The sequence below is a fragment of the Oceanobacillus sp. B139/18 genome (genome assembly GCF_055524595.1).
In genome coordinates this window covers 1-114537 of the sequence record NZ_JBVFXI010000008.1, presented here as the reverse complement: position 1 = coordinate 114537, position 114537 = coordinate 1, and the positions used below count along the sequence as shown (strand labels likewise).

Below are 114537 nucleotides of genomic sequence, written 5' to 3'. Positions count from 1 at the left end.
TCAATATAGACCTCACCGACTTTCATCTGTTGTAATATCATATTTAAATTTATCACTGCGATAAATAATTTTCGTGTATTCCAGCACCTTCTCCGTTTTGACATCGATACAACCCGTCTCAAGCACGATAAGGGGAACCATACTGCCGCACGACAACAGTTCTTGTTCATAAGAAGTGGGAAATGTAATACTTAATAATGATTGTTTACTCTTAAATTCCTCATATCCTAATTGACGGTAATAAGCAAACATAGACAATATTTGCGGCCCATTTTGAGCTATATCCGGAAATAGTGCTTTGTTTACAAACGACTGATGAATCGCTATTGGTTCATTATCAATTAATCGTAGCCGGCCAATTTTATAAACTTCTGCTTCCAAATCTGCCTGTAACGCATCATAGACTGTGCTATCATAATTAATTTTTGTACAGTACATGTTTTTTGTCGTCAAATGATAACCCGCTTGCTTCATCTTATCCGTGAAACTGGTGCTTCCTGTTAAATGCAATTGAATTGGCTTGGTCGTTTCTTTTAAAAAGCGGCCTTTCCCCTGTACAGAATAAATATACCCGCGTGCTTCCAATGTAGTTAAAGCATTTCTTGCTGTGATACGCGACACATTATACTTTTCTGCGAGTTTATTTTCAGAAGAGAGCTTTTCACCAGGGTGCATCGTTTTCGCTATAATCTTTTCCATTATGTCGTCAATAATTCTTGTTTCTTTATCTATAGCCATCCATATCCCCTTACCAAGCTGCTTTGTTTTTTCTTTAATTCGTATTTGGCCATTTCCATACTGCCAACAAAACAAAAAAGACCATCATCAAATTCAAAGTGCATGTTATTTCCTCCTTTTCCGTTCCATTTTATACGAAACAGCTGATAAAATGAAGCAACGTTCAGGAAAAAATAGGTTGTTTTTCAAATAAGTCAGTTAATTCGAACAAAATAGAACACCTAATTACCATGGTTTCCTACACTTCTTTTCTATACTTCAGCGTGATTCCCCATCGCAATAGACAATCTATTCCATGTATTAATTTGAATAATTACCATTACAAGCTCCACATATTCCTTTTCATCAAAATATTCCCTTACCTTCTCATACAACGCATCACTGACTCCATTTTCTGAAACTAGCGTCATATTCTCTGCCAGTTCAAATGCAGCCCGATCCATCTCCGTAAATATTTCTTCCGTTTTCCAATGCTTCAGTGCATCTATCTGTTTGTCGGATACGTTTAGCTTTTTCGCTGCTTTGGTATGCATATTCAGACAATAAGAGCACCCATTAATCTGTGAAACTCTAATCTTAATAAGCTCTTTCAGCTTCCTGTCAATCGAAGTTTTCCGTACATATTTTTCAGATTCCATAATGGGTGTCATTGCATTTGGAGCAACTTTAAAATAGTTTATTCGATTATCCATTTTCATCATTCCTGCCGCTTTCACAATCCCTTTGTTGACCAGCTTTGCCATATCCATTCTCCTTTTTGTAAATGTTATAAAATCCACGTACCTTCTTATTTCCCATCAAATAAGTGCAACATTTGTTGCAATGTTAAGGGTATCGTATACTAGCAGTAATAAAGAATCAATACAATTTAAGTAAGTCCTACAAAACCCCATTATATGTAGGGTGTACAGAGAGGAGTGGAACAAGATGTCTGATACAAGCAATAATCCTTCTGCCATCAGGTCTCAAGAATGGCTGACAGACGCGCTTTTATCTCTTTTGGAAGAAAAATCCTTCTATAAAATCACCATTAAAGAGATTGCTGAACAAGCCGTTTTAGACCGAAGTACCTTCTACCGGCATTTTGATTCGAAAAATGCTGTTCTGGAACGATACCTCCATCAGCTGGCACAAGAATACCTGCGAAGGCTGGATGCAGGAGAAATTATGGACATGGGGAAAGTGGCAAGCATTTTCATTACTTTTTGGATGGAAAATATAGACTTTATTCGTATCATTCGAAAAAATGATTTAGATAGTTTACTATTAAAGACTTTTAATAAACACCTGCCTTCTATCCATAGGCTCACTGAAAACAAATTTAGCTATATCATCAGTGAAGAAAATATGGAATTTGCTTTAGCTTTCAACGCAGGCGGAATGTGGAATATCCTGATGAAGTGGGTTGATAGTGATTTTCAGCATACGTATGACGATTTGATAAAAGCTTTTGAGGAAATAACCCGGTTTAACTATGCTAGGCAGGATATGGAAACAAAAGAAAAGTGAGCCGAACTTTTTAGGAGGGCTCACTTTTTTACTACAGTATAAGGAAGAACCAGCTTCTTTGATGGTGGATTACTTCAATTTATTGGCTGGGTTATTCTTGGGACATTAATGACTGTCTTCACACTAGGAATTTGTTATCTTTGGTCAATTACAATGATTTATGGGTGGAGAATAAATCATACAGTTGTTGATGGCAAACGAATGCATTTTTCAGGTTCAGCTGTCGGTCTTTTTGGCAACTGGATCAAATGGTGGGTTTTAACGATTATCACATTAGGTATCTATGGATTCTGGGTGTTTATTAAACTGGAAGATTGGAAAGCACGTCATACTCATTTTATTAATTGATTTTTATACTGCAAACATGTTGGTTTTTTTAAATAGAAACTCCTCTCATTACAAATTTGTAATGTAGAGGAGTTTTGTTGAAGCAGTAAAGAATACTTTTTTCGCTTTTACCTTCAAGCTCTAGTTTACTTCCTTTTCATCTAATTTCTTTTCAATGGCAGCAATTTTACTGTCAAAAGTACTTTTATAGTAAGCATTGTTTACTTTGTACTCCAGGTTTTCGATATATTGCTCCATCTCTCCAAACTTGGAGAAAGGTTTTTCTGATGATTCATCCACGACCCGATTGATTTGGCGGTTCGCTTTGGCTATATTTTCGCGGCCCATCAATTCCATACGGCGCAGGTGCATATCCTTCAGACGATGCTTCATTTCTTCGTATTTCTGCTCCAGATTTTCCAGCTGCGTGATTGCCTCTTCTCTGGACGCTTTCATGCGATCAGCACGATTTTGATATTCTTCATGTTCTTTTAAAGCAAATTCATGCATTTCCTCTTCTTGCGCACGATCGGCAATTTGTGCTTGTTTTAAGCGCTTATCTGCAAGTTCTTGTGCTTTTATATACTCACGTGCAAACTCTTCTTTCAATTTATACTGACGGTCAATCAGCTTTCTTACTTTTTCTTTTTCCTGCTCACTTTGGCGTAAATAATGGTTTAGTGCTGCAATCGGATTTTTTTGTTCCTTTTTGTCCATCATCGTGTGTAAATCTGCTGAAATAGAATCCTTCATTCGCGTAAAAATATTTGTTGACATAGTCAATCTCTCCTTTAAATTTTTTTATTTATTTAACTCTGCCCACTGTTTTTCAAAATTCGTAAATGGATCATCATCTTCTTTTATTTCGTGGACAACAGAGTCTTCCGGTGTGTTCCAATTTTTATAGATAAGGTAAAGTGCATAAGCCGCTGCAACGCCTAAAACAGCATAAATGTTAGAGAATGTGATGCTTAATACGATTAACCCTAAAATCACCCATCCTATTTTTGCGGCAACTGAATCTGTTTTAATAAATTTTTTAAAGCATACATAAAGTAAGCCTACACTTAACACCAGCAATACCATCGGTCCTAAATTTGCAAGAAGGACAAGCACTGCAATGAGTCCTCCGATAAACAACATGAATTTTTTCATTTTGTTTTTCCCCTTTCGTTATCTTATCTTTATCTTATCGGTTCTAACGAGTTTTCGTAATGAGCCTGAGAAATATCTTTATCTACGCCTTAAGGTCTATTTGCATCTAATCCATTGTGGAAGGGGCGGCAAATTAAAGCTTAATCTAGACGTAAATACTTGCATGTCGTAGATATAAAATGGACAGATAAATGCCTTGAACAAGCTTATAACGTTTTGTAAAAGCTAAAAATGCTATTTTAAACTGGGAACTAAATTGAAGGTTATGGAAACAATAAGACCAAAGAAAATGAGCAGCTCCGTCAGAGCTCCTCACTTATGTTCGACAAATTATAGTTGATTATCTGATCAGCACGTTCTTTTATTCCTTCCAAAAAAACTCCAAACTAATTTCCATTCAAATGGTAGTTCAGAGTTTCCTTATTGCCTTTATTCTCAGATATACTTTACAAATTTCTTTTTCTCAATTTCTATTCCAAATTACTAATTTCATTTCCGTCATTTCTTCGATTGCATATTTGATACCTTCCCGGCCAATCCCGCTTTCTTTCACTCCTCCATAAGGCATGTGATCGACACGAAAGGTCGGAATATCATTTATAAGTACCCCTCCTACATGAAGCTTATCAACAGCTTCTAATGCTGTCTCGATATCCTTTGTATAAATACCTGCCTGTAGTCCAAACCTGGAATCATTAACAAAATGAATTGCTTCTGCTGCAGATTTTACTTTATTTAAAATGACAATAGGAGCAAAAGCTTCTTGGCAAGATACCTTTAATCTATTCTCTGCCTCCAAAATGACTGTTGGACATAACACAGTTCCTTCCTCTTTTCCACCAGTTGCTATTTCTGCACCTGATTCCTTCGCTTCACGAATCCACGATAGTCTGTCTTCCAATTCTCTTTTGGAAATCAATGCGGATATATCTGTATCTGAATCTAATGGATCTCCAATTTTTAGTTTATTTGCTGCTTCTATAAACTGCTCCGCAAATTTATCATATATATTTTCATGTACGTACATTCTTTGTATCGAAATACAAACCTGACCATTATTAGAAAAAGCACCTGTAATGCATCTATCTATTAATTTTTTATTCACTTCTGTATCCTTATCAATAATAACTGCAGCATTGGATCCTAACTCTAATGTTACTTTTTTTAACCCTGCTTTATTACGTATTCCTACACCTACTTCCGGACTTCCTGTAAATGTTATCATATTTATTCGCGAGTCCATCACCAATAAGTCACCAACTACACTTCCATGACCAGTGACTACATTAAATACCCCCTTTGGGAGACCAGCTTCTTCAAGAAGTTCTGCAAGATAGAATGAAGATAGCGGTGTTTGTCTTGCTGGTTTTAATACAATGGAATTTCCTGATGCAAGAGCAGGACCTATCTTATGAGCAACCAGATTTAGAGGAAAGTTAAATGGTGTGATTGCACCAATTACTCCTAAAGGCTCTCGGATTGTATACGATACTCTTCGCTCTCCTCCTGGTGCCGCATCTAAAGGAATTGTTTCACCATGTATTCTTTTTGCTTCTTCAGCAGCAAACTTGAAAGTTTGAATGGTCCTGGAAACTTCCATTTCGGCTAATCGAATTGGTTTTGCTGACTCCATAGCGATAATTTCCGCTGCTTTTTCCAGGTTTTTCTCATATAGCTTTGATAGTTTTTCTAGGATGCTAGCTTTTTCATATGCTGGTGTTCTTGCCCAAGAATTTTTCGCCTTAAATGCTCCATCAATAGCCAAATTAACTTCTGCTTCTTTAGCAATCGGTATTTCTGCAATCTTTTCCTCTGTATACGGGGAATAAAGATATTCAGAACTTTGGGTCGTTACCCATTCCCCATTAATAAATAGTTTTTCCATTACATCTATCCTTTCACGACAATAATAAAACGCTTTCAAAATAACATTAATTATTTTTTTCCATCATTAAAATTAAAAGTTAAACATGTCTAATCCCCAGATCATAGGCAAATAAATGGTTGCGATTAATAGAATTAAAAAGAAGGAAATAATATTTAGAACTCCTCCAACTTTTATCATTTCTAATATAGAAACTTTTCCCGTCCCAAACAAGATTGCATTAGGAGGGGTTGCAACAGGAAGCATAAATGAAGCATTCGTTGCAAATGCACTAGCCACCATTAAAATTATCGGGTTCATTCCAATAGCTACACCTAACATTCCTACAATCGGCATAAGCAGCGTAGCAGTTGCCGTAGTAGATGTTATCTCAGTAAGAATAAGCACAGAAGCAATTAGTACACTTAAAATCAAGAGGTAATGTGCACCTTCCAACAGTACCAGTTGTTGACCAATCCATTCAGCAAGTCCTGTATTTGTAAATGCTGCAGCTATCGCTAATCCGCCACCGAAAAGTACTAAGATTCCCCATGGTATTTTTTTCGTATCGTCCCACTCCAAAATTCTTTCCTTTCTGTTAGCTGCTGGAATAGAAAATAGGAGTATTACCGCTAACATGGCAATCATTCCATCTGAAACCTCTATTAAAATATTAGTCCAGATAAAAGATCTGGTAATCCACATAAAAGCAACAAAAGTAAATATAATAAGAACTATTTTTTCTTCGAAAATCATTTTTCCTAGCTTTTTCTTCTCATCTTTAATTATTTCAGAACCACCTGGGAAATATTTTATTTTCGTTCGATATTTTACTTTTGTTAAATACAACCAGACCAGCGTAATAAATATAGCAACAAATGGTATACCTACCATCATTATCTGCCCAAAAGTAATATCCACGTCAAATAATTTCTTTGCCTGAGCTGCCATAATTGGGTTAGCCGTTCCACTAATCAACGTTCCTGAACCGGCAATTGTTGCCGCATACCCAATCCCAAATACAATTGACTTTTCAAACTTCTTTAAATCGTCTATGCTCTCGGGTTTATTCTCAAATGATTTTGCTGCTTGGGTAATTATCGCCAAACCAATTGGAATCATTATCATCGCCGCAGCTGTATTGGATATCCAAAGCGATAAAAAGCCTGTAGATACCATAAACCCTAATACTAGCCGATTCGAACTGACTCCTATCAGGTTGATAATAAATAACGCAATTCTTAAATGAAGATTCCACTTTTCCATCGCACCTGCAATTAAGAAGCCGCCCAGGAACAAGAAGATGATGTCATCTCCATATGAAGACACGACCTCCCCGCTTCCCAGCGCCCCAAATGAAGGAAATAAAATGATAGGCAATAAAGCAGTTGCAGGTATTGGGATAGCTTCCGTAATCCACCATGTGGCTATCCAGAGTGTTATCGCTAAAGTTGCTACCCCTTGAGAACTTAAATCTGATGGTTGAAAGAATAATAAGGTTACTAAAAATAATGCTGGTCCTAAAATTAATCCAATTAATCTTGCTTTTGTATATGTGGGTTTAAAATTAGGATCATTATTATTTGTTTTTTCTTCCTCAATACTGTTATCTTCAACTTCTTTTAAGCTTTCTTTCTTCTTCATATACGAAGAAAACTGAAACAATTCTTTAATTCTGTAGTGTTGTTTCCACAGTGAATTCCACAAATTGGCTGCAGTATTGGTTCTGGACATACATATCCTCCCTTACCCCTGTCTTTGATTGATTTTGAATGGAAGGATTCCCTAAACCTACCCCATTTAGGAAATCCTTTCATCAGCTTTATGAATTAGCGTTATAATCCTCAATAACTTCTTTTGCCGTTCTAAAAGCATCAATCGCAGCAGGAACACCACAATATACGGCTGTCTGCAGCAATACCTCTTTGATTTCATCTTCTGTTAAACCATTATTTAGCGCTCCTCTTACATGAAGCTTTAATTCATGCGGACGATTTAATGCTGTAATCATAGCCAAGTTAATAATACTTCTAGTTTTTTTGGGTAACCCTTCTCTGCCCCAAATCTCTCCCCAGCAATATTCTGTAACAAACTTTTGGAGATCCATATTAAAATCAGTTGCATTATTGATAGACGTTTCCACATACTCCTTACCTAACACTTCTTTTCTAATTTCAAGACCTTTATCAAATTTTTCAGTCATTTATAACTCTCCTTCAACTTTAATTTTTTAATTACTTACATACATCGTTTTCTTCGCCTATTAAGTTAATTTTTCTTCACTAATACGTTCTAGAAATTTAATTATTTCTGTATGATCTTGTTTATCACCCCCTGTAATGCTAGCTGCTTCATAAATTTCAATTAAACTAGAGCCAAGGAGCATAGGCATATGAACATCTGAAGCCATATCCTTCGCCATATTGATATCTTTAAGCTGTAAGCCCAAAGAGAAATTAGATACAAATTCTCTTGGTAAGACATAGGTCGGGTACTTAAATTCCGACGAATGACTTCTTCCAGTACTCGTGTTAATGGACTCTAGAGCGGTTTCCGGGTCTATCCCTACTTTTTTAGCTAACATAAGCGCCTCTGCAGTGGCATACATTGTTGCTGCTGCTAAATAATTATTAATTGCTTTCAAAGCATGTCCAGTCCCTGTTTTACCAATCAACTTAATTTGACTGCCTAAATGCTTTATAACTTCATTTGCTTCTTGCAAATCTTCCTTATTCCCTCCAACCATAACGGTAAGCTCTCCACTTTTCGCTTTAGGAACCCCTCCAGAGACTGGTGCATCAAGCAATCGAATTCCCTCTTCCTCCAAAAGCGCTTTCATTTTTATTGTTTCAAAAGTATAAGAACTGCTCATATCTACAATCAAAGCATTTTCCCGTAATGAACTTATTAATCCTCCTTTCCCCAGAACAACATCTTGAACGATTGTTGAATTAGGAAGCATTAAAATGACAATTTCTGATTCTTCTCCAACCTCAGCTATTGAATTTGCCAAGTCAACATTCTCCTGCTCAAATACCTCTAACGCTTTTGGATTAACATCAAAAATGATTAGACTTTCCACATGATCAATCAAATTTTTAACCATCCAATACCCCATGGCACCTACACCGATAAAACCAACCTTCTTCATAAACCTCACCTCTGCTGCATGAATTAAAACATTTTTGTATCGTATTTTGATACAATGTATCATATTTTGAAATTATCTTACAACATTAAAATTACGATGTCAACAAAAAAATAAACCCATTTCATATTAAATTTATGAAACGGGTTTATTTTACTTTGTCGCACCTAAGATAGAAGAAATTTCTTTAGCTGTATTTTTTATATCAATCGATGCAGATTCTATTACTTCATTCGTAACTCTTGGTGTTGGCGCTGTCAGAATGATACTGGCTATTGGCTCATTATCCGAATTGAATATAGGGGAACCGATGCCTGAAGACCCTTCTAATCTTTCACTAATCGAATAATGATATCTTTCTTCTCTTATTTTGATCAGCTCTTTTTTTATAGTATCTACTTCTTTTTCAGAAAATTTTTCAGCTTTTAAAATCTCATCAATTACATCTTCCTCTAAAAATGCTAGTATCGATTTCCCACTGCTTCCATAGGGCAGCGATTGCAATTCCCCCAGAGGTATAATATATTGCAACGGTTTAGGGCCGTTTACTTTATCTGCCCAAAAAATTTCTCTGGTATCTTTTCTTAACATCAAAAGGCATATTGTCTCCTCATATTTCTTTACAAGTGTCTTCAAGAACGGTCTTGCTATACTTTGTAAACTAGATCTAGACGCCACTTTAGCACTTATTCTTATCAGTTCTGTTCCAACAATATATCTATTTTTATGTTCGTCATAATCTAAGATACTATGTTCTTTTAATTGTAATAAAATCCGGTGAGTGGTCGGAACGGTATAATCTAAATGCGCAGCCAATTCCCTTACTCCCCAGCTCTCATTGTGATCAATAAATGCTTGAATGATTTTTAATGATTTATCTAAAAGATTATCTTTTGCTTTTTTCTCCATTTTGTATATACTCTCCCCTTTATTTTCTTAGATTCAATAACAACTTTATTCCTGTTCTACTCGTAAATAGAAAGTAACTTCATTTTACTTTTAATCAACCATCCGGCAATACAGCAAATCATCCCGCTCAATAGAAAGGTAAAGAAAAAGCTTTTTCTGTCTACCATATCTGCGCTAATAAATAGCACACTAAAAAACATATACAGCTGATAATCCCCACAAGTAAAGATAAAACTTATTCCTTTTTTTGAAAAGCAAATATCCGATTAAAATCAATAAATATAGACTTATCACAACCATGATAAGGAGATAGATTGGTGAATGTTTCGCTGCATATACAAAAAACCCCAAACAACTAAGTCACTTGCTTTTGTTATTATTCCATTAGATGGATTAAACATTGTAACAGAAGTATTCCATACATCTAAAGAGATGATTATTCCGCTTCCTTCGTACCAGGAAAAAAAAAACGGCACACATAGCAATAAAACAAAAGCATAGCCCGATTTGTAATCCGATCATACTGCTTTTCAACTCCTTATTATCGTACTTCTAATTTTAGACGATAAAACGAATGGAAACAACGTACTTTTTCTTTTATACGCGCTTTTACTTCTACACTCCCCTCATAAAAAAAACAACTAACACATCAACTACCTTTTTATATAAGATAGTTGACAATTATCTTTCATTCAACTATAGTGTATTATAAGATAGTTAAGGAGGTACGACATGTCAGTATCTGATCAGATGATGAAGGGATTATTAGACGGTGCAATACTAGGACTGATTTCACAAGGAGAAACGTATGGATATGAAATCCTTGAGAAATTAAAAGAACGAGATTTTCCGGAAATCAGTGACGGAAGTATCTATCCTGTCCTTCTTCGCTTAAGCAAAAAAGGGTATGTTCAAACCGAACTTAAAAAATCCGATACGGGCGGACCGAAACGAAAATACTACACCATTACAGATAAAGGATTAGAAGAATTAGCTGTATTTCGTAATAAATGGTCTTATTTGAATAAGGGGATGAATAATTTGATGAGGAGTGTGGAGGATGCTAAGTAAAGAAGCGGAGAAATTCTTATTGAATTTGCGTCTGGAATTAATGAGCCGGGGAAAAAAGGATAAAGATATTCAAGAAATAGAAGAAGAATTGCGAGATCATTTAAAAGAAGCAGAAGCACATGGACAAAGTGTCGAAAGCATTACCGGAGGATCTGTCAAAGATTATATCCGTTCCATTTCCGAAGAACTGCCGCGGGATAAAGGCTTTATAAAATACAGTATTTTATTGCTTATCTATTTGCTGGGGGTATTTATCATTCCCGATTTAATTAGCGGGAATTTCGAGTTAAATACCAGTGTTATCCTTTATAACCTTGCAGTGCTGGCTATCGGAACAGTTGGTACAATTATTATTGTAAAAAAAATCGTTCGAAAATACGGGGATAGTAAAAAAACCTATATTAGCTATGGAATTTTCTTTTCCCTTTTCACAGCATCTATGGTCGGCGCACAGTTTATTATCCGAAACTACCCGGGATTCGTTATCGCAGAAAGTAATCAAACTGTAAACCTTATTATCGGGGCTATTCTCTTAAGCATATTCATTATCGTTCCGCTTATTATGAAACAAGGCTTTTTGGCTTTGTTTATATTCTTAATCTGCTTGCCCGAGATCATTGCTAAAATAGCAACCGGCGGCAGCAGCCCAGAGAGCGAATCTTATGTATGGATCTCTGCCATTGTATTTTTTGTTATCGTTATTACTGCGATAGGAATTTTAATATACACATCGAAAAAAGAGGATAAAAAGACCTCTAATTAAGAATTTTATAACGAAGCAGCCCGTATAATACAGAAAACGTGCTGCTTTTTACGTTTATTTTTTTCATTTCTCCAATCGTTTCTCCATCTGCTCCGCAATTTCCTCAGAATCAGAATCCCCTTCCTTCTTCAAATGATCAATAATACGCTGATAATCTGTTTCGTTCCGATTCTGACTTAATTTATACGCAGCCTGCACCTCTGTCACTTTTATCTCAAAACCCACAATGGCTTTCAACTGCGCATCCAATAGCTTCGGCGTGTAACCCTCCACTGAAAAAGAAGGATCCCGATGGTTTTCATATGTATCCGATAACGTTTTTAACGACTCTCGAAGTTCATCTTCTTCCATTATCCGCGGCGTTCCATACATATGGACAGCCTGATAATTCCATGTCGGAACATTCTTATGGGAATACCATGTCGATGAAACATAAGCGTGAGGCCCTTGAAATATTACTAATGCATTATCAACGCTTTCAAATGTTTTCCATTGCGGGTTGGCATATGCCAGGTGTCCAATAATTCGATAATCACCATTCGCCCTGCTCACAGTTACTGGCAGATGTGTTGCAACCGGTATATTATTTTCTGTTGTCACCAGCGTTGCAAAAGAATGCTGTTTGACAAATTCCCATATTTCTTTCGTATCTGTTACTTTAAAACGCTTCGGTACATACATTGTCTGCCTCCTTTAAGCGTATACTTTCAGTGTTTTCGTCATGATATAATCCGTCTGTTCATCGCTTCCCATAAAAAAGGAATGTGACCCCGTCTGTACAAAACCATTCTTTTCATAAAAAAGAAGCGCCTGTTTATTATATTCCCAAACTCCCAGCCATACTTTTTTCTTCTTTTTGTCCTTCGCTATTTCAATTGCTTTATCCATCAAATAGTTGCCTAATCCCTTTCGCTGGAACCCGCTCCGAATATAAATCCGTTCTATCTCCAGGGTATCCTCTCCAACCTCTTCTGATTGCGCATCATCGGTATTCGCTTTCATATATCCAGCAAGCTGGTCATTATAAAAGATGAAAAAGAATGTTGAATTACTCTGTGACATTTCCTTTTGAAGCTTCTCCAATGTATATGCATTTTCTAAATACGCTTGCATATTCTCCGGTGTATTCTGTTCTTGAAAGGTTTCCGTAAATGTTTCGATACTGATTTCTTGGAGCGCCTGCAAATCATCCTGACTGCAAACTTTTATTTTGATAGTCATCTTTCTATCTTCCCTTCGTCCCATTTAATACGCACGCTTATTCCCCTTCTTCACAAATTCCCAGTCTACTTCCATATTTTTTCGAACCTTTTCGAGTAAATAAACAAGGTTTGCTGCTTCTTCCTCTGTCAGCCCTTCTAAGGCAACTTGATTAGAGTAATCATTTTCTTTTTTGATCATTGGATAAATACTTTCTCCCTTTTCTGTAGGGAACAGTTTTTTTATCTTTCTGTTATTCGCATCCGGCTTCTTGTGAATAAAACCATTTGTCTCCAATTTTTTGATGGCGCGGGCTGCTGTTGTCCGGTCCACTTTAATCATTTCAGCGAGCTTTTCTTGAATAATACCCGGATTTTCACAAATACGGACCAGATATAAATATTGACCTTTGGTAAGATTATATTCTTTAAACTCAATGTTGCTGATAGAATCGAGCGCTCTCGCAATCATTCCAATTTCACGCAGGATTTCAGCCATGCTTTCACCCCCGGCGATTTCTGTTATACACAAATTTTAATTTATTTTTGTTGTATATACAACAAAAAAACAGCGAGATTTAAGTTGTTCGCTGAGTCCGGATACTTATTACTCCATATTCCCTTCCCTACCCACTCCTACAGTTAAAGCTACAGACTTTTTCTTTCAGAAAATCGATAATAGAATTGGCAAGTATTTCTAGAGGGGGAGGGTTTTGTTTAAAAAACAGGTGATGACTGTCAGCTTCTCACAGTCATCACCTGTTTTTTAAATTTCTATTTCACTGGACCATCTGTTACTTTAGTCAGTGTCTCATTGATTCCGAACACTTTTGCCCGTACATTCTCCAGCCCAAATTGTGCCAATCGTTTTGTATGCATATCTAAATATTTCTCAGCAGCTTCTTTTGTTTCAAAAACATAAACGCCGCCAGCTTCTTTTGCATCCGGATTTTCTGTCCATATTTTCCATTGGAAGCCTTCCTCTTCCCGAATGCTCATTGCTAAATCATGGAATGCAGTTGCCATCTCTTCACCAAAAGGTCCTTCCATCGTAAAATCGATTTGTAAAATATATGCCATTCTTACGCACCTCTCTTATTTTTTAAGGGTATAATAATTTTCTCCAAGAAGATTATGAACCTGATAATCTTCCGCTTCCAGTTCTTTCTCAGCAAAGCTGCGGACTTGGCTGTGCTCCAGGTCATATAGTACTTCCACTTCTTTAGAGAATAAAAGGTTCTCCTGTTTTAATAACTTTGCAAATGCAGGAGTCTGTTTCGGCTGCAGTCTGTCTTCTGGAAGCACCTGCTGCAGACCTCTGACATAGTCATCAAATGCACGGGCACCGACTATTTTAATTCCTTGTCCTTCCTGATTCACCATAATAATCGTCGGGAATCCTCTGACACCAAGATTGTCTTTCAGGTTGAAGTCTTCCTCCAGCAATTGATGTCCCAGAGCAGAATTAGCCTGCTGAACAATTTTTTCTCCATCCAGACCTAATCCTTCTATCAGTTCAACAAGTATTTTAGAATCGGAGATGTTCTGGTTAAAAGCAAATAATGCTTCTCTTGCATGTCTCAAAAACGTATACGCCAGATTGTCATTGTATTCTTTTTGAATTACTTTAAAAACGCGGGACGGCGGATAAGATGAGGTAATATAGTCATCCGCCATTAATGACCCATCAATCGGCATTCTGGAATGCTGCCCAACCTCTTTCCAATGCGCTACGACGTCAGCTGGTCCTGATATGCCATTAGCCGGGTCAACTGGCGTATCACTCCATTTTTCCAAAAGTCCGCCCATCACAGTATGAAACTTAAAATACGATCCAAATTGCAGCTGAAAACGCCGTAATACCGGCTCGAGCGCCCAGCAATGAGAACAAATCGGATCTGTCACATAATAGATATCAATCTCTTTCTTGGGCTGGTTGAATTGAACTGCCTCCATTTCTTCCCCGTCAGCTTCTCCACACAGACCTGTTTCCACATCACATACCATATTTTTTTGACTCATTCTTCAATCTCCTTATTCTAAATTACTTTAAATAGCAGCTATTCCATACTAATTTCTTTTGTTTAGATGATTCTTATTCTATTATAGGATACAAGCAATAACATAAAAACCAATAAACTTCTCGATTTATCGTATATACAACATATTTTGAAAACTGTTGAAAAACAGGAGGGGATGCAAGTGGCTGAAGAAAAAACAGATTTAAGAATATTACGGACGCGAAGACTCATTATGGATGCATTTATTGCCCTTTCCGAGAAGAAAGAGTTCAATGATATCCGCATCACCGATATTACTGAAGCAGCGATGGTCAATCGCGCTACTTTCTACTATCACTATGAAGATAAATATGATTTATTAGAAAAAGTGTTATCTGAAGTCCTGCTTTTTAATGTAGACACGAAAGCAATCCATCAAATGACATGGGGGGACCATGCTGCTACCCAGTTATTTATTGCGGTGGCAAACTTTCAAACCACTTTATCATCTCGCTGTCACCAAGGGTATGAGGAAACAATTGCGCGTATTATTAGAGAACATTTGGCAGTTATCATCTATCCGCTGCTGCAAAAAGAGAATCCCGCTAAAAAAGAAGACATCCTTCGTAAAATGGCAGCCATCCTAAGCTGGACCATTTACGGAGCTTCTGTGGAATGGAAAAAAAGTACCTTGTCTCCTGAAGCATTCATTCAACCGCTGCTTCCTTTTATTCTGCTTAAACTGGAATGAGGACACAGGTGAAATGAGGTAAAATGAAGAGAATTAGGAAGGAATGAACTAAAATGCATAAACAAAAAATGATTTCTGGTTTACTTATTTCATTAGGCGGCCTCATATCCGCTATCCAGTTCTTTTTTATCTATTCCAGTTTAGACAGTTATGCGTTTTCCGGTATAGATACGATTTTTCCATTCTTCCCAATCATTGAATTGACTTTCGGATTCCTTGATCTCGTAAGCGGTATCTTCCATACAGGGTATATGATATATACATTCATTATTATGTGTGCAGCTATTATTGTCTTTTTCCTCGGGATTATCATGTCAGTCAAACCGCATATATCCGTAGCTGTCATTGCCATGATTTTTTCTCTGTTTCTTGGAAGCATTATCCCTTTATTGCTTACTTTATCTGGGGGATGCTTAGGATTATATGCCATTTTAAATGAAACGCAACAAGTCTCGAAGGACGATGAATCTAGTGCATAAATAACACCTGTTAACCGTCATTGAACCTGCCCATATGAAGTGAAGAGAGTAGATATAAAAGAAGAACCAATTTATAAAGGTTCTTCTTTTATAAAGCGTCTGCAAACAAGAGATACATATAACACTATCCTTTGTTGTTATCTTTTTAATAAAACATACTTGGTTTATATAAAATTCACGCTGTCATTTGCAAACAATAAGTTATTTTTTTAAAGAAGACAAGAAAACATCTTGCGCCGCCTTCACCCCGGCGCCGCTCTCGAATGAATACGAGAAGTCCTGCAAGCCCGCTTCAATCAAGGACACTGCTTGTAATATATCGCTTGGGAAGCAATACCCCATATGTCCAAATCGAAAAACTTTACCCTGAAGATGGCCAAGACCGCCTGCAAAATCAAGATGATACTTTTTCTTTAAATGTACTAAAAAGTCGGAAAGTTCCACTCCTTTTGGAGCGCAGATCGTTGTTAATGTTGGGGATGCATGCTCATCACTTGTTAACAAGTCAATAGAGAGAGCTCTCATGGCTTCCCGAACCATATTTTTCATGAGTTCATGACGTTCTACGGTTTTTGAAAATCCGCCCTCTTCCTCTATTAAATCGCAAACAGCAGATAATCCCATAATCAATGAAATCGCAGGTGTATTTGGGGTCATTGATTTTTCTGCCCATTCTCGGTAACTTAACAGGTTTAAATAATATACCGTCGTATCATTAGCTTCTATAACCTTCCATGCCCTTTCACTTACAGCCACAAAAGCAAGTCCCGGCGGAAGCATGATTGCTTTTTGCGAGCCTGTCACTAAAATGTCGATTCCCCATTGGTCCATTTCTGCCGGAGCGCCTCCAATACAGCTTACCCCATCCACAATAAATAGCGCATCTGAGTGCTCGTGTACTGCTTCTGCTAATTGCTTGACCGGGTTTAAAATCCCTGTAGACGTTTCATTATAAGTAACAAAAAACGCCTTGATTCCGGATAAGGGTTTTAAAAAGTTTGCGAGCTCTTCTTTCGTACACGCTTCGCCCCAGTTTTTTTCAAGCTTATGAACATGCAGACCATGCTTCTCGCAAATTGAAACAAAATAATCCCCAAAAGCTCCTATCGTGACAACAACTACTTCATCACCAGCGGAAGCAGTATTGGCCACAGCCGCTTCTAAAGCTGCCGTACCGCCTGAAGGAAGCAGCATAATATCCTGTTTCGTTCCGAATAAGGTTTTCACACGTTCCGTTGTTTCCCGATATAGCCTGGTAAACTCCTCGGAACGATGGCTGATCATATTTTGTCCCATTGCCATTTCCACTTTTTTAGGTATTGGTGTAGGCCCGGGATGTCTAAGTATATTGGAATACATAACTTTTCTCCTCTCTACTCTTTCATTCTAATTTCGCATATTTAAGTAAATTCTCAATTATATGAATCTATATTAGAAATAGTATCATTGTTCCTTTATAAAGTATAGTTTACGCTTTCCATTTAATAATAAAAACTTTCTAGTTTAACTTTCATATCTTTTCCATTTTGAGAAGCAGCGGAAGGTTTACAGGCATTTTGGTATAGAAAAGAATCATTATCTAAAATAATTATTTACTCCAAGAAAATGATGTATGTAGATAATTGTCCATATTAAAACGCAGAGAGACATTGACAACAAAAATACTCTCTGTGTTTTAATATGGACTTTTTATTTAACCTCTGTTTCCTTCACTACAGCTCCCAGCGAGCCTTCAAAATGTCCCAGCGCCCAATCATGCCCTGCCTGGTTAAAGGAAGCAACCGCATCTTTATACACAATAATGCGAAAACCCTTATTATAAGCATCTACTGCGGTATGCAGCACACAAATATCGGTACATACACCAACCAGATGTACTTCTTCAATATTTCTTTCCCGTAATTTTATTTCTAAATCTGTGCCGGCAAAGGCAGAATATCTTGTTTTATCCAGATAATATACGTTTTCTTTATCCCGATTTGCTTCATATGTTTCCTGCAGCTGTCCATATAGGTCCCTTCCGCTTGTCCCACGGATATTATGGGGCGGAAACAGCTTCTGTTCTGGATGATAAGCATCGTCTTTATCATGCACATCTACTGCAAAGACGGTATAATCGCCTTCCTTGATAAATCGCTCCGTTATAGCAACCATCCTATTTTCCAAATCCTGACCGGGTTTCCCGCATGTTAATGCGCCGTCATCTGCCACAAAATCTACCGTATAATCAATATTTATCAATGCTTTTTTCATGAATTATTCCTCATTTCTTAAATGTTATGAAGCTGGTAATGATAATTAATGAATGCTATTTTATCTCTCCATCAGTTACTTTTCCCAATCCTCCAGTACACCCCAAGCAATATCCGGTTCTCCATTCAACGATTTCATCGTGCCTACATATACTTTATTTGTTGATTTGCCAATTTCCATATAGTGTTTCATCATTTCTTTCGTAGTGGCAGTGACTGCCTGATGAGCAATATCCTGCGCATTCACCCAAGATAACTCTCCTTCATCACTTTCAAGTAGATTAGAATGGACTGATACGCTTCCAAAATAGACATATTGGATTCTAATTTCACTGTTATTTCTCATTCTGTGTACAACATAGCGAAGTCTCAGATTGTTTAACTGCTTCTCTGTTAATCCTGTTTCTTCTTTAATCTCTCTTATACATGCATGATATGGTATATTTATTTCCCCCGTTTCCATATGTCCGCCAATCGGAACTTTCCTCCCGGGGAGAAAGGGGCTATTTGATTTTTTCTGAATAAACAAAACTTCCTGCTTATCATTAAAAAGAAAAGCGACCGCCATTTGCCGAAGCTTCATTATATTTCCTCCCGCCATTTTAATTTGATAAAGCTTCTATACAAATAATAACCGCCCTTTTTAAATCATCATGGCTCCAGCTGGGGATTTTTCCATGCTCGATTGCAAGCTCATGGGAGGCAGGAAGATGAATAAAACCAGCAGCTAGATGGCGGTTATTTGTCTTCGCATAATGCAAAGCTTGATACATTACATGATTACAAAGATAGGTTCCCGCTGTGTTCGAGATTTCAGCAGGAAGACCTTGAGCTTGTAATTGTTCAACCATCCTGCTTATCGGCAATGTAGAGAAAAGTCCGTCTGCTCCATCCTCTTGTATCACTTCATTTTCCGGCTTGTAACCTTGATTATCCCTGGGTCCGTCATTCACATTAATGGCAATGCGTTCTGGATTAACCTTGAACCTGCCGCCGGCAAGCCCAAGCAAAATAATAGCATCAGGTTTCGTCTCCTCTATTAATTGGAGGAGCTGCTTCCCAGCCTTACGAAAATCTACAGATAACACATGGGAGATAACCGTGTAATCACCCATCACTGCCCCGTTTAATTCTCCTGCAATTTTCTTCGTTGGATTCACAGAAAAATCGAGAAAGGGTTCAAACCCAGTTAACAACAGCTTTTTTGTCATCTACTGCACCTGCCTTGTTTAAAAATATATATTTGATTTCAGTATAGCATACGATATGTGATTTCTAATTGAATGTAATCACTAAACCCACCTCATCATAACCGTCCCGATATACAGACGCTGCCTCTTCCAACAATGCAGTAAACCATGATTTCAACTGCGATTCATCCACCTGTTGAAACCATAAAATGCTTTATCTTGACAGTTAACGATATATCGCTTATTATTACATTGCGATATATCGTTAACTTTAAAGTAAAAAATAATAACAGGAGGAATATATTATGTTTCAACGAGAAGAACATCCCTTTTTCCAAAAGCAGGCTCATTTTAATCATCATCCTTTTGCTGGAGACAACACATTTCATAAGGATTTCTTAAAACGGAATAAATTTGGAATGGGGAATGAACATTTTGAAAGACGAGGCGGCCCTCATTTCTTTGCAGGACATGACGCTAGAGGCGGAGGCCGTGGCGGCGAACGTTTTTTCAAACGCGGAGATATTAAAATTGTTTTGTTGAAGATATTACAAAAACAGCCAAGACATGGCTATGACATTATCAAGGTACTGGAAGAAAAATTTAAGGGTTTTTATTCACCCAGCCCCGGTTCGGTTTATCCAACCCTGCAAATGCTGGAAGATCAGGATTTTGTAGAAGCCGTTAAAGAGGGCAGGAAAAAGGTATATCACATTACCGAGGAAGGCAATGCCTATTTAGACCAACATCAGAAGGAGGATCCGTTTGTTTCACGGATGAATCAATTTGAAAATATAGATATTGAGGAAATGCAGCACTTACGATCTGAGATGCAACAGCTATTCCATGATTTCTTTAAGACAGGTCGCCAGGTTATGGACAATCCCGAAAAGAAAAAACAGCTGCAGGAGCTGCTTGAAAAAACACGGGAAGAGCTTTTAGAAATTGCCGGCGATGAGAAAACAACGGATGATGAATAATCTAAAACTTCATTCCATGGGTGCAAAAAAAACATGGAATGAAGTTTTACTTTATCATTTATTTAATCTATCTGCTGCAACAGCCAAGCTGAATACCTGTATAGATACAAAGATATTAGCTGCCATTGCTAGAATATACATACATCATTTCCGAAACCGATACCCCACGCCCCAAATCGTTTCAATAAACTGCGGCAAGGACGGATTCTCCTCTATCTTCTCCCGGATTTTCCGGATATGAACCGTCACGGTCGTATTATCTCCGACAGCATCATATCCCCAAATTTGTTCAAATAAATGCTCTTTCGTGAAAACGATATTCGGATGAGATGCTAGAAAATACAATAAGTCATACTCTTTTGCAGTAAATATTTTCTCTTCATTATCCAAAAAAACCCGTCGTGAATCAGGATCCATCATCAAGTTCCTAATATGAATTTCATTTAATTTCTTATCACGTTTGGTTAAGCGGTCGTATCTTGCCATATGTGCTTTCACTCTTGCGATCAGTTCATTCGGATTAAACGGCTTTACAATATAATCATCCGCTCCTCTGCCAAAGCCGCGGATTTTATCAATATCTTCTTTCCTGGCCGTCACCATCAATATAGGCACATCCAATGTCGCCCGCAGCTTTTTACATAAATCAAAACCATCGATACCCGGCAGCATGAGATCTAATAAAATAAGGCTGTAAGAATTCGCTGCTGCAAGTTTCAACCCCTCTTCTCCAGTTGCAGCAATATCACTTTCAATTCCATTTATTTCTAAGTAGTCTCTTTCTAATTCTGCAATATCCTTCTCATCTTCAATAATCAATACACGTTGCATTTACTTCATCCTTTTCAATGTGAAATAGATACTCGTTCCTTGCCCACGCCGGCTCTCTGCCCAAATCTCTCCCCCATGCGCTTGAATGATTTTCGCAGCAATCGATAATCCCAGACCGCTTCCGCCGGTTGCAGAGTTCCTCGAAGCATCTGTCCGGTAAAAGCTTTCGAAAATATAAGGAATATCCTCCTCCCTTATCCCGCTACCATTATCTCTCATTTCTACAAAGATTCTACCTGTATCAGACGTCAAATTCACTTGAATTTCCTTCTGCTTTTTATCGATATATTTTAAGCTATTTTGAATAATATTCATCACAACTCTTCGTAATTTTTCCCGGTCTGCTTCCATTATATAGTCTTTCTTAGGATCAGCTGCTAAAATCGCTTTTCCATGCTCCTTTTCCAAATTAAAGGCCAGTTCCTCCATAAAATCCGCATAAAAGGCATATAAATCTACTTTTTCAAATTGAAAGGCTTCCTTTTTTAAATCAAGTTTGGAGTATAGAAATAATTCATCAATCATTCCGTCCATATCATTGGCTGTTCTATAAATCGTATCCATATACCTGTCCAGCTTCTCCGGCGTGTTCGCTACCCCGTCTTGAATCCCTTTCACATAGCCTTTGATGGAGGTCAGCGGCGTTTTTAAATCATGAGAGATACTGGCAATCAGCTCCTGCCGGTTCGCTTCATACCGCTTTTGCTCTCTATCCGCTTCTTTCAATTTAAGGCGCATGGTCTCAAATGTATTCGCAAGCTCGCCTAACTCATCTTTTTTATCCGACTGAACGCTGTATTCCAAATCGCCTTCACTGATTTTCTTAGCTGCAGTCGATAATTTAGAAATAGGGTTGATAATACTCCTGGACATAAAATAAGTCAATAAACCATTAGTCAGGATTAAAATAAGAGCAATTGCAATAAATCGAAATTGAACAAAAACCTTTAAATCATCCCCTTGCGGATTGCCATTAAAAACAACAAATAGGAGGTACCCGAGAACAATTTCTGCTATCAACAATAAAGCACCCGGGATAAGAATCATCGCTATATTAGATAAAATCAGCCGCTTTCTGATAGACAATGGAAACACCTTCTTTCCCTTCCATTATAATAAAATCCAGACAGCCATGCTGTAAAAAGCAGAAACAGCTGTCCCTTCTTTTATCCTTGACGAAATGTCTAGAATCTATAAAAGGACGCTTTTCCTTCGTTCGGAAAAACGTGTTTTTCAAGCAACTATCACTTTTTATATGGTATTGCTGCAGCAATGACACCCAGTACAAATCCCCAAACAATATTGGTAATAAAAACACTGACGAATGCAATTGGATTTGTCAATGGCCCCTGTAATCCGCCGTCAAGAACAGGCGACAGGATACCGCTGAGGATAATTGCAAAAGCTGCGTAGCTGATTCCTGCTAAAACAAGCACTGGAATTGGATTAGATACCCTTTTCTTTATGACAATAAGAATCCAGGCTATGGAGATTAGGATTGTCATCACAATACTTCCTACCGCTTCACTGCCAAAGATATGGATTAATCCGGTTATTTTCATCAATGGTCTAATAAGTGCTAACACACCTAACCCTAAAATAAGTGTTCTAGTTTGTTGCTTTGCTTGGTTAGTTGTCATTTACAGTCATTTCCTTTCCAAATATATTTTTCGGCTTGCTTTCATGCTCCCCGTTTAGTTGTTCCTTACATCATCCGATAGGATAGATAGTACATCCCATCTATTATCAATTTCTAAAGCATTTATTAAATTTTTCTTAAACTGCAGGGAAGCGTCTAGTTAATGAAAGAAATGAAAATCGATAAACGCAAAAATCCCGCTTTCCTTTATTGGAAAACGGGATTTTCATGTATTATGAAGCAATGCTAATGAAATTATGCCGGGTGATGCTGGACAAATATTTCAAATGTAGATATTTCCGAACCAAGAATCGGGTTGTCTTCTTTTTCTTGTTTATCCTGTGATTCATGGGCTTTTCTTGTTTCTCTGCTTTCTCTCCAAACTTCAAAAGAAGCGTGATCTTCCCATGTTGTGCAGACCTGCAGTTCATCATATTCCTCTGCGTTCTCTTTTATCAGTACCTCCATGAATACAAATCCATTAAAGGTATGCACCGATTTAGCCTTGCTGAATAACGCTGCGACCTCATTTACTTTTCCTTTTTTGACGCGTAATGTATTTACAACTTTAATCATCGTTCACAGCCTCCTTTGATTTGGATAATCATCCTTATATCTATTCTAATACCGTCCCTGCTTGTTTTCCACCCATTTCCGCATGCTGAAGGAGCGGGATGCCATGTGGATCTCTTGCATGAAGCGCACTTTGCTGACTTTCAACAAAATCATGAACAATAGCTAAACTCTCATTCCCTGATCAAAAGCTTATATTCAATACAAATCGCGAAATTATTCGAGCCAAATTATTGTGCAGGGATTTTCTATGCAAACTGCGTCTAAAAAAATCACATCAAAGGATATTTCCGGGGAAATAATGTCGAAAAAAGTCACATGTATCATGTTTAATGGATTGTAAGACTCCAAATGCAATGGATATACCGCATCATTCTGCCATATTGAAAATAAAAAGAAATATGTCATTTCCCACACCACAATAGAACAAAGTATGGCGATTTATGGAAGTAACAGCTGCGAGATGATATAAAACCCCCTCCTTTAAAACGGAAACCTAACATAAAACACCTCTCATCACGCAACCTGACAAGGTTAAAGCTATTTTGTGAAACGTTTCACAAATATGTAACAGGTTTTTTTATCACAAATACGCCGAAAAATGCTATGCTTAAATCAGAAAAAACAAAGGGGTGATAAAAATGATTCTAAATGAATGGAAAGAGTTTAACACGGATGCTGAATCGTACTCACAAGAAATCTTTGAACAGCATATCGGCGACACTTTTGAAGCGATGTGTCTGGAAGAAGGTCATGATATACCAAATTATATTTGGACGAAGCATTATACCGTAGTTATCAAACCGAATACATGTCTCATTAAAGATATAGCTTTTGTCAAAGTCCCCCGTCACCCGTCAACAATGTAGTTTTATTTTTTTGGAATATCATGCTCAATGTTTCACAAACTAATATAAAGGAGCTTTTAACATGATTACAAAAGAGCAGATGAAACAGGAAGTAACCGTTGAGGAAAGTATTGATAAGCTGGTCCAGAACGCGCAGACAGCATTAACCGAAATGCGGCAGTTAAATCAGGAGCAAATCGATAACATTGTAAAGGAAATGGCGCTTGCAGGATTAGATCAGCACATGGAGCTCGCAAAATTAGCTGTCGAGGAAACCGGCCGCGGCGTCTATGAGGATAAGATCATCAAAAATATCTTCGCCACCGAATATGTCTATCATAATATCAAGTATGATAAAACGATTGGTGTCATCAGCGAAGATGAGCAGGAAGGCATGATTGAAATAGCTGAACCAATTGGTGTGATAGCCGGTGTAACGCCTGTAACGAACCCGACTTCTACCACCTTATTTAAATCTATTATATCTATTAAAACAGGAAACCCGATCATCTTTGCCTTTCATCCATCTGCCCAAAAATGCAGCTCGGAAGCGGCAAGAGTCGTCCATGAAGCAGCTGTCAAAGCTGGTGCGCCAAGAAATTGTATTCAGTGGATTGAAAAGCCGTCTATTAAAGCAACGCAGGCACTCATGAAGCATAACGGCGTCGCAACCATTCTGGCAACTGGCGGACCGGGAATGGTGAAATCGGCATACAGCTCCGGAAAACCGGCATTAGGCGTAGGGGCCGGAAATGTTCCCTGCTATATCGAAAAGTCAGTCAATGTGAAACGTGCAGTTAATGATGTCATTCTATCTAAATCCTTTGATAACGGCATGATTTGTGCCTCTGAACAAGCAATCATCGTCGATAAAGAAATCTATGAGCAGGTAAAACAGGAAATGATAGATAACAACGTATATTTCTTAAACAAAGAGGAAAAAGCAAAGGTAGAAAAGCTGGTCATTAATGCGGACACCTGTGCCGTGAACTCTGTTATTGTTGGGATGAAAGCATCGAAAATTGCTGAGATGGCTGGTATTCAAGTTCCTCAGGATACGAAAATACTTGTTGCTGAATTAACCGGTGTGGGAGCCGAGCATCCGCTTTCCCGCGAGAAGCTGAGCCCCGTCTTAGCTGCTTATAAAGTAAACGGCACCGAAGAAGGGCTGCAGCGCGCGGAGGAAATGCTGGAATTTGGAGGTTTGGGACATTCTGCCGTACTTCATTCCGATAATCAAGAGATACAGGATGCTTTCGGTAAAAGGATGAAGGCAGGACGAATCATCTTAAATGCCCCATCTTCTCACGGAGCGATTGGCGATATCTATAATGCTTATATGCCATCACTGACACTTGGCTGCGGCTCATACGGCGGCAACTCTGTTTCCTCCAATGTAGGGGCAATGCATTTAATGAACATTAAAAAAATGGCGAGAAGGAATGTAAATATGCAATGGTTCAAGGTACCTCCTAAAATCTATTTCGAAAAAAATGCGGTTCAATATCTGGCGAAAATGCCAAATATATCTAAAGCTTTTATCGTTACCGATCCGATGATGGTAGAATTAGGCTATGTAGACAAGGTACTCTATTATCTGCGCAGACGCCCGGATTATGTTCACTGTGAAATCTTCTCTGATGTAGAAGCAGACCCATCAAAGGATACCGTCATGCGCGGCGCAGCAGCAATCGATGCCTTTCAGCCAGATGTCATTATTGCACTTGGAGGCGGGTCAGCAATGGATGCAGCTAAAGGAATGTGGCTGTTCCATGAACATCCAGACACAGAATTTAATGGCTTAAAACAAAAGTTTATGGATATTCGTAAGCGTGTCTATCAATATCCGAAGCTAGGTCAGCAGGCACAGTTTGTCGCGATTCCGACTACATCCGGAACAGGCTCTGAGGTGACTTCCTTCTCAGTAATTACCGATAAAGAGACCAATACAAAATATCCATTAGCAGATTATGAATTAACACCGGATGTAGCGATTATTGACCCGCAATTTGTCATGACAGTGCCAAAAACGGTTACAGCAGATACCGGAATGGACGTATTGACCCATGCGATTGAAGCTTATGTTTCAAATATGGCTAATGACTATACGGACGGACTGGCAATCAAAGCGATTCAGCTGGTGTTTGAATACCTGCCTCAAGCGTACCATGATGGCAGTAACGCTTTAGCAAGAGAAAAAATGCATAATGCTTCTACGATAGCCGGTATGGCATTCGCCAATGCGTTCTTAGGAATCAACCACAGCCTGGCCCATAAATTAGGAGCCCAATTCCATATTGCACATGGCCGCGCCAATGCTATTCTCTTGCCGCACGTGATTCGATATAATGCCAAGAAACCGACAAAATTCGTTTCATTCCCTAAATATGAGCATTTTATCGCTGACAAACGCTATGCAGAGATTGCACGTGTATTAGGGCTGCCAGCAGCAACAACAGAACAGGGAGTAGAAAGTCTTGTGCAGGCCATCTACCAATTAGCAGAAGAATTAAATATTCCGATGAGCATCGCGGAAAATGGTGTCGATGCCAAAGAATTTGAAGCGCAGGCAGATGACCTTGCCGACCGTGCCTTCGAGGATCAATGTACCACAGCGAATCCTAAATTGCCGCTTGTAACGGAATTGGCTGAGGTTTACCGCCAGGCGTATAAGGGATAGTTCATAGCAACAGATAAATCATAAGAACGGTATAGCGAATAGAGCTATGCCGTTTTTTGTATGTTATAACATCTAAAAGTATGTTATATTATTAGATAATGATTTTCTAAATAAAACAGAAGAATTTATAAAGGAGGAAGGCGATGAAGGAAATCACAGAGTATATCAGTAAAAACCTGCAAACCATCCGCAAAGAACGGGGCTTAAGTTTAGATAAAACGGCAAAACTCACTGAAGTAAGTAAAGCCATGCTTGCACAAATCGAGCGCGGAGACTCTGTCCCAACAGTAACCACACTCTGGAAAATTGCCAATGGTCTGAAAGTATCCTTTTCATCTCTGATCAGTCAACAGACAAATCCGATTAGAGTAGTTAAAAAACAAGACAGATATTTGGTTACCGAAGCAGAAAACCATTATAGAGTCCATGCAGCTGTACCTTTTTCCCCGGAAAAGCAATTTGAAGTTTTTATGGTTGAGCTGGACCCTGAAAATGAACATAAATCATCTCCTCACAATCCAGGTGTGGAAGAGCACGTATTTGTACAAGAGGGTCAATTAGAAATGGATATTGACGGTACTGTCGAAAAAATTGAAGAAGGAGAAGCAATTATTTTTGACGGGAATCAAAACCATATCTACAGAAATATTGGTGACAAGATACTTCACCTTCTTGTTTTAATCTATTATGCAAAATAAATAGTTTCCATTGTTTGAAAGCGAGTGAATGAAATATGTCTTTAAATGAACATCTATCTACGTTGAAATATGCCTTTCCAAAAACGTTGCCGATACTGGCAGGGTTTACTTTTTTAGGCATTGCTTATGGGGTTTACATGCATTCTTTAGGGTTTCCGCCAATCTATGCCATCCTCATGAGTGTTCTTATTTTCGCCGGTTCCATGGAATTTGTAGCCGGAAGTCTGCTATTAGGGGCATTTAACCCATTCAGTGCATTTCTATTAACGCTAATGATTAATGCCAGACACCTTTTCTATGGTATCTCTATGTTAGATAAGTTCAAAGGAACCGGCAAGAAAAAAATGTATCTCATCTATGGGATGTGCGACGAATCCTTTGTTATTAACAATACCGCCCGCACACCTTCGGATATAAATAGCGGATGGTTTATGTTCTATGTCACCTTATTAAATCAAATCTATTGGGTCAGCGGCGCCACTGTCGGCAGTTTATTCAGTTCGCTGATTACCTTTAATACGGATGGTCTGGAATTCGTGATGACGGCCTTGTTCGTGGTTATCTTTTTAGACCAGTGGATGAAAGAGCGCAATCATATCAGCTCCCTCATCGGGATAGCCGCTTCCGTTTTATGTTTAATTCTATTTGGCACAGAAAACTTTATCATTCCTGCCATGCTTATCATCTTGATTTTTCTGAGCATCATTAAAAAGTTCATTACAAAAAATGAGGTGATTTCATCATGATGTCAATCACCCAGCAAATCATTATGATTGCTTGTGTAGTTGCAGGCACCTTGTTAACGAGATTCCTGCCGTTTATAATTTTTAAAGCAGATAAGCCTACGCCAAAATATATTAAATACTTAGGATACGTCTTACCGCCAGCTGTATTTGGATTATTGGTTGTTTATTCCTTAAAAGATGTGCAGGTTACATCATTAGAAGGCTTCCTGCCAGAGCTTCTGGCAATTGGGTTAATTATTGGCCTGCACTATTGGAAGCGGAGCATGCTGCTGTCTATTGCGGGCGGGACCATATTTTATATGTTTTTGGTACAGGTTGTTTTTTGATGTGAGAAAACGAGGGTTAAGTAAACATACCTTCTGCTTGATTATATTCGCATTTTAATTACTTATAGAGGATAGGCAGTAAGCACACATCACAAATAGCGTTTCACTGCATATCCTCTATTATTTTTGTTCTGCTTTATTCAAGGTTAGCATGCTTACCATACATCTTATGTGAATCCAACCCTTTTTTCTCCATACAGCGCAGAATCAAGGCATCATAAAATAATAAGGATGTTTGTTCAAAAAGAGAGCCCATCGGCTGAATCGTCTTATAATCGCCTTCAGACTGATCTTTCGTTACCCCTGGTAATTCAATCGTAATATCAGCTAACTCACCAATAGTGGATTGAGGAGAAATGGTTACAGCCGCAACAATTCCTCCAAGGCTTTTTGCTTTCTCAGCAATAGCTCCTAATGTTTTCGTTTCCCCTGAGCCTGATCCGATGATTAATAAATCATCCTTCTCTAAATTAGCCGTTACCGTCTCCCCTACTGCATATGCTTCCAGACCCATATGCATCATTCGCATGACAAGGGATTTCGCCATGAATCCGGATCTTCCTGCACCAGCCACAAAAACCTTCTCGGATGCTAATATCTGATTTACTAATTTCTCCGTTTCTAAATCAGAAATAAGTTCTGCTGTTTGACTAAGTTCTTGAACAATGTTGGTTAAATATTGGGTTGTTTTCATCTTTACATTACCCTTGCAAGATTAATTCTTTCATTTCGCTTGCAGCAGCTTTTTTATCTTCTTTACTTGTGATTCCTCCGCCTACGATAACTAAATCTGGCTGATGCTTCACGACTTCAGCAAGTGTTTCTAATTTGATTCCGCCTGCAATCGCTGTTTTTGCATTCTTGACAACGCTCTTGATGGTGTGCAGATCTTCAAAGGAATTTTGCCCTACAGCTTGCAGATCATATCCTGTATGAACGCAAATATAATCCGCACCGAGTTCATCCAGCTCTTTTGCACGCGTTTCGATATCTTTTACAGCAATCATATCCACCAGGATTTGTTTGCCCTGCTTTTTCGCTTCTTCTACAGCGCCTTTAATGGACTCATCCTCTGCAGCACCAAGAATGGTGATAATATCCGCACCGGCAGCAGAAGCTTGGCTTACCTCGTATCCAGCCGCATCCATAATTTTTAAGTCTGCTAATACTGTTAAGTCAGGAAAAGCAGCCTTTACTTCCTTCACCGCTTTTAGTCCTTCATTAATCACGACAGGTGTTCCAATCTCTACCACATCGACATGCTCTTCTACCTCTTTTATTAAATCAATTGCTCTTGGAATATCGACAAGATCTAGCGCTAATTGTAATTTCATTATTTTCGCTCCCTCATTTTCTAAATTTATTGTGCTAAATGGTTTTTAGAAGGAAAGCTCACGTATTACCGCTTCAAACCCTATTTACGCATCAGCATGTCATCAAGTATACTGAGTATATCTAGAAATGAGAAGTACGCACTTTTACCGCATATAGTGCTAAAAAGTATACCATTGAAGGAAATAAAGCAGAGGTGAAGGAAATGCCGAATTTAGGAGAGAAAACTTTTAATTGTGAAAAGGAATTAACACTTGCGGTCATTGGCGGGAAGTGGAAAATGCTGATTTTATGGCATCTGGGCAAGGAAGGGACAAAACGTTTTGGTGAATTAAAGGCGCTGATGCCCGGGATTACCCAAAGAATGCTTGTTAATCAATTACGCGAGCTGGAAGACCATTTAATCGTTCACCGTGAAGTATATCCCGTTGTTCCGCCCAAAGTAGAGTATTCTCTTACAGAGCACGGCGAAAAGCTGTTGCCGATTTTAGATGCAATGTATGAATGGGGCAAGGATTATATTGAGAATGTGTTAGAAAAAGAGGATCAGACCGCTATGAAATAGATACATTCTTGTTAACATGCTATGTGGTAATTATTTTTTATCACGCTTCATTTACAGCAAATGTATGCCCAAGCCTTGAACAGCGATAATCGTTCAAGGCTTTTTATGCGCTTCATTATTTTAGCCCTTTTGCAATAAACTCGAAAAAGGACTAAAATAATCAAATAGACACTTAACCAATCCATGACAATACACATTGCGTCGACAAATTTGTTTAACTGCCCTTTTTCCGGCAGAAAATACGACTGTAATTTACATACATAAGGTGATGCATACAATGACAGAAACGATTCGTAAACCATGGTTGTTCATTTTAACGATTGGGCTTGGAACACTGCTCAATCCGTTAAACTCATCGATGATTTCAGTGGCATTAACACGATTACAGAATGAATTTACATTAACCTTCGCGGATGCTTCCTGGCTGATTTCTATCTTTTACCTCGCAAGCGCAGCGGGGCAGCCTGTCATGGGCAAATTGAGTGATATGTTTGGTCCGAAAAAGCTGTTTATGGCCGGGCTCATTATCGTAGCAGCCGCATCGATATTAGCTTCCTTTTCACCAAACTACCCGTTTCTATTGGGCTGCCGTGCCTTGCAGGCGATTGGGAGTTCGACTTTATTCCCCAGCGGCATGAGTATGGTTCGGACACATATTACAAAAGGACAAGGGAAAGCATTGGCTGTATTATCGATCTTTGCTTCCACATCTGCTGCTTTCGGTCCTTCTATTGGCGGATTTTTAGTGGCATCTTGGAATTGGCATTCCATTTTCCTGATTAATTTTCCGTTTATTATTTTATCTTTTTTGCTGGCTCTTTTTATTTTACCAAATACAGGACAAGGAGAATTTGAGGCAAAACGGATTGATTTCAGCGGCATCCTTCTCTTTATTATTGCGATTGTAGGATTGATTCTGTTCTTGCTTTCGCTGGATCAGAACATTCGCTGGTGGGCATTATTGCTCTTCCTATCTGCTGCTGTCGGCTTTTACTTTTTCGAGCTTAAGCAGGAAGAACCCTTTATTGATGTCAAAGGGTTAACAAAAAATCGCTATGTTTCTTTTATTTACTTACAATTCATGAGTATTAACCTGATACATTATTGTTTCTTTTTTGGATTTCCAACTTATCTGCAGCAGGTTCGTGAATATAGCGAGCAGCATACGGGCGTAATTATGTTGTCACTGGCAGGATTCGGTGTCATTGTTTCGCCCTTAGCCGGCCGTCTGATTGATAAATACGGTTCTAAACTGCCGATGGTTATCGGTGCATTATTACTTTTGGGCGGTACGGGACTGCTTTTAACGTACAATGATGCATCCCCTTTAATCTGGCTGCTTATTATTATGGCTGTCCTTGGCATGAGTAATGGATTTAATAATATCTCTGCACAAACAGCACTTTATGAACACGTGGATCCAGAGGACACGGGATCCGCTTCCGGGTTATTTCAAACCAGCCGCTATTTGGGTTCAATTTTATCCTCCAGCCTCCTTGGTTTAACATTTAATCGTCATTTAGATACAGAGCACCTGCATCTCGTTGCAATGATTTGTTTTGCCTTTTGTATAGTTGTCGTGGCTCTGGCTTTTAAGCTTCCGGGGAAATTGCGGGGTAAGGACGCATAGGGAAAACAGCAATCCTCTATTTTAAAATAATGGAGGTTTGCTGTTTTTAACCTTATCTGCTTCATTCACAGCGAATGTCCAGGCTTCTTTCTTTAATCATTCTGCTTAGGAAGTAATTGATAAAAATAGTAATATGCCAATTTTAAATGCACTTCCTCTGATATCTTTTGATTTCTTTTCCTTGTTTTTTGGTGACACTACGAACGTTACGAGACTTGAATAAACCTGCACTTTGTGTATAATGGAAATTAACTTCATTATATAAGAATGTTTTCTAGGGTTCCGCAATGCGAATTGGTCTGGTCCGAGAGAAAACTCACAGCCTGAGCTGTGCCACGGAAGGACAAAAGCCTGGGAGAGACTGTTTATACAGTTGTCTCCCAGGCTTTTTTGTTTTTTATTGGGAAGAATAAACGCGGAGGTGTTATCTACATGAATATGGTGTGGTTACAAGTAATTATCGCAGCAGTTATTGAAGTTTTTTGGGTGATTGGACTAAAGCATGCCTATGATTTTTGGACTTGGACAGGGACAATTATCGCGATCATTCTCAGCTTCTATTTAATGATCATGGCTGGGAAGAAGCTTCCTGTTGGAACGGTTTATGCTGTTTTTGTCGGACTGGGAACAGCAGGAACAACATTTGCAGATATTGCTTTCTTCGGAGAGCCGTTTCAGTTCATAAAGATTCTTTTGATTGCCATTTTATTGACTGGTGTCATTGGTTTGAAGTTAGTAACGAAAGACAAAGAGACAGAAGGAGCTGAATCGTAATGGCCTGGACTTCATTAATTATCGCTGGATTATTCGAAGTAGTTGGTGTAACGATGATAAACAAGCTGCATAAAGATCGTAATTGGCAGGCATTGGTCTTGCTCGTTCTTGGTTTTGGAGCCAGCTTCTTTTTCCTTTCGTACGCTATGGAAACATTGCCTATGGGGACTGCTTATGCGGTATGGACTGGTATCGGCGCCTCTGGCGGGGCAATAGCAGGAATGCTTTTTTATAATGAACCAAAGGAATGGAAGCGAATGGTGTGTATCGCCATGGTTTTAGGAGCGGCTGTCGGGTTAAAATTATTTTCGTAATGCATCTCTAAAAAATAATTTTCACTGCTTATATCAATTTATTGGTTATTAAATCTATATTCAAACTTAAATAATGCAGCCTCACTGCTTGCTCAAATATCAAAGAAGGAAGTAGTGAGGCTTTCGTTTTATCAACAAATTTAAAGCCAATTAAATTTGTTGATACAGCTCCCTTTTTTGATTAACTTCCTGTCTTCTAAAGTGAATAAAAGAAATTGAACAAGCCAGAAAGCATGTCCCCGCTAAAAAAATAAATGCATGCTTCATGGATAAATGCTCATAAATACTCCCGCTAATTATTGGAAAAATTGTCATTCCCAGCGCATAGACAGCTTGAAAGAAGCCCATTGCAGTAGAACGCTTTTGGTCAGGAATCGACTGCATAGCACTGGAGGTCAGGAGCGAGAACAAAATTCCAGTACCTAATCCCGGTATCAGTTGTAAAAGGCAAACAAGCAAGATAGAATTTGTCTGGGGAACCAGTACACAGTAAATGCCGAGGAAGAGAAAGCTGAAACAAATCCATAACTTCATAGACATCATTGCCAGGAATTTAGTCGAAGCCAATCTGGCAAAAACGACTGCTGACAGCATATAAATAATAGACGACATACCAATAACTAGATTGGAGCCGCCCAGCTCCTGAACAATCTGGTTTGTAAAGGACATGGTGGTAGACATTTGCACACCCTGCTGCACTAATGCCAAGAAGGAAAAAAGAACTAAGCTTTTATTTGCAGTCACCTTTATTAATTCCCTGAAGGAAACGTTATTTGTGTGATGAGATGGTTTGGTTGATTGAAGAAAGAAAGCGAGTACAAAACCAATCAGTCCTGCAGCTAAACTGAAGGCACAAATCATCATCATGCCGACTTTATCATAGAGAAGCGTGCTGGTTACAAAACCAAGCAGCATGCCGGCATTGTTAGCCATAATAATTCTGCTGGTGGCGCGTATCTGATCCTTTTGGTTAAAAAAGCTCATATAAAGAATCATAAAAGAAATCCAGGTGGCGCTTGCAGTTCCTGATAAAATATTCCCAAGGAAAAAACCAATATCATCCGGCAGTAAAACCCTGCTTAGCGAGGCGCCGCCCGCAAATAAAGATCCAAGTATGATAAACAGCTTGTGATTGCTGCTAAGATCAGCCAAAATACCTACTGGCAGCCGGAGCATAAGCTGTGAAATGCCATATGCACCAATAATCATACCTACCAGATTACTAGAAATATTTACCATAATTAAGTAGGTCGTTTGATAGGGAATGTAAACATATTGCGCGAACCAGAAACAGACAACAACCCATAAAATTAACGATGCCTGCTTTTTTTGTGCATTATTCATCTTTTCATTACTCCTTCTATTTTCCAGTGAAATGTTGGGGAATTCAAGGTTTACGCAGCATATAATCAGGCCTTTTTCTCCTGTTTTTTTAGCGGTTTCCCGATTCGTTTCCCCTGCATTTCTAACTGCTTTAAAACAAAGATTTTTCAGTACAATCTCTATTTTCAAAGTTCTAATGCAGTATCATATCCTAAGATTAAAATTTGCACAAGCATCATTTATTTCTTCATTTTTTCCAGAAAAAAAGATTTAAAAATCGCTTGCATCGAAAATGAAAGCGTGTTAGTATATTTGCAAAGCTTCATACTGGAATACATTTGACGTGTTACTGATAATGCAGGCAAGATCAAGTGTACACTTTAATAATCATGGGAAAGCTGTGTTTTCCCCTTGAGATTATTTGTGTGCGTTTGGTCTTTTTTTGTGTCAATATGTGTTCTTCATATTTTATCCGTTGGCCAGTGGATTAATTTTTAGCGAGGGAGAAAAAACATGAACTATCAACAGGTGGCACAGGAAATTTTAAACAACGTGGGTGGAAAGGAAAACGTTTCTGGATTAACCCACTGCTATACACGTTTGCGTTTTACGTTATATGACACAAAAAAAGCAAACAAGGCGAATTTAGAAAAGATGGACGAGGTTATCTCGGTTGTCGAGAATAGCGGCCAGTATCAGGTTGTGATTGGAAATAAGGTGGCGGAAGTACATGATCAAATTCAACTTCTTCTGGGTGATTTAAATAAAGCGGTAAATAAAGAAGAGAATAAAGGGTCTATCGGAAGTCGAATCTTAAATACATTTACATCCATATTTATTCCGATTATCCCGGCAATTGCTGCATCCGGCATGCTGAAAGGAATTCTGGCTCTTGCGGTTATGATTGCAGCTTATTATTGGAATGTGGATATTAAAGAATACAATACGTACCGGATATTAGATGCCACCTCCAATGCTTTATTTTACTTCTTCCCGATTATGATTGGTTATGTAGCGGCGAAAGTATTTAAGGCAAATGAATTAATTGCAATGGTACTGGCAGCAACGCTATGCTACCCGGATCTGGTTGATTTAATGACAAGCGGTTCAGCCATTACGTTTTTAGGAGTTAATGTCACATTAGCAGACTACACCTCAACGGTTATCCCGATCATTATTGCTGTATTTATCATGGCATATGTTCAGCGCTTTTTTGAACGCATTACCCCCGAGGTTTTAAAAATTATTATGGTGCCAACCTTCACGCTATTAGTGATGGTACCAGCGACATTAATTATTTTTGGACCTATCGGCATTCACTTAGGTAACTTCATCAATTGGCTATACTATATCATTATGGATATCAGTCCAACCTTATTAGGTGCTTTTATTGGCGGAATCTGGTGTGTGCTTGTTATATTCGGTGCTCACAAAGCCATTCTGCCAATTGGAATTAATGATGTGGCCCAAACTGGTCAGCAGAATCTTTTAGCATTTGCAGGTGCTGCTAACTTTTCTCAGGCAGGAGCTGCTGCAGGTGTACTTTTAAAAACGAAAAATAAGAAATTAAAAACGTTATCTGCAACGGCAACCGTAACAGCACTTTTCGGAATTACCGAGCCAGCCATTTACGGGGTTAATCTTCGTCTGAAAAAACCGATGATTTATGCAGTAATCAGCGGAGCGATAGGCGGCGGTCTGATGGGCTGGGGCGGATCCTATGGCACAGCCTTTGCCAACCAGGGTTTTTTAACCATCCCGGTCTATATTGAAGCAGGGACAAAAGCATTCTTATGTTATATTATTGGTATTGCGATTGCCTTCTTTGGGGCTGCAGCGATGACGATGTTATTTGGTTTTAAGGATATTCCTGAAGAAGAGGATGCTTCGGATGAAGGCCTTGGAGACAGCGAGGAGGAAGCTCCAAGGACAGGAACAGACACAGAAGTAACTATTCCTTCGCCAGTCCAGGGAAAGCTGATTCCATTATCTGAAGTAAAAGATGAAGTTTTCTCATCAGGCGCATTAGGAGAAGGAGCAGCAGTTTATCCAACAACCGGTGAAGTGGCAGCGCCAGCCGACTGTAAAGTATCTGTTCTCTACCCGACATTGCACGCTATCGGGCTGCAGCTGGAAAATGGCGCTGAATTATTAATTCATATCGGCTTTAATACCGTTGAATTAAATGGAGAAGGATTTGAAGCCCATGTGAGCGCCGGTGATGAGATACGCAAAGGGACCAAAATTGTCTCGTTTAATATAGAAGAAATTGAAGCAAAAGGCTATGATCTCACCACCCCAATGGTTGTCACCAATTCTTCGCAGTTGCAAGGTGTTTCCATTGTAGAAAGCAATACGGATAGAACTGTTTGATAAAAAATAATTAAATAATATATAGGAGTGACGATAATGAAAAATTATTTCAGCAAAGATTTCTGGTGGGGAGCCTCCTCCTCCGCCTTCCAAATTGAAGGAGCATGGGACAAAGATGGCAAAGGTAAAACGGTAGCGGATTACAATGCATTCCAAAAATCAGATGTACAAGCAGATACCAGAGTTGCCAGTGATTTCTACCATAACTATAAAGAAGATATTCTTTTAATGAAGGAACTTGGTTTAAAAGCTTACCGTTTCTCTATTTCCTGGGCGAGAATTATTCCAGATGGAGATGGAGAAGTGAATCAAAAGGGGATTGATTTCTACAACAATGTGATTGATTTCTTATTAGAGAATGATATTATTCCATTTGTGACGCTGTACCACTTTGACCTGCCATTTGCTCTGGTTGAAAAGTACAATGGCTGGGAAAGCCGTGATTGTGCTTTTGCTTTTGAAAAGTATGCAAAAACCTGTTTTGAAGCTTTCGGCGATCGTGTAAAGCATTGGCAGGTGCATAATGAACAAAATCTAATGATTCGTGTTAATATTCGCATGAATATGTATGATGTGCCAAGTGAACAGGCTGAAAAAGTGAGAGCACAAATGGATTATCATATGTTTCTAGCGCATGCGCTTGCTACGAACGCTTGCCGTGAAATGCTTCCAGATGGACAAATCGGACCGGCTGTATCCTCCACCATGACATATCCAAGCTCCAATCGGCCGGAAGATGTGTGGGCAGCCAGAATGAACGATAATTTCAAAACCAATTATGCCTTAGAAATGTATTGTTTCGGAGAGTATCCGGGATACTATAAAGAATATCTGAAGAAATGTGATATTTATCCAGAAACACAGCCAGAGGACGAAGAAATTCTCAAAGCATCGAAGCCGGATTATATCGCCGTAAACTATTACCGTACGCTGGTAGCCAGCTATCTGCCTGCCGATGATGCTCATCCATTCGGAACAAAGGAAAATGATATTGATTTCGACTTATATGGATACTTTAAAATTGAAAAGAACCCAAATCTCGAAGTAACAGATTATGGGATTCAAGTAGATCCAACCGGCTTAAGACTTTTACTAAATGATTATTATGAAAAGTATCGTTTACCGATGATTATCACAGAAAACGGCTTAGGAACTGGCGATCAGCTAACAGAAGATGGTAAAATACATGATGATTACCGGATTGAATACTTAAAAGATCATATTGCCGCATGTAATGATGCCATTTCAGATGGTGTCGAGCTGTTTGGGTATTCCCCATGGTCTGTAATGGACTTGCTAAGCTCCCGTCAAGGCTTTATGAAGCGTTATGGTCTGGTTTATATAGACAGAGAAGATTTTGATCTCAAAGAATTGCGTCGAATTAAGAAGGACAGTTTTTACTGGTATCAAGATGTTATTAAAAATAATGGATTAAATTAATCAGCAAAGGAATAGGAACGTAGCCATGCAGATCGTAAAAGTGATGAACAATTCCTTAGTATTAGCAATCAATGATTCAGGAAATGAATACATCTTAATGGGCAAGGGAATCGGATATAAGAAATCAATTGGCTGCCAGATTCAAGATTCTGAAATAGAGAAAACATTTATCCTAAAAGACAAAACCATTTTGAAGAACTTTATACAGCTGGCAAGTGAGCTGGATGATAGGTATTTTAATCTTGTAAAAGAAATCATTGAATTTGCCACAAAAGAATACGATATGGAAGTGATGGATTATTTATACCTGTCACTGTCTGACCATATTTCTTTTGTTGTCCGCAGATTTCATGAAGGAAACCTTGGAGAGAAATTTACCTATGTGGAGGTTGTGAAATATTATCCAAAGGAATATGCAGTTGGCAGATTCGCAGTAAACCTGATCAATCAAACAATGGGAATAGATCTTCCTGAAAGTGAAGCCTCTGCCATTGGAATGCATTTTGTCAATGCACGTTTAAATTCAGAATCCTATCATGAGGAAGCGCAAATTGCCAAGCTAATCGATCATATTGAAGCAATCGTTCAAAGAAAAGCGAATGCCCATTTCGATAAAGCAAGCCTTTCTTATACAAGATTTATTACGCATCTAAAGTTTTTTGCTGAGAGAATCATCAAAAATCAAATTTTTAAAGACACCGATACTGACATCCTGTTTGATCAATTGAGCCAATCAATGCAGCTGGAGAATAAGATTATTGAAAGCATTACACATTTTGTGAGACAAAAATATGCGATTGATCTGACTAGGCAGGAGAAGCTTTACTTAATCATTCATATTAATCGGATACTAAGAGATGATCCCAATAAATCATAACTGCTGTTATTAAAATCTCCTCAAGGCTTCTGCCTTGAGGAGATTTTAATATTATGGGATGAATATTAACAGGTATCGAGTACCCTTTTCTTGAATTTAACTATTTATAAATTCCCCTAAATTCATGCTAAAATCGCCTTTAACACCAGCTTATACTTATCCTTATTTACTTTACACACACTTACTTTTGACAATAGCAATGATTCCGCTTGTAACTTCTTTAATTGCTTCTATTCCCACTCTTTCCTCATCCGTATGTGCATAAATCGAATTTCCTGGACCAAAATACAATGTATCGGTAGCATATTTTGCAAGCGTACCGCCTTCTCCCCAGCCTCCAAATACATCAACTTCTAATTTTCTATCGAGCGCTTTCTCCAGTAACGCCTTAAGTTGAAGAAATTTTTCTGAACTGCTATCTATTTCCATCGGCGTGCAATCCACTAAGATGTTCGTTTGATAACGGAATACTGGATAAGTATCCTTTAGCCTTTTTGCTACAATATCAATTTCTTCTTGAAAATCATTTATGGTTTCATTGGGCAAGTATCTTTTATCAATCACAATCCTGCAATTCGCTGGTACACTATTCGCTTGTTTACCAGCTTCTATCACCCCAACATTCATTTTTGCTTCGCCTAACAGCGGATGGGAATTCCTTTTGAATTTTTCCTCTGTATACTTTTGAAATGCCTGTATAAATGCAGACGCCATATAAATTGCATTTTCACCAAGCTCAGGCATGCTGGAATGAGCGCTTTTACCAATAAATTCTACTTCTATCCAAGCATTACCCTTTTGCGCTACCATTAGGGTTTGATTGGTTGGTTCCGAGATAATGCCTATATCACAGCTTGGCAACAAGCCTCTTTCAAAAGCAGATACGGTTTGCTGTGCGTATGTCTCCTCATCCGTAGAATACATTAAGTAAACATCGCCTTTAACCTGATGGTCACAGGCATACTTAAATGCAGCGTAATTGCTTGCACTTCCTGCCTTCATATCACATGAACCGCGGCCGTATATTTCACCGTCTTTTTCAATTGGGTTTAAGGGGTCTTGTACTCCATCTAAAGATACGGTATCCAGATGTCCTTGCAATAATAAATGATACCCTTCTCCATTTTTATGATGTGCGATCAAATATGGATTTTCCGTATGGCCATCTACTATTTGAACCTCTGCGTCAGTCTCTTCTTTAATTTTATGATACATAAACGCTATTATTTTCTGTTTTCCTTCTACGGAAAAAGATTCCATGCGAATGAATTCCTTTGTTAATTCAACAGCTGCGTCCTCGTACACCCTTATCCCTCCTATCCATTTTATATTACAGGTAAATGCACCTTATATTTTCAGCTTATTATTTTTATAATCTGTTTTAATAGCTTTTACTGCTGACCAAATCAGAATAACATTAACAAAAAATAATGGCACGCCAAATAAGGAGGTCATCGATTGCATGATGCCTAATATATTCAGCTCTTCCACCGCATTTTCTAAATATAGTATGGTCACAGGCAATACCATAAAAATACATCCCCATAGCACTTTAAACCATTTATTCGGTTCCTCATTTACTTGCAGATTTTTAGATGTAATCATTGCTACCATTGTTGATACACTCGTTGCACTGGTCGCAAGGTTAAAAAAGACTAATACAATAAATACAATGATTGCTATCGTTGAAATAGGCATCGTTTTTAGTACAGCAAGGGTAGCTGCATTATTACCCTCTGTTACTGCAATCTCTGAGAAATTCGCAATATTATTTACTTCTAATCCCATACCGTAATTCCCTAATATACCAAATGACAACCAGCAGGCTAACGGTAAACAGACGGTAACCCCTATTGCTATCTGTCTAAATGTTCTTCCATAAGATATTCTTGCTACCCATAAACCGATAGAAATAGATAAACTTAAATACCACGCCCAATAAAAGATTGTCCAATTCTGAATAAACCCTGTCTGGGCAACTGCATCCGTATAAAAACTCATCTTAACAAAGTTTGTAATATTCGTACCTACAGCCATCACAACATTATTTAAAATAAATGACTTCGGGCCTACGATAAAGACAAACAAGAAAAACGCAAGCGCTAAATAAATATTAAAATTACTAATTTTCGCCATACCTTTAGCAATTGATTTTGATGTAGCTGCTATAAAAAATGCGCAAAATGCAAAGATAATCGTAATTCTTAACGTAAGTGTATTATCTACGTTAAATAAATCACCAATAAGCTCTCCTATAACGGAAGCTCCCAGTCCTACAGTTATTAATAAACCACCTACAAAACAAAATGTTACGACTCCATCAATGATGAGCTTGAATAAGGAATTTTTCGTCTTTTCTTTACCCAGTACTTCCGAGCATGCTTCTGAAATTTTCATGGATTTACCCTTACGATTCCAGAGCATATACCCAATTGCTAACGATGCCGGCAAGTAAAATGCAGAGGCTGAAAATCCCCAGTGAAACATCCCATAGGCGGATGCCATTTCATATGCTTCCACAGATCTGGGCTCTATCCCAAATGGAGTGGATTCGACATAAAACATCCACTCTACAATACCGAAAATAAGTATTCCTGCGGCTAATGCGGAGGTAATAATCATTGATATCCAAGTAAAACCTTTATAATGAGGTTTCGCATCTTCTCCGCCTAATCGGATATTTCCGTATTTTGAAATTATTATAAATATAACAAATATCGTACATCCAAATCCGATTAACAAAAATGCCCATGCAAAATCTGTTGTCATCATATGAAAAAAATCATTAATTATCTTGGATGTTCCATCTGGCCAAAATACAATTGGCACGACAACACACATCAACAAGATAATGGTTAAAGCTATTAATTTAATATCTACCTTCTTACTCAAAAGCAATTCCTCCATATTTTCTTCGTTATGTTACAGGAAGACTCTCTAAAAAAGATTAACCCTAGAAGACAATCATTTTCTGTAATTGTTTGTCGTTAAACAATTCTTATAAGCTCTAAGCGTATACCTCTACTCTGGGATTATTACTGTGTCTCATCGCTATATAGTTAGATACAGATAATAAAAAGATATCCTTCTTATTATGCGGTTGAGCTTGATCCGCATTATGTAAAAATCATTCAGCCGGATGATAAGCATTAAATCTATTTTTCATTGTGAAAAATAACATTGATTGACGTTATTCAGCTGCTTTTTATATAAAAACGCCCATTTGGAGAAATTGTCCAAATGGGCGTAACTCTTGATATAGTTGTTTATTAACGTTTTGAGAAATATCAATATGAAATTCATATATACTCAATCAAGAACAATCCATCTTTATCAATACTTCAATGATTTATAAAATGGATAAAGATTGATTAAAATTGACTGAAATTGATAGTACTTGAACCAATTTGAACCAAAATAGATGTTAGTTGAATACAATATTAAACATTCTATTTATTTTTACTTCAATGAGGAATTAGACTTTTTAATCTTAAGCAAACGCGCCCGATTGCGCTATAAGTATGGACCAAAACTTTCACGTTTATATTCATTCCAAGTCTAAAAATGACCCACCATTTATGTTTTTATTGTATAAGGAAGCAAAAATAGATTTATTAATCATTGCATATCCCCCCCAAGCGTTTTGCAACAAAATGGGTATACAGAAAAATAGCCTACCACCAAGCATGGCAGGCCATTACAAATATCCACTCTTACTAATTAGTTTGGAAATTGTGTTAAAGTATTAGTCACAGAAATCAATGTAACGACTATGGCTAAAATTATCCCTCCTAAATAAGGGTTCAAGCTTGCTCTGAAAATTTTCCTTGAAATTATCGCAGCTACAGGTAAGATGACCAGGAAACTAATTAGCCAAATGCCTACGATAGCCGATACAGTTTCAAAAAATACATGTCCCGTAATAAAGAATGTGATGTATTGAATGGCGAGTACTACTATTGGCCCGAGTGTGTTAAAAAGAGCTAGTAAAGCGGTATTAATCCATTCTTTTTTTCCATTCCTGTAATAATTAAAACTGTTTACCACTACGGAATTGGCTACAAAGTATATTAAGAAAAATGGAAGGTATTTTAATGCGATAATAAGTTTATCCGGCGTAAAGTCCGTAACCGCTATGAACCAGATTCGAAAGTCTGTATTAAACAAATAGTCACTGACAAAAACCAAACCAAACGCAGCTGCACTTACAATGACAGCAAAAAACACCGTTTTTCCAAGTGCTTTTAAGCTAATGGATACACCTATATCTTTCAACGTGGATTTATGCTCACTATCCGTAAATTTACGGGACAGGAACACTAACAGTATAGCAAATAACCCATTCAATGCAGCCCATGTTCCAACATAAAATGTATATGCCTGTGGAAAGAAATCCGGACGATTCACCATCGCCCAGTTAAATAATGCGATGTAGGAAACTCCTGAAAAGATAGCACTTGCCACAAGTCCTCCCCAAAACCACCCTTTTTGCTTCTTCGTTGCGAGTTCAGATGGTGACGGGTCTTGTGGTGCACGAAGCCCTGCAAATGGCCGGGTAAATAGCAACACCTTTGTAAAACTTACGAGAAACATCCCAAAACCGATAAGGCCTAATAAGTTAAAGAACTCTTTGAATTGCCATACTTGATTATCTGCTGGTATAGGCTCTGGATTCCCCAGTGTTTCGTCAAAAAAGTTTATACTCTGTGTTGCTACATGACCGGAAAAGTGATTCCACGGATGTGTTTGAGCCGGATTGTAAATCACGCGTGTAGCTGATTCTCCATTTATTTCTTCTTCATACATCTCATAACTGGAGCGAGCTGATTCAATATTGTCAGGGGATTCACCAAAATGGAGAAACGATTGTGCATTATCCGTGCCCATAAAATCTCTCGGTGCAGTCATTGTACCGTCCGGATTTTCAGTTCGGAAAAAGAATTCATCATATTGGGCTGCTACAATTCCGACGTCTCTGCTTCCGTATTTATTATAGTATTCTCCAGTTTCCGGGTTTATATAGTCCGCATCATTTGCTACCAATAGTACTGAAGATATCAATGGGTTCTCTTTTTCATTGTCCACATCAATAGACCAGTTGGCAGCTCGAGCGCCGTTAGAATGACCTGTTATTCCAATCCTTGAAGTGTCTACATATGGGAGATCAGCCATTAATTCAACAGCATCATACATACCTGTTCCTCGTTCTTTCCACTCATCGGGTCTAACAGCTTCGGACTCCCCATGTCCATACATGTCTATTGACATAACAACATAGCCTCTTCTGGAATATTCAACGAAATTCATATCCTGCATTTCCTTGTTATTATACCAGCCATGACTAGTAACTATGCCCGGAGCAGGGTTATCTTCAGTCACACCATCAGGCACAAACAAAAACGCACTCATCATATGGCCAGATGGAGTCTCCCATTGCATTTCTTTGACCTCTACTTCACCACCAGAAGTCTGAACCAAAGATGCACCAATCATACTAACAACAACTAATATTAATGATATTATTAAATATAGCTTAGATTTCCTTTTTCCTTTTTCCATGTTTCCCCTTTTCCTCCTTATTTGTAACTTAGTCTATATGGTCCTCACCGAGATCCGTCACCTGCTAAAACTTCGGACGTGTGCAACCCTCCTTCACTTCGTTTCTATTAAACAAACAAGTATGTGAAAAGACAAAAACCCACACCGCAATAGACGCACTTCAGGAAAGAAGTACTATTACAGCATGGGTCTCCATAACTCCACCATTAGTTTAACTTGTTGAATTTATTATAGCCTTTTATGCAAACGCTGTCAATCCCTCGAAAGGATCTAGTCCGGGTCAATCAATTCCTTCCTTGTCGATTCAGAATAAAGATTGATTAAAAAACTAAAAACTCACCTTTTACGTTAGATCTATATCATTTAAGTCTTTCAAGGTATATTGGTTGATTTTACTATTTATCTCTTGTTGTTGAGTACTTTTGGTAAACCGATTCATTAAACTAGAGAAAGGAGTATTTTTAAGCTCAGCCAAACTTCCGTCACTACAAAAACCCAAATCGTACCTCTGTATACCTAAAAAATTCTTTATTGAAATATTTTTTAATCAATATACACGTTGCTTAATTCTTCAATTCGTAGAGTAATCTTCAGCATGTTAACTACTGAGAACAATTATCGAGTCTTCTAAGTTCATTTTCCCCCCGTTTATATAAATATTATTCTATATAATGTCCCGTTTGTTGAAGAATGTCTTTATTGAAATCACTTAAATTTGTACAATAAGTATAACATTCCCGTACTAAAATCAACGAATTCATAGTTATGATTATCCAGAAATTTTGAAATGGTAAATGGTCTGTCATTCACTGGTACATTTACTGTCATTAAGTGATAAAGAAGATATCACTTGTGATACATTTTTTGGCGGTTATTTATTTCTGCAACTGACATGGAGGTAGAAATTGTTCTTCCGTTTACAAATTGTTAGGAGCTTATCAAATATTTCTCTTTTTACACGTAATATATCTTGAAGAAAAAAGGGAGTGGTTTCTCCCTTTTAAATATAACCTCTTTCTTTCAAGCTAGTAAAACTGTTATCATTATTCACTACCAAATGATCTAGTACTTCAATGCCTAGTAACTTTCCTGCTTCCACTAATCTCTTTGTAACTTTAATATCTTCCATCGATGGTTTTGTATCACCACTTGGATGCTGATGCGCAACAATAACACTTGCTGCATTATTAAGTATTGCTGATTTAAACACCTCTCGTGGATGTACAATCGAGGAATTTAACGACCCAACATGGCAACGATGAACTGCAACAACATTATTCTTTGTATTTAAACACATAACAAAAAACACTTCACGATCATCACGACCAATAAATCGAGATGCTATCTTTGCTCCGTCTTCTGGGCTACGAATGATATAATCAACACCTTCATCTGCCTCTCTGATAATTTGTTCAATGCGAACTACTTCTAAAATGGTTTCCATCTAGATCAACCTCTCTATTATTTTTTTGACCTTTTGGGTCACCATTTAGAGAATCTTCGCATCGGTTAATGTCAAGTGGCGTAGGTAGCAAAGCTATCGAGTGAATCGTATATGTTTTGAGGAAGCCCAATGAATTAGGGTGCGTTAAAAGCGTTAATTGCTTTCTTACGCACCCTTATCCTACTTGGCTGACTCATAACATCCGAAGAACGAAGACTCTTTACTTAATCGATAATTCGTCTCTGCTTTACAGACGAATTAGAAGATTATAATTAGGGGAGCTGAAAAGGAAAAACACATTTATAATATTTACTTGTCTTTTATGTGATTGATTACATTTTCTTTTAAATAATTTGTCCAATCCATTTTAAAATCTAGTGGACCAAATTCATCCTCTATCATTTCTCTTGGCTCTGCTTCACCATGATGAATACCTTCACCTACAAAAACGCACTCTATATCTTCTTCTACTTTACTTTTATCAATTAATATATCAATTAATTGCTCCATAAATCTATTTTTATAATCTTCTTTTTCTTCTTCAGACAATATAGGAACAGGGTTTTCTTTGTAATATTCATACTGAGTCTTAATCATTCTTCCGTTTTTAATATAAGTACCATTTAGAAATTCATTATTGTTTTCAAATTTTAAGCCCATTGCATTGGAGAAAGATTCCAAAAAAGGATTCTTGATTGTTTTCCTATTACTATTGAGATGATTTATTATATCGTTGTTTTTGAACTCTAAAAGCTCTTCAATGAAGTCAATATGATATTCTCTATTACTATTTCCACCTCTTAACATATTTGCATATTTTGCTAAAGTACCATCCTTTTCGTTCTTGTAATTAAAAAAATCATCTAAATACTTTCTCCACGTTGCTTCAGAAATTAAATTATCATCTATCTTTTTTCCTTCAAATCTGTAACCAAATTTTAAATCTATCAAATGCATTAATTCTTCTCTCCGTAGAAATCCATCTGTTTGTATCTTTATTCGGTTTTTTTCATCTATTTCTTCGTAAGTAGCCATAATTTTATTCCTCCTATGTTTCATTATACCACACCAAAAAGAAATAACGATAAAAAACGAACTTCAAACCATTGTTCTTCCGCCATTAACAGATAATAACATCTATGAGATACTAGAACTGTTCATGAAATAACGATGACCTGCGCAGGTTAGAAAAGGATGATGTAGAGATGGCTAGACTGCCAAATCAATATTTATTTGTCAAAACACTGGTAGACGTAGAAAGACTGTTTGACGAGAAAACAAAAAGTTATGTAGTGGTTGAACTAAGAGATGCATACGAATACGCTGACGGCAAGAGAACTGACAATGTAATTGGTAAGAACGTAACACTTATGTGCACCAGGGACGAAGAAGATTATGGAGTAACAAAAGCAGGCAAAAAAATATCGAATCTGAAATACAAGCAATTCGATATTAAAGTTCTGAATGGGGCTTTTGAAGTGCCAAAAGGTACAAAAGTCAAAATGGATTTAGGGAAACTAGAAAAAGCCGTTGGTTACAGAAACGACTTTGGTGAACAAGTATCGATTGTATTTAAAGATTTAGACATTGTGAAGTAGGAACTAAAGCAACGTCAAGATATTGACGTTGCTTTCTCCCACAAAAAGGAGTTGATTACGATTCAATTAACGCAAAGAAAAATAAACGGATTATACGTTTTTGGTTCTGTGACGATAATAATATTTTTCTGGATAATGCTTGACCTGAATAACAAGTCGATAAATCAAGCGTTTGAAATAGTAGGCTTAGACTTCAGAGTAAATATGCAAACTGTCAATAGCATCCTTTCCGTTGTGGTAACAACAGTAATACTCCCAACACTGCTGATCTGGTCTTTTAGGAATAAAATATGGGAAGGCAAAAGAGCATTGAAACGTTACTTTATGACACTAAACCTAAGAAAAGAAATGCTAGATGCAAATTATCGGGATGAAAGACATGTGACCAAGCGAATTGCTCAGGTACCGACCATTAAAGTAGAGTTCCAAAGTAAAGAAATGGTTTCTGGAAAGCTAATTGTACGTGATTCGGTGGAATTCCACGATCGTCTTGCAAAGGCAACATTCACACCTGCTTTAAAAGGGTTTAAAGTTGAGGATTTCTATCAATCAGATGATGGAGATTATTGGATTTACAACTTTCACTCAGTAGATTCACAGAATCAAATACCCTTTAAAACAATGGAAGATTATTTGAAATGGGCAAATGAAACAACTAATAGGTATCAGCTACGAATCGATAAACGTCTATCTTTCGATTTAAAACACACGCTTCTTGTTGGTGCTACACGAACAGGAAAAACCTATGGTCTGATTGGGTTATTGCTCCAAATGATAAATAAATCAATTCATTATGAACTATTTTTCGCAGACCCAAAGAATGACCAATTGAGGAAGATTGGAAACTGGACCAACCCCAAGAAGACAGCCTATACAACCGAAGATATTACTGATTTGATTGACAGAGTATACCAAAGATTGATCGAAAGAGAGAAAGAAATGGCAGAAGCAACTTTAAATCGCATGACTGGGGATTACCGTGATGTCGAACTAGAACCGATATTTCTTATCTTCGATGAATTTAGTTCCTTCATCAACGTTCTTGACAGTAAAGAGAGAAAAAACGTTTTAGGTAGGTTAACGGCGATTGTCCAGCGTGGAGCGGGTGCAGGAGTTTTTCTTTTGCTAATTATGCAGAAGTCTGATGCTACTACTTTGCCAACAGCAATTCGTTCAAATCTGTTATTAAAAATTGTTTTAGGTAATGCTTCGTCAACAACGTACTCAACTTCTTTTGAGTCTAGTTCGGATATCCCTGTTTTTAATTTTCGACAGGGACAAGGAGTTTATATTGACGATACAATGACAGTTCCTAGGTTAGTTAGCTTTCCTTATTTGAAGTTTCTTGATGAATACAATAACGGCAATAAAGATCCTGCTTCCTTATGGAAACATTAGCCGTTGCAACGCCGTAGTTCTGAGCTCCATGCTCTGACGCTACAAACTTCCAGCCCTGCTTGCAGGGCTGGCGCAAGGGCGGTAGCCCGCACAGCTGTCTGTTTCAGAACTCCGCTGTTCCTAATAAGCGGAGTTCCAATACAGTGAAAAGGACACATTCAAACAGTTAGAATCATTGATTTAACGACATTTAGCTATATATAAAGTGTTAAAAAACATTGTGTAATGTTTTTTAGAAAGGATGACACAAATTATGACTGTGACAGCGGATATCGATCAATTCACACTAATACTCCAGCCAACATCATTGGAATTTGACTTTGATGATTGGGAAAAGTGGAAAGCACAAAATCTTATCAATGCTTTCTTAGATAAGTCTGGATTAGAGTTGTTATTCGGTCTGGTAGAAGAAGCAGATGGGGGAATTTTAAAAAATTATACAAAAGGTTACACATTTTTTGATGCCCCCTTTTATTTTCGTATCGCTTATCACCCAATTTACGTAAACATGGGTATTTCAGTATATTTCTCAGCATACGCATGGAGCGAATATCGAAAAAAGTACGAGGAATATTTTAACAAACTGCTACATCTACACACATTTTTTCAATTGATAAATTCTAACGATTATTCATTTAGACTTAGTCGTATTGATATGGCTGTTGATTTTAAAAATGAAGGGGTAGACATCGCAAAAATATATCGTTCTTTGGAATCAGGAAGAACGGAGGTGAGGTACAACCATGAATAATGGTAAAAAAAAATTCAAAAAGAATACTTCCAAGATCAGTGATGTCAGTAGCAATTTTAACGCACAGACTATCTATATCGGTAAACGAGGAGAAAATATCGATGCTATGTTGAGAATTTACGACAAAAAAGCCGAGCAGTTAGGAAGTAATAAACGATGACACACTTTAGACATGAAGCAGAAAAACTAGATGACTGGGTACGTTACGAAGCTGAATACAAAGGTCGCTATGCTCACCAGTTAACTGACGCAATTGAAAATTGTAAGACAGATGGGGAATTGAAAGACATTATTGTTAGTTCTATCTTAGATCGGTACGGATTTTACTATACAAAAGATAGTAAAAAAGGCAAGCTAAACCGTCCGACAAAAGAAACTAAAAAAATGATAGAGCTACTAAATAATAATGATTTTAAATTCGATTCTCCTTCACCAAGAAACAACATGTTGAATCAAACATTAAATTATATCCAGAAAAACAGTGGTCTATTTCCTTTACTTTGGAAAGCTGATGCAATTTGGGGAAATGGGACTTATAAAGAAGTACTGGAATGGTTGGGGGACCAGTACTACAGTAGTTTTGAGCCCAATGATGACCATATATCTTGGTTAAATAAATACAAGGCACTTTACCAAATAGAAGGTAAGCCTTGGGAGGAGAATGATTAATATGAGAATTGAAAGCATGATACATGATTTGAAAGAGCTCGACAGCCACATTAAAACAATTCAAGCATACATTTACGCTAAACTTGGTGAAGTTGACAACCACACACCGTCTAATGAGGAAGTCTACAACAAATGCAAAGTTGAATTCGAATTATTCGACCAGCGAATGAAAGACTTGAAGATTAATCTAAAAATTGAGCAACAAAGAAAAACTATAAGAAAGGACTGATATCATCGTGATCAGCGACGTAACTACGATTAGATACCCATATCTTTTAACCAGAGAACAAGCATCAGATTTTTTAGGTATAGACCCAAAGTCATTTGATAAATACATCCGACCACACGATGAGCTAGAGCGCTTCATGATTGGCAGGCATGAACGGTACACAATGAAATCCTTAGTGCACTTTATCGAAGAACACTCTGTTTAGGATGTCGACAGTTGATAAGATGCTAGTTTAGAAATACAATATAATTGTATTCAACTAGCATCTATCAGCTATTTTTATGAAAGGGATGATAGTATGGCTAGTATAGTAAAAAGAGGAAAGTCATATCGAGCACAGGTTTCTTTATACAAACATGGTCAACATAAAAGGATTTCGCAAACCTTTCCAACAAAGAAAGAAGCAAATCTTTGGGCTTTAGAAATGGAATTAGCGAAAGGAGAAGGAAAAGAACTTGCTCACAGAACAACAACATTTGCAGATTTCTTCGAGAATTGGATTTACCTTGTAAAGGTTAATGATGTTAAAGAAACAACATTTCAAAATTATGTTCGTACTTCTGGCATTATTAGAAATTTATTTCAGGATATCCAATTGAAAGATTTGAATGATATTGTTGTTCAGAAGAAAATTGACGAATATGCGAAAACACATTCGCGAAAAACAACACATGAAGTCCTTCTTAAAATTAAAACATCTTTACGTGATGCATACGCTCGTGGTTATATTACAAACGATTTTGCTCGTTTAGTGAAAACACGTGGAGAAAACCCACCTAAACGAAACAAAGCTTTATCTATTACAGATTTTAAAAAGCTTCGCAATTACGTTTTACAGCATCCAGAAGATGAATTCAACGTACTTGTATTACTAGCATTAGAAACAGGTATGCGACGTGGAGAACTACTAGCAATACGTCCAGAGAGTTTTTATGAATACGGAATAAAAGTTAGACATTCAATCAGTCCTACTTCTGACGATACTTCCTTAAAGACACAAAATGCAAAACGTGATGTTTCTATAAATAAAGAAGTGTATGAGCTTATTCGTAGGATTCCTGTTAAGGAGAATGGTTATATTTTTAGTTTTGGAGGATTTAAACAATCTGAACAGTTGACTGACCTATTAGAGAAACTTGACATTAATAAAACAACGTTTCATGGTTTGAGAGATACGCACGCATCATTTTTGTTTGCTCAAGACATAGATATTGCATATGTATCAAAACGTTTAGGACATATAAATATACAAACAACACAAAATTATTATCTGGAATTAATGCCAGAAAAAAAGCACCAGCAAGATGCCGATGCTTTAAATCTGTTAAATTCTTTATAGGATTAACGTTAATTTGAACCAACTTGAACCAAAAAACCTTTGTAAACGTTGGTATATCAACAATCCTATTAACGTTTTGAGAACTGAGGAGCACGACGGGCTTTTTTAAGACCGTACTTCTTACGCTCTTTCGCTCTAGGATCACGTGTAAGAAATCCTTCTGTTTTTAATGAAGCACGGTATTCTGGATCTGCTTGCAGTAAAGCACGTGCGATTCCGTGACGGATTGCACCTGCTTGACCAGTAAATCCTCCGCCATGTACATTTACAAGAACATCATATGTTCCTTGAGTTTCTGTAGTAGCAAGCGGCTGGTTCAAGATTAAAAGTTGTGTTTCATATGGAAAATAGTCTCTAGCATCGCGACCATTGATTGTAACGTTTCCTGTACCTGGTACTAGACGTACGCGGGCAGTTGACTTTTTACGGCGACCTGTGCCATAGTATTGTACTTGTGCCAATTCATTTACCTCCCTTTAATTATCCGCGAAGTTCGTAAACTTCTGGTTTTTGAGCTTGATGGCTATGCTCAGCGCCTCTATATACGTGCAATTTCTTCTTCATTTTACGTCCTAAAGGTCCTTTTGGAAGCATTCCTTTGATTGCAACTTCAAGCATTTCTTCAGGATATTTTGTACGCATTTCGTTTGCGTTACGTGCTCTTAATCCACCTGGATGATGGGAATGATTGTAGTACATTTTGTCATTCATTTTGTTTCCAGATAGTTCAATTTTGTCTGCATTGATGATAATTACATAATCACCTGTGTCTGCATGTGGTGTGTACGTAGGTTTATGTTTACCGCGTAAAATAGCAGCTACTTCGCTTGCTAAACGTCCTAAACGTTGTCCTTCCGCATCCACAACCAACCATTTGCGTTCAATGTTCGCTTCATTTGCCATGAAAGTTGTGCGCATGATTTTTTCCCTCCATATATCGTTCATTCTTTATTCTTCGTAATCATATTTTTATTCTTAACATAATTAGATTCCGGGGCTAATCATGGTTTAGAAATAAAATGCCATATATCATCTTATACTTTTCCCAACCAAAAGTCAAGCCTCGTATGAAAGTAATTGCAAAAATTCTTCTCTTTTTTTTGTGTCCATTCTTTCAATCTCCAGAATGCTTCTCTTTTTCCTGCTCATGATAGCTTACTTCCCATAGATACAGTCCATTTGGAGAAATTGTTTTCCCAAGCTGGCCTCTCTCTTTCGCAGCTAAGAGGGCTGGTATTTCCTCTGGACGCCGCTTGCCAATTCCCACGTCCAAAAGTGCACTGACCATTATCCGCACCATATTGTACAAAAAGCCGCTTCCACGGAAAACAAATTCAATATCGTCTTCTTTCTTCCTGCAGGATGCATGGAACAATGTACGTATTTTAGAGCCTTTTACAGACGACTTTGCGGAAGAAAAGGTGGTAAAGTCATGTGTCCCCTCTAAATGCTTACAGGCAGCTTGTATGGCTTCTATATCAAGACATTTAGGAAAGTGCAATGCATAATCCCGGCGGAATACATCTGGATCTTCCCGATTCAAGACAATATAATGATATTCTTTCTGTTTTACACTGTAGCGGGCATGAAAGGCATCATTCACTCTCTCCACATGCACTATCCGGACATCATCCGGCAGAAGTGTATTCATAGCTTGTTTCCAGTTCCGTTCCGGTATCGTTAAGGGCGTATCAAAATGAATAACCTGTCCGACTGCATGGACACCTGTATCCGTTCGCCCCGATGCCTGGATACGTATCGTTTCCCCTTTATGGATTTTAGCTAAGACTTTTTCCAGTGAGCCCTGAACGGTACGGTGATCAGGCTGTACCTGAAAACCCGCAAAGCCTGAACCGTCATAAGTAATCGTGCATTTTATCCGTTCCATTTACACAGTCCCTTTCCTTTCCTTACTGTCTTAACACAAACAAGGCTGCCAGCATCAGTACAAAAGCAATCAATACAAGAATATCCTTTGTACCTACGTGCAATTCACGGAGCTTGCTTCTCCCTTCCCCGCCTTGATAACCGCGCGCTTCCATCGCCATTGCCAGGTCCTCGGCACGTTTAAACGCACTGACAAACAAAGGAACCAATAATGGAATAACTGCCATAATCCGGTCCTTCACCGGGCCTGTACGAAAATCAACACCGCGTGCCGCCTGCGCCCGGGATATTTTATCTGTTTCCTGCATCAATGTCGGAATAAACCGCAGAGAAATAGACATCATCAACGCCAGTTCATGGACCGGAAACTTAATTTTTTTCAGCGGGTGAAGCATTTCCTCCATGGCATCCGTTATTTCAATCGGTGTGGTTGTCAACGTTAATAAAGAAGTCGTCAGGATAAGCAGGAAAAAGCGTAAGGAAATCGCAAAACCTTGGATAATCCCGCCGCTGTAAATCTTAAAAAATCCCCAATCGACTACGACATTTCCTTCATTTGTAATAATTAGATGCAGAATAAATGTAAAGATAATTAAAAACCAGACGGGCAGCAATCCTTTTAATATAAACTGTAACGGTACTTTGGAATTCAGTACACAAAGCAAGGAGAAAGCAGTTAATAAGCTGTACGTCGGTACATTGTTTGCAAAAAAGACAACAATTACAAAGAAAAAGACTACCGTGATTTTGGTTCTTGGGTCTAACCGGTGGATAAAGGAGTTTCCAGGAACATATTGACCAATGATTAATGCATTATTCATCCGATTCCACCTCCAGCTGCCCCTTTATCTCATTTGCTAACTCCTGCAAGGTTTGGTGCTGATAGTTTAAAGAAGTACCGAATCGTTCATTATACTGATTCAGAAAATGAATAACCTCCGGCGTGTCCAATTGGACCTCCTGCAGCTTGTCTGTTTGTTTAAATACTTCCAGTGGCGGGCCTTCCATATATTTTTTACCGCCATTTAGAATAATCACTTTATCCGCATAAGCGAGCGCATCCTCCATGCTATGCGTTACCAATACCGTCGTCAGTTGACGCTCCTGGTGCAGCTGATAAAACATATCCATGATTTCACGCTGTCCGCGCGGATCCAGACCGGCAGTCGGCTCGTCCAATACAAGCACTTCTGGAGCCATCGCCAATACGCCTGCAATAGCTACACGCCGCTTCTGTCCGCCGCTTAAATCAAACGGAGAACGCTCTAATATTTCTGCTGGCAGTCCAACGGCAGGGAGAAGCCGCTCTATTCTGCGGTCAATTTCCTCCTGCTCCACATCAAAATTTTTCGGACCAAAAGCAATATCCTTCGAAACGGTTTCTTCAAATAGCTGATGCTCCGGATATTGAAACACCACACCAACTTTTCTTCTTAAATCACGGATATTCTTAGGCTTTCCTTCTGAACTCAGCAGGAAATCACCAATCGTTATCTCTCCCCTGCTCGGCAGGCTTAAACCATTTAAATGCTGGATGAGTGTTGATTTCCCAGAGCCTGTATGACCAATCACAGCAACAAACGAACCATCTTCCACTGTGAAAGAAATGTCTTCAAGGGCTTTGTGGGCAAAGGGACTATTCTCTTGATAAATATAACTTACATCTTTGAATTGAATTTCCATAATTCCTCCAACAACTCTTCGTGGTTTAATGCTGCTTCTTTTAATTCGACGCCCTGCTTCATCAGCTCATCAGTTAATTGTGCAACAAAGGGCACGTCCAAGCCAATTTCACGCAAGCTTTCCCGCTGCAGGAATAACTCTCTTGGTGTGGTTTCTTCCCAGATTTCTCCCTTATTCATCACAATCACACGATCTGCTTGAACAATCTCCTGCAAGTCATGAGTAATGGTAATCAGAGAAAGTCCTTCTGATTCCTGAATATCATTCACGGTATGCATAATTTCTTTTCTGCCTGTCGGATCAAGCATCGCCGTTGCCTCATCTAAAATCAATACCTTGGGAGCTATCGCTAAGACGCTGGCAATCGCTACACGCTGCTTCTGCCCGCCGGACAGCCGATGGGGTTCGGTAATTAAATAATCTTGCATACGAACAGCAGATAAGGTGCGCTGGATTCTCTCTCTCATCTCTTCTCTGGGGATTCCTCTGTTTTCCATTCCAAATGCCACATCATCTTGAACGGTTGCTCCAACAAATTGATTATCTGGATTTTGAAAGACCATTCCAACGTCTTTTCGTATATCCCAGACGGTATCATCATCTACTTTTTGACCATCGACAATAATTTCTCCGTCTTTTGGCATTAATAATCCATTCAGCAGCTTGGCAATGGTTGATTTTCCGGATCCATTATGACCGATGATGGCAACCCATTCGCCTTCATAAATCTCAAAGGAAACCTGATTTAACACAAGTGCTCCCTCTTCCTCATATTGAAAGGAAACATTCTTAAACTCTACTAGCTTTTTTCTGTCCATCCAGACACCCCCTTCTCCTGTTTTTTTATTATGTAATTTGTTTTTTCTATTATGGTTATTATTTTACCCATAGCGGCGGATGAACGAAAGTATTTACTTAAACAAAAGCTGATAATGTTTAATAGTAATTCTGGCCAACGCTACGGAAATACACTACGCTTTCCACGGGCTTGCGCTCAGCCTCCTCGAAAAAGAAGACCACTTTTTCCCTGCGGAGGCATACAGGATGTATGTCAGTTCGGTGTTGCGACAGGACGTCGCGAACTTAACCGAACTTCCTTTTACGCTTTCCCGTAGGAGTCTCCGTATATTTCCTCCGCTGGGTGTTGAGTATAAAATTCGTTTTTCTCTATAAACAAAAAGACTATGGTAATATTAATCAAGATTTTTATATCAAAACTGGTGAATAATCATTTTCCAATACAAAAAAAGGGCTTGGATAACCTCTGAGAGAGATTGAGTCCTGCCCCTTGCCGTTTGTAGTAATTAAACCAACTCAATGATTGCCATTTTAGCGCCATCGCCTTGGCGTTCACCAAGTTTAAGAACGCGTGTATATCCACCTTGTCTATCTTCATAGCGCGCAGCAACATCATCAAATAGTTTTTGAATTACATTATTTTCTTCATCCGCTTCTTTGTTGTATAAAAATGCTGCAGCTTGACGGCGTGCATGTAAATCCCCACGCTTACCAAGAGTAATCATTTTATCTACAATCGATCTTAACTCTTTCGCTTTTGCTTCTGTTGTTTCAATGCGTTCATGAATGATTACATCAGCTGCAAGGTTGCGAAGAAGAGCCATACGACTATCTGTTGAACGTCCTAATTTTCTAGCCACGGACTATCCCTCCCTTTTTTGAAACTAGTCAGGTGACTGTTATATCAGTCATCATCTCGAAGACCTAATCCTAGATCCTCTAATTTTACTTTTACTTCTTCTAATGATTTACGTCCTAAATTACGAACCTTCATCATATCTTCTTCAGATTTATTTGCAAGCTCTTGTACAGTGTTGATGCCAGCACGTTTCAAACAGTTGTAAGAACGAACAGAAAGATCAAGCTCTTCAATGGTCATTTCCATTACTTTTTCTTTTTGATCTTCTTCTTTTTCAACCATAATTTCTACGTTCTGTGCTTCATCTGTCAAGCCGACAAAAATATTCAAATGCTCCGTAATGATTTTTGCACCTAGAGAAACTGCTTCTTCTGGGCGAATACTACCGTCAGTCGAAACATCCAATGTCAGTTTATCATAATTAGCGATTTGACCTACACGTGTGTTCTCTACTTGATACGTAACACGTGATACTGGTGTAAAAATGGAATCAATTGGAATGACACCAATTGGCTGATCATCAAAATTGTTTTCATCTGCCGGGCGATATCCGCGGCCTCTTTCAGCAGTTAACTTCATATGAAGGTTAGCTTTACTGTTTAATGTCGCAATATGAAGATCTGGGTTCATCACTTCCACATCACTATCATATGTCAAGTCTGCAGCAGTTACTGCTCCTTCTCCCTGAACATCAATTTCTAATGTCTTCGGTTCATCAGAGTAGATTTTTAGTGCAAGCTTTTTCAAATTAAGAATGATAGTAGTAACGTCCTCCACAACCCCATCAATCGTTGAAAATTCATGCAGTGCTCCATCGATATGAACAGTTGTTACAGCAGCACCTGGTAGTGAGGATAGTAAGATACGACGCAAGGAGTTTCCAAGTGTGGCACCATATCCACGTTCTAGCGGTTCAACTACAAATTTACCAAACATAGCATCATCGCTAATTTCAATCGTTTCAATTTTTGGCTTTTCTATCTCGATCATTTAACAAACCCTCCTTTAAAACGTCGAAACCCCGGCTAGACAACAAAGTCTAACCGAAATTCCTCAAATAGGCAGTTGGCGTTTCTGCTCTACCTAATAATCTTTTGTACAAACTGTCTTTGGAATCTGTTTATCTACACATGTAGATAACCGTATGTTTTATCAACCAGTATGACCAAGTTGATAAAATTCTATACGGTTAAATTAAACACGACGACGTTTTGGCGGGCGGCAACCATTATGAGGAACTGGAGTTACGTCAACAATTGCAGTAACTTCTAATCCAGCAGCCTGTAAAGAACGGATTGCAGCTTCACGACCAGCGCCAGGTCCTTTAACAGTAACTTCTAATGTTTTCATGCCGTTTTCGGTTGCAGACTTCGCAGCTGTTTCAGCAGCCATTTGTGCAGCAAACGGAGTTGATTTTTTAGATCCTTTAAAACCTAGAGCACCAGCAGAGCTCCAGCCGATAGCATTACCTTGTGTATCCGTGATAGTAACAATTGTATTGTTAAAAGTAGAACGGATATGAGCAATACCAGATTCTATATTCTTTTTCACACGACGTTTACGCGTATTTGTTTTACGTGCCATTTGTAAGCTTACCTCCTTACATTACTTTTTCTTGTTAGCCATTGTCTTACGTGGGCCTTTACGTGTACGAGAGTTATTCTTTGTCTTTTGTCCGCGAACTGGTAATCCGCGACGATGACGAATACCTCTGTAAGCACCGATTTCGATCAAACGTTTGATGTTCAAGGATACTTCACGACGAAGATCCCCTTCTGTAGTGTAGCTATCAATCGCTTGACGGATTCTTGTTAATTCGTCTTCCGTTAAATCACGGACACGAGTATCTTCAGAAACGCCTGCTTCTTTAAGGACTTCCTGTGCAGTAGTTTTTCCAATACCATAAACATATGTTAAGGAAATTACTACTCTTTTATCACGTGGAATATCAATACCTGCAATACGTGCCATAGAATGCTAGCACCTCCTATTTATTAGCCTTGTTTTTGTTTGTGTTTTGGATTTTCACAAATTACCATTACTTTACCTTTGCGTTTGATGACTTTGCATTTCTCGCAAATTGGTTTTACAGATGCTCTTACCTTCATCATCATTACCTCCTTTTAGATCGGAGCTCGTTTATTTATAACGGTACGTAATTCGTCCTTTGGTTAAATCATACGGAGAAAGCTCAACCGTAACTTTATCGCCCGGTAAAATGCGGATAAAGTGCATACGGATTTTACCAGATACATGCGCCAATACGGTATGGCCGTTTTCAAGCTCCACTTTAAACATCGCATTCGGCAATGTATCTGTCACTGTACCTTCTACTTCAATAACATCGTCTTTCGCCATTGTGTGTGATCTCCCTTCTTCAAATCAGTTACAACCTTATCTAAATCTAGGATAAAGCTTTCGTTTCCTTTTGTGACAAGCCAGTCTTGATATGCTGCTCGCTTATCTTCCGGGAAACATTGAACGTACATCTGGCGCTCTATCATCAGAAGATGATTTATAAACGCACTGCTTGCTTCTTCCATTGGCCAGCGTAGGACAACCGGCCGTTCACAACCGAGATATCAATTGTACTGACCTGAATCACTATCCTGCATCATACGTACAAATTGACCCTTGCTTTTAGAAAATCAATTTGTTAACGTATATCAGCTCTCACCATCACCTAGGCAATTGTTTGTTTTATATCAAAAGGTTGATGAACCAATTTTTTATCGTGTTTGATAAAAGCATTACACATTATCTCACCTATTATAACTCGCAGACCTAAGTTTTGCACTTATTCTGTCTGCTAAAAGGGGTGACTTATTTATCCAAAATGGATTCAATATCGGAGAACACATCGTTAATATCACGATCACCGTCCACCTTCAAAAGATATCCTTTTTCTTGATAAAAATCAAGTAATGGCTGTGTTTGCTCTACGTTAACGGCTAACCGTTTTTTCACCGTTTCAGGTTGATCATCATCTCGCTGAATTAACTGGGAGCCATCTTTATCACAAATACCTTCTGTTTTAGGAGGGTTATAAACAACGTGATAAGTTGTTCCGCAAGTCGGACAAATTCTCCGTCCAGTTAAACGCTCTACCAATTTTTCTTCTGGTACATCCACATGTATACAATAGTCGATGGTTCTATTCAAATCAGCTGTCAATTCTTCAAGTGCTTCCGCTTGAGCAATTGTGCGCGGGAATCCATCTAATAGGAAACCTTCTTTACAATCGTCCTTTGCTAAGCGCTCTTTGACTATACCGATGGTTACTTCATCTGGAACAAGATTTCCTTGGTCCATATATTCCTTTGCTTTCTTGCCAAGATCCGTACCTTCTTTAATCGCCAGTCGGAACATATCCCCCGTTGAAATGTGAGGGATGTTATATTTTTCTTCGATTTTCTCGGCCTGGGTACCTTTCCCGGCACCAGGTAGCCCCATTAAGATTAAATTCATTCTTTCCCCTCGCTTTTGTAGGCAGGAAATTTACTTAATAAACCCTTTATAATGTCGCTTTACAAGCTGACCTTCTAATTGCTTCATGGTTGTTAATGCAACACCGACAACAATGATCAAGCTCGTACCGCCGATTTGAACTGTCTGCGGAAGATTTGCAAGACCGCCCAAGATAATTGGGAACACAGAAACAGCTGCTAAGAATAATGCACCAACAAAGGTCAATCTGCGAATCACCCTTGTTAAATATTCTTCTGTATTGTGCCCCGGACGAATTCCAGGAATGTAGCCGCCCTGTCTTTGCAAGTTCTCGGACATTTGTTCTGGATTGACCTGAACAAATGTATAGAAATAGGAGAAAGCAATGATCAGTGCAACATAGATTATCATACCTACAGGTTGTGTGTAATCAAAAACGTACGTTACGATATTTGCTACTTGATTTCCTTCAAAAAATCCAGCAATGGTCGTAGGTGCAATCATAAAGGCAATCGCAAAAATAACTGGAATTACCCCTGCTGCATTTACCTTGATTGGCAGATGCGTTGACTGTCCGCCTACTGGTGTACGATTAACTAACTTTTTCGCATACTGCACTGGAATTTTACGCAATGCTTCGTTTACGAAAATAATTCCAACCGTCACAGCAATAACCACTAACACAATTAACGTTACAATAACGATATTGATAAACAATTCACTTCCCGGGTTCGAGAAATATTGATTGTATATTTGGCCAGCGCCGTTCGGAATAGCAGCAACGATACCGGCAAAGATAATGATAGAAATACCATTACCTACACCGTGAGCAGTAATCTGTTCACCTAACCACATTAGAAAAGCTGTTCCGCCTGTTAATACGATAGCAATCGTTAAGAATTTGATGACGCCAGGATCCTGAATCAGTAATCCCCCTGCCATGGCATTAAAACCGATGGACATAGCAATTGCCTGAACAAATGCTATACCGACAGCCGCATAACGTGTGACCTGAGCGATTTTCTTTCGACCCATTTCTCCTTGCTTCTTCCATTCAGCAAACTTCGGAACAACATCCATTTGCAACAACTGCATGATAATTGATGCGGTGATGTAAGGCATGATCCCCATCGCAAAAATAGAGAAGTTTTCTAACGCCCCACCGCCAAACGTATTTATGAAGCCAAACATATTTTGCTGGCTCATCATAAATTGAATTGCTGATTGATCTGTAAAGGGCACGGTAATAAACGTACCAATACGGAATATAATAAGCATTAGCAGTGTAAATATAATTTTATTTCTTATATCTTTCACACGTAAAAAATTGGAGAGTGTCTGAAACAAATTAGATCACCTCAGATTGACCGCCCGCTGCCTCAATTGCTTCTTTCGCAGATGCAGAGAACTTATGAGCTTTTACAGTCAGTTTCTTTTCTAATTGACCTTTTCCAAGAACCTTAATTCCAGCATTCAATTTGCTTACGACACCAGTTTCTAATAATAGCTCTGGAGTAACTTCAGTTCCTTCTTCAAAGCGATTAAGTGTATCCAGGTTCACAATTGCATATTCTTTACGGTTGATATTTGTAAAACCGCGCTTCGGCAAACGTTGGAATAAAGGCATTTGACCACCTTCAAAACCAAGTCTTACACCGCCGCCAGAACGTGCTTTTTGACCTTTATGTCCACGACCAGAAGTTTTTCCGTTACCTGAAGAAGTTCCGCGACCTACACGGTTTCTTTCTTTACGAGTTCCTTCTGCTGCTTTTAATTCATGAAGTTTCATGCGAGCACCTCCTCTTCACAATAAATTTATTAAACTTCTTTAACTGTCAATAAGTGGGACACTCTGTTAACCATACCGCGAACGGCTGGAGTATCTTCACGTACAACCGATTGACGAATTTTCTTTAACCCTAACGCTTCAACAGTTTTACGTTGAACGTCACTGCCTCCGATAACACTGCGAGTGAGGGTTATTTCTAATTTTTTAGACATAGTGATTCCCTCCTTATCCTAACAGTTCTTCAACAGACTTTCCACGTAATTTCGCTACGTCCTCAGCTGTTTTTAAATTAGTTAAACCGTTCAATGTAGCACGGATAACGTTAATTGGTGTGTTGGATCCTAATGATTTTGTCAGGATATCACCTACACCAGCAAGCTCTAAAATCGCACGTACTGGACCACCGGAGATAACTCCAGTACCTTCAGAAGCAGGCTTCATCAATACGTTACCAGAACCAAACTGACCATGGATTTGGTGTGGAATGGTTGTGCCTACGATTGGTACAGTAATTAAGTTTTTCTTCGCATCATCTACTGCTTTTTTAATAGCTTCAGGTACTTCTTGTGCTTTACCAGTACCGAAACCTACATGACCGTTCTTGTCACCTACAACTACTAATGCTGCAAAGCGGAAACGACGTCCACCTTTTACAACCTTTGCAACACGGTTGACCGTAACAACACGTTCTTCAAGATCTAATTTGCTCGGATCAATATTCGTAATCATTATAGATGGTTACCTCCTTTTACTTTTAAAATTCAAGGCCTTCCTCGCGAGCTGCCTCTGCTAAAGCTTTGATTCGTCCATGATATAAATAACCACCACGATCAAATACAATAGATTTATATCCTTTGTCAATTGCACGTTTTGCAACAGCTGCCCCAACTGCTTTCGCAGCGTCGACATTGCTTCCGTTGATTTCAAGCTCTTTATCAACTGTAGAAGCACTTGCCAGGGTTACACCATTGACATCATCAATCAATTGAGCATAAATGTTTTTGTTGGAACGATACACATTCAAACGTGGACGTTCTGCAGTTCCTGATAATGTTCTGCGTACACGGTTGTGACGCTTTTTACGGATAACATTTTTGTCAGGCTTTGTGATCATCTGGGTCACTCCTTTCTCGGGCTAAAAAACTTACTTAGCAGTTTTACCTTCTTTACGACGTACATATTCATCCGCATATTTGATTCCTTTACCTTTATAAGGCTCTGGCGGGCGGATTGCTCGGATATTAGCAGCAACTGCTCCTACTAACTCTTTATCGATACCTTTAACAACAATTTGTGTGTTTTTAGGTACTTCGATTTCAATACCGTCAATTGGGTCAAGTTCAACAGGATGTGAATAACCAGCGTTAACAACTGTTTTGTTTCCCTGCTTTTGAGCACGGTAACCAACACCGTTGATTTCCAATGATTTTTCAAAACCTTTACTTACTCCAACTACCATGTTATTGATTAAGCTGCGAGTAGTACCATGCAGTGCTCGGTGTTCTTTATGATCACTCGGGCGCTCCAAAGTTACGATATTACCCTCAACGTTAACTTTAATATCTGGATGAAAATCTCTTGTTAATTCACCCTTTGGTCCTTTAACTGTCAGTGTAGTTCCGTTGAATTTCAACTCTACACCTTCTGGAATTTCAATAGGCTTAAGTCCGACACGAGACATTCTCTGCACCTCCTCTGATAAATTATAGTTCTTACCAAACGTACGCTAGTACTTCTCCGCCAACTGCCTGAGAACGAGCTTCTTTGTCAGAAAGCATTCCGTTAGAAGTTGATACGATAGCAATGCCAAGTCCGTTCAATACACGTGGTACTTCATTTGCTTTAGCATATACGCGTAAACCTGGTTTACTGATACGTTTGATTCCTGTGATAACTCTATCTTCGTTTGCACTATATTTTAAGAAGATACGTAATATACCTTGTTTGTTATCTTCAACTAACTCATAATCCTTCACATAGCCTTCACGTTTCAGGATATCAGCGATCTCTTTTTTAATTTTAGAAGCAGGAAGCTCTAATTGTTCATGTTTAACCATGTTCGCATTACGAATGCGAGTAAGCATATCTGCAATTGGATCTGTCATAACCATTACTAATTACCTCCTTCCCGAATCGGGGATTACCAACTTGCTTTTTTGACACCAGGAATTTGACCTTTATAGGCAAGTTCACGGAAACAAATACGGCAAAGTTTAAATTTACGAATTACTGAATGCGGGCGACCACAGCGTTCGCAACGAGTGTACTCTTGTACTTTATATTTTTGCGGGCGCTTTTGTTTCGCTATCATAGATTTTTTAGCCAAAATTTTCCCTCCTTGTATTAGCTCACGACTACTTTTGGAAAGGCATGCCCAGCCCAGCTAAAAGTTCACGAGCTTCTTCGTCAGTGTTAGAAGTTGTTACAATAACAATATCCATACCACGAACTTTATTGACTTTATCGTAATTAATTTCTGGGAAAATCAACTGTTCTTTCACACCTAAAGTGTAGTTTCCACGACCATCAAATGCTTTTTTAGAAATACCGCGGAAGTCACGTACACGTGGAAGAGATACAGCAATCAGTTTTTGCAAGAAGTCATACATGCGTTCTCCACGCAAAGTAACTTTTGCACCAATTGGCATTCCTTCACGAAGACGGAAACCTGCGATGGATTTCTTAGCACGAGTAATCAATGGTTTTTGACCAGAAATTAAAGCTAATTCTTCAACAGCACTATCCAATGCCTTAGAGTTTTGTACTGCGTCACCAACACCCATGTTGATTACGATTTTCTCTATTTTAGGTACTTCCATTACGGAATCATAATTGAATTTATTCATTAAAGATGAAGTGATTTCATCGTTATACTTTTGTTTTAATTCGTTCATGTGTTAGCCCTCCTTTCACAGAAAAACTTATTTATCTAATGCTTCACCGGATTTTTTTGCAATACGGATTTTTTTACCATCTTTTATTTCATAGCCAACACGAGTTGGTTCTCCGGACTTCGGATCGATTGGCAATACATTAGAAACATGAATTGGAGCTTCGATATTCAAGATTCCGCCTTGCGGATTATCTTGAGATGGCTTCGCATGTTTTTGGATCATGTTCACACCTTCTACTAATACGCGCTCTTTTTTCGGAAATGCTTCTAATACAGTGCCTTCTTTACCGCGGTCTTTGCCGGATAACACTTTGACTTTATCACCTTTTTTTACATGCATGCTTTACGCACCTCCTTGATGAGGAAATTTCTTCTTATAAAACTTCTGGAGCTAGAGATACGATTTTCATGAATTGAGCCTCACGTAATTCACGTGCAACAGGTCCGAAGATACGAGTTCCTCTTGGACTTTTATCATCACGGATAATTACGGCAGCATTTTCATCAAAACGGATGTAAGAACCATCTTTACGACGAGCACCAGATTTAGAACGTACAATCACTGCCTTTACAACGTCGCCTTTCTTGACAACGCCCCCTGGTGTTGCTTGTTTGACCGTGCAAACAATTACATCACCAATGTTGGCAGTTTTGCGACCGGAACCGCCTAATACTTTAATGGTTAATACTTCACGAGCACCAGAGTTATCTGCAACCTTCAAACGAGTTTCTTGTTGAATCATAACACTGTGACCTCCCTTCGGATACCTTCCGAGCGAACTTTATTAAATAATTACCGCTTCTTCTACTACTTCTACTAAACGGAAACGTTTTGTAGCTGATAGCGGGCGAGTTTCCATGATTTTTACAACATCACCAGTTTTTGCAACATTGTTTTCATCATGTGTTTTAAATTTCTTAGAATACTTAACACGTTTTCCATAAAGCTTATGGAATTTGTAAGTTTCAACTAAAACTGTAATAGTTTTATCCATTTTGTCGGATACAACACGACCAGTATAAACTTTACGATCATTACGTTCAGACATTGAGGTTAACCTCCCCTCTGGAATCTTTAGTTATTTGCACTTAGTTCGCGCTCGCGAACAACGGTTTTAAGACGAGCAATTGATTTGCGTACTTCACGGATACGTGCAGTGTTTTCCAATTGACCAGTAGCTAATTGGAAACGTAAATTAAATAACTCTTCTTTCAACGTTTTAACATTTTTTTCAATTTCGGCAGTGGTTAAATCTCTGATTTCTTTAGCCTTCATTGCTTTCACCACCAATTTCTTCACGTTTTACGAATTTCGTTTTAATAGGTAATTTATGTGCTGCAAGTCGAAGTGCTTCACGAGCTACCTCTTCAGATACACCTGCAATTTCAAACATAATTTTACCAGGCTTTACTACTGCTACCCATCCTTCTGGAGCACCTTTACCGGAACCCATACGAACCTCTAAAGGCTTTGCAGTGTAAGGTTTGTCTGGAAAGATTTTGATCCAAACTTTACCGCCACGTTTCATGTAACGAGTCATTGCAATACGCGCTGCCTCGATTTGGCGGCTTGTAATCCAAGAAGCGTCAAGTGCTTGTAAACCATATTCTCCGAAAGAAACAGTTGTACCGCCTTTTGCTTGGCCTCTCATTTTACCACGATGTTGTCTACGATATTTAACACGTTTAGGCATTAACATAGTAATGAGCCCCCTCCCTTATTTATCGGTTTTTGTTGGAAGGACTTCTCCACGATAAATCCATACTTTAACACCTAATTTACCATACGTAGTATCAGCTTCTGCTGTACCATAGTCAATGTCAGCACGTAAAGTATGAAGTGGTACTGTTCCTTCACTGTAATGTTCTGCACGAGCGATGTCCGCACCGCCTAGACGTCCAGATACTTGTGTTTTGATTCCTTTAGCTCCAGCACGCATCGCACGTTGGATAGCTTGCTTTTGAGCACGACGGAATGAAATACGATTTTCTAATTGACGAGCAATATTATCAGCAACAAGTGCTGCATCAATATCTACTTTTTTGATTTCAACGATATTGATATGAACTCGTTTGCCAGTTAAGTTGTTTAAAGATTTACGTAAAGCTTCAACTTCGGATCCGCCTTTACCAATGACCATACCTGGTTTGCCAGTATGGATAGTAATGTTTACACGGTTTGCTGCACGTTCAATTTCAATAGAAGAAACAGCAGCCGTTTTAAGACGTCCTTCAAGATATTCTCTGATTTTAATATCTTCATGCAGTAAGTCTGCATAGTCTTTCCCAGCGTACCATTTAGACTCCCAGTCCTTAATGACACCTACGCGAAGACCTGTTGGATTAACTTTTTGACCCACTGACTATCCCTCCTTCTTTTCGTTTACCACAACTGTGATGTGGCTGGTACGTTTATTGATTCTGCTTGCACGTCCTTGTGCACGTGGACGGAAACGTTTCAAAGTAGCTCCTTCGTTCACATATGCTTCAGATACTACTAAATTGTCTGCATCCATTTCATAGTTGTGCTCTGCGTTCGCAACAGCAGAATTTAATACTTTTTCTACGACTGGAGAAGCTCCGCGCTGTGTATGTTTTAAAATAGCGATTGCTTCGCCAACCTCTTTTCCTCGAATTAGATCTACAACTAAACGAACCTTACGAGGAGCAATACGAACTGATTTCGCAACGGCTTTAGCTTGCATGCCTGGTACCTCCTCTCATTTAACGTCTTGTTTTTTTATCGTCACCAGCGTGTCCTCTGTACGTACGAGTTGGTGCGAATTCACCTAATTTATGACCGACCATATCTTCCGTGATATATACTGGCACATGCTTACGTCCATCATATACTGCAACGGTATGACCAACGAATTGCGGGAAAATTGTTGAGCGACGAGACCAAGTTTTTATTACTTGCTTCTTGTCTTCTGTGTTCAATACTTCAATTTTCTTCATTAGATGGTCATCTGCAAAAGGTCCTTTTTTCAAACTGCGACCCATGGATAAGCCTCCTTCCAGGGATTAGAGACGGGTGCTTTAGCCCGCCCGTTTTTCCGTTTATTTTTTACGTCTACGAACGATATACTTATCAGATGGTTTATTACGTTTACGTGTTTTGTAACCAAGTGTTGGTTTGCCCCAAGGTGACATTGGTGATTTACGTCCGATTGGCGCGCGTCCTTCACCACCACCATGCGGGTGATCATTAGGGTTCATAACAGAACCGCGAACAGTTGGACGGATACCTTTCCAACGGGAACGACCAGCTTTACCTACACGGATGAGTTCATGTTCAATGTTACCGACTTGACCAATTGTAGCACGGCAAGTTGTTAATACTAAACGAACTTCTCCAGAAGCAAGGCGTACAAGTGTATATTTTTCTTCGCGTCCCAAGATTTGAGCTTCTGCACCAGCAGAACGAGCAATTTGGCCTCCGCGTCCCGGTTTTAATTCGATATTATGGATAACAGTACCTACTGGAATGCTTCCAAGCGGTAATGCGTTACCTACTTTAATATCTGCATTTTCACCAGATTCAATTACTTGCCCTACTTTAACATTTTTCGGAGCAAGGATATAACGTTTCTCCCCATCAGCATAATGGATTAATGCAATGTTTGCTGAACGGTTAGGATCGTATTCGATTGTAGCAACGCGTCCTGGCACACCATCTTTATCGCGTTTGAAGTCGATAATACGATATTGGCGCTTATGACCGCCGCCGTGATGACGAACCGTTAATTTCCCTTGATTGTTACGTCCACCACGTTTAGATAATGGAGCTAAAAGGGATTTCTCAGGGGTATTCGTAGTAATCTCTGCAAAGTCTGATCCAGACATATTACGTCTACCATTTGAGGTTGGTTTATACTTTTTAATCGCCATCGTTGTCCCTCCTTTTAGTTTGGAATATATTCATTCGTATGATTAAGCCTCAAAGAAATCTAAATCTTCGCTATCTGCCGATAACTGAACGATAGCTTTTTTACGGTCTGGACGATATCCACCGTAGCGGCCCATTCGCTTAAATTTACCTTTAAGGTTCATTGTGTTTACTTTTTCTACTTTCACACCAAAGATGGTTTCTACAGCATCTTTGATTTCTGTTTTGTTCGCTTTTACAGCTACTTCAAACGTGTATTTTTTCTCTGCCATTAAGTCAGCAGAATTCTCTGTAATGACAGGGCGTTTAATTACATCGCGCAAATCTTTCATTATGCGAGCACCTCCCCTGCTTTTTCAGCTGCATCTTTTGTGATGATCAGCTTGTCATGCGTAAGCAAGTCAAGTACATTTAATTCTTCTACAGTTAATACCTTTACGTTTTGTAAGTTGTTCGCAGAGCGGGCAACTGTTTCGTCTTTCTCAGAAAGAACAACAAGTGCTTTCTCTTCAACTTTAAGTCCGTTTAAGATATTTACAATTTCTTTTGTTTTTGGAGCATCAATTGTGATTGCTTCTAAAACAAACAAGCTTTCTTCTTTTACTTTAGAAGATAATGCTGACTTTAACGCTAAGCGACGAACTTTCTTTGGTAATTTATAGCTATAGCTGCGTGGAGTAGGTCCGAAAACAGTTCCACCGCCAACCCATTGTGGTGAACGGATAGATCCTTGACGTGCACGGCCAGTTCCTTTTTGGCGCCATGGTTTGCGGCCTCCGCCACGAACTTCTGAACGATTTTTAACAGCATGTGTACCTTGACGTAAAGATGCACGTTGCATAACAACCGCTTCATGAAGTACATGTGTGTTTGGCTCGATACCAAAAACAGCGTCATTTAATTCGATTTCTCCAACATTACTTCCATCCTGTTTTAAAAGTGCTACTTTAGGCATGACATATCCTCCCTTCGTTTATGTGATTAGTTACCTTTTACTGCACTCGTAATTTTTACGTAAGATTTTTTTGCACCAGGGATATTTCCTTTAATCAGAAGTAAATTCTTTTCAGTATCTACACTGACAACTTCAAGGTTTTGAATTGTTTTTTGTTCAGAACCCATATGACCTGGTAATTTTTTACCTTTGAAAACACGCATTGCATCAATTGCAGCCATCGCACCTGGAGCTCTATGAAAATGAGAACCGTGTGTTTTTGGTCCGCGTTGTTGATTGTGACGTTTGATAGCACCTTGGAATCCTTTCCCTTTAGATGTTCCTGTCACATCGATTTTTTCACCGGCTTCAAAGATATCAACGTTGATTTCTTGACCAACTTCATAGTTGTCAACCTCTGCGCCACGGATTTCACGAACGTAGCGCTTAGGGGCAGTGCCTGCTTTCTCAGCATGACCTTTCTCCGCTTTGTTTGTACGTGATTCCTTTTTATCAGCAAAACCGATTTGCAACGCTTCGTAACCATCATTTTCTAATGTTTTCTTTTGCAACACAACATTTGCCTCAGCTTGAACAACTGTTACTGGTACAAGTTCTCCATTTTCAGAGAAAAGCTGAGTCATGCCGATTTTACGACCTAAGATTCCTTTCGTCATCCGTTACACCTCCTGTATTTAAAACGAATTATAATTTAATTTCAATATCTACACCAGATGGAAGATCTAAACGCATCAGCGCATCAACCGTTTTTGGTGTAGGCTCAAGAATATCGATCAGACGCTTGTGCGTACGCATTTCGAACTGTTCACGAGCATCTTTGTACTTATGAACCGCACGCAACACTGTATAAACAGCTCTTTCAGTCGGCAATGGAATCGGACCAGACACTTTTGCTCCGGAACGTTTTGCAGTTTCCACAATTTTCACAGCAGACTGATCTAAGATGCGGTGATCGTATGCTTTTAAACGAATTCTGATTTTCTCTTTTGCCATCATTTTCCCTCCTTCTCGCCTATATTATTATAGACATTCTCCGCGAAAATTCCTTAACACACCGCCATGGCAAAGGGGCCGGGTGTGCCAACAACCTTCCGCATCATCGCATTAATTGGTCAACTACATTAGTATAACAAATATCTTTGACCTTAGCAAGCTTATACATAGCTATCTACAAGTTTGCACATTTTTATATTATACATAGCATCCAGTATGATTGCAAGCTTATTTTAAAAGTTTTTTTATTTCCTTATATAATATCAGAAATTCTGCTTGTTCTTGCGCTAAATACTTTTAAATAAAACAATGAATAAGCGGAATCGGCTGTTTTACCGTTCCGCTTCACAATCTTATATAAACTTTCCGTTATAATAGTAGAAACCCGATCGCAATCGGAATAAAGGTAAACAGCAGAATCATGACACAAAAGCCCATAATATCCCGAATCTTCAACCCGGCAATGGCGAGTACAGGCAGGGCCCAAAATGGCTGTATCATATTTGTCCAGGCATCTCCCCAGGCAACTGCCATGGCTGTTTTTGCTGTATCGGCTCCAATTTCAAGCGCTGCTTGTATCATAATAGGGCCTTGGACAGCCCATTGTCCGCCGCCGGAAGGTACTAACGCATTAACCAAACCTGCGCTGAGAAAAGTGAAAATAGGCAGTGTATATTCGGTTGCGAAACTGACAAACCATAATGAAATCTTATCTGATAATCCAGATGCCACCATCATCCCCATTATTCCAGCGTAGAATGGAAACTGTATAATAATTCCGCCGGCGTTCTTCACACCTCTCCCTACCGTATCCAGAAACCGTCTTGGTGTTCTGTGAAGAAGGATTCCCAAGAAAAGAAAAATAAAATTGACGATATTGATATTTAGGTCAAATCCATTGGCAACGAAATGATACCCAATAAAAAGGAGTCCCATCATGCCAATCAGAAAAGACAAGGCCTGACTGTTCTCCAGCCTTTCTGCGGGTGTTACCGACTGAGGAACTTCCGCTTCCGTTTCCTCTCCGGATTCTTCCTTCCATAATGAAGGATCGATTTTACCTATAGGATCTGCTCCCTTTAATAAGTACCGATTAAAAAGCGGAAGTGTAATTAATAAGGTAATGACAATAAACAGATTAAATGAACTGAACAATGTCTCTGTTACAGGAATTATTCCAATAGCATCTTCTAAAAAATGCCCTGGTGTGGCAATGAGCAGCGGTACCGACCCGGAAAAACCGCCATGCCAGATGACCATACCGCTGTAGGCGCTGGCAATCAATATCCGATAGTCCACTGCAGGAACCCGCTTTGCCACATGAACAGCAAATAATGCTCCGACAACAAGTCCAAAGCCATAGTTTATTAAACAAGCAAGCAAAGCAACGAATGTTACCAGCATCACCGCTTGCCCCGGTGTTTTTGCCGCTCTGCTGAGTTTCGCTAAAAAACCTTTCACAACAGGTGTACTTGCTAAAATATACCCTGTCACAACCACCAGTGACATTTGCATTCCAAATTCAAGCAGGTCCCAAAAACCCTCTCCCCAATACGTTATCATTTCCACCGGGCCGCTACTTGTTATAGTGACACCCAGTAAGTAAACCAAAATCGTTAAAATAACAGCAAATAAAAATGCATCTGGTAAATATCTCTGTACCACCCTGTCAAAGAATCTTGTTAAAACTTTCAATCGAGCTCCCCCCTTGTATGCTGCTATATTATCAATCGAAACGCTCTTCCAACAGCATCACCGTTTCGGTTCTTTCTATAATATATTATGACATACCGTTTCTTTAGCACGACTTCTTATGAATAAAACTTCCAGCAGCCAAGTTTTCATTCTGCTCCTTTCACAGAATTCAAAACGTATACGATCACAACCCGGCTGTTGGATTTGTGTTTTATCTATCCCTCTAGTAGATGCCCAAAGACGCTAAAATGATTGCGGCCGCTGTTGCTAAAACTGGAATAGCTACCGCTACTACAAAAATATCCTTATAGCTGTCTTTATGTGTCATCCCTGTAATGGTAAGCAACGTTAGCACTGCACCATTATGCGGCATCGCATCCAGTCCTCCCGAGGAAAGAGACGCAATTCGGTGGAATGCTTCCGGAGCAATACCTGTACTGAGTGCCAGCTCATAATATCTCTCCCCTAAAGCTTCCAAGGCGATACCCATCCCGCCTGAAGCAGAGCCTGTGGAGCCGGCTAAAACATTTACTGCAATGGCTTCAGAAATTAAGGGGTTTCCTTTCACCCCCATTAACAGCGCCGTCAACCGATCAAAGCCCGGCACCGCCTGAACAACCGTACCAAACCCAACAGCAGCGCTGGTATTTACAATGGCTGTAACAGAGCCTACTGCGCCACTATTAATTGCTTTCACAAACCCTCTGAATTTCGTAATATTTAATAGAAGCAGCAGAATAATTCCGGACAATAAAGCAATCACAATATCCCATTGAAAAATATTCAACGTTACCACAACGGTGACTAACGGTAAGATAGATAATATAAAATGAGGCGCGGTCCCTTCTACCTGTACGATTTTATTATCTTTTGGCTCGGTATAGCCCTCCCCTTTTGCAGTCAGCTGCTTTTCTCTCCATCGCATGTAACCATAACCGCCAACAGCCATAATAACAGCTGCTGTTATCCCCATAACCGGAGCTGCCATCGCATTCGTATTAAAATACGGAACCGGAATTAAGTTTTGAATTTGAGGAGTCCCGGGAATAGCTGTCATCGTAAATGTAAAAGCCCCTAATGCGACAGTACCCGGAATCAGACGTCTGCTGATATTCGCCTCCCGGAATAATGTCAACGCTAATGGATAAACAGCAAACACGACAACGAATAAACTGACCCCTCCATAGGTTAAAACCGCACAGGAAACAAGCACCCCCAGTATAGCCCGTTTCGTGCCAATTACCTTTGTTAATGCAATAGCAACGGACTTCGCCATCCCTGTGTCTTCCATCAACTTGCCAAAAACTGCCCCCAGCATAAACACAGGAAACCATTGCTTAGCAAAATTAACAAACCCGCTCATATATGTGTCTGTATATGCCTCTAAAAGATCCAGACCTCCAGCGAGTGCCACTACTCCTGCTGCAATGGGCGCTACCCAAATAATAGACCACCCTAAATAAGCAAGAACCATCAGCACAACTAAGCCTAATATAATTCCAAACATGCATACCCCTCCATTTCTCTCTTTTTTGTCGCTATGCTAATTAGAAAGAACAAATCATTTTACCGCAAATTAAATTGCCCTCTCACAGCAGAGAAGAATCTATTCTTGATGTATCATTTCAGGTTAAACAGCCTCCAAAATCATCGCAATCCCCTGCCCTCCACCAATACATAAGGAGGCAATGCCATATTTCTTCCTGCTTCGTTTCAGCTCCTTCGTTAATGTGTAGAGCACCCTTGTTCCGCTGGCTCCAATCGGATGTCCCAAAGCGATAGCGCCCCCATTGACATTGACCTTTTCCCGATCCAAGCCAAGCACTTTTTCAACAGCTAAATACTGGGCAGCAAATGCCTCATTTACTTCTATTACATCTATATCATCCAAGGTAAGATCGGCTTTTTTTAAGGCCTGTTTTATCGCAGGCACCGGCCCAATCCCCATATATTCCGGTTCCACGCCCGCAACTCCCCATGACACGATTCTTGCCAGAGGCTTTACCTGATGCCGCTCTACGTAGTGCTCATCGGCTACAATAACTGCTCCAGCACCATCATTAATCCCGCTGGCATTCCCTCCTGTCACCGTTCCATCCTTCTTAAAAGCACCCTTGAGCCCCGCAAGCTTCTCCACCGTCGTACTCTCACGGATATGCTCATCCGTATTTACAACTGTTGTTCCTTTTCTGGACATTATCTCCACTGGAATGATTTCCTCCTCCAGCTTTCCTGCTTTCTGTGCTTTTGCAGCCCGCTGGTGACTCAAACAAGCATATACATCCTGTTCTTCACGGGAAATATGATATTTCTCAGCTAAATTCTCTGCAGTAACTCCCATCCCCGAACCAATATATTCATCGGTTAAAGCTGCCCAAAGCATGTCATCCACCTGAGGTGTTTTTAATTTTGTCCCGAACCTGCTTCCCCTTAATGCATAGGGAGACTGACTCATATTTTCGACTCCTCCAGCCAGTGCCACACTCGCCTCGCCGAGTAAAATGGATTGCGCGGCCGAGACGACAGACTGCAGGCCGGAACCGCATAAACGGTTGACCGTCAAAGCAGGACTCGCTAACGGTATGCCCGCCTGCAGCGCGACATGTCTGGAAAGATAGGGCGCATTCTTTTCGGAATGAATAACATTGCCCAAAACGCTCAGATCAATAACTTCGGCCGGTATTCGGCTGCGGCGAATTGCTTCCTTACTAACTGCTATACCTAATTCAGCAGGTCCGACATCCTTCAAACTTCCGCCGAAGGTGCCAAATGGTGTTCTTGCTCCTTCAATCAAATATACATTTGTCATTTTTATTCTCACCTCTTCTTTTTATTATTGAGCTGTATAGCCGCCATCTAATGCAATTGCCTGCCCTGTAATTCCCTTTGCTTTATCACTGGCTAAGAACATGACATAATCCGCAACCTCCTGAACATCTAAAAGCCGTTTCTGAGGCACTAATGGGTATAATACTTCTTCCAGTACTTTTTCAATTGGCACACCACGATTTTTTGCCAAATCCTCAAACTGTCCGCGCACCAGCGGCGTGTCGACATACCCAGGGCAAATCGCATTCACCGTAATCCCATCTGCAGCTCCTTCTAAAGCAGACACCTTGGTCAAACCGATCACCCCGTGCTTAGCACTGTTATAGGCTGCCTTACCTGCAAAACCAATCAGCCCATTAATCGAAGCCATATTAATAATCCGTCCAAATCCTTGCTTTTTCATCAGCGGGAAAATAAGCTTGGTTGCCATAAATGGAGCAACCAGCATAACCTTAGTCATAAACTCAAATTTTTCAGTTGGAAAATCTTCAATAGCAGATACATGCTGTAACCCTGCATTGTTAATTAAAACGTCGATTCTTCCATACTTTTCTTCTGTGTAATCCAAAGCCTGTTTAAGCTCTTCTTCACTGGTAACATCGCATTTCAGTCCGATACAGTCATGGCCCTTCTTCTTTAAATTCTCCGAAGCCTCCACCACTTTCTCTTCATTCACATCTGACAAAGCTACCTTTGCACCGTTTTTTGCAAACGCACGGCCAATTTCATACCCGATACCGCTTGCTGCACCTGTTATAAAAACTACTTTATTTTCTATCATATATAATCCCCCTCGCAATACTAACCCTTAATAAAGTTTCATTTTATATCCAATCATACCAGCTTTCCGGCAAAGAGATTAATAAGCTCCCGGTTGCAAATGCTCACTAATTCGAAGCTCAGCTTCTGTTGACGCGATAATCTCTTCTGCCGTCCAGCCTTCTGCTACTTCGACAAGCATAAGACCATCTTCCTCCACATCAATCACCGCTCGATCGGTAATAATTCGATTGACGACCTGTTTGCCGGTTAAAGGCAAGCTGCATTTTTTTAAGATCTTTGGCTCATTATGCTTATTAACATGGTCCATAATAACAACGATTTTTTTTGCTCCATGGACAATATCCATTGCTCCCCCCATACCTTTGATCATTTTTCCCGGAATCATCCAGTTTGCCAAATCCCCGGTTTCAGAAACTTCCATCCCTCCCAGGATAGCAAGATTTAAATGTTCCCCCCGTATCATTGCAAATGACTCTGCATTACTAAAATAGGATGCACCGATTTGAGCTGTAACCGTCTCCTTCCCGGCATTAATCAAATCCGGATCAACCTCCGTTTTTAAAGGAGACTTTCCTATCCCGAGCAGCCCATTTTCTGATTGAAGGACAACCTGTTTCCCTTCCTGAATGTAGTTAGCAACCATGGTAGGCATTCCAATCCCTAAGTTAACGTAGTAACCGCTTTCAATTTCTTTTTCAGCCCTCCTGGCAATTCTTTCTCTGACAGAAGCTTTATCTAATTGTTTTACCATAACCTTCATCCTCCTTGATCTCGATTACATTTCCTGCCGTAATGTCAGACGTTCAATTCTTTTCTCCTGTTTCCCTTCAATCATTCCCTGAACATAGATTCCCGGCGTATGGACATGATCTGGATCGATAGAACCTGTTTCAACCAGCTGCTCTACCTCTGCAATGGTTATTTTTCCTGCAGCAGCCATCATCGGATTAAAATTTCTCGCTGTCTTGTTGTAAACTAAATTTCCGGCATCATCTCCGACAGCAGCTCTGATTAAGCTGAAATCTGCCTTTAATGCAGTCTGCAGCAAATACTCTTTTCGATCAAAAACACGCACTTCTCCATTTTCTGCAACAGGGGTTCCGACTCCAGCCGGTGTATAAAACGCAGGAATACCTGCCCCCCCTGCCCGAATCCGCTCTGCCAGCGTGCCCTGAGGTGTTAATTCTACCTCTAATTCTCCCGCCAGCACCTGCCGTTCAAACTCTTTATTTTCTCCAACATAGGAACCAATCATTTTATCTATTTGCTTATTTTTTAAAAGTAATCCCAGTCCCCAATCATCTACTCCGCAATTATTCGATATAACTGTAAGGTGTTTAACTCCTGAGTCCACCAATGCCAAAATAAGATTCTCGGGAATACCGACCAGCCCAAACCCTCCTACCATAATCGTGGAACCATCCTGAATATTTTTTACAGCGTCTTCAAAAGATGTATAAATTGTTTTCATTTGCATCTCCCCCCTCCACAGTACAGTAGCAAAAAACATGCCAAAAATGATTAAACAGAAGAATAAAGGATAGACAACAAAGTAAGCCGATATACAGAAGGCCCGTATTCCGGATTTATGGAATACAGGCCTTCCGCTAACATTTATGCATTTGTAAGCACTTACACAGAAAGAGTTTTAAATTTTCCGGATTCACGGAATTTATTCCACGTTTCTGGAATCTATAAGTCATATTTTTTTATTTTCTCATAAAAACTCGACTTGCCGATTCCAAGTAAATCAGCAGCTTTTATCTTATCTCCATTTGATTTGTGGATAGCATGTATCAAAGCTTGTTTTTCTGCTCTGCTCAAAATTTCTTTCAACCCCATCCCGTCTTCCGTTATATAGAGGCTTTGCTGCATATGATCAGGCAGGTCTTCCAATTCAATCATTTCTGTATTGGTCAGATGTACTGCAGATTCAATCACATTTTCCAGTTCGCGGACATTCCCCGGCCAATCATAGTGCATAAAGAAATGCATTACCGCATCACTGAAGCTGACCACTCGTTTGCCTGTACGCTGTGTGATTTTCCTCAGCAAAAACTTTGCCGTTACCCGAATATCTTCCGCTCTTTCCTTTAAAGGAGGAATTTTAATGGAAATTACATTAATCCGGTAATAAAGATCCTCCCGAAAACGATTCTCCTTTATCAGCTCTTCAATTGACTGATTTGTTGCAGAAATAATTCGGACATCAATTTTCTGTGTTTTTTCCGTTCCAACTGCTTCAATCTCTCCTTCTTGCAGCGCACGAAGAATTTTAACCTGTGCCGTTAATGGCATATCTCCAATCTCATCCAAAAACAGTGTCCCGCCATCAGCCAGTTGAAATTTACCCTTTTTTCCTTCTTTTTTAGCTCCGGTAAATGCGCCGCCTTCATAACCAAATAATTCGGACTCCAGTAAATCTACTGGAATGGCTGCACAGTTCACTTTTATAAATGGCTTAGCACTGCGTTCACTTAAATGATGAATACTATGGGCAAATAGCTCCTTTCCCGTGCCGCTGCCTCCCTCTAATAATATCGAGGCATCTCCTGATGAAACCTTTTTAATCTTTTCTTTAATGTCATTTATCTGGATAGAGCTGCCGACAATATCATTTAATGAATAGGTGGCCCCTTTTGGATTACGTAATTTTTTCTGATAGTTTTCAATTTCTAATAACAGCGCTTTCACATGGGAGTTCATTTTCTTCCATTCTTCGGTGTCTTTGTATAGCACGGTTCCGACAGCTCCAACTAGCTCCCCTTCAGCAAACAGCGGGATGCGATTTGCAATCATATGGTTCCCTTTTATATATTGCAGATCTGCAATTTCTTCTGTTCCCGTCTCTGCGACAATATGCATCCTGGTATTTTCAATAACATCGGTGACATGCTTACCCAGCACATCGTCTAATGTCACCTCAATGAAATCACAGTAATTTTTATTTAAATAAGTAATCAATCCCTCTCGATTGACTACAACAAAACAAAAATTAGTTTTTTCAAATACAGCTTCAATAATCTCTTCTCTGTACTTATTATTAAAAAGCATCTTCTCTCTCCCATCACAAAAATCCTGATTGCATATCCAATTCACTAACACGTATTTTCATTTACTGCTCTTTTATCATAACAAATTCATATCTATTGGAGGGGTTGTTTTTTTCTAACTTTTTATACCATATGGCAGTTACACCACAGTCTTATTCCTTCATTACATATCGCTATCTTAACAAGCACCACGAAATAAAAACTAAAAATAATAATCAATAATAAATGAAATATATTGATATAAAATGAAAACTGTATTACTATTAATTTAATACTCATTTTGTTATATCACTTTAAAAGCACCTTCTGAATGATGTATTTCATAATCGTTATTTCGTTTTACAAATAAAAATTCTAAAGGAGTTGGCAGTTATGAATCAGTTCATTCAAGAATTTCTGCATGTTACCGAGTCCGCAGCACTTGCAACATATCCTTGGATTGGCACGGGAAATAAAATAGAAGCTGATCAGGCAGCTACAGATTCGATGCGTACCCAGCTAAATAAAATCCATATGGACGGGGAAATCGTTATCGGGGAAGGAGAAATCGATGAAGCGCCTATGCTGTTTATCGGTGAAAAGGTGGGCACCGGACACGGAAAAGGCATTGACTTGGCTGTTGATCCAATTGATGGGACTACTTCTACTTCTAAAGGAAAAAATAATGCGATTGCCGTCATTGCCATTGCAAAGAAAGGTACACTGCTTCATGCGCCTGATATGTATATGGAGAAGATTGTAACTGGTCCGGAAGCAGCCGGCAAAATTAATATTGATTTTCCTCTGGAGAAAAACTTGCGTATCATTGCAGAGGCCAAAGGAAAGAAGCTGGAAGAATTAAAAATAATTACACAGGATAGAGAAAGACACAATCACTGGGTAGAAGAAGCACGTGCTTTAGGTGTTCGAACAGAATTGTTTGAAGAGGGCGATATTATCCCTGCCATTTCAACATGTATACATCGCCAAGGCAACGCTGACTTATTTATTGGTATCGGCGGTGCACCAGAAGGAGTTCTGGCAGCTGTCGGAGTAAAAAGCTTAGGCGGAGAGATGCAGGCAAGGTTGCTTCCTAATACAGATGAGCAATGGAATCGTTGCGTATCTATGGGACTTGCCCGCCCAAATGAAGCACTTTCTCACCATGAGCTGGTCAACACAGATGAATGCGCTTTTATAGCTACAAGTATAACCAGTAATATGCTCTCACAAGGAATTGAGAATAATCAAGATGTCTTTATAACACATTCTATCGTTTTAAATGGATTAGATAAATGCTTTCGCCATATTGCAACGGAACACCCTAAAGTTACTGTATAATATAAAAAAGAACCTTCGATAATCAGCTGATAATTTATCGAAGGTTCTTTTTTATTAGGAATAGAAAGACAACGTCGTCACGCTGCCTTCCTATATGAAAAGCATTTATTATTTTTCGATAGTAGATACAACGCCAGATCCAACTGTACGTCCACCTTCACGGATAGAGAAACGAGTTCCGTCTTCAATCGCGATTGGTGCAATAAGTTCTACTGACATTTCGATGTTATCTCCAGGCATTACCATTTCAGTTCCTTCTGGAAGCGTGATTACTCCAGTTACATCCGTTGTACGGAAGTAGAACTGTGGACGGTAGTTAGAGAAAAATGGCGTATGACGTCCACCTTCATCTTTTGATAATACATAAACTTCTGCTTTGAAGTTTGTATGTGGAGTGATTGAACCAGGCTTAGCTAGTACTTGTCCACGGTTGATATCTTCACGGGAAACACCACGAAGTAGTGCACCAATGTTATCACCAGCTTCAGCATAGTCAAGAAGCTTACGGAACATTTCTACTCCAGTTACAGTAGTTTTAGAAGATTCTTCGTTGATACCGATGATTTCTACTTCGTCTCCAACGCGAACTTCTCCACGCTCAACACGGCCTGTAGCAACAGTACCACGACCAGTGATAGAGAATACGTCCTCAACTGGCATCATGAATGGTTTATCTGTATCACGTTCTGGAGTTGGAACATATTCGTCCACTGCAGCCATTAATTCAACGATTTTTTCTTCATACTCTTCATCGCCTTCAAGTGCTTTAAGAGCAGAACCTGCGATAACTGGTACATCATCACCAGGGAAATCATATTCAGATAATAAATCACGAACTTCCATTTCTACTAATTCAAGTAGCTCTTCATCGTCTACCATATCTGTTTTGTTAAGGAATACTACGATAGAAGGTACCCCAACGTTACGAGATAATAGGATATGCTCACGAGTTTGTGGCATTGGGCCATCTGCAGCAGATACTACAAGGATAGCTCCGTCCATTTGTGCAGCACCAGTGATCATGTTTTTAACATAGTCAGCGTGACCTGGGCAGTCAACGTGTGCATAGTGACGAGTTTCAGTTTCGTACTCTACGTGAGAAGTTGCGATTGTAATTCCGCGTTCTTTCTCTTCTGGAGCACCATCAATTTGGTCATAAGCCATTGCAGTGCCATCACCATTTCTTTTTGCCATTACTGTAGTGATTGCAGCAGTTAAAGTTGTTTTACCATGGTCAACGTGACCAATTGTTCCAATGTTTACGTGACTTTTCGAGCGGTCGAATTTTTCTTTAGCCATTTATAGTTCCTCCTTTAAATATATAGCAATTTTTTATATGCCAGGAAATCGTTAAAAATTTCCCAGCCTTTATTAAATGTTATACGTCAGATTGAAGAAAAAATCAATTATTGACCTGCATTTTTCTTGATAATTTCTTCTGTAATGCTTTTAGGTGTTTCTTCATAGTGGTCAAAGTGCATCGTGTACACTCCACGACCTTGTGTGTTTGAACGTAATGCAGTTGCATAACCAAACATTTCAGCAAGCGGTACGAACGCTTTAACTACTTGAGCAGTTCCGCGTGCTTCCATACCTTCTACACGTCCACGACGAGATGTTACATCACCCATGATGTCTCCCATGTATTCTTCTGGAACAACAATTTCTACTCTCATCATTGGTTCAAGCAGAACTGGGTTACATTTGTTTTTAGCAGCTTTAAGTGCCATAGAAGCAGCTACTTTAAACGCCATTTCGTTGGAATCGACATCATGATAGCTTCCATCATATAATGTAGCTTTTACGTCGATTAATGGATATCCGGCAAGGACACCATTTTCCATGGATTCTTCGATACCTTGTTGAACAGCCGGGATGTATTCACGAGGAACAACACCACCAACGATATTGTTAACAAATTCGAATCCAGCGCCTTCTTCGTTTGGCTCAAATTTAACCCAAACGTGACCGAACTGTCCACGTCCACCAGACTGACGTACGAATTTACCTTCTACTTCAGCAGCAGCACGGAAAGTTTCTCTGTAAGAAACTTGTGGAGCACCAACTTGTGCACCAACTTTAAATTCACGTTTTAAACGATCAACGATGATATCTAAGTGAAGCTCACCCATACCAGAGATAATTGTTTGTCCAGTTTCTACGTTTGTTTCTGTACGGAAGGTTGGATCCTCTTCTGCAAGTTTAGCAAGAGCAATCGCCATTTTATCTTGGTCTGCTTTTGTTTCTGGTTCAATCGCAACCGAGATAACCGGCTCAGGGAATTCCATGGACTCAAGAATAACAAGATCCTTTTCATCGCATAGTGTATCACCTGTTGAAGTATCCTTCAAGCCTACCGCAGCAGCGATTTCGCCAGCATATGCAACCGAAATCTCTTCACGGGAGTTTGCGTGCATTTGCAGGATACGTCCAATACGCTCACGCTTATCTTTTACAGAGTTCTTCACATAAGAACCTGATTTAAGTGTACCGGAGTACACACGGAAGAATGTTAATCTACCAACATAAGGGTCAGTCATTACTTTAAATGCCAATGCAGAGAATGGACCTTCATCAGATGATGGACGAGTTACTTTTTCTTCTGTTCCAGGAACAATACCTTCGATTGGAGGTACGTCTGTTGGAGCAGGGAGATAATCGATAACCGCATCCAGCATTAACTGAACACCTTTGTTTTTAAATGCAGAACCGCAAAGTACCGGATAGAAATCAACATTCAAAGTAGCTTGACGAATTGCGTTTACAAGCTCCTCTTCAGAGATTTCTTCTCCTTCAAGATACTTCATCATAAGCTCTTCATCCGTTTCGGCTACGCCTTCAATCAGGTTAGCACGTAACTCTTCCGCTTGGTCTTTTAATTCATCAGGAATTTCAGTTGTTTCCGATTTTTGCCCTAAATCATCTAAATAGATGTGAGCTTCCATCTTAATCAAGTCGATAATTCCGTTAAATTCATCTTCAGCACCAATTGGCATTTGAATTGGATGTGCGTTTGCACCAAGGCGTTCTTTTAATGTATTTGTTGAATACAAGAAATCAGCGCCTGTTTTATCCATTTTGTTAATAAACACAATACGAGGAACACCGTATGTTGTCGCTTGACGCCATACTGTCTCCGTTTGTGGCTCTACACCTGATTGTGCATCAAGTACAGTTACCGCACCATCAAGTACACGAAGGGAACGCTCAACTTCAACAGTGAAGTCCACGTGTCCAGGTGTATCGATAATGTTTATACGATGGTCATTCCAAGCAGCAGTTGTTGCAGCGGAAGTAATCGTGATTCCACGCTCCTGCTCTTGTTCCATCCAGTCCATTTGTGAAGCACCCTCGTGGGTTTCACCAATTTTATGAATACGTCCTGTATAGAAAAGAATACGCTCAGTAGTTGTTGTCTTTCCCGCATCAATGTGCGCCATAATACCGATATTACGTGTCTTTTCCAAGGAGAACTCTCTAGCCATGTATTCTTCTCCTTCCTATAAAAAGCTTTTGTTAGATTTATATTACCAACGGTAGTGAGCGAATGCTTTGTTCGCTTCTGCCATTTTATGCATATCTTCTCTTCTCTTAACAGCAGCTCCTGTGTTATTAGAAGCATCAAGAATTTCATTAGCAAGACGTTCTTCCATTGTTTTTTCTCCGCGCAGACGGGAGTAGTTAACAATATAACGTAATCCTAACGCTTGACGACGTTCTGGACGAACCTCCACTGGCACTTGATAGTTTGAACCACCAACACGGCGGGCACGTACTTCAAGTACTGGCATAACATTTTTCATTGCCTGCTCAAAAACTTCCATTGCGTTTTGGCCGCTTCTTTCAGCAACTAATTCAAACGCATTATAAAGGATTTTTTGTGCTTTACCACGCTTACCATCAATCATAATTTGATTAATGAGACGTGTAACTAATTTTGAGTTATAAAGCGGATCTGGTAATACATCACGCTTTGGTACTGGACCTTTACGAGGCATTGTACATCCTCCTTTCCTTCATATGAGTAATTTTATTTATTTTTTCTGTTTCGGTTTTTTCGTTCCGTATTTTGAACGACCTTGCATACGGCCTTCTACTCCAGCAGTATCAAGTGCACCACGTACGATGTGATAACGTACCCCAGGTAAGTCTTTTACACGACCGCCGCGGATAAGAACAACACTATGCTCCTGCAGATTGTGACCAATTCCAGGAATGTATGCAGTTACCTCCATGTTGTTAGACAAACGTACACGCGCATATTTACGAAGTGCAGAGTTTGGTTTCTTAGGAGTCAGTGTACCTACACGAGTACATACACCACGCTTTTGCGGAGCGTTCTCATCAGTCATTTTCTTTTTAAAGCTGTTATAACCTTTATTAAGTGCTGGTGAGTCAGATTTCTTTGACTTTGACACACGGCCTTTACGCACTAACTGATTAATTGTTGGCATTGCATTTTCCTCCTCTCAATTTCAATTTAGTAATCAAACAACAACCTTTTGTAATACCACACATCCAGGTGGTTCATTTTTAGTGATAAAAAAATCTCTCACAAATCAATGCGAAAAATGATTTACCTTATACTCAGATTGCTTTTTGTTATTATTATTTAGCATAAACCGAAGTTCCGATTAGGCTCTGCTCTGATAATTACTTTTGCAAGCATAATCAGAAGCACCTTGAATATAGTACCACCCTCAATATTGTTTGTCAATATATTCATGGTATTTTTTTAGACTGCTTTCAAAAATAGCGCACTTATTTATTATCAGGAGGGAGAGGCTCCCTCCTGATTACATATTATACTCTTTGTGTGCTTTCTTCGTCTGCGACTTCTTCATCTGATTCCGGCGCATCAAGCTCTGCTTCTAACGTACGGTATTGAGGCATCCCTGTACCAGCTGGAACAAGTTTACCAATGATAACATTCTCTTTTAAGCCGAGAAGTTCATCGCGTTTTCCTTTAATCGCAGCATCTGTCAAGACACGAGTCGTTTCTTGGAAGGATGCAGCTGATAAGAAGGAATCTGTTTCAAGCGATGCTTTGGTAATACCAAGTAACACCGGGCGGCCTGTTGCAGGCTCTGTACCTTCTTTAAATACCTTATGGTTTGCATCTCGGAATTGGTGCAGTTCAAGCAGGGAACCTGGCAATACTTCTGTATCTCCAGAAGATACAACACGGATTTTACGAAGCATCTGGCGAACCATTACCTCAACGTGTTTGTCTCCAATTTCTACCCCTTGCATACGATATACACGCTGTACTTCTTTCAGCAAGTAGTCTTGAACACCTTCTACACCTTTCACTCGAAGAAGTTCTTTTGGATCAACGGAACCTTCTGTAAGCTCTTGCCCGGCTTCCACTTGATCTCCTTCTTGAACTTTCATACGGGCGTTGTAAGGAACGGCATAGCTGCGCTGTTCTACATTCCCTTGGATAACAATTTCTTGTTTATCCTTCACTTCCTTCATTTCCAGAACGGTACCGGCAACTTCTGTAATGACTGCCTGCCCTTTTGGATTACGGGCTTCAAACAGCTCTTGGATACGCGGTAAACCTTGCGTAATATCGTCTCCGGCAACCCCGCCTGTATGGAAGGTACGCATTGTCAGCTGTGTACCAGGCTCACCGATAGATTGAGCTGCGATAATTCCAACCGCTTCGCCAACCTCTACATCGGAGCCTGTAGCTAAGTTACGGCCATAACATTTCTGACATACGCCATGTTTTGTGTTACAAGTGAAGGCAGTACGAATAATGACTTCCTCGATACCGGCTTCCACAATAGCTTTTGCCTGGTCTTCGTGAATAAGTTCATTTTTCTCGACAATGACTTCTCCTGTTTCCGGATGTGCCACATTTTCGAATGCTGTTCTGCCAATCAAACGATCTAGAAGCGGTTCAATCACTTCTGAGCCGTCTACGAGTGCAGCAACTTTCAAGCCGCGATCCGTTCCGCAATCTTCCTCACGAATAATAACATCCTGTGCCACATCTACAAGGCGGCGGGTCAAGTAACCTGAATCGGCTGTTTTCAGTGCTGTATCGGCAAGACCTTTACGAGCCCCGTGTGTGGAAATAAAGTATTCCATTACTGTTAGTCCTTCACGGAAACTTGATTTGATTGGGATCTCAATGATTTTACCAGATGGGTCGGCCATCAATCCACGCATACCAGCAAGCTGGGTGAAGTTTGATGCATTACCACGGGCACCGGAATCACTCATCATATAAATCGGATTTCGGTTGCTCAATGAGCCCATCAAGCGATCCTGAATAACATCTTTCGCTTCTGACCAGATGGCAATGACACGGTCATACCGCTCTTCTTCTGTAATCAGACCACGACGGAATTGTTTTAACACTTTATCTACTTTCGATTGTGCTTCATCTAAGATACCCTGTTTTTCAGCAAGTACAACGATATCTGAGATACCAACTGTCATACCGGCTTTGGTAGAGTAGCTGAAGCCTAAATCTTTCATACGGTCAAGCATTTTAGAGGTTTCTGTGATTTTGAATCGTTTGAATACCTCCGCAATAATATCACCTAAGAAGCCTTTCTTAAATGGCTTAACCTCTTCACGGTTTTTAATTTCCTCTTTAATGTCTGTACCAGGATCAATAAAATAATTTTCTGGTGTTTTTTCTTCTAAATTCCCTTTTGTAGGTTCGTTCATGTAAGGGAAAGAATCCGGAAGAATTTCATTAAAGATCAGCTTACCAACTGTAGTTAACAATAGCTGGCTATTTTGTTTCTCTGTAAATGTTTTATTATTTAAGCTGGATGCTTGCACTGCAATACGTGTATGCAGATGAGCATACCCAGTTTGATAAGCAATTAATGCTTCGTTCGTATCTTTGAAGTAGGAACCTTCTCCAACAGCACCTTCACGCTCTAAGGTAAGGTAGTAGTTTCCAAGTACCATATCCTGTGATGGTGTAACAACTGGTTTCCCGTCTTTCGGGTTAAGAATGTTTTGTGCTGCCAGCATTAAGATTCTTGCTTCTGCCTGTGCTTCTGCTCCAAGCGGAACGTGTACAGCCATTTGGTCTCCGTCAAAGTCAGCGTTATATGCGGTACATACAAGCGGATGCAAACGGATGGCACGGCCATCGACCAATGTAGGTTCGAATGCCTGAATACCTAATCTGTGAAGCGTTGGTGCACGGTTAAGCAGTACCGGGTGTTCTTTAATAACATCCTCCAGAACATCCCATACATCAGGGTGCACTCTTTCAATTTTTCGCTTCGCTGATTTAATGTTGTGAGCAAGGCCTCTGGATACGAGTTCTTTCATAATGAATGGCTTGAATAGCTCTAATGCCATCTCTCTTGGCAGACCACACTGGTACATTTTCAAATGCGGTCCAACAACGATAACGGAACGTCCGGAATAGTCAACACGTTTACCTAACAGGTTTTGACGGAAACGCCCCTGCTTCCCTTTCAGCATATGAGAAAGAGATTTTAACGGACGGTTACCCGGTCCTGTTACCGGACGGCCGCGACGGCCATTATCGATCAAGGCATCGACAGCTTCCTGAAGCATCCGTTTTTCGTTCTGAACGATAATGCTTGGAGCACCTAAATCGAGCAGACGTTTTAAACGGTTGTTACGGTTGATAACACGACGGTAAAGGTCATTTAAATCTGAAGTAGCGAAGCGTCCGCCGTCTAATTGAACCATTGGACGAATTTCTGGAGGGATAACCGGAAGAACATCTAAAATCATCCAGCTTGCTTCGTTTCCAGAATTACGGAATGCTTCCATTACTTCCAAGCGTTTGATTGCACGAGTACGACGCTGACCATGAGCTGATTTCAACTCTTCACGCAGTGCATCCACTTCTTTTTCTAAATCAAGGTCTTGCAATAATTTGCGGATAGCTTCTGCTCCCATTTGAGCTTTGAAGTTATTGCCATATTTATCATAATAAGAGCGAAACTCTTTTTCAGAAAGCAATTGCTTTTTCTCAAGCGGCGTGCTTCCCGGGTCTGTTACGATATATGCAGCAAAATAGATAACTTCCTCTAATGCACGGGGAGACATATCCAATACTAATCCCATACGGCTTGGGATACCTTTGAAGTACCAAATGTGTGATACCGGTGCAGCAAGTTCAATATGTCCCATACGTTCACGCCGCACTTTCGCTTTGGTTACTTCTACGCCACAGCGGTCACAGACAACACCTTTGTAACGAACGCGTTTATATTTACCACAGTGACATTCCCAATCCTTCTGCGGGCCAAAGATACGCTCACAGAATAAACCGTCTTTTTCTGGTTTTAACGTACGATAGTTAATTGTTTCTGGTTTTTTCACTTCACCGTAAGACCAAGAACGAATCTTTTCTGGTGAAGCAAGCCCTATTTTCATGTACTCAAAATTATTTACATCCAACAAGGGGCAATCCTCCCTTTTACAAGTTAAGAAAGTTTGAGAAAACCTGGCTTATCGTCATGTCTCGGCGAAAGTCGGGGATTTTCTTAAATCAGGTTTCGTTTTTATAGAAAGCGCAGAATGGTTCTAAGGAAAAGGAAATTCTACGTAACCCGCGTCTGCGGGCAACGTAGAAGTCACCCTAACACATGAAAAGTGAACCATTACTGCACAAATTTTTATTGATTAAGCGGTTCTTCCACTTCAATGTTAAGCTTCGTGGATGTTTGACCTTCCTCATCTTCCAGTTCACGCATATCAATCTCATCTTCGTTACTAGAAAGCATCTTCACGTCCATACCAAGACTTTGAAGCTCTTTGATGAGTACTTTAAATGACTCAGGAACACCCGGTTCTGGCGCATTATCCCCTTTTACGATTGCTTCATATGTCTTCACGCGTCCAACGGTATCATCTGATTTAACCGTTAAGATTTCTTGAAGTGTGTATGCAGCACCGTAAGCTTCTAATGCCCAAACCTCCATCTCACCAAAACGCTGTCCGCCGAATTGTGCTTTACCGCCAAGCGGCTGCTGCGTTACGAGAGAGTAAGGTCCAGTTGAACGAGCGTGCAGCTTATCATCAACCATGTGTGCAAGTTTAATCATATACATGACACCTACAGATATACGGTTGTCAAAAGCTTCTCCTGTACGTCCATCATAAAGAACGGTTTTTGCGTCCCTCGGCATACCGGCTTCTTCAAGTGTTTCCCAAACATCCTCTTCTGTCGCTCCGTCGAATACCGGACTTGCTACATGCAGTCCGAGCTGTCTTGCAGCCATTCCTAAATGAAGCTCAAACACCTGTCCGATATTCATACGTGATGGTACCCCTAATGGGTTCAACATAATGTCGATTGGTGTACCGTCCGGCAAGAATGGCATATCCTCTTCCGGTAAGATTTTGGAGATAACCCCTTTGTTACCGTGACGTCCTGCCATTTTATCGCCTTCATGAATTTTACGTTTTTGAACAATATATACACGAACCAGCTGATTCACACCTGGTGGTAACTCATCGCCATCTTCACGATTAAAGATTTTTACATCTAAGACGATGCCGTCACCGCCATGAGGAACACGCAGGGAAGTATCTCTTACTTCACGCGCCTTCTCACCGAAAATCGCATGTAATAAGCGTTCTTCTGCGGAAAGCTCTGTCATTCCTTTCGGTGTTACTTTCCCTACAAGAATATCACTGTCTGTTACTTCTGCACCGACACGGATAATTCCTTGTTCATCAAGGTTTTTAAGGGCATCTTCCCCAACGTTAGGAATATCTCTTGTGATTTCTTCAGGTCCCAGCTTCGTATCCCGGGATTCTGATTCAAATTCTTCAATGTGAATAGAAGTATATACATCATCTTTTACAAGACGTTCGCTCATAATGATAGCATCCTCGTAGTTATAACCTTCCCAAGTCATAAAACCTACAAGAACGTTTTGACCTAATGCTAATTCGCCGTCTTCCATAGAAGGACCATCTGCAAGAACTTCTCCTTTTGTCACACGTTCTCCTTCTGCAACAATCGGACGCTGGTTATAGCAAGTTCCCTGGTTAGAACGTTTGTATTTCTGTAAACCATAACGATCTAAGTCACCTTCTACTTCTTTGCCATCTACTTCTGAAATGCGGCGCACCATAACGGTTTTTGCTTCCACACGCTCGACAATTCCATCATGACGGCAGATAACAGCAGCACCAGAGTCTTTCCCGTTGACGTATTCCATACCAGTTCCAACAATCGGCGCCTTTGGATTCATCAAAGGAACAGCCTGACGTTGCATGTTTGCTCCCATTAGTGCACGGTTGGAGTCATCATTTTCCAAGAATGGAATACATGCAGTCGCTGCGGATACAACCTGTTTTGGTGATACGTCCATATAATCAATTCGATCGCGTGACACAATAATGTTATCTTCACGGAAACGAGCGATAACTTCATCATTCACAAAGAAGTTATCATCATCTAATTGGGAGTTAGCCTGTGCAACAATATAATTATCTTGTTCATCCGCTGTCAGATAATCAATCGTATCTGTTACTTTTCCAGTCTCCGGGTCAACACGGCGATATGGTGATTCAATAAAACCAAACTTATTCACTCGCGCATAGCTGGACAGCGAGTTAATAAGACCGATGTTCGGCCCCTCCGGCGTCTCAATCGGACACATACGGCCATAGTGAGAATAGTGAACGTCTCGTACTTCGAATCCGGCACGTTCACGTGTCAAACCACCTGGTCCAAGAGCTGACAGACGACGCTTATGCGTTAACTCGCCCAACGGATTGGTCTGGTCCATAAACTGTGATAGCTGTGAGCTTCCAAAGAATTCTTTAATGGATGCAATAACCGGACGAATATTGATCAATTGCTGTGGTGTTACGCTGGAAGTGTCCTGGATAGACATTCTTTCACGCACAACACGCTCCATACGGGATAATCCGATACGGAATTGATTTTGAAGTAATTCGCCGACCGAACGCAGACGGCGGTTCCCCAAGTGATCAATATCATCTGTGTCCCCTACTTGATGAAGCAGATTAAAGAAATAACTGATAGAAGCTAAAATATCAGCTGGTGTGATATTTTTAATTTCTTTTGTTACTTCCCCATTTCCGATAACAGTTAGTTCACGTTCTCCGTTCGGATCAGTTGGATCAAGAATTTTCACAGATTGTACTGTGATTTCTTCTTCCAGCACACCGTCATGCGGAGTGATCGCTTTGTCTCCGAAACGATCTTCTTTTCGCTCAAGATATGGAAGAATCTTATCTAATAATTTTCTTTCCAAACGGTCGCCTTTATTCGCAATGACTTCTCCAGTTTCAGAATCAACAACAGGCTCTGCAAGCACTTGGTTGAACAAGCGATTCTTGATATGGAGTTTTTTATTCATTTTATAACGTCCCACATGCGCTAAATCATAGCGTTTCGGGTCAAAGAAGCGAGATACTAATAGACTCTTCGCATTATCTACTGTCGGCGGTTCGCCAGGACGAAGACGTTCGTAGATTTCTAAAAGAGCTTTCTCTGCATTCTCTGTGTTATCTTTTTCTAGCGTATTTCGTAAATATTCATTTTCGCCTAACAAATCAACAATCTCTTGATCTGTACCAAATCCTAAAGCTCTTAACAGAACGGTAATTGGTAATTTACGAGTACGATCGATACGGACATAAGCAACATCTTTTGCATCTGTTTCAAACTCTAACCATGCTCCACGGTTTGGAATAACCGTTGTTGCAATGCCGCGTTTCCCATTCTTGTCGATTTTTTCGTTGTAATAAACACTCGGCGAACGCACAAGCTGTGATACAATAACACGCTCTGCACCATTGATAATAAATGTTCCTGTGTCTGTCATTAATGGGAAATCACCCATAAATACTTCCTGTTCCTTTACTTCTCCGGTTTCATTATTGATTAAACGAACCTTCACGCGAAGGGGAGCATTGTATGTCACGTCTCTTTCTTTTGCTTCATCTACAGGATATTTCGGATCACCCAAACTATAATCCACAAACTCAAGTGATAGATTTCCTGTAAAGTCTTCAATCGGAGAGATATCCTGGAACATCTCCCTTAAACCTTCTTCTAAGAACCATTCATAAGAAGCGGTTTGAATTTCGATTAGGTTAGGTAATTCTAACACTTCATTAATACGTGCATAGCTCCTGCGTTGGCGGTGCCGTCCATACTGAACTAGTTGACCTGTCAACTGCTTCACCCCTTAAATCATCCATTTTAGTAGTTGTTTCTACAAAATGTAACTCATATTTAAAAGAACGTCTGAATAAATCATCTGTTCTTTAAAAAATAAAACTATAAACTCATTATCCTATCATTTGCATCCTTTATCACTTTCCCTCTCTACGGCTTATTTTTCTTAAAGATAAAACTTTCTTTTCGCTCATTGAAAAATATAGCCTTTCCAAGGATGTTGTGATTTTAGATTGTGCAGATGAAAGAATTTTGATAAACTATAGAAAAGCGATTTGTCGAACCTTTGTTTTTCCCGATTCTACAAGCCTTTCCCATTTATAAAGATTTTATACGTCCAGCCTGGAAAAATGCGCTAGGCAAACGTACCCTAATCTTAGCATCTTCCAATCTTAGCATATCCCCATTTATTAGTCAAACTTTTTCGCTCGTAATATAAAATAACCTTTTTTCTTTGCAACTACTTCTACATTGCCAAAAATCTCTTCCAGTTTATCTTTCGCAGATGGAGCTCCCTGCTTTTTCTGAATAACCGCCCATAAATCTCCATGATTGGATAAATGACCCCAGGCTTCTTCAAAAATAGCATGCACCACTTTTTTACCGGCGCGTATCGGCGGGTTTGTTACAATGGAAGCAAATGTTTTTTCATTTAATTGCTGATATAAATCACTTTGAAGAATGGTTGTATTGGAGATTTTATTGATTTCTGCATTTTTTTGGGCCAATTCCACAGCACGTTCATTCACATCAACCATAAAAATGTGTCTGTCTGAAAAGTCGGAGGCTAAGGATAATCCGATTGGACCGTACCCGCATCCCACATCTAATATTGGTCCATCAACCTCGGGCTCCTGAAAAGATTCAATAAGCACCCTTGATCCAAAATCCACTTCACTTTTTGAAAAGACACCAACATCACTCGTAAATTGAAACGTCTTCCCCCGCAGGTCAAAAGACCAGCTTTGCGGCAGCGATTTTGCTTGTGGCTGTTTAGAATAATAATGCTCTGTCATATGGATCCGCACCCACTTTATATGAATTAAGAAAAATACCCGGGCCGCAATCGTACACTTCCTTATGATAGGACGATGTTCGAGCCAGCAACACCAACTTACATCTAATAGAAACAACCCAAATATTTTCTTTTTTAAAAAAAGGTCACCTGTTCAACTAAAAAACATTCTCGTATATAAACTTGAACTTTTTCTAGTGACAAAAGTGACCTTTATGGTTTCGTGATAAAAGAGCCCGCCTAAAATACGACGAGCTCTTTTTCTTATATTTGCTAAATTATTTAACTTCTACAGAAGCACCAGCTTCTTCAAGTTTACCTTTAATTTCTTCAGCTTCTTCTTTAGATGCTCCTTCTTTAATTGCTTTAGGAGCGTTATCTACTAAGTCTTTCGCATCTTTCAAGCCAAGTCCAGTGATTTCACGAACTGCTTTAACAACTTTGATCTTAGATGCACCAGCATCGTTAAGAACAACGTCAAATTCTGTTTTTTCTTCTTCAGCAGCACCGCCGCCAGCAGCACCTGCTGCAGCAACTGGAGCAGCAGCTGTTACGCCGAACTCTTCTTCGATAGCTTTTACTAAATCGTTTAATTCAAGTACAGTCATTTCTTTAATTGCACTGATCATTTCTTCGTTTGTCATGATTAAAATCCTCCTAATAATAAGTTTGTTTTTATAATTAAACCGTTTGGTGTATTATGCACCTTGTTCTTCTTTTTGCTCTGCAACAGCTTTTGTAGCATAAGCAAAGTTGCGGATTGGAGCTTGAAGTACGCTAAGCAGCATAGATACCATACCTTCGTAGTTTGGCAGGTCTGCAAGCTCTTTGATTTGTTCAAGTGAAGCAACGCTTCCTTCAATAACACCGCCTTTAATTTCTAAGGCTTCGTGGTCTTTACTGAAGTTGTTTAAGATTCTAGCTGGAGCTACTACATCTTCACTGAATGCAATGGCGTTTGGTCCAGTTAAGACTTCACTAAGTTCACTCAGCTCTACAGCGTCTACAGCACGGCGAACCATTGAATTTTTATATACTTTAAATTCAACGCCTGCTTCGCGGAGCTCTTTACGCAATGCAGTAACCTCTGCAACGTCAAGTCCACGATAGTCTACTACTACTGCAGATTGGCTATTACGAAACTTTTCTGCGATTTCCTCTACTAATTGTTTCTTCTGTTCAATAATCCCTGACATCTTTCCACCTCCTAATAACAGTCCCTATTATTACACCGTTCGAACGTGCTTTTCTATTAAAAAAGCTCTCATGCAGACATGAGAGCTTACTCTAGATTGGCAAAGTCGGTTTGCCCTTCTATAAATAAACACCTCGGCTGGATGATTAAGCTCTGATGAGCCCCTGCTGTCTACGGTATAACATTCGATTTTATGAAACCGAAAATTAGTATATCGAACATTGGCTTAAAAGTCAACTACTAATTAACGGAAGCTTGAAACGTCAACTTTGATCCCTGGCCCCATTGTAGATGCAATAGAAGCATTTTTAAGGTAGGTTCCTTTAGAAGCCTGAGGTTTCACTTTTACAAGTTGATCAGTAAGAGCAGTAAAGTTTTCTACTAATTTCTCTTCATCGAAAGAAATTTTCCCGATTGGAACATGAATGTTAGCAGATTTATCAACACGATATTCTACTTTACCGGCTTTAATGTCTTGAACAGCCTTTTCTACTTCGAAAGTTACTGTTCCTGTTTTAGGGTTTGGCATTAAACCTTTTGGTCCTAAAACACGACCTAATTTACCTACTTGAGCCATCATATCCGGAGTAGCAACAATCACATCAAAATCGAACCAGCCTTGGTTGATTTTATTAATATAATCTTCTTCTCCAACATAATCTGCACCAGCAGCTTCTGCTTCTTTCGCTTTCTCACCTTTAGCAAATACAAGAACGCGTTGTGTTTTACCAGTACCATGCGGTAAAACCATTGCTCCGCGGATTTGTTGATCTGCTTTTTTAGGGTCTACACCAAGACGAAAAGCAGCTTCTACTGATTCATCAAAGTTTGCTTTTGCAGTCTTTTTTGCAAGCTCTACAGCTTCTTTTATTTCATATGCTTTTGTACGATCAATCTGCTTTAAAGCTTCTTGATGTTTTTTACCATATTTAGCCATATTAATTATATCCTCCTCTTTTGTGGTTATAACGGTTGTACCTCCCACGAGACAAGAGAATCACTCTTGTCCAGCATGTGAATCATCTATCGATTTATTCTTCTCCCGAATAAGGCTGCGGATGAAAACAGCCGCAACCTTTTAACTACAAAACGTTTGTCTACGGAATACCGAATTAGTCTTCGATGGTGATTCCCATACTGCGCGCAGTACCTTCAACCATGCGCATTGCCGCATCAACATCAGCTGCATTTAAATCCGGCATTTTTGTTTCAGCGATTTCTTTTACCTGGTCGCGTTTTACAGTAGCGACTTTTGTTTTGTTAGGTTCACCTGAACCAGACTCGATTCCAGCTGCTTTTTTAAGTAGCACTGCTGCCGGCGGAGTCTTTGTAACAAATGTAAATGAACGATCCTCGAATACAGTGATTTCTACAGGGATAATTAAACCTGCTTGTTCTTGTGTTCGAGCGTTAAATTCTTTACAGAATCCCATAATGTTAACACCTGCTTGACCTAGAGCCGGCCCAACTGGTGGTGCTGGATTTGCTTTTCCCGCAGGAATTTGCAATTTTACTAATTTGATTACTTTTTTAGCCACGAGACACACCTCCTTAAAGTCCGTGATGTGGTAATAGGGTCTCTTATTTTATTTACCCTCCCACTCATTTCCTGTTCCCCTTTTAATTGAGAACAAGAATAACAAAAGAATCTTAGCATGAATTTGTGAAAAAAGCAAGCCTTGATTCTTGAAAATACCTTACTCCGCAGAACTTGTCTATACTGCTGTCACATTCTTGCTGGTCTGAAAGACTTATGAAAGCTTGTCTACTTGGGAGAAATCCAGTTCAACTGGTGTCTCTCTTCCAAACATATTCACATGTACTTTCAGTTTTTGTTTATCTGTATCAATTTGTTCAATCGTTCCTGTGAAATCTGCAAATGGACCATCTGTGACACGAACGCTTTCTTTGATCTCAAAGTCAACTTGAACAGTTGGTTCGCTGACACCCATTCTTTTCAGCACAACGTCTACTTCATCCGGCAATATCGGTGTCGGCTTTGCGCCGTGTCCGCTGGAGCCTACAAATCCGGTAACGCCAGGAGTGTTTCGTACCACGTACCACGAGTCGTCTGTCATCACCATTTCTGTTAAAACATAGCCTGGGAAAGATTTTTTCTTCACCATTTTTTTCTTGCCGTCTTTAATCTCTGCTTCTTCATCTTCCGGAACAATTACACGGAATATTTTATCTTCCATGCCCATGGACTCTACTCTTTTTTCAAGGTTCATTTTCACTTTGTTCTCATAGCCGGAATACGTGTGAACCACATACCAATTCTTTTCCATTTATATCGGACAATAACTGTCCTGTCCCCTCCTCTTCATGAATAAACGATAGCTTTTTTATCTAGCTCCGAGCGCCAAACTTTAGAGATTTCACGTCGCGCTTATGCCCTGCGGGTGAAAGTCAACATCGGTTCGTTACCTCACCGTGTTTCCTTTATCTCTTTAAGCAAAGGAAGTTCGACTAAGGTCGAACCACCCCAAAGTTCGGGGCGCAATCTCTACGTTTTTAGCAGGCGCTCTCCGCTTTTCTTATCCAATTTAAAAAACCCGCATAAATCGGGTTTTCACTGACTTTTTCTTCTTTTCATTATACCTGCATTATAAAGGAATTATTCAAAAAATGCATCTAAAAATTCTGATATGCCTAAATCAACAACGAAAAAGAATATTGCCATAAAGATAACTGTAGAAATTACCACAAAGGTATAGTTTCTTAGTTCTTTCCCTTTTGGCCAGCTTACTTTCTTCATTTCATTGGAAACATTCTTTAAGAACTTAAACATTTTATCTCTTTCCCCCCGAACTTACGCGAATCTATCCATCAATCTATATCTACTTGGTCTCACGGTGCAGCGTATGTGTTTGGCAATGTTTACAGAACTTGTTCACTTCTAATCTCTGCGATTGATTGGCTGCGTTTTTGTTCGTTGAATAGTTCCTGCTAGAACATACTGCACATGATAAGACAATCTTTTTGCTCATAATTTCCACCCCCATACATAGGGACATAGACTATATTAACATAGCACTTCGCTATCATTATGTCAATGTTATCACTCTTTTCAAAAGCACGACATTCTCTTCCGTTTCTATACAGGATAAGATAAAATGTTTGTTTAAAAGCATTTATTCCGTTACTGGCGCTGCGCTTTATTAAAAAATAAATATTTTATTTTGTTAAATGTAAAAGGAGGAAGTCCGGTAATTCCACATATATACTTCTTTGATTTCCTCTCTAAAATCTACAGGCAGATAACAGCGTTTTAAATGGTAACCCCATTCTCTTCAAGCAGGATTTCTAATTTTCGTTTCACCCGTACTAAAGCGTTATCAATTGATTTTACATGGCGATTTAATTGTTCAGCAATTTCTTGATAGGTACAGCCGTCCAAATATAGCTGCAGCACCTGTTTTTCCAATCCGCTCAACAATTCTGATAATTTAAATTCCATTGCTCCGTACGCTTCCCGATTAATAAGCGTTTCCTCCGGGTCGCTGTCCTCTGGACTGGAGATGACATCCATCAATGTCCGGTCAGATTCTTCCTCATAGATTGGCTTATCTAAAGAGACATACGAATTTAAGGGGAGATGTTTTTGCCTCGTTGCTGTTTTAATCGCCGTAATAATTTGTCTGGTCACGCATAATTCTGCAAATGCTTTAAAAGAAGTTGGCTGCTCCAGATCAAAGTCACGGATAGCCTTATATAATCCAATCATTCCCTCTTGAATAATATCTTCTTTGTCTGCGCCGACCAAAAAGTAGGTTCTTGCTTTTAACCGTACAAAATTTAAATACCGATGTATCAGGAGGTCCAATGCATAACTGTCACCTTGATCGATTAATTCCAGCAAATTAATATCTTCTAGCTTGTCCAGTTTCTTGCTGCGTGTATTGATTTGCCCACCATTCACCAACAATCCCCTCCTAAATCGATATCTCCAAATATATCCACGATAGGCACTATTATACTAGACGAGCCGAAATATCGTCAACGACCCTTTTATGACAGAAGCAGTCGTAATTTGTCGTTTTCGTGAAAATCACTAAGACTTTTCACCTAATGAATGAGTGTCTAAAAAAACGTGAACTGCTTACCTGCCATGCTCTCAAGCTGTATTTTTATTTCCTATCTAAAAATATTTTTCGTCAAAGCCATGTTTGTTCGGAGCGACATGGACAGGAACACTTCTCATGAACTGGCTGAGAGGCATTCCAGTCTATTATACTTTCCATGTATTATTCTATTTCCCGCGGCGCATCTCTTCAAACCGTTTTCGTAACTCTTGGTTTATCGGAATTTTAACAGCAGGCTTTTCTTTTTGATGCACCTCAAGATTTATACGGATTTCCTGGTTCATATCATCCATCTCAATCTGCAGCTCTCTTGCAGACTTACGCAGCGCACCCTGTCCGAAAATAGTACGCTGCTCTGCATAATCGGACGTGGCAACATACACCTGCGTTTGGATATTTTTTACGGTCTTCACGAGCTTTTCGATACATTCATCTGCAGTTTCTTTTTCCTTTGTGTAGATTACTTCCACTTTATGTTTTTCTTCTTTCGATTCAATTCCACGAACATAGTAAGCATCAAAGACGACAATCACGCGGTCTCCGGTAAATGCCTGATACTCTGCAAGGAGTTCAATAAGCCGGTCTCTTGCCTGTCCAATATCTTTTTCCTTCAGCTGCTCAAGCTCCGGCCACGCACCGATGATATTATAGCCATCTACAATTAATACAACCATTTAAGCACTCCCCAGCGGCAGACGCTTTCTGAGCACTTCATAAAGAAGTAAACTGCATGCAACAGAGGCATTTAGGGAGGATACTTGTCCAACCATCGGCAGGCTCACCGTCCAGTCACATTTCTTTCGCACGAGGCGGCTCATTCCTTTTCCTTCATTTCCAATAACTAATCCGAGAGGCAGCGTTCCATCCAGCTGCCGGTAATCTTCATCTGCTTCCGCTTCCGTGCCAATAATCCATACATTTCTTTCCTTAAGTTCATCAATGGTATTCGCTATATTGGTCACTCTGGCAACAGGAATATGCTCTAACGCTCCCGCTGCTGTTTTCGCTACCGTTGCGGTTAAACCCACGGAACGATGCTTCGGGATAATTACTCCATGTGCCCCTGTTGCATCCGCCGTACGTAAAATAGATCCCAGATTATGCGGGTCCTCTAATTCATCCAGCAAAATAAAGAAAGGAGCCTCCTCTCTTTCCTCCGCTTTGGCAAAAAGGTCTTCCAGCGAGGCATAGGGATAAGAAGCAACGGAAGCAATCACTCCCTGATGATTCCCCTCCTGCATCTTATCCAGCTTCGACCTCGGAGCCTTCTGAACCACTGCTCCTGCTTCACGGGCAAGCTGCTGTATTTTATGCGCAGCCGCTCCCTGCAATTGTTCGGATATCCAAACCTTATTAACAGAACGGCCAGATTTCAATGCTTCGATTACGGGATTCTTGCCCATAATCCATTCCTTTTCCTGCGTCATTTTAAGCACTCCCTTCTTCTAGAAAATCCATTGCTTGCGTCATCAATTCCTGCAGTCTCTGTTCATTTTTTAATAAATAGTGATAGCCAATCAACGCTTCAAACGCTGTACTATAACGATACGTCTGTACATTAATATTTTTAGGAATACTGCCTGATTTTGCATTTCTCCCCCGGATGACCACTCTGCTCTCTTCTTCTGTTAAAAAGGCATCCTGTTCCAGCCAATGGAGGATAACCTTTGCCTGTGACTTACCGGATACATAACGAATCGCTGCCTGATGTAGTTGATTCGGTTTAATGGTTCCCCGCTCTAATAATTGTTCGCGCACATACACCTCATAAATCGCATCGCCGATATAGGCTAAAGCGAGACTTTTCATTTGCCTGACATCACTGGCTTTCATTATTTACCTCTTTTCCATCTTACTCCTTGTGGCGTATCCTCTAAGATAATCTGTTCCTGTTTCAATTGATCGCGTATTTCATCCGCACGGGCAAAATCACGATTTTTCCGGGCTTCATTCCGCTCTGCAATCAATGCTTCAATCGTTTCATCCAGTAATTCTTCCTGTTCATTTTCAATGTCAATTCCCAATACTCCAAGCATCGAAGCAAGGGCTTCACGGAAAGCATCAATGACTTCTTTAGCCGTTTGCTCCTCTTGGACATAGACATTCGCCTCTTTAGATAAATCAAACAGAATAGAAATTGCATTAGCTGTATTAAAGTCATCGTCCATCTCTGCTTCAAACCGTTTTGTACGCTCTTCAATACGGTCTATCCATTCCTTGTTATCTCCTCTTAAATCCATGCTTGTTTGGCGTCGATGCCCTAAATTATGATAAGCTGTTTCAATGCGTTCCAAACTTGTTTTTGCGCTTTGTAATAGCTCTTCTGTAAAGTTAATCGGATTGCGGTAGTGAACAGAAAGCATAAAGAAACGCAGCACTTTCGGGTCATGCATATTTATTAAATCACGTGCCAGCACAAAATTACCAAGTGACTTCGACATTTTTTCATTATCGATATTAATATAGCCGTTATGCATCCAGTAGTTCGCAAAGGTGGTATCATTATGTGCTTCCGATTGTGCAATCTCATTCTCATGATGCGGAAAAGTTAAGTCCTGTCCCCCGGCATGGATATCAATGGTATCTCCTAAATGTTTCTTAGCCATTGCTGAGCATTCAATATGCCAGCCTGGACGTCCTTTGCCCCATGGCGCTTCCCACGCAATTTCTCCCTCTTTTGCTTCTTTCCATAAAGCAAAATCCAGCGGATCCTCTTTTTTCTCCCCTACTTGGATTCGTGCACCAGAACGTAATTCGTCAATAGACTGATGAGAAAGCTTTCCATACCCTTTAAAGGAACGCGGTTTGAAATAAACATCTCCTTCTGCTTCATAAGCATAGCCCTTGTCTATCAATTCTTTGATAAACGCTATAATTTCCTGCATCGAATCCATGACACGCGGATTTTTCGTTGCTTTTTTGACGCCTAATGCGCCCACGTCTTCTAAATACGCATCGATAAACCGGTCAGCCAATGCACCGACTTCCTCTTCTGCTTCCTTGGCTGCTTTAATAATTTTATCGTCTACATCAGTAAAGTTGAGGACATAGTTGACCTCATATCCCCGATATTCAAAATACCTGCGAACCGTGTCGAATACAATTGCCGGACGTGCATTTCCGATATGGATATAGTTATATACCGTCGGACCGCATACGTACATAGACACTTTCTCAGGCTCAATGGGTTTGAAATCTTCCTTCTGTCTCGTTAGCGTATTATATATTTGAATCGTCATGGTTGTTCATTCTCCCTTTCTTTAAATGCTCCATTTCTGCTTTCAGTTCCTCGATTTGCTCTTGCAGGCTTTTGCATTTTTCTGCAACTGGATCTGGAATATTTTGATGATCCAGGTCTCTGTTCAGGCGTATTCCATCTTGAACAACAACCTGCCCAGGAACACCGACGACTGTAGCGTTAGCAGGAACATTCTTTAATACCACTGAGCCGCCCCCGATTTTCGAGTTTTCTCCAATCGTAATGGCTCCAAGCACCTTTGCCCCTGTTGAAACCATCGCATTGTCTTCAATGGTAGGATGCCGTTTCCCTTGTTCTTTTCCCGTTCCGCCGAGTGTTACTCCTTGGAAAATAGTGACGTTATCACCTATTTCACAGGTTTCCCCGATAACCACGCCCATGCCATGGTCAATAAACAATCTTCTTCCTATTTTGGCTCCAGGATGAATTTCAATACCAGTTATAAAACGAGAGAATTGCGAAATAAAACGAGCCAAGAATTTCAGATTTTTGTTATACAGCCAATGTGCGATACGATGCGCCCAAATCGCATGTACACCAGAGTAAGTTAACATAACTTCAAAATACGTGCGGGCGGCTGGATCCTGTTCAAAAACAACATCCATATCCTCCTTCATTTTCCGAAAGACCACTATATACAGCCCCTTCTGTTTAAATTAGTTAGCAAAATCGATTACTGCCTAATGAAGTAAAAATGAATTCATCTTTTCTTTGATTAGATATAAAAAAAGCGTCTCTGTGTTATTGAAAACACAGAGACGCTTTTTAGCGCGGTTCCACTCTGTTTAGAGAAAAAAATATCTTTCTCCCCTTTGCTCTGTTAACGGCAGAGAACCGCTACCATGTACTTTATGTTCCACAATAGACTCTGAGGCGCACTTCAAAAAGAAATCTTAAAGTCACTCGCAGCAACTGTGACTCTCTCTGTGTAAGAAATTCATTTTTACTTTACCTCTTCAACGATTTAAATTTATTTGATTTTCATAGCTATCATAACATAGGCGAAACTTATAAAGATAATATATTATATTACACAAGAAATGTGAACTATTAAGCTCCCATTTCCTTTAATAATTTATCAAGACGCTTCACGATAACATCTTTCCCCAGCAATTCGATAGCAAACGGAAGCTCTGGACCGTGCATTTGTCCTGTTGTTGCAACCCGTATCGGCATAAAGAGTTTTTTACCGCGATGTCCTGTTTCTTTTTGGGTTGCTTTAAACTGCGCTTTAATCGAATCTTTATCAAACGACTCTAAATGAATTAATTTATCTGTGAACACTTGCAATACTTCAGGCACCTGCTCTTCTCCTAAAACTTCCCGTTCTGCTTCACCATAGGTAATATCCTCCTGGAAGAACAGCTCTGTCAATTCAACGATTTCTGCCCCGTAGCGCAATTGTTCACGATATAGACTAATTACATTTTCCGCCCATACACGCGTCTTCTCATCCATATTCTCTGGAAGCTTGCCCGCGTTGATTAAATGCGGTAACGCTAGATCGATGACACGGCTTAAATCTGCTTTTTTAATATATTCATTGTTCATCCATTTCAATTTATGCTGGTCAAAAATAGCGGCAGAGGTAGATAAACGCTCTGGATCAAATATAGTAATCAGTTCATCCTGTGTAAACATCTCTTCTTCGCCAACTGGAGACCATCCAAGCAAGCTGATGAAGTTAAACATCGCTTCCGGCAAATAGCCTAAATTACGATATTGCTCAATAAACTGCAGAATGTGCTCATCACGTTTACTCAGCTTTTTACGCTCTTCATTCAGAATTAACGTCATATGCCCGTAACGCGGTGCTGTCCATCCAAACGCATCATATATCATCATTTGCTTTGGTGTATTGGAAATATGCTCTTCCCCGCGCAATACATCGGTGATTTCCATCAAATGATCATCGATAGCCACAGCGAAATTATAGGTAGGAATTCCGTTTTTCTTTACAATGACCCAGTCGCCAAAATCACTGGACTCAAACGTGATTTCACCGCGGACAATGTCTTGGAACGTGTATGTTTTATTTTCAGGAACACGAATACGGATACTTGGCGTTCTGCCTTCTGCTTCAAAGCCCTGAATTTCTTCCTCTGTTAAGTTGCTATGTTTCCCGGCGTATTTAGGGACTTGTCCATTTGCACGCTGTGCTTCCCGTTCTGCCTCTAACTCGTCCTCTGTCATATAGCATTTATAAGCTAAATCACGCTCAAGCAGTTCATCTACAAACTTCTGATAGATATCTAAGCGCTCTGTCTGGCGATAAGGACCATAATTACCGCCGATATCGGCACCTTCATCCCATTCTAAGCCGAGCCATTTTAAATATTTTAATTGACTCTCTTCGCCGCCCTCTACGTTTCTTTTATCATCTGTGTCTTCTGTGCGGATAATGAATTTTCCATCAAAATGTTTTGCATATAAATAATTAAATAAAGCTGTACGAGCGTTACCAATGTGTAAATGACCCGTTGGACTAGGTGCATAACGTACGCGAACTTCCTTACTCATTTAAAATGCCTCCTTCATTGTTTATATATCATCGCTGCCTGCCTTGTACCTGTTCAAAAGATCTGATAGAAATCTTTTGAAACATCTTTTATAAAAGGAATTCCTCCCCTTATCTTCCTAAACAAGCTCTATACGAAAAGTGATAACATATATATGTTATCACTTTTTTTATCCTTTATCAGTTATACCCTTTTTACAACGCTTTTTCAAGTAATTTTGGTTTTGCAAAGATCATCCGTCCCGCAGAGGTTTGTAAAACACTCGTAATAACAACCTCAATATTTTTGCCGATATAATCTCTGCCTTCTTCCACTACAATCATCGTCCCGTCATCTAAATAGGCAACACCTTGATTATGCTCTTTCCCGTCTTTGATAACCTGCACATGCAGTTCTTCCCCTGGAAGAACGACCGGCTTCACTGCATTGGCCAGGTCATTAATATTTAAAACAGGCACTCCCTGGAAGTCACATACTTTATTTAAATTGAAATCGTTCGTAACTACAATGCCATCAATGACTTTTGCCAATTTGATCAATTTGCTGTCTACTTCTGGAATATCCTCAAAATCGCCTTCATAAATTTCTACTTTTACAGCGAGCTCTTTCTGAATTCTGTTCAAAATATCTAAACCGCGTCTGCCGCGGTTTCGCTTCAGCGCGTCCGATGAATCTGCAATATGCTGTAATTCACCAAGAACAAACTGCGGAATCACAATGGTTCCTTCTAAAAAGTTAGTCTGACAAATATCAGCAATTCGCCCATCAATAATCACACTTGTATCCAAAATTTTGGGGCTTAAGCTTTGCGTACCCGCATCTGTGTCCTCTTCCTCGCCGCTGCGGCGCTTGTCCTTTTTCGCCGGTTTGAGTATATTCATAAATTCCTCACGACGGCGAAAGCCAACCTGGAATCCTAAATAACCAAGTATAATCATAATGAACAGCGGCAAGACCTGTGAGAAAATACGAATACTCATATCTTGAAACGGCATATTAACAAAGTAAGCTATAACTAGACCGACAATTAACCCGATACTGCCAAAAAATAAATCCATGGCTGGTAATTTGACCAGTGCATCTTCCACCCAACGAAAGAAATTTACAATATAGTTTACTAGTAAATAAGACAAGATAAAAAATATAATAGCTCCAACAATCATTCCCAAGATAGATGAAGTTAGCCAGCTTGATTCTGCAACATTTAACAGCTGGACGATTTCTGGAATATAAAGATATCCCATGGTACCTCCTAAAATAATAAAAAATAAGTGTACTACTTTTTTCATCAATTCCTTTCACCTCCTGACTCGTATTAGTAGTATTACCAAATGACATATAATATATGCTTATCTGCTCGGAATTCTTCTAAATTTTCATCCTCAAAAAAATCTATTGATGTAATCCGATTTCTAAAGCTTCCTGTACATTGGAAACACCAATTACTTCGATACCAGCCGGATAATTCCAGCCGTCTAAATTATTTTTCGGGCAGATTACCCGTTTAAACCCCAGTTTCGCAGCCTCCTGCACCCGTTGTTCGATTCGGGATACTCTGCGAATTTCTCCTGTTAACCCAACCTCACCGATAAAAATATCCTCTGGTTTGGTTGGGTGATCGCGGAAACTCGATGCAATACTGACCGCCAGCGCTAAGTCAATCGCCGGTTCATCCAGCTTGACCCCGCCCGCTACTTTGATATAAGCATCCTGGTTTTGCAGCATCAGTCCAACGCGTTTTTCCAGCACAGCCATTAAAAGCGGCACGCGATTATGGTCTACTCCCGTGGCTGTTCTGCGCGGGTTCCCGAAGCTTGTTGGAGAAATCAGCGCTTGAATCTCTACTAAAACAGGGCGTGTACCTTCCATTGATGCTACAACGGTCGAGCCGGCAGCTCCTTGGGATCTCTCTTCTAAAAAGATTTCAGACGGATTCATTACTTCACGTAATCCTTCCTCCTTCATCTCAAAAATCCCCATTTCATTCGTACTTCCAAAGCGATTTTTTACACCTCTTAAAATACGATAGGTGTGATGACGTTCTCCTTCAAAATACAATACCGCATCCACCATATGCTCCAGTAAACGCGGACCCGCAATCGAACCTTCTTTGGTTACGTGCCCGACAATAAAAACAGGAATGCCTTTGGTCTTCGCAATTTTCATAAGCTCCATTGTACATTCTCTGACCTGTGACACGCTCCCCGGCGCGCTGGTTATCTCTTCTTTAAAAATGGTTTGAATGGAATCGACGACGACAAAGGAAGGATTGATTTCTTCTATCTGCCTGCTGATATCCATTAAATTCGTTTCTGATAATACATATAGTTCATCCGTTTTTATATCTAAACGATCTGCACGCAATTTGGTTTGCCTTGTGGATTCTTCACCAGATACGTAGAGAACCGGTAAAGCCTTCTCTGCCAGCTGTGCAGATATTTGCAACAGGAGTGTTGATTTTCCAATACCCGGATCTCCGCCAATTAAAACCAGTGACCCTAATACCACTCCCCCGCCTAATACACGGTTAAATTCCCGCATCTTCGTCGTAATGCGGGGTTCCTTCTTTGATTCGATGGAGGTAATCTTTTCGGGTTTTTGTGAGGAGGCTGCACCAGACGTGTATCCTGTCCTGCCTTTTACAGAAGCAGCTTCAATTTCTTCAACCATCGTATTCCATTGATGGCAAGCTGGACATTTCCCCATCCACTTAGCCGATTCATATCCACATTCCTGACAGACAAATTTTGTTTTCCTTTTTGCCAACGTTTCTAACCTCCTTCAAGTGAGATTCAAGCCTAGCGTCTTCTCTTGAACCACCCTTATTTATTATTATAGACTATTTCTGGTTTTCATAGGTTACAGAAAAGCATCAAATTCACAAAGAATCTTCCATACTTATGCCACAAGCATTTTTTGAGAAATGGAGAAAGCTAGAAGAACCGTGTTCTTCTAGCTTTCTGTACCTTACATCCTGTTTAAGAAAGGACAATAAATTCCCCTTTGCTGTTCAACCCTATTTTCACCTTTTGTTCCTTTTGAATGGTTCCCTTTAACAACTCTTCTGATAATAAATTCTCGATATTACTTTGAATAGAGCGTCTCAGCGGACGGGCACCATATTCTGGATCAAAGCCTTCATTAGCAATTTTTTCAATTGCCTTATCTGTAAGGGAAAGGGTCAGCTCTTGCTCTTCCAGGCGTTTTTGCAGCTGTTTAAGCATTAATGATGCAATATCTTTCATGTGTTTTCTCTCCAGGGAGTGGAACACAATGGTCTCATCAATACGATTTAGGAATTCAGGACGGAATGCTTTTTTCAATTCGTCCATCACCTTCGACTTCATATCTTCATGCTCTCTCTTCTCATCATTGTCTAGTGTAAAGCCGACATATTTATTACGTCTTAATTCACTTGCTCCAACATTAGAGGTCATGATAATAACCGTATTGCGGAAATCAACTACTCTCCCCTTTGAATCTGTTAACCGGCCATCTTCAAGAACCTGCAAGAGGATATTAAAGACTTCTGGATGTGCTTTTTCTACTTCATCCAACAGCACAACAGAATATGGTTTACGGCGAACACGTTCGGTTAATTGACCGCCCTCTTCATAGCCAACATAGCCTGGAGGCGAACCAACTAAACGGGACGTCGCATGCCTTTCCATATACTCTGACATATCGATTCGGATCATCGCATCCTCGTCCGCAAACATGACTTCAGCAAGGGCGCGGGCAAGCTCTGTTTTTCCGATACCTGTCGGCCCCAGGAATATAAAGGAACCAATTGGACGTTTAGGATCTTTTAACCCGGCACGGGCACGGCGGATTGCTTTAGCTACAGCATTCACTGCTTCCGATTGACCAATAACGCGATCATGAAGAATCTCTTCCATGTTCAGCAGGCGGTCACTTTCATCTTTCGTCAGTTTTGCAACAGGAACCCCTGTCCAGATAGATACCACTGCAGCGATATCTTCCATCGTTACTTCCGAATCGGTCTGTCCTTGTTTTTCCTTCCATTCATCCTTTGTTTTCTCAAGCTTTTCACGGTAACGCTGTTCAGAGTCCCGCAAGGATGCTGCTTTTTCAAATTCCTGACTTTGGACAGCAGCGTCTTTTTCTTTCCTTACTTCTTCCAGCTTTTGTTCTAATTCTTTTAAATTTGGCGGAACCGTGTAAGAATTTAAACGTACTTTAGAGCCAGCCTCATCGATTAAATCAATTGCCTTATCCGGCAGAAAACGATCTGTGATATATCGATCCGACAGAGATGCTGCTGCTTCAATCGCTTCATCTGTAATAGTCACACGGTGATGAGCTTCGTAGCGGTCTCTTAAACCTTTCAAGATTTGAATGGTTTCATCCAAGGTCGGCTCATCTACCTGAATTGGCTGGAAACGACGCTCTAACGCAGCATCCTTTTCAATATATTTCCGGTATTCATCTAATGTCGTTGCGCCGATACATTGCAGTTCACCGCGGGCAAGCGACGGTTTTAGAATGTTTGATGCATCGATTGCACCTTCTGCTCCCCCGGCTCCGATCAGCGTATGGAGTTCATCGATAAATAAAATAACATTGCCGGATTGACGGATTTCTTCCATTACTTTTTTCAAACGGTCCTCAAACTCACCGCGATATTTTGTACCTGCAACCACAGTACCCATATCTAACGTCATCACACGTTTGTCACGTAGTGTTTCCGGTACTTCATTATCAATGATTTGCTGTGCCAGTCCTTCTGCAACAGCTGTCTTTCCGACACCAGGCTCCCCAATCAACACAGGGTTGTTTTTGGTGCGGCGGCTCAATACTTGGATTACACGTTCAATTTCCTTAGAGCGTCCTATAACAGGATCAATTTTTCCTTCTTTCGCACTGACTGTTAAATCGCGGGCTAAAGAATCTAACGTAGGGGTGCTTGCGTTTGTTTGCTGTCCTGCACGTCCCTGACGGCCTGTCTGAGACTCATTGCTACCTAACAGTTGAAGAACTTGCTGACGGGCCTTATTTAAGCTCACACCAAGATTATTTAAAACACGGGCAGCAACACCTTCTCCTTCACGGATTAAACCTAAAAGAATATGCTCTGTTCCCACATAGGAGTGGCCCAGTTTTCTTGCTTCGTCCTGAGATAATTCAACAACCTTTTTTGCTCTGGGCGTATAATGAATCGATTGAGAAGGCTGCTTGCCGACACCAATGAGCTTTTCCACTTCTTCTTGAATTTTAGCTACTTCCAACCCAAGAGATTGCAATGCCTTGGCAGCTATGCCTTCTCCTTCACGTACTAAACCAAGAAGAATATGTTCTGTTCCAATATTATTATGGCCTAATCGTACGGCCTCATCTTGAGATAATGCCAATACCTTTTGTGCCCTCTCTGTAAAGCGACCAAACATCATATGTTTTTTCCTCCTATTTTTTCAAATTTAATCTTTCACGAATAATTGAAGCCCTGCGGATATCACGTTCATCTGAACGAAGTGCTTTATTCGCATAGTGCTGCAAGAATCCAGGCTGTGTTAAAACCATCAGTTCATTTAATATATTCTCGGAAATGTTTTCTATTATGCCTAAATCAATTCCCAAACGCAAATTAGAAATACAGGTAGCAGCCTCCTTCGAATCAATGATTCTGCTATTTTTTAACGTGCCATAGGAACGGAAGACACGATCCTCCAAGCTAATCTCAGATTGCTCGTAAATATACTGCCGCGCCATCCGTTCGTGCTCCACAAGCTGATTAACAATACTCTCCAGGTCTTCCACAATATCCTCTTCGGACTTGCCCAGTGTAATCTGATTCGATATTTGAAAAATATTCCCTCTTGCCTCACTGCCTTCACCATATATCCCTCTGACAACCAGTCCCAATTGATTAATTGCAGGAATAAGCCGGTTGATTTGCTTTGTCAGTACAAGCGCAGGCAAATGCATCATAATCGAAGCCCGCATGCCTGTTCCAATATTGGTAGGGCAGCTGGTCAGATAACCTTTTGTTTCATCAAATGCATAGTCGGCTTCTTCCTCCAGCCAATCATCTAAGTAGTACGCTTCCTCTAAAGCTTTTTTCAGCTGAAGTCCAGGATAATACACCTGAATACGCAAATGATCCTCTTCATTTACCATAATGGAGGTCTGCTCCTGTTCGGATAATAACACTGCAGCATAATCACTATGTTTGATTAAATGTGGACTTATTAAGTGTTTTTCCACCAGAACAAGTTTTTCAATCATATTTAATTGCTTCATTGGTATAAAAGTTAGTGAATCCTGCTCCGTATCCTCTTCCTTTATATAATTTTTCTTTATAAATTGCAGTACCTCTTCCAACGCTTCCTTATTACCGGATGTCGGGTACAATTTATCCGCAAAGTTGCGGGCCAGACGGACACGGCTGCTCATTACAATGTCTTTATCCGGACCGTCCTCCAGCATCCACGGGCTAATCGCTTCATTGATAAATGATTCTAATGTCACGTGTTATCACCCGCTTCCTTATCTTGATGATTCGCTTTTTCCAGCTCTCTGATTTTATCGCGCAGAACTGCTGCTTTTTCAAATTCTTCATCTTCAATCAGCTGTTTTAATTCCTCTTTGTGGGAGGATATTAATTGCTTTTGCTGAATATACTTCCCGGCACGCTTTGGAATCCTGCCAGTATGTTTGGTATTCCCAGCATGCACACGCCGTAAAATAGGCTCTACCTTGGAGTCAAAGGACGCATAACAATTTGCACATCCAAATTTCCCTGCTTTTTTAAATTCACTAAAAGTTCTCCCGCAAGAAGAACATTTCAGCTCCTGCGGCTGTTTAGGCTGATTGGAATTTGCTGTCCCTGCAGCGTTCAAAGGTATTCCATCTTTTTGAAAAAGCCCAGATAAAAGGTCATTTAATGAGAATCCTTCCTCCGGATAGGTCAAATAACCTTTTTTCTTTGCACATACTTCACAAAGGCTCACTTTCGTCTCCTGACCGTTTATAATGTGCTTAAAATGCAGGGTAGCCTTTCTTTCATGGCATTCTTGGCATTCCATACGATTCCTCCCCCCTTCAGGTAATTAATCGTTCAGATACTTGAGTGCAGTTAATGCAGATTTAAGAATACGTGCACGCAATTCATCTCTTAGCGGCAATTGAAAAGCTAACGTTGTTCGATCAATACTTGCCAATATCAACTTTGCTTCACGTGCTGTAATCAGCTCCTCCTCTAAAAGCCGATCTAAAATATCTATAGCAGCACGCTGCGGAATCGAATCACCGATTAAATAAATAATCTCATCAATCAATTCCGATTTATCCTGATGCCGTATGCGCATAATACGAATATAGCCGCCACCGCCGCGTTTACTTTCTACGATATACCCTTTCTCAATGGTAAAACGCGTATTAATAACATAATTTATTTGAGAAGGTACACATTGAAACTGATCTGCAATTTCACTCCTTTTAATCTCAATCGCTTGTTGTTCTTCTGACTGTAATACTTTTTTCAAATATTGTTCAATGATATCTGAAATGTTACTCATCCTTCGCACCTCAAATCAAATAATTTATTTGATAAATTATTCCTTTTGACTTTGACTAACTTTGACTATGGTTTTATTATAATAAGAAATTGCCACAGTTGCAAATGGATGATATTTCTATTTTGGACAAACAGGCCAAAAAACAAAACATAATTATAAAAATCTATGAAAATATTTATGTTTTAATTTCGCTTTGTTATATTAACCACTCCCGGAAGCTTCGATATTTCATCAAATAAATAAATTAACTTATTATCCTTTTTCATATTTGTCCATATATGAATTCTGCGCCTGTTACCTTCTAACAGCTTTATCTCAACCTGCTTTATCGTAAAACCGTTCTTTTCCACTGATTTTACAGCTTCATGTATTTCAAATTCCTCTGAAGCAATCAATTCAATAAAATTACTGGTTGTAAACCGAGGGAAAAAATGCTCCATCCGGTTAAAAAATATTAAACTGATAAGGATAATAAGTGTCGTTACAATAGCAACACTATACATGCCGGCTCCAATCACTAATCCTATTCCTGCTACAGCCCATATAGAAGCAGCTGTTGTTAATCCTTTGATGGTTCCTCCATATACAATAATGGTACCAGCCCCAAGAAAACCGATACCGCTAATTACATAAGAAGGGATACGAGCAGGGTCAAATTGAATGTTATCGTATTGATTCATAAATGTAATAAAACCAAAAATCGATAAAATCATCATCAAACAAGAGCCTACTCCTACCAGTATATGCGTACGAAACCCGGCTGAATGATTATTAATTTCTCTCTCAAAACCAATTAAACCGGATAACAGCAAAGCAATAAACAAACGTAACACGATAACTCCGAAATCATCACCGATAAATTGTTCTAACTCCATTCCCTGCACCCCCTTATTGTTTTATATATTTTACAGTTTATTTATATGTATAGGCTATCATTTCATTTTATAAAATAAAACTTTATTCAGCGGGGGTCTTTCCATACCAACTATCATGAAAATTAATTTTAAACTATTTAAATAGAAGTATTCATTGCAATAAGTGTATTTTTACTTTAGCAGTAAATTGATTTATCTTCCAGAAATAAATACCAAAGAAAGGATATTTAAAGATAAACAAGCAAAAACCCATTAGACGAGCCGTATCAGCAATGAAACATTTTTTGACTCTATACTAAGTGTGGCACGTCCTCTTGTTTTCAATCATAGATAGAGTGAAGACAAAAAAATACACTTCATTTGCCACGGTGTTATTTAGGAATAAAAGGTGTCTATGTGAAGCGAAAACGCAGGGAATCAGAGAAGAAAGTCATTTCGTTGCGGGGTTATTCACAAAACGGCGTATGTAGAAATATCTATTTTGTCGAGGAAAAACCAAACCCATGGATGGCTATCACTGGCAAAGCATTCATTCAAGGATCCGCCTTTACGACAATAAATCCTATTTTATGGTGGAAAAAACGTAACATTTGTATATTTTGTCATCGTACCTACTATGAACAGATTCAGATGACATAAAACGGCATTTCTCCTAAAAAATATGCAAAAAAAGAGCTAAGCATGATGCTTAACTCTTTTTCAATAT

129 protein-coding genes, 1 riboswitch and 2 other annotated features are annotated in these 114537 nt (G+C 39.5%); of the genes, 28 read left to right on the top strand and 101 right to left on the bottom strand.

The window, feature by feature from the left end:
- Window positions 1–12: 12 nt before the first annotated feature.
- Both ACZSMY_RS20050 and ACZSMY_RS20045 read right to left on the bottom strand, forming a co-directional pair.
- On the bottom strand, window positions 13–738 hold the full coding sequence (locus tag ACZSMY_RS20050) for a GntR family transcriptional regulator (protein WP_465148243.1): 726 nt from the start codon (window positions 736–738) through the stop codon (window positions 13–15).
- Between the two features lie 251 nt (window positions 739–989).
- A complete protein-coding gene (locus tag ACZSMY_RS20045) occupies window positions 990–1430 on the bottom strand; it encodes a carboxymuconolactone decarboxylase family protein (protein ID WP_042535870.1) in 441 nt (146 codons plus the stop codon).
- A 235-nt stretch (window positions 1431–1665) separates the two neighbouring features.
- Between ACZSMY_RS20045 and ACZSMY_RS20040 the strand changes: the two genes are divergently transcribed.
- Window positions 1666–2247 carry a TetR/AcrR family transcriptional regulator gene (locus ACZSMY_RS20040; protein WP_052484941.1) on the top strand — a complete coding sequence of 194 codons (582 nt, stop codon included), beginning with the start codon at window positions 1666–1668 and terminating at the stop codon, window positions 2245–2247.
- A gap of 81 nt (window positions 2248–2328) precedes the next feature.
- Complete coding sequence (locus ACZSMY_RS20035) at window positions 2329–2595, top strand: YjgN family protein (RefSeq protein WP_042530920.1); 267 nt, start codon at window positions 2329–2331, stop codon at window positions 2593–2595.
- A 120-nt stretch (window positions 2596–2715) separates the two neighbouring features.
- Here the strand turns inward: ACZSMY_RS20035 and ACZSMY_RS20030 are convergent, their stop codons facing one another.
- The 8 genes from ACZSMY_RS20030 to ACZSMY_RS19995 all read right to left on the bottom strand — a co-directional run bounded on the left by ACZSMY_RS20030 (window position 2716) and on the right by ACZSMY_RS19995 (window position 10001).
- The gene (locus tag ACZSMY_RS20030) at window positions 2716–3351 is read right to left on the bottom strand and encodes a PspA/IM30 family protein (protein WP_193064215.1); all 636 of its coding nucleotides are present in this window, start codon (window positions 3349–3351) and stop codon (window positions 2716–2718) included.
- 24 nt (window positions 3352–3375) lie between these two features.
- Complete coding sequence (locus tag ACZSMY_RS20025; RefSeq protein WP_042530916.1) at window positions 3376–3729, bottom strand: lmo0954 family membrane protein; 354 nt, start codon at window positions 3727–3729, stop codon at window positions 3376–3378.
- A 463-nt stretch (window positions 3730–4192) separates the two neighbouring features.
- Entirely contained in the window at window positions 4193–5614 is a 1422-nt protein-coding gene (locus ACZSMY_RS20020; RefSeq protein WP_465148242.1) for an aldehyde dehydrogenase family protein, read from the bottom strand.
- Window positions 5615–5686: 72 nt separating this feature from the next.
- Window positions 5687–7327 carry an SLC13 family permease gene (locus ACZSMY_RS20015; protein ID WP_256705505.1) on the bottom strand — a complete coding sequence of 547 codons (1641 nt, stop codon included), beginning with the start codon at window positions 7325–7327 and terminating at the stop codon, window positions 5687–5689.
- Between the two features lie 88 nt (window positions 7328–7415).
- Window positions 7416–7796, bottom strand: coding sequence for a carboxymuconolactone decarboxylase family protein (locus ACZSMY_RS20010; RefSeq protein ID WP_256705504.1), 381 nt, complete (start codon window positions 7794–7796; stop codon window positions 7416–7418).
- Between the two features lie 60 nt (window positions 7797–7856).
- Window positions 7857–8744 (bottom strand): NAD(P)-dependent oxidoreductase, encoded by an 888-nt coding sequence (locus ACZSMY_RS20005; RefSeq protein WP_256705503.1) that lies wholly within the window; start codon window positions 8742–8744, stop codon window positions 7857–7859.
- A gap of 150 nt (window positions 8745–8894) precedes the next feature.
- Window positions 8895–9650 (bottom strand): IclR family transcriptional regulator, encoded by a 756-nt coding sequence (locus tag ACZSMY_RS20000; RefSeq protein ID WP_465148241.1) that lies wholly within the window; start codon window positions 9648–9650, stop codon window positions 8895–8897.
- A 189-nt stretch (window positions 9651–9839) separates the two neighbouring features.
- Window positions 9840–10001 (bottom strand): DUF4306 domain-containing protein, encoded by a 162-nt coding sequence (locus ACZSMY_RS19995; RefSeq protein WP_419880335.1) that lies wholly within the window; start codon window positions 9999–10001, stop codon window positions 9840–9842.
- Between ACZSMY_RS19995 and ACZSMY_RS19990 the strand changes: the two genes are divergently transcribed.
- The 3 genes from ACZSMY_RS19990 (at window position 9972) to ACZSMY_RS19980 (ending at window position 11484) form a co-directional block, all read left to right on the top strand.
- Complete coding sequence (locus tag ACZSMY_RS19990; protein ID WP_465148247.1) at window positions 9972–10151, top strand: hypothetical protein; 180 nt, start codon at window positions 9972–9974, stop codon at window positions 10149–10151. The genes ACZSMY_RS19995 and ACZSMY_RS19990 overlap by 30 nt on opposite strands.
- Before the next feature lie 231 nt (window positions 10152–10382).
- Window positions 10383–10721: a PadR family transcriptional regulator gene (locus ACZSMY_RS19985; RefSeq protein WP_042530912.1), complete on the top strand. Its 339-nt coding sequence runs from the start codon at window positions 10383–10385 to the stop codon at window positions 10719–10721.
- Window positions 10711–11484: a hypothetical protein gene (locus tag ACZSMY_RS19980; RefSeq protein WP_465148240.1), complete on the top strand. Its 774-nt coding sequence runs from the start codon at window positions 10711–10713 to the stop codon at window positions 11482–11484. Before ACZSMY_RS19985 ends, ACZSMY_RS19980 begins: the two co-directional genes overlap by 11 nt.
- Window positions 11485–11547: 63 nt before the next feature.
- On the opposite strand, the gene ACZSMY_RS19975 is transcribed toward ACZSMY_RS19980, so the two are convergent.
- From ACZSMY_RS19975 to ACZSMY_RS19955, 5 genes are all read right to left on the bottom strand, one after another.
- Window positions 11548–12165: an FMN-binding negative transcriptional regulator gene (locus ACZSMY_RS19975; RefSeq protein ID WP_465148239.1), complete on the bottom strand. Its 618-nt coding sequence runs from the start codon at window positions 12163–12165 to the stop codon at window positions 11548–11550.
- Window positions 12166–12177: 12 nt separating this feature from the next.
- Window positions 12178–12705: a spermidine/spermine N(1)-acetyltransferase gene (gene paiA, locus ACZSMY_RS19970; protein ID WP_465148238.1), complete on the bottom strand. Its 528-nt coding sequence runs from the start codon at window positions 12703–12705 to the stop codon at window positions 12178–12180.
- 24 nt (window positions 12706–12729) lie between these two features.
- Window positions 12730–13182, bottom strand: a complete 453-nt coding sequence (locus tag ACZSMY_RS19965) for a MarR family winged helix-turn-helix transcriptional regulator (RefSeq protein WP_193064211.1) — start codon at window positions 13180–13182, stop codon at window positions 12730–12732.
- A 275-nt stretch (window positions 13183–13457) separates the two neighbouring features.
- Entirely contained in the window at window positions 13458–13763 is a 306-nt protein-coding gene (locus ACZSMY_RS19960) for a monooxygenase (protein WP_465148237.1), read from the bottom strand.
- Window positions 13764–13778: 15 nt separating this feature from the next.
- Window positions 13779–14705, bottom strand: coding sequence for a DsbA family protein (locus ACZSMY_RS19955; RefSeq protein WP_332094528.1), 927 nt, complete (start codon window positions 14703–14705; stop codon window positions 13779–13781).
- A gap of 174 nt (window positions 14706–14879) precedes the next feature.
- Between ACZSMY_RS19955 and ACZSMY_RS19950 the strand changes: the two genes are divergently transcribed.
- Both ACZSMY_RS19950 and ACZSMY_RS19945 read left to right on the top strand, forming a co-directional pair.
- Window positions 14880–15434: a TetR/AcrR family transcriptional regulator gene (locus tag ACZSMY_RS19950; protein ID WP_465148236.1), complete on the top strand. Its 555-nt coding sequence runs from the start codon at window positions 14880–14882 to the stop codon at window positions 15432–15434.
- 53 nt (window positions 15435–15487) lie between these two features.
- On the top strand, window positions 15488–15913 hold the full coding sequence (locus ACZSMY_RS19945; protein ID WP_465148235.1) for a hypothetical protein: 426 nt from the start codon (window positions 15488–15490) through the stop codon (window positions 15911–15913).
- 201 nt (window positions 15914–16114) lie between these two features.
- On the opposite strand, the gene ACZSMY_RS19940 is transcribed toward ACZSMY_RS19945, so the two are convergent.
- From ACZSMY_RS19940 to ACZSMY_RS19925, 4 genes are all read right to left on the bottom strand, one after another.
- Window positions 16115–17272, bottom strand: coding sequence for a pyridoxal-phosphate-dependent aminotransferase family protein (locus ACZSMY_RS19940; protein WP_465148234.1), 1158 nt, complete (start codon window positions 17270–17272; stop codon window positions 16115–16117).
- Between the two features lie 330 nt (window positions 17273–17602).
- Complete coding sequence (locus ACZSMY_RS19935; protein WP_341172395.1) at window positions 17603–18166, bottom strand: cysteine hydrolase family protein; 564 nt, start codon at window positions 18164–18166, stop codon at window positions 17603–17605.
- A 75-nt stretch (window positions 18167–18241) separates the two neighbouring features.
- Window positions 18242–18748 carry an NUDIX domain-containing protein gene (locus ACZSMY_RS19930; RefSeq protein WP_332094530.1) on the bottom strand — a complete coding sequence of 169 codons (507 nt, stop codon included), beginning with the start codon at window positions 18746–18748 and terminating at the stop codon, window positions 18242–18244.
- A 19-nt stretch (window positions 18749–18767) separates the two neighbouring features.
- On the bottom strand, window positions 18768–19376 hold the full coding sequence (locus tag ACZSMY_RS19925) for a pyroglutamyl-peptidase I (RefSeq protein ID WP_332094531.1): 609 nt from the start codon (window positions 19374–19376) through the stop codon (window positions 18768–18770).
- 284 nt (window positions 19377–19660) lie between these two features.
- Between ACZSMY_RS19925 and ACZSMY_RS19920 the strand changes: the two genes are divergently transcribed.
- Window positions 19661–20335, top strand: a complete 675-nt coding sequence (locus ACZSMY_RS19920; protein ID WP_332094532.1) for a PadR family transcriptional regulator — start codon at window positions 19661–19663, stop codon at window positions 20333–20335.
- A 144-nt stretch (window positions 20336–20479) separates the two neighbouring features.
- Here the strand turns inward: ACZSMY_RS19920 and ACZSMY_RS19915 are convergent, their stop codons facing one another.
- The 4 genes from ACZSMY_RS19915 to ACZSMY_RS19900 all read right to left on the bottom strand — a co-directional run bounded on the left by ACZSMY_RS19915 (window position 20480) and on the right by ACZSMY_RS19900 (window position 23381).
- The gene (locus ACZSMY_RS19915) at window positions 20480–21166 is read right to left on the bottom strand and encodes a response regulator transcription factor (protein WP_341172392.1); all 687 of its coding nucleotides are present in this window, start codon (window positions 21164–21166) and stop codon (window positions 20480–20482) included.
- A complete protein-coding gene (locus tag ACZSMY_RS19910) occupies window positions 21167–22261 on the bottom strand; it encodes a sensor histidine kinase (RefSeq protein ID WP_465148233.1) in 1095 nt (364 codons plus the stop codon).
- Between the two features lie 149 nt (window positions 22262–22410).
- Window positions 22411–22806 (bottom strand): hypothetical protein, encoded by a 396-nt coding sequence (locus ACZSMY_RS19905; RefSeq protein WP_256705492.1) that lies wholly within the window; start codon window positions 22804–22806, stop codon window positions 22411–22413.
- A 254-nt stretch (window positions 22807–23060) separates the two neighbouring features.
- Complete coding sequence (locus ACZSMY_RS19900) at window positions 23061–23381, bottom strand: antibiotic biosynthesis monooxygenase (protein ID WP_212928874.1); 321 nt, start codon at window positions 23379–23381, stop codon at window positions 23061–23063.
- A 638-nt stretch (window positions 23382–24019) separates the two neighbouring features.
- Between ACZSMY_RS19900 and ACZSMY_RS19895 the strand changes: the two genes are divergently transcribed.
- The 5 genes from ACZSMY_RS19895 (at window position 24020) to ACZSMY_RS19875 (ending at window position 28676) form a co-directional block, all read left to right on the top strand.
- On the top strand, window positions 24020–24247 hold the full coding sequence (locus ACZSMY_RS19895; protein WP_042530880.1) for a hypothetical protein: 228 nt from the start codon (window positions 24020–24022) through the stop codon (window positions 24245–24247).
- Between the two features lie 61 nt (window positions 24248–24308).
- Window positions 24309–26906: a bifunctional acetaldehyde-CoA/alcohol dehydrogenase gene (adhE, locus tag ACZSMY_RS19890; protein WP_368901717.1), complete on the top strand. Its 2598-nt coding sequence runs from the start codon at window positions 24309–24311 to the stop codon at window positions 26904–26906.
- A gap of 143 nt (window positions 26907–27049) precedes the next feature.
- Window positions 27050–27604: a helix-turn-helix domain-containing protein gene (locus tag ACZSMY_RS19885; protein WP_465148232.1), complete on the top strand. Its 555-nt coding sequence runs from the start codon at window positions 27050–27052 to the stop codon at window positions 27602–27604.
- A 35-nt stretch (window positions 27605–27639) separates the two neighbouring features.
- Entirely contained in the window at window positions 27640–28350 is a 711-nt protein-coding gene (locus ACZSMY_RS19880) for an AzlC family ABC transporter permease (protein WP_193064200.1), read from the top strand.
- The gene (locus ACZSMY_RS19875) at window positions 28350–28676 is read left to right on the top strand and encodes a branched-chain amino acid transporter permease (protein WP_212928891.1); all 327 of its coding nucleotides are present in this window, start codon (window positions 28350–28352) and stop codon (window positions 28674–28676) included. Before ACZSMY_RS19880 ends, ACZSMY_RS19875 begins: the two co-directional genes overlap by 1 nt.
- Before the next feature lie 136 nt (window positions 28677–28812).
- Here the strand turns inward: ACZSMY_RS19875 and hxlB are convergent, their stop codons facing one another.
- Both hxlB and hxlA read right to left on the bottom strand, forming a co-directional pair.
- A complete protein-coding gene (hxlB, locus tag ACZSMY_RS19870; RefSeq protein ID WP_193064199.1) occupies window positions 28813–29370 on the bottom strand; it encodes a 6-phospho-3-hexuloisomerase in 558 nt (185 codons plus the stop codon).
- A gap of 7 nt (window positions 29371–29377) precedes the next feature.
- Window positions 29378–30010: a 3-hexulose-6-phosphate synthase gene (gene hxlA, locus ACZSMY_RS19865; RefSeq protein ID WP_465148231.1), complete on the bottom strand. Its 633-nt coding sequence runs from the start codon at window positions 30008–30010 to the stop codon at window positions 29378–29380.
- Between the two features lie 203 nt (window positions 30011–30213).
- Here hxlA and ACZSMY_RS19860 point away from each other — a divergent pair, with 203 nt between their 5' ends.
- The 4 genes from ACZSMY_RS19860 (at window position 30214) to ACZSMY_RS19845 (ending at window position 33291) form a co-directional block, all read left to right on the top strand.
- Complete coding sequence (locus ACZSMY_RS19860; RefSeq protein ID WP_256705488.1) at window positions 30214–30573, top strand: winged helix-turn-helix transcriptional regulator; 360 nt, start codon at window positions 30214–30216, stop codon at window positions 30571–30573.
- A 277-nt stretch (window positions 30574–30850) separates the two neighbouring features.
- Complete coding sequence (locus ACZSMY_RS19855; protein ID WP_465148230.1) at window positions 30851–32203, top strand: MFS transporter; 1353 nt, start codon at window positions 30851–30853, stop codon at window positions 32201–32203.
- Window positions 32204–32466: 263 nt separating this feature from the next.
- Window positions 32467–32563, top strand: a riboswitch (guanidine-I (ykkC/yxkD leader).
- Between the two features lie 72 nt (window positions 32564–32635).
- Window positions 32636–32977: a DMT family transporter gene (locus ACZSMY_RS19850; protein WP_276540060.1), complete on the top strand. Its 342-nt coding sequence runs from the start codon at window positions 32636–32638 to the stop codon at window positions 32975–32977.
- On the top strand, window positions 32977–33291 hold the full coding sequence (locus ACZSMY_RS19845; RefSeq protein WP_042530860.1) for a DMT family transporter: 315 nt from the start codon (window positions 32977–32979) through the stop codon (window positions 33289–33291). Before ACZSMY_RS19850 ends, ACZSMY_RS19845 begins: the two co-directional genes overlap by 1 nt.
- A gap of 150 nt (window positions 33292–33441) precedes the next feature.
- Here ACZSMY_RS19845 and ACZSMY_RS19840 read toward each other — a convergent pair whose 3' ends face one another.
- Window positions 33442–34635, bottom strand: coding sequence for an MFS transporter (locus tag ACZSMY_RS19840; protein WP_256705486.1), 1194 nt, complete (start codon window positions 34633–34635; stop codon window positions 33442–33444).
- 492 nt (window positions 34636–35127) lie between these two features.
- Between ACZSMY_RS19840 and ACZSMY_RS19835 the strand changes: the two genes are divergently transcribed.
- Genes ACZSMY_RS19835 through ACZSMY_RS19825 form a run of 3 tightly spaced genes read left to right on the top strand, consistent with a single transcriptional unit; the run spans window position 35128 to window position 39304 of the window.
- Entirely contained in the window at window positions 35128–36987 is a 1860-nt protein-coding gene (locus ACZSMY_RS19835; RefSeq protein WP_465148229.1) for a beta-glucoside-specific PTS transporter subunit IIABC, read from the top strand.
- A 36-nt stretch (window positions 36988–37023) separates the two neighbouring features.
- The gene (locus ACZSMY_RS19830) at window positions 37024–38427 is read left to right on the top strand and encodes a glycoside hydrolase family 1 protein (RefSeq protein ID WP_256705484.1); all 1404 of its coding nucleotides are present in this window, start codon (window positions 37024–37026) and stop codon (window positions 38425–38427) included.
- 25 nt (window positions 38428–38452) lie between these two features.
- Window positions 38453–39304 carry a PRD domain-containing protein gene (locus ACZSMY_RS19825; protein WP_339181445.1) on the top strand — a complete coding sequence of 284 codons (852 nt, stop codon included), beginning with the start codon at window positions 38453–38455 and terminating at the stop codon, window positions 39302–39304.
- Between the two features lie 171 nt (window positions 39305–39475).
- Here ACZSMY_RS19825 and ACZSMY_RS19820 read toward each other — a convergent pair whose 3' ends face one another.
- The 5 genes from ACZSMY_RS19820 to ACZSMY_RS19800 form a co-directional block, all read right to left on the bottom strand.
- The gene (locus ACZSMY_RS19820) at window positions 39476–40609 is read right to left on the bottom strand and encodes a M20 family metallopeptidase (protein WP_465148228.1); all 1134 of its coding nucleotides are present in this window, start codon (window positions 40607–40609) and stop codon (window positions 39476–39478) included.
- 42 nt (window positions 40610–40651) lie between these two features.
- A complete protein-coding gene (locus ACZSMY_RS19815; protein WP_465148227.1) occupies window positions 40652–42196 on the bottom strand; it encodes a BCCT family transporter in 1545 nt (514 codons plus the stop codon).
- An 828-nt stretch (window positions 42197–43024) separates the two neighbouring features.
- Window positions 43025–44863, bottom strand: a complete 1839-nt coding sequence (locus ACZSMY_RS19810; protein WP_465148226.1) for a CocE/NonD family hydrolase — start codon at window positions 44861–44863, stop codon at window positions 43025–43027.
- Between the two features lie 1000 nt (window positions 44864–45863).
- A complete protein-coding gene (gene radC / locus ACZSMY_RS19805; protein WP_465148225.1) occupies window positions 45864–46307 on the bottom strand; it encodes a RadC family protein in 444 nt (147 codons plus the stop codon).
- A 309-nt stretch (window positions 46308–46616) separates the two neighbouring features.
- The gene (locus ACZSMY_RS19800; protein ID WP_465148224.1) at window positions 46617–47342 is read right to left on the bottom strand and encodes a hypothetical protein; all 726 of its coding nucleotides are present in this window, start codon (window positions 47340–47342) and stop codon (window positions 46617–46619) included.
- 170 nt (window positions 47343–47512) lie between these two features.
- Between ACZSMY_RS19800 and ACZSMY_RS19795 the strand changes: the two genes are divergently transcribed.
- The 7 genes from ACZSMY_RS19795 (at window position 47513) to ACZSMY_RS19765 (ending at window position 52291) form a co-directional block, all read left to right on the top strand.
- The gene (locus ACZSMY_RS19795) at window positions 47513–47905 is read left to right on the top strand and encodes a hypothetical protein (RefSeq protein ID WP_465148223.1); all 393 of its coding nucleotides are present in this window, start codon (window positions 47513–47515) and stop codon (window positions 47903–47905) included.
- Window positions 47906–47956: 51 nt separating this feature from the next.
- On the top strand, window positions 47957–49303 hold the full coding sequence (locus ACZSMY_RS19790; protein ID WP_465148222.1) for a P-loop NTPase family protein: 1347 nt from the start codon (window positions 47957–47959) through the stop codon (window positions 49301–49303).
- 253 nt (window positions 49304–49556) lie between these two features.
- Window positions 49557–50054, top strand: a complete 498-nt coding sequence (locus tag ACZSMY_RS19785) for a hypothetical protein (RefSeq protein WP_465148221.1) — start codon at window positions 49557–49559, stop codon at window positions 50052–50054.
- The gene (locus tag ACZSMY_RS19780) at window positions 50047–50214 is read left to right on the top strand and encodes a hypothetical protein (RefSeq protein ID WP_465148220.1); all 168 of its coding nucleotides are present in this window, start codon (window positions 50047–50049) and stop codon (window positions 50212–50214) included. The genes ACZSMY_RS19785 and ACZSMY_RS19780 overlap by 8 nt, the downstream gene beginning before the upstream one ends.
- On the top strand, window positions 50211–50723 hold the full coding sequence (locus tag ACZSMY_RS19775) for a hypothetical protein (protein ID WP_465148219.1): 513 nt from the start codon (window positions 50211–50213) through the stop codon (window positions 50721–50723). The genes ACZSMY_RS19780 and ACZSMY_RS19775 overlap by 4 nt, the downstream gene beginning before the upstream one ends.
- Window position 50724: 1 nt before the next feature.
- On the top strand, window positions 50725–50952 hold the full coding sequence (locus ACZSMY_RS19770; RefSeq protein ID WP_465148218.1) for a hypothetical protein: 228 nt from the start codon (window positions 50725–50727) through the stop codon (window positions 50950–50952).
- A gap of 298 nt (window positions 50953–51250) precedes the next feature.
- Window positions 51251–52291 (top strand): tyrosine-type recombinase/integrase, encoded by a 1041-nt coding sequence (locus ACZSMY_RS19765; RefSeq protein ID WP_465148217.1) that lies wholly within the window; start codon window positions 51251–51253, stop codon window positions 52289–52291.
- Window positions 52292–52359: 68 nt separating this feature from the next.
- Here the strand turns inward: ACZSMY_RS19765 and rpsI are convergent, their stop codons facing one another.
- The 42 genes from rpsI to ACZSMY_RS19555 form a co-directional block, all read right to left on the bottom strand.
- Window positions 52360–52752, bottom strand: a complete 393-nt coding sequence (rpsI, locus tag ACZSMY_RS19760; RefSeq protein WP_042530842.1) for a 30S ribosomal protein S9 — start codon at window positions 52750–52752, stop codon at window positions 52360–52362.
- A gap of 19 nt (window positions 52753–52771) precedes the next feature.
- The gene (gene rplM, locus ACZSMY_RS19755) at window positions 52772–53209 is read right to left on the bottom strand and encodes a 50S ribosomal protein L13 (protein WP_332094582.1); all 438 of its coding nucleotides are present in this window, start codon (window positions 53207–53209) and stop codon (window positions 52772–52774) included.
- 196 nt (window positions 53210–53405) lie between these two features.
- Window positions 53406–54179 (bottom strand): tRNA pseudouridine(38-40) synthase TruA, encoded by a 774-nt coding sequence (truA, locus tag ACZSMY_RS19750; RefSeq protein WP_465148216.1) that lies wholly within the window; start codon window positions 54177–54179, stop codon window positions 53406–53408.
- A 22-nt stretch (window positions 54180–54201) separates the two neighbouring features.
- The gene (locus ACZSMY_RS19745) at window positions 54202–54999 is read right to left on the bottom strand and encodes an energy-coupling factor transporter transmembrane component T family protein (RefSeq protein ID WP_193064176.1); all 798 of its coding nucleotides are present in this window, start codon (window positions 54997–54999) and stop codon (window positions 54202–54204) included.
- Window positions 54992–55861 (bottom strand): energy-coupling factor ABC transporter ATP-binding protein, encoded by an 870-nt coding sequence (locus tag ACZSMY_RS19740; RefSeq protein WP_465148215.1) that lies wholly within the window; start codon window positions 55859–55861, stop codon window positions 54992–54994. The genes ACZSMY_RS19745 and ACZSMY_RS19740 overlap by 8 nt, the downstream gene beginning before the upstream one ends.
- The gene (locus ACZSMY_RS19735; RefSeq protein ID WP_465148214.1) at window positions 55837–56679 is read right to left on the bottom strand and encodes an energy-coupling factor ABC transporter ATP-binding protein; all 843 of its coding nucleotides are present in this window, start codon (window positions 56677–56679) and stop codon (window positions 55837–55839) included. The genes ACZSMY_RS19740 and ACZSMY_RS19735 overlap by 25 nt, the downstream gene beginning before the upstream one ends.
- A 486-nt stretch (window positions 56680–57165) precedes the next feature.
- Window positions 57166–57519: a 50S ribosomal protein L17 gene (gene rplQ, locus ACZSMY_RS19730; RefSeq protein ID WP_042530831.1), complete on the bottom strand. Its 354-nt coding sequence runs from the start codon at window positions 57517–57519 to the stop codon at window positions 57166–57168.
- Between the two features lie 44 nt (window positions 57520–57563).
- Window positions 57564–58508 (bottom strand): DNA-directed RNA polymerase subunit alpha, encoded by a 945-nt coding sequence (locus tag ACZSMY_RS19725; protein ID WP_042530829.1) that lies wholly within the window; start codon window positions 58506–58508, stop codon window positions 57564–57566.
- Between the two features lie 204 nt (window positions 58509–58712).
- Entirely contained in the window at window positions 58713–59102 is a 390-nt protein-coding gene (gene rpsK / locus ACZSMY_RS19720; protein WP_042530827.1) for a 30S ribosomal protein S11, read from the bottom strand.
- Window positions 59103–59123: 21 nt separating this feature from the next.
- Complete coding sequence (gene rpsM, locus ACZSMY_RS19715; RefSeq protein ID WP_042530825.1) at window positions 59124–59489, bottom strand: 30S ribosomal protein S13; 366 nt, start codon at window positions 59487–59489, stop codon at window positions 59124–59126.
- Between the two features lie 23 nt (window positions 59490–59512).
- The gene (rpmJ, locus tag ACZSMY_RS19710; RefSeq protein ID WP_010095733.1) at window positions 59513–59626 is read right to left on the bottom strand and encodes a 50S ribosomal protein L36; all 114 of its coding nucleotides are present in this window, start codon (window positions 59624–59626) and stop codon (window positions 59513–59515) included.
- Window positions 59627–59657: 31 nt separating this feature from the next.
- Window positions 59658–59876: a translation initiation factor IF-1 gene (gene infA, locus ACZSMY_RS19705; RefSeq protein WP_040985051.1), complete on the bottom strand. Its 219-nt coding sequence runs from the start codon at window positions 59874–59876 to the stop codon at window positions 59658–59660.
- A 465-nt stretch (window positions 59877–60341) separates the two neighbouring features.
- Window positions 60342–60986 (bottom strand): adenylate kinase, encoded by a 645-nt coding sequence (locus tag ACZSMY_RS19700; protein WP_042530822.1) that lies wholly within the window; start codon window positions 60984–60986, stop codon window positions 60342–60344.
- Between the two features lie 30 nt (window positions 60987–61016).
- Complete coding sequence (gene secY / locus ACZSMY_RS19695) at window positions 61017–62312, bottom strand: preprotein translocase subunit SecY (protein WP_042530819.1); 1296 nt, start codon at window positions 62310–62312, stop codon at window positions 61017–61019.
- Between the two features lies 1 nt (window position 62313).
- On the bottom strand, window positions 62314–62754 hold the full coding sequence (rplO, locus tag ACZSMY_RS19690) for a 50S ribosomal protein L15 (RefSeq protein WP_042530817.1): 441 nt from the start codon (window positions 62752–62754) through the stop codon (window positions 62314–62316).
- Between the two features lie 29 nt (window positions 62755–62783).
- The gene (rpmD, locus tag ACZSMY_RS19685) at window positions 62784–62966 is read right to left on the bottom strand and encodes a 50S ribosomal protein L30 (RefSeq protein WP_042530815.1); all 183 of its coding nucleotides are present in this window, start codon (window positions 62964–62966) and stop codon (window positions 62784–62786) included.
- Between the two features lie 13 nt (window positions 62967–62979).
- Entirely contained in the window at window positions 62980–63480 is a 501-nt protein-coding gene (gene rpsE, locus ACZSMY_RS19680) for a 30S ribosomal protein S5 (protein ID WP_139089182.1), read from the bottom strand.
- 28 nt (window positions 63481–63508) lie between these two features.
- Window positions 63509–63868, bottom strand: a complete 360-nt coding sequence (gene rplR, locus ACZSMY_RS19675; protein WP_042530812.1) for a 50S ribosomal protein L18 — start codon at window positions 63866–63868, stop codon at window positions 63509–63511.
- A gap of 30 nt (window positions 63869–63898) precedes the next feature.
- Window positions 63899–64435 carry a 50S ribosomal protein L6 gene (rplF, locus tag ACZSMY_RS19670; RefSeq protein ID WP_042530810.1) on the bottom strand — a complete coding sequence of 179 codons (537 nt, stop codon included), beginning with the start codon at window positions 64433–64435 and terminating at the stop codon, window positions 63899–63901.
- A 31-nt stretch (window positions 64436–64466) separates the two neighbouring features.
- Complete coding sequence (rpsH, locus tag ACZSMY_RS19665; protein WP_042530808.1) at window positions 64467–64865, bottom strand: 30S ribosomal protein S8; 399 nt, start codon at window positions 64863–64865, stop codon at window positions 64467–64469.
- Window positions 64866–64894: 29 nt separating this feature from the next.
- On the bottom strand, window positions 64895–65080 hold the full coding sequence (locus ACZSMY_RS19660; RefSeq protein WP_010652082.1) for a type Z 30S ribosomal protein S14: 186 nt from the start codon (window positions 65078–65080) through the stop codon (window positions 64895–64897).
- Window positions 65081–65108: 28 nt separating this feature from the next.
- On the bottom strand, window positions 65109–65648 hold the full coding sequence (rplE, locus tag ACZSMY_RS19655; protein ID WP_042530805.1) for a 50S ribosomal protein L5: 540 nt from the start codon (window positions 65646–65648) through the stop codon (window positions 65109–65111).
- 27 nt (window positions 65649–65675) lie between these two features.
- Window positions 65676–65987 carry a 50S ribosomal protein L24 gene (gene rplX / locus ACZSMY_RS19650; protein WP_042530803.1) on the bottom strand — a complete coding sequence of 104 codons (312 nt, stop codon included), beginning with the start codon at window positions 65985–65987 and terminating at the stop codon, window positions 65676–65678.
- Between the two features lie 34 nt (window positions 65988–66021).
- Window positions 66022–66390 (bottom strand): 50S ribosomal protein L14, encoded by a 369-nt coding sequence (rplN, locus tag ACZSMY_RS19645; RefSeq protein WP_040985075.1) that lies wholly within the window; start codon window positions 66388–66390, stop codon window positions 66022–66024.
- Window positions 66391–66432: 42 nt separating this feature from the next.
- Window positions 66433–66696 carry a 30S ribosomal protein S17 gene (rpsQ, locus tag ACZSMY_RS19640; RefSeq protein WP_042530801.1) on the bottom strand — a complete coding sequence of 88 codons (264 nt, stop codon included), beginning with the start codon at window positions 66694–66696 and terminating at the stop codon, window positions 66433–66435.
- A gap of 26 nt (window positions 66697–66722) precedes the next feature.
- Complete coding sequence (gene rpmC, locus ACZSMY_RS19635; RefSeq protein WP_042530799.1) at window positions 66723–66923, bottom strand: 50S ribosomal protein L29; 201 nt, start codon at window positions 66921–66923, stop codon at window positions 66723–66725.
- Window positions 66913–67347, bottom strand: coding sequence for a 50S ribosomal protein L16 (rplP, locus tag ACZSMY_RS19630; RefSeq protein ID WP_042530797.1), 435 nt, complete (start codon window positions 67345–67347; stop codon window positions 66913–66915). The genes rpmC and rplP overlap by 11 nt, the downstream gene beginning before the upstream one ends.
- Before the next feature lie 18 nt (window positions 67348–67365).
- Window positions 67366–68007: a 30S ribosomal protein S3 gene (rpsC, locus tag ACZSMY_RS19625; protein WP_042530795.1), complete on the bottom strand. Its 642-nt coding sequence runs from the start codon at window positions 68005–68007 to the stop codon at window positions 67366–67368.
- Between the two features lie 3 nt (window positions 68008–68010).
- The gene (gene rplV / locus ACZSMY_RS19620) at window positions 68011–68352 is read right to left on the bottom strand and encodes a 50S ribosomal protein L22 (RefSeq protein ID WP_042530793.1); all 342 of its coding nucleotides are present in this window, start codon (window positions 68350–68352) and stop codon (window positions 68011–68013) included.
- 19 nt (window positions 68353–68371) lie between these two features.
- Entirely contained in the window at window positions 68372–68650 is a 279-nt protein-coding gene (gene rpsS / locus ACZSMY_RS19615) for a 30S ribosomal protein S19 (RefSeq protein ID WP_042530791.1), read from the bottom strand.
- A gap of 57 nt (window positions 68651–68707) precedes the next feature.
- Window positions 68708–69538 carry a 50S ribosomal protein L2 gene (gene rplB, locus ACZSMY_RS19610; protein ID WP_042530789.1) on the bottom strand — a complete coding sequence of 277 codons (831 nt, stop codon included), beginning with the start codon at window positions 69536–69538 and terminating at the stop codon, window positions 68708–68710.
- Between the two features lie 42 nt (window positions 69539–69580).
- Window positions 69581–69868, bottom strand: coding sequence for a 50S ribosomal protein L23 (gene rplW, locus ACZSMY_RS19605; protein ID WP_042530787.1), 288 nt, complete (start codon window positions 69866–69868; stop codon window positions 69581–69583).
- A complete protein-coding gene (gene rplD / locus ACZSMY_RS19600; RefSeq protein WP_042530785.1) occupies window positions 69868–70491 on the bottom strand; it encodes a 50S ribosomal protein L4 in 624 nt (207 codons plus the stop codon). Before rplD ends, rplW begins: the two co-directional genes overlap by 1 nt.
- Before the next feature lie 26 nt (window positions 70492–70517).
- Entirely contained in the window at window positions 70518–71147 is a 630-nt protein-coding gene (gene rplC, locus ACZSMY_RS19595) for a 50S ribosomal protein L3 (protein WP_042530784.1), read from the bottom strand.
- A 28-nt stretch (window positions 71148–71175) separates the two neighbouring features.
- Window positions 71176–71484: a 30S ribosomal protein S10 gene (rpsJ, locus tag ACZSMY_RS19590; protein ID WP_042530782.1), complete on the bottom strand. Its 309-nt coding sequence runs from the start codon at window positions 71482–71484 to the stop codon at window positions 71176–71178.
- A 369-nt stretch (window positions 71485–71853) separates the two neighbouring features.
- Entirely contained in the window at window positions 71854–73179 is a 1326-nt protein-coding gene (locus ACZSMY_RS19585) for a short-chain fatty acid transporter (protein WP_193064173.1), read from the bottom strand.
- Window positions 73180–73402: 223 nt separating this feature from the next.
- Entirely contained in the window at window positions 73403–74686 is a 1284-nt protein-coding gene (locus ACZSMY_RS19580; RefSeq protein WP_256705469.1) for a GntP family permease, read from the bottom strand.
- 123 nt (window positions 74687–74809) lie between these two features.
- On the bottom strand, window positions 74810–75988 hold the full coding sequence (locus tag ACZSMY_RS19575; protein WP_256705468.1) for a thiolase family protein: 1179 nt from the start codon (window positions 75986–75988) through the stop codon (window positions 74810–74812).
- A gap of 24 nt (window positions 75989–76012) precedes the next feature.
- Window positions 76013–76789 carry a 3-hydroxybutyrate dehydrogenase gene (locus ACZSMY_RS19570; protein ID WP_042530774.1) on the bottom strand — a complete coding sequence of 259 codons (777 nt, stop codon included), beginning with the start codon at window positions 76787–76789 and terminating at the stop codon, window positions 76013–76015.
- 78 nt (window positions 76790–76867) lie between these two features.
- Window positions 76868–77542: a 3-oxoacid CoA-transferase subunit B gene (locus tag ACZSMY_RS19565; RefSeq protein WP_042530773.1), complete on the bottom strand. Its 675-nt coding sequence runs from the start codon at window positions 77540–77542 to the stop codon at window positions 76868–76870.
- A gap of 24 nt (window positions 77543–77566) precedes the next feature.
- The gene (locus ACZSMY_RS19560) at window positions 77567–78262 is read right to left on the bottom strand and encodes a CoA transferase subunit A (protein WP_256705467.1); all 696 of its coding nucleotides are present in this window, start codon (window positions 78260–78262) and stop codon (window positions 77567–77569) included.
- 221 nt (window positions 78263–78483) lie between these two features.
- Window positions 78484–79845, bottom strand: a complete 1362-nt coding sequence (locus ACZSMY_RS19555; RefSeq protein ID WP_465148213.1) for a sigma-54 interaction domain-containing protein — start codon at window positions 79843–79845, stop codon at window positions 78484–78486.
- A gap of 371 nt (window positions 79846–80216) precedes the next feature.
- Between ACZSMY_RS19555 and glpX the strand changes: the two genes are divergently transcribed.
- Complete coding sequence (gene glpX, locus ACZSMY_RS19550; RefSeq protein ID WP_193064170.1) at window positions 80217–81164, top strand: class II fructose-bisphosphatase; 948 nt, start codon at window positions 80217–80219, stop codon at window positions 81162–81164.
- Between the two features lie 108 nt (window positions 81165–81272).
- On the opposite strand, the gene tuf is transcribed toward glpX, so the two are convergent.
- From tuf to ACZSMY_RS19410, 28 genes are all read right to left on the bottom strand, one after another.
- Window positions 81273–82463 carry an elongation factor Tu gene (gene tuf, locus ACZSMY_RS19545; protein ID WP_042530767.1) on the bottom strand — a complete coding sequence of 397 codons (1191 nt, stop codon included), beginning with the start codon at window positions 82461–82463 and terminating at the stop codon, window positions 81273–81275.
- Window positions 82464–82570: 107 nt separating this feature from the next.
- Entirely contained in the window at window positions 82571–84649 is a 2079-nt protein-coding gene (gene fusA, locus ACZSMY_RS19540; RefSeq protein ID WP_042530764.1) for an elongation factor G, read from the bottom strand.
- A gap of 42 nt (window positions 84650–84691) precedes the next feature.
- Window positions 84692–85162 (bottom strand): 30S ribosomal protein S7, encoded by a 471-nt coding sequence (gene rpsG, locus ACZSMY_RS19535; RefSeq protein WP_040985105.1) that lies wholly within the window; start codon window positions 85160–85162, stop codon window positions 84692–84694.
- Between the two features lie 36 nt (window positions 85163–85198).
- The gene (rpsL, locus tag ACZSMY_RS19530) at window positions 85199–85618 is read right to left on the bottom strand and encodes a 30S ribosomal protein S12 (protein WP_042530761.1); all 420 of its coding nucleotides are present in this window, start codon (window positions 85616–85618) and stop codon (window positions 85199–85201) included.
- Between the two features lie 349 nt (window positions 85619–85967).
- Window positions 85968–89582, bottom strand: coding sequence for a DNA-directed RNA polymerase subunit beta' (gene rpoC, locus ACZSMY_RS19525; RefSeq protein ID WP_042530759.1), 3615 nt, complete (start codon window positions 89580–89582; stop codon window positions 85968–85970).
- A gap of 215 nt (window positions 89583–89797) precedes the next feature.
- Window positions 89798–93343 (bottom strand): DNA-directed RNA polymerase subunit beta, encoded by a 3546-nt coding sequence (gene rpoB / locus ACZSMY_RS19520; protein ID WP_042530757.1) that lies wholly within the window; start codon window positions 93341–93343, stop codon window positions 89798–89800.
- A 412-nt stretch (window positions 93344–93755) separates the two neighbouring features.
- Window positions 93756–94361, bottom strand: a complete 606-nt coding sequence (locus ACZSMY_RS19515; RefSeq protein WP_193064167.1) for a class I SAM-dependent methyltransferase — start codon at window positions 94359–94361, stop codon at window positions 93756–93758.
- Between the two features lie 277 nt (window positions 94362–94638).
- Window positions 94639–95004 (bottom strand): 50S ribosomal protein L7/L12, encoded by a 366-nt coding sequence (gene rplL / locus ACZSMY_RS19510; protein ID WP_042530753.1) that lies wholly within the window; start codon window positions 95002–95004, stop codon window positions 94639–94641.
- A gap of 54 nt (window positions 95005–95058) precedes the next feature.
- Complete coding sequence (gene rplJ, locus ACZSMY_RS19505; RefSeq protein WP_193064166.1) at window positions 95059–95556, bottom strand: 50S ribosomal protein L10; 498 nt, start codon at window positions 95554–95556, stop codon at window positions 95059–95061.
- Window positions 95557–95605: 49 nt separating this feature from the next.
- Window positions 95606–95750: a sequence feature (ribosomal protein L10 leader region), on the bottom strand.
- A 49-nt stretch (window positions 95751–95799) separates the two neighbouring features.
- Window positions 95800–96492, bottom strand: a complete 693-nt coding sequence (gene rplA / locus ACZSMY_RS19500) for a 50S ribosomal protein L1 (protein ID WP_042530749.1) — start codon at window positions 96490–96492, stop codon at window positions 95800–95802.
- Window positions 96493–96667: 175 nt separating this feature from the next.
- Window positions 96668–97093, bottom strand: coding sequence for a 50S ribosomal protein L11 (rplK, locus tag ACZSMY_RS19495; RefSeq protein WP_042530747.1), 426 nt, complete (start codon window positions 97091–97093; stop codon window positions 96668–96670).
- A 213-nt stretch (window positions 97094–97306) separates the two neighbouring features.
- Window positions 97307–97843 carry a transcription termination/antitermination protein NusG gene (gene nusG / locus ACZSMY_RS19490; RefSeq protein WP_042530745.1) on the bottom strand — a complete coding sequence of 179 codons (537 nt, stop codon included), beginning with the start codon at window positions 97841–97843 and terminating at the stop codon, window positions 97307–97309.
- 329 nt (window positions 97844–98172) lie between these two features.
- On the bottom strand, window positions 98173–98346 hold the full coding sequence (gene secE / locus ACZSMY_RS19485; RefSeq protein WP_042530743.1) for a preprotein translocase subunit SecE: 174 nt from the start codon (window positions 98344–98346) through the stop codon (window positions 98173–98175).
- A gap of 49 nt (window positions 98347–98395) precedes the next feature.
- Complete coding sequence (gene rpmG / locus ACZSMY_RS19480) at window positions 98396–98560, bottom strand: 50S ribosomal protein L33 (RefSeq protein WP_256705463.1); 165 nt, start codon at window positions 98558–98560, stop codon at window positions 98396–98398.
- A 266-nt stretch (window positions 98561–98826) separates the two neighbouring features.
- Window positions 98827–99480, bottom strand: a complete 654-nt coding sequence (gene sigH, locus ACZSMY_RS19475; protein ID WP_042530741.1) for an RNA polymerase sporulation sigma factor SigH — start codon at window positions 99478–99480, stop codon at window positions 98827–98829.
- 327 nt (window positions 99481–99807) lie between these two features.
- Window positions 99808–100314 carry an NYN domain-containing protein gene (locus tag ACZSMY_RS19470; RefSeq protein ID WP_042530739.1) on the bottom strand — a complete coding sequence of 169 codons (507 nt, stop codon included), beginning with the start codon at window positions 100312–100314 and terminating at the stop codon, window positions 99808–99810.
- Window positions 100315–101067, bottom strand: a complete 753-nt coding sequence (gene rlmB / locus ACZSMY_RS19465) for a 23S rRNA (guanosine(2251)-2'-O)-methyltransferase RlmB (RefSeq protein WP_193064164.1) — start codon at window positions 101065–101067, stop codon at window positions 100315–100317.
- A gap of 1 nt (window position 101068) precedes the next feature.
- Entirely contained in the window at window positions 101069–101473 is a 405-nt protein-coding gene (locus ACZSMY_RS19460; RefSeq protein ID WP_042530735.1) for a Mini-ribonuclease 3, read from the bottom strand.
- Window positions 101473–102879 carry a cysteine--tRNA ligase gene (cysS, locus tag ACZSMY_RS19455; RefSeq protein WP_042530733.1) on the bottom strand — a complete coding sequence of 469 codons (1407 nt, stop codon included), beginning with the start codon at window positions 102877–102879 and terminating at the stop codon, window positions 101473–101475. Before cysS ends, ACZSMY_RS19460 begins: the two co-directional genes overlap by 1 nt.
- Window positions 102860–103516 carry a serine O-acetyltransferase gene (gene cysE / locus ACZSMY_RS19450; protein WP_042535862.1) on the bottom strand — a complete coding sequence of 219 codons (657 nt, stop codon included), beginning with the start codon at window positions 103514–103516 and terminating at the stop codon, window positions 102860–102862. The genes cysS and cysE overlap by 20 nt, the downstream gene beginning before the upstream one ends.
- 134 nt (window positions 103517–103650) lie before the next feature.
- Window positions 103651–103868: a binding site (T-box leader), on the bottom strand.
- An 81-nt stretch (window positions 103869–103949) separates the two neighbouring features.
- The gene (gltX, locus tag ACZSMY_RS19445; protein WP_042530731.1) at window positions 103950–105419 is read right to left on the bottom strand and encodes a glutamate--tRNA ligase; all 1470 of its coding nucleotides are present in this window, start codon (window positions 105417–105419) and stop codon (window positions 103950–103952) included.
- Window positions 105420–105612: 193 nt separating this feature from the next.
- Window positions 105613–106710 carry a PIN/TRAM domain-containing protein gene (locus ACZSMY_RS19440; RefSeq protein ID WP_042530729.1) on the bottom strand — a complete coding sequence of 366 codons (1098 nt, stop codon included), beginning with the start codon at window positions 106708–106710 and terminating at the stop codon, window positions 105613–105615.
- Window positions 106711–106810: 100 nt separating this feature from the next.
- Window positions 106811–108184 carry a DNA repair protein RadA gene (gene radA / locus ACZSMY_RS19435; RefSeq protein WP_212928863.1) on the bottom strand — a complete coding sequence of 458 codons (1374 nt, stop codon included), beginning with the start codon at window positions 108182–108184 and terminating at the stop codon, window positions 106811–106813.
- Between the two features lie 212 nt (window positions 108185–108396).
- On the bottom strand, window positions 108397–110829 hold the full coding sequence (gene clpC, locus ACZSMY_RS19430; RefSeq protein WP_042530725.1) for an ATP-dependent protease ATP-binding subunit ClpC: 2433 nt from the start codon (window positions 110827–110829) through the stop codon (window positions 108397–108399).
- Window positions 110830–110842: 13 nt separating this feature from the next.
- A complete protein-coding gene (locus ACZSMY_RS19425) occupies window positions 110843–111907 on the bottom strand; it encodes a protein arginine kinase (RefSeq protein WP_193064162.1) in 1065 nt (354 codons plus the stop codon).
- Window positions 111904–112464: a UvrB/UvrC motif-containing protein gene (locus ACZSMY_RS19420; RefSeq protein ID WP_042530721.1), complete on the bottom strand. Its 561-nt coding sequence runs from the start codon at window positions 112462–112464 to the stop codon at window positions 111904–111906. Before ACZSMY_RS19420 ends, ACZSMY_RS19425 begins: the two co-directional genes overlap by 4 nt.
- A gap of 24 nt (window positions 112465–112488) precedes the next feature.
- The gene (locus ACZSMY_RS19415) at window positions 112489–112956 is read right to left on the bottom strand and encodes a CtsR family transcriptional regulator (protein ID WP_193064161.1); all 468 of its coding nucleotides are present in this window, start codon (window positions 112954–112956) and stop codon (window positions 112489–112491) included.
- Window positions 112957–113138: 182 nt separating this feature from the next.
- Complete coding sequence (locus ACZSMY_RS19410; protein ID WP_042530717.1) at window positions 113139–113831, bottom strand: MgtC/SapB family protein; 693 nt, start codon at window positions 113829–113831, stop codon at window positions 113139–113141.
- Window positions 113832–114537: the final 706 nt, after the last annotated feature.

Excerpts from the sequence above, each read along its gene's own strand:
- ACZSMY_RS19985 (WP_042530912.1), top strand. The coding sequence starts at position 10,383 with ATGTCAGTATCTGATCAGATGATGAAGGGATTATTAGACGGTGCAATA.
- ACZSMY_RS19565 (WP_042530773.1), bottom strand. The coding sequence starts at position 77,542 with ATGGTAAAACAATTAGATAAAGCTTCTGTCAGAGAAAGAATTGCCAGG.
- rplE (WP_042530805.1), bottom strand. The coding sequence starts at position 65,648 with ATGAACGAATTAAAACAAAAGTATAACGATGAAATCACTTCATCTTTA.
- ACZSMY_RS19990 (WP_465148247.1), top strand. The coding sequence starts at position 9,972 with ATGTTTCGCTGCATATACAAAAAACCCCAAACAACTAAGTCACTTGCT.
- radC (WP_465148225.1), bottom strand. The coding sequence starts at position 46,307 with ATGGAAACCATTTTAGAAGTAGTTCGCATTGAACAAATTATCAGAGAG.
- ACZSMY_RS19835 (WP_465148229.1), top strand. The coding sequence starts at position 35,128 with ATGAACTATCAACAGGTGGCACAGGAAATTTTAAACAACGTGGGTGGA.
- ACZSMY_RS20000 (WP_465148241.1), bottom strand. The coding sequence starts at position 9,650 with ATGGAGAAAAAAGCAAAAGATAATCTTTTAGATAAATCATTAAAAATC.
- ACZSMY_RS19980 (WP_465148240.1), top strand. The coding sequence starts at position 10,711 with ATGCTAAGTAAAGAAGCGGAGAAATTCTTATTGAATTTGCGTCTGGAA.
- rplX (WP_042530803.1), bottom strand. The coding sequence starts at position 65,987 with ATGCATGTAAAAAAAGGTGATAAAGTCAAAGTGTTATCCGGCAAAGAC.
- ACZSMY_RS19410 (WP_042530717.1), bottom strand. The coding sequence starts at position 113,831 with ATGGAGTTAGAACAATTTATCGGTGATGATTTCGGAGTTATCGTGTTA.
- ACZSMY_RS20045 (WP_042535870.1), bottom strand. The coding sequence starts at position 1,430 with ATGGATAATCGAATAAACTATTTTAAAGTTGCTCCAAATGCAATGACA.
- ACZSMY_RS19795 (WP_465148223.1), top strand. The coding sequence starts at position 47,513 with ATGGCTAGACTGCCAAATCAATATTTATTTGTCAAAACACTGGTAGAC.
- ACZSMY_RS19415 (WP_193064161.1), bottom strand. The coding sequence starts at position 112,956 with ATGAGTAACATTTCAGATATCATTGAACAATATTTGAAAAAAGTATTA.
- ACZSMY_RS20050 (WP_465148243.1), bottom strand. The coding sequence starts at position 738 with ATGGCTATAGATAAAGAAACAAGAATTATTGACGACATAATGGAAAAG.
- ACZSMY_RS19725 (WP_042530829.1), bottom strand. The coding sequence starts at position 58,508 with ATGATCGAGATAGAAAAGCCAAAAATTGAAACGATTGAAATTAGCGAT.
- rplP (WP_042530797.1), bottom strand. The coding sequence starts at position 67,347 with ATGTTAATGCCTAAACGTGTTAAATATCGTAGACAACATCGTGGTAAA.
- ACZSMY_RS19940 (WP_465148234.1), bottom strand. The coding sequence starts at position 17,272 with ATGTATTCCAATATACTTAGACATCCCGGGCCTACACCAATACCTAAA.
- rplD (WP_042530785.1), bottom strand. The coding sequence starts at position 70,491 with ATGCCTAAAGTAGCACTTTTAAAACAGGATGGAAGTAATGTTGGAGAA.
- ACZSMY_RS19915 (WP_341172392.1), bottom strand. The coding sequence starts at position 21,166 with ATGCAACGTGTATTGATTATTGAAGATGAGAAGGATATTGCAGAATTA.
- ACZSMY_RS19420 (WP_042530721.1), bottom strand. The coding sequence starts at position 112,464 with ATGGAATGCCAAGAATGCCATGAAAGAAAGGCTACCCTGCATTTTAAG.
- rpsH (WP_042530808.1), bottom strand. The coding sequence starts at position 64,865 with ATGGTTATGACAGATCCAATTGCAGATATGCTTACTCGCATTCGTAAT.
- ACZSMY_RS19740 (WP_465148215.1), bottom strand. The coding sequence starts at position 55,861 with ATGGAAATTCAATTCAAAGATGTAAGTTATATTTATCAAGAGAATAGT.
- rplC (WP_042530784.1), bottom strand. The coding sequence starts at position 71,147 with ATGACGAAAGGAATCTTAGGTCGTAAAATCGGCATGACTCAGCTTTTC.
- ACZSMY_RS19560 (WP_256705467.1), bottom strand. The coding sequence starts at position 78,262 with ATGAAAACAATTTATACATCTTTTGAAGACGCTGTAAAAAATATTCAG.
- ACZSMY_RS19950 (WP_465148236.1), top strand. The coding sequence starts at position 14,880 with ATGCAAGTGGCTGAAGAAAAAACAGATTTAAGAATATTACGGACGCGA.
- rplL (WP_042530753.1), bottom strand. The coding sequence starts at position 95,004 with ATGACAAACGAAGAAATGATCAGTGCAATTAAAGAAATGACTGTACTT.
- rpsM (WP_042530825.1), bottom strand. The coding sequence starts at position 59,489 with ATGGCACGTATTGCAGGTATTGATATTCCACGTGATAAAAGAGTAGTA.
- ACZSMY_RS19955 (WP_332094528.1), bottom strand. The coding sequence starts at position 14,705 with ATGAGTCAAAAAAATATGGTATGTGATGTGGAAACAGGTCTGTGTGGA.
- secE (WP_042530743.1), bottom strand. The coding sequence starts at position 98,346 with ATGTTTAAGTTCTTAAAGAATGTTTCCAATGAAATGAAGAAAGTAAGC.
- ACZSMY_RS19555 (WP_465148213.1), bottom strand. The coding sequence starts at position 79,845 with ATGCTTTTTAATAATAAGTACAGAGAAGAGATTATTGAAGCTGTATTT.
- ACZSMY_RS19850 (WP_276540060.1), top strand. The coding sequence starts at position 32,636 with ATGAATATGGTGTGGTTACAAGTAATTATCGCAGCAGTTATTGAAGTT.
- adhE (WP_368901717.1), top strand. The coding sequence starts at position 24,309 with ATGATTACAAAAGAGCAGATGAAACAGGAAGTAACCGTTGAGGAAAGT.
- rpsL (WP_042530761.1), bottom strand. The coding sequence starts at position 85,618 with ATGCCAACAATTAATCAGTTAGTGCGTAAAGGCCGTGTGTCAAAGTCA.
- ACZSMY_RS19920 (WP_332094532.1), top strand. The coding sequence starts at position 19,661 with ATGTTTCAACGAGAAGAACATCCCTTTTTCCAAAAGCAGGCTCATTTT.
- ACZSMY_RS19785 (WP_465148221.1), top strand. The coding sequence starts at position 49,557 with ATGACTGTGACAGCGGATATCGATCAATTCACACTAATACTCCAGCCA.
- ACZSMY_RS19900 (WP_212928874.1), bottom strand. The coding sequence starts at position 23,381 with ATGATTAAAGTTGTAAATACATTACGCGTCAAAAAAGGAAAAGTAAAT.
- ACZSMY_RS19735 (WP_465148214.1), bottom strand. The coding sequence starts at position 56,679 with ATGGACAGAAAAAAGCTAGTAGAGTTTAAGAATGTTTCCTTTCAATAT.
- ACZSMY_RS19470 (WP_042530739.1), bottom strand. The coding sequence starts at position 100,314 with ATGGTTGTATTAATTGTAGATGGCTATAATATCATCGGTGCGTGGCCG.
- ACZSMY_RS19700 (WP_042530822.1), bottom strand. The coding sequence starts at position 60,986 with ATGAATTTAATCTTAATGGGGCTACCTGGTGCCGGGAAAGGTACCCAG.
- ACZSMY_RS20010 (WP_256705504.1), bottom strand. The coding sequence starts at position 7,796 with ATGACTGAAAAATTTGATAAAGGTCTTGAAATTAGAAAAGAAGTGTTA.
- rpsJ (WP_042530782.1), bottom strand. The coding sequence starts at position 71,484 with ATGGCAAAAGAGAAAATCAGAATTCGTTTAAAAGCATACGATCACCGC.
- truA (WP_465148216.1), bottom strand. The coding sequence starts at position 54,179 with ATGGAACGGATAAAATGCACGATTACTTATGACGGTTCAGGCTTTGCG.
- infA (WP_040985051.1), bottom strand. The coding sequence starts at position 59,876 with ATGGCGAAAGACGATGTTATTGAAGTAGAAGGTACAGTGACAGATACA.
- fusA (WP_042530764.1), bottom strand. The coding sequence starts at position 84,649 with ATGGCTAGAGAGTTCTCCTTGGAAAAGACACGTAATATCGGTATTATG.
- paiA (WP_465148238.1), bottom strand. The coding sequence starts at position 12,705 with ATGACTATCAAAATAAAAGTTTGCAGTCAGGATGATTTGCAGGCGCTC.
- ACZSMY_RS19800 (WP_465148224.1), bottom strand. The coding sequence starts at position 47,342 with ATGGCTACTTACGAAGAAATAGATGAAAAAAACCGAATAAAGATACAA.
- ACZSMY_RS19860 (WP_256705488.1), top strand. The coding sequence starts at position 30,214 with ATGCCGAATTTAGGAGAGAAAACTTTTAATTGTGAAAAGGAATTAACA.
- rplJ (WP_193064166.1), bottom strand. The coding sequence starts at position 95,556 with ATGTCAGGGATTATTGAACAGAAGAAACAATTAGTAGAGGAAATCGCA.
- ACZSMY_RS19875 (WP_212928891.1), top strand. The coding sequence starts at position 28,350 with ATGTCAATCACCCAGCAAATCATTATGATTGCTTGTGTAGTTGCAGGC.
- ACZSMY_RS20020 (WP_465148242.1), bottom strand. The coding sequence starts at position 5,614 with ATGGAAAAACTATTTATTAATGGGGAATGGGTAACGACCCAAAGTTCT.
- rplB (WP_042530789.1), bottom strand. The coding sequence starts at position 69,538 with ATGGCGATTAAAAAGTATAAACCAACCTCAAATGGTAGACGTAATATG.
- rpsS (WP_042530791.1), bottom strand. The coding sequence starts at position 68,650 with ATGGGTCGCAGTTTGAAAAAAGGACCTTTTGCAGATGACCATCTAATG.
- nusG (WP_042530745.1), bottom strand. The coding sequence starts at position 97,843 with ATGGAAAAGAATTGGTATGTGGTTCACACGTATTCCGGCTATGAGAAC.
- cysS (WP_042530733.1), bottom strand. The coding sequence starts at position 102,879 with ATGACGATTCAAATATATAATACGCTAACGAGACAGAAGGAAGATTTC.
- rpmJ (WP_010095733.1), bottom strand. The coding sequence starts at position 59,626 with ATGAAGGTAAGAGCATCTGTAAAACCAATTTGCGAGAAATGCAAAGTC.
- ACZSMY_RS19780 (WP_465148220.1), top strand. The coding sequence starts at position 50,047 with ATGAATAATGGTAAAAAAAAATTCAAAAAGAATACTTCCAAGATCAGT.
- ACZSMY_RS19880 (WP_193064200.1), top strand. The coding sequence starts at position 27,640 with ATGTCTTTAAATGAACATCTATCTACGTTGAAATATGCCTTTCCAAAA.
- clpC (WP_042530725.1), bottom strand. The coding sequence starts at position 110,829 with ATGATGTTTGGTCGCTTTACAGAGAGGGCACAAAAGGTATTGGCATTA.
- ACZSMY_RS19765 (WP_465148217.1), top strand. The coding sequence starts at position 51,251 with ATGGCTAGTATAGTAAAAAGAGGAAAGTCATATCGAGCACAGGTTTCT.
- ACZSMY_RS20040 (WP_052484941.1), top strand. The coding sequence starts at position 1,666 with ATGTCTGATACAAGCAATAATCCTTCTGCCATCAGGTCTCAAGAATGG.
- ACZSMY_RS19895 (WP_042530880.1), top strand. The coding sequence starts at position 24,020 with ATGATTCTAAATGAATGGAAAGAGTTTAACACGGATGCTGAATCGTAC.
- ACZSMY_RS19845 (WP_042530860.1), top strand. The coding sequence starts at position 32,977 with ATGGCCTGGACTTCATTAATTATCGCTGGATTATTCGAAGTAGTTGGT.
- gltX (WP_042530731.1), bottom strand. The coding sequence starts at position 105,419 with ATGAGTAAGGAAGTTCGCGTACGTTATGCACCTAGTCCAACGGGTCAT.
- ACZSMY_RS19965 (WP_193064211.1), bottom strand. The coding sequence starts at position 13,182 with ATGGCTGAAATCCTGCGTGAAATTGGAATGATTGCGAGAGCGCTCGAT.
- glpX (WP_193064170.1), top strand. The coding sequence starts at position 80,217 with ATGAATCAGTTCATTCAAGAATTTCTGCATGTTACCGAGTCCGCAGCA.
- hxlA (WP_465148231.1), bottom strand. The coding sequence starts at position 30,010 with ATGAAATTACAATTAGCGCTAGATCTTGTCGATATTCCAAGAGCAATT.
- ACZSMY_RS19830 (WP_256705484.1), top strand. The coding sequence starts at position 37,024 with ATGAAAAATTATTTCAGCAAAGATTTCTGGTGGGGAGCCTCCTCCTCC.
- ACZSMY_RS19515 (WP_193064167.1), bottom strand. The coding sequence starts at position 94,361 with ATGACAGAGCATTATTATTCTAAACAGCCACAAGCAAAATCGCTGCCG.
- ACZSMY_RS20015 (WP_256705505.1), bottom strand. The coding sequence starts at position 7,327 with ATGTCCAGAACCAATACTGCAGCCAATTTGTGGAATTCACTGTGGAAA.
- rpmD (WP_042530815.1), bottom strand. The coding sequence starts at position 62,966 with ATGTCTAAAAAATTAGAAATAACCCTCACTCGCAGTGTTATCGGAGGC.
- ACZSMY_RS19930 (WP_332094530.1), bottom strand. The coding sequence starts at position 18,748 with ATGAAGCTTCGGCAAATGGCGGTCGCTTTTCTTTTTAATGATAAGCAG.
- ACZSMY_RS19925 (WP_332094531.1), bottom strand. The coding sequence starts at position 19,376 with ATGACAAAAAAGCTGTTGTTAACTGGGTTTGAACCCTTTCTCGATTTT.
- ACZSMY_RS19775 (WP_465148219.1), top strand. The coding sequence starts at position 50,211 with ATGACACACTTTAGACATGAAGCAGAAAAACTAGATGACTGGGTACGT.
- ACZSMY_RS19960 (WP_465148237.1), bottom strand. The coding sequence starts at position 13,763 with ATGGCATATATTTTACAAATCGATTTTACGATGGAAGGACCTTTTGGT.
- rplM (WP_332094582.1), bottom strand. The coding sequence starts at position 53,209 with ATGCGCACAACTTTCATGGCAAATGAAGCGAACATTGAACGCAAATGG.
- ACZSMY_RS20030 (WP_193064215.1), bottom strand. The coding sequence starts at position 3,351 with ATGTCAACAAATATTTTTACGCGAATGAAGGATTCTATTTCAGCAGAT.
- ACZSMY_RS20005 (WP_256705503.1), bottom strand. The coding sequence starts at position 8,744 with ATGAAGAAGGTTGGTTTTATCGGTGTAGGTGCCATGGGGTATTGGATG.
- rpmG (WP_256705463.1), bottom strand. The coding sequence starts at position 98,560 with ATGGGGGTGGAAATTATGAGCAAAAAGATTGTCTTATCATGTGCAGTA.
- ACZSMY_RS19460 (WP_042530735.1), bottom strand. The coding sequence starts at position 101,473 with ATGAAAGCCAGTGATGTCAGGCAAATGAAAAGTCTCGCTTTAGCCTAT.
- rpsK (WP_042530827.1), bottom strand. The coding sequence starts at position 59,102 with ATGGCACGTAAAACAAATACGCGTAAACGTCGTGTGAAAAAGAATATA.
- rplF (WP_042530810.1), bottom strand. The coding sequence starts at position 64,435 with ATGTCTCGTGTCGGACTTAAGCCTATTGAAATTCCAGAAGGTGTAGAG.
- rpsQ (WP_042530801.1), bottom strand. The coding sequence starts at position 66,696 with ATGTCTGAACGTAATGATCGTAAAGTTTATACTGGTCGTGTTGTATCC.
- ACZSMY_RS19810 (WP_465148226.1), bottom strand. The coding sequence starts at position 44,863 with ATGGAAAAAGGAAAAAGGAAATCTAAGCTATATTTAATAATATCATTA.
- ACZSMY_RS19770 (WP_465148218.1), top strand. The coding sequence starts at position 50,725 with ATGAGAATTGAAAGCATGATACATGATTTGAAAGAGCTCGACAGCCAC.
- ACZSMY_RS19945 (WP_465148235.1), top strand. The coding sequence starts at position 15,488 with ATGCATAAACAAAAAATGATTTCTGGTTTACTTATTTCATTAGGCGGC.
- rplO (WP_042530817.1), bottom strand. The coding sequence starts at position 62,754 with ATGAAACTTCATGAATTAAAAGCAGCAGAAGGAACTCGTAAAGAAAGA.
- rplW (WP_042530787.1), bottom strand. The coding sequence starts at position 69,868 with ATGAAAGATTTGCGCGATGTAATTAAACGCCCTGTCATTACAGAGAAT.
- rplV (WP_042530793.1), bottom strand. The coding sequence starts at position 68,352 with ATGCAAGCTAAAGCCGTTGCGAAATCAGTTCGTATTGCTCCTCGTAAG.
- rpsG (WP_040985105.1), bottom strand. The coding sequence starts at position 85,162 with ATGCCTCGTAAAGGTCCAGTACCAAAGCGTGATGTATTACCAGATCCG.
- ACZSMY_RS19570 (WP_042530774.1), bottom strand. The coding sequence starts at position 76,789 with ATGATAGAAAATAAAGTAGTTTTTATAACAGGTGCAGCAAGCGGTATC.
- rpmC (WP_042530799.1), bottom strand. The coding sequence starts at position 66,923 with ATGAAGGCTAAAGAAATCAGAGATTTAACCACTGCCGAAATTGAAAAA.
- hxlB (WP_193064199.1), bottom strand. The coding sequence starts at position 29,370 with ATGAAAACAACCCAATATTTAACCAACATTGTTCAAGAACTTAGTCAA.
- ACZSMY_RS19855 (WP_465148230.1), top strand. The coding sequence starts at position 30,851 with ATGACAGAAACGATTCGTAAACCATGGTTGTTCATTTTAACGATTGGG.
- tuf (WP_042530767.1), bottom strand. The coding sequence starts at position 82,463 with ATGGCTAAAGAAAAATTCGACCGCTCGAAAAGTCACGTAAACATTGGA.
- ACZSMY_RS20025 (WP_042530916.1), bottom strand. The coding sequence starts at position 3,729 with ATGAAAAAATTCATGTTGTTTATCGGAGGACTCATTGCAGTGCTTGTC.
- ACZSMY_RS19840 (WP_256705486.1), bottom strand. The coding sequence starts at position 34,635 with ATGAATAATGCACAAAAAAAGCAGGCATCGTTAATTTTATGGGTTGTT.
- rplN (WP_040985075.1), bottom strand. The coding sequence starts at position 66,390 with ATGATTCAACAAGAAACTCGTTTGAAGGTTGCAGATAACTCTGGTGCT.
- ACZSMY_RS19935 (WP_341172395.1), bottom strand. The coding sequence starts at position 18,166 with ATGAAAAAAGCATTGATAAATATTGATTATACGGTAGATTTTGTGGCA.
- ACZSMY_RS19905 (WP_256705492.1), bottom strand. The coding sequence starts at position 22,806 with ATGACAACTAACCAAGCAAAGCAACAAACTAGAACACTTATTTTAGGG.
- ACZSMY_RS19575 (WP_256705468.1), bottom strand. The coding sequence starts at position 75,988 with ATGACAAATGTATATTTGATTGAAGGAGCAAGAACACCATTTGGCACC.
- ACZSMY_RS19975 (WP_465148239.1), bottom strand. The coding sequence starts at position 12,165 with ATGTATGTACCGAAGCGTTTTAAAGTAACAGATACGAAAGAAATATGG.
- rlmB (WP_193064164.1), bottom strand. The coding sequence starts at position 101,067 with ATGACGCAGGAAAAGGAATGGATTATGGGCAAGAATCCCGTAATCGAA.
- cysE (WP_042535862.1), bottom strand. The coding sequence starts at position 103,516 with ATGAAGGAGGATATGGATGTTGTTTTTGAACAGGATCCAGCCGCCCGC.
- rplR (WP_042530812.1), bottom strand. The coding sequence starts at position 63,868 with ATGATCACAAAGCCTGACAAAAATGTTATCCGTAAAAAGCGTCACAAC.
- ACZSMY_RS19745 (WP_193064176.1), bottom strand. The coding sequence starts at position 54,999 with ATGAATAATGCATTAATCATTGGTCAATATGTTCCTGGAAACTCCTTT.
- rplA (WP_042530749.1), bottom strand. The coding sequence starts at position 96,492 with ATGGCTAAATATGGTAAAAAACATCAAGAAGCTTTAAAGCAGATTGAT.
- ACZSMY_RS19825 (WP_339181445.1), top strand. The coding sequence starts at position 38,453 with ATGCAGATCGTAAAAGTGATGAACAATTCCTTAGTATTAGCAATCAAT.
- ACZSMY_RS19580 (WP_256705469.1), bottom strand. The coding sequence starts at position 74,686 with ATGTTTGGAATTATATTAGGCTTAGTTGTGCTGATGGTTCTTGCTTAT.
- ACZSMY_RS19885 (WP_465148232.1), top strand. The coding sequence starts at position 27,050 with ATGAAGGAAATCACAGAGTATATCAGTAAAAACCTGCAAACCATCCGC.